103 protein-coding genes and 1 riboswitch (2 of these 104 cut by a window edge) are annotated in these 114,036 nt (G+C 71.4%); of the genes, 63 read left to right on the top strand and 40 right to left on the bottom strand.

Features of this window, described 5'->3' with window-relative positions:
* Nucleotides 1-1,000 carry the 5' portion of a LacI family DNA-binding transcriptional regulator gene (locus KALB_RS33180; protein ID WP_025359984.1) on the bottom strand. 8 nt of this gene lie to the left of the window's left edge, so 1,000 of the gene's 1,008 nt are visible here — the first part of the coding sequence; its start codon is at nt 998-1,000; the stop codon falls past the left edge of the window.
* A 183-nt stretch (nt 1,001-1,183) separates the two neighbouring features.
* Between KALB_RS33180 and KALB_RS33175 the strand changes: the two genes are divergently transcribed.
* From KALB_RS33175 to KALB_RS33160, 4 genes are all read left to right on the top strand, one after another.
* Nucleotides 1,184-2,479 carry an ABC transporter substrate-binding protein gene (locus KALB_RS33175; protein ID WP_035975743.1) on the top strand — a complete coding sequence of 432 codons (1,296 nt, stop codon included), beginning with the start codon at nt 1,184-1,186 and terminating at the stop codon, nt 2,477-2,479.
* Complete coding sequence (locus KALB_RS33170) at nt 2,476-3,354, top strand: carbohydrate ABC transporter permease (RefSeq protein WP_025359982.1); 879 nt, start codon at nt 2,476-2,478, stop codon at nt 3,352-3,354. Before KALB_RS33175 ends, KALB_RS33170 begins: the two co-directional genes overlap by 4 nt.
* 80 nt (nt 3,355-3,434) lie before the next feature.
* Nucleotides 3,435-4,223 carry a carbohydrate ABC transporter permease gene (locus KALB_RS33165; RefSeq protein ID WP_201771847.1) on the top strand — a complete coding sequence of 263 codons (789 nt, stop codon included), beginning with the start codon at nt 3,435-3,437 and terminating at the stop codon, nt 4,221-4,223.
* Between the two features lie 9 nt (nt 4,224-4,232).
* Nucleotides 4,233-7,232, top strand: a complete 3,000-nt coding sequence (locus tag KALB_RS33160) for an alpha-mannosidase (protein ID WP_025359980.1) — start codon at nt 4,233-4,235, stop codon at nt 7,230-7,232.
* 52 nt (nt 7,233-7,284) lie between these two features.
* On the opposite strand, the gene KALB_RS33155 is transcribed toward KALB_RS33160, so the two are convergent.
* On the bottom strand, nt 7,285-9,042 hold the full coding sequence (locus KALB_RS33155) for an AMP-dependent synthetase/ligase (protein ID WP_025359979.1): 1,758 nt from the start codon (nt 9,040-9,042) through the stop codon (nt 7,285-7,287).
* Between the two features lie 123 nt (nt 9,043-9,165).
* Here KALB_RS33155 and KALB_RS33150 point away from each other — a divergent pair, with 123 nt between their 5' ends.
* The gene (locus KALB_RS33150) at nt 9,166-9,993 is read left to right on the top strand and encodes an oxygenase MpaB family protein (RefSeq protein WP_025359978.1); all 828 of its coding nucleotides are present in this window, start codon (nt 9,166-9,168) and stop codon (nt 9,991-9,993) included.
* Nucleotides 9,994-10,009: 16 nt separating this feature from the next.
* A complete protein-coding gene (locus tag KALB_RS33145; protein ID WP_025359977.1) occupies nt 10,010-10,579 on the top strand; it encodes a TetR/AcrR family transcriptional regulator in 570 nt (189 codons plus the stop codon).
* Here KALB_RS33145 and KALB_RS33140 read toward each other — a convergent pair.
* Nucleotides 10,569-12,248: a GMC family oxidoreductase gene (locus tag KALB_RS33140; RefSeq protein WP_025359976.1), complete on the bottom strand. Its 1,680-nt coding sequence runs from the start codon at nt 12,246-12,248 to the stop codon at nt 10,569-10,571. The two genes, KALB_RS33145 and KALB_RS33140, sit on opposite strands and share 11 nt — an antisense overlap.
* On the bottom strand, nt 12,224-12,883 hold the full coding sequence (locus tag KALB_RS33135) for a TetR/AcrR family transcriptional regulator (RefSeq protein WP_025359975.1): 660 nt from the start codon (nt 12,881-12,883) through the stop codon (nt 12,224-12,226). The genes KALB_RS33140 and KALB_RS33135 overlap by 25 nt, the downstream gene beginning before the upstream one ends.
* A gap of 138 nt (nt 12,884-13,021) precedes the next feature.
* On the opposite strand from KALB_RS33135, the gene KALB_RS33130 reads away from it, so the two are divergent.
* Both KALB_RS33130 and KALB_RS33125 read left to right on the top strand, forming a co-directional pair.
* The gene (locus KALB_RS33130; RefSeq protein WP_025359974.1) at nt 13,022-14,356 is read left to right on the top strand and encodes a flavin-containing monooxygenase; all 1,335 of its coding nucleotides are present in this window, start codon (nt 13,022-13,024) and stop codon (nt 14,354-14,356) included.
* Nucleotides 14,356-15,186, top strand: coding sequence for a crotonase/enoyl-CoA hydratase family protein (locus KALB_RS33125; protein WP_030110701.1), 831 nt, complete (start codon nt 14,356-14,358; stop codon nt 15,184-15,186). The genes KALB_RS33130 and KALB_RS33125 overlap by 1 nt, the downstream gene beginning before the upstream one ends.
* Nucleotides 15,187-15,420: 234 nt before the next feature.
* On the opposite strand, the gene KALB_RS33120 is transcribed toward KALB_RS33125, so the two are convergent.
* Both KALB_RS33120 and pgm read right to left on the bottom strand, forming a co-directional pair.
* Nucleotides 15,421-15,978 carry a GNAT family N-acetyltransferase gene (locus tag KALB_RS33120; protein WP_025359972.1) on the bottom strand — a complete coding sequence of 186 codons (558 nt, stop codon included), beginning with the start codon at nt 15,976-15,978 and terminating at the stop codon, nt 15,421-15,423.
* Nucleotides 15,979-17,619, bottom strand: coding sequence for a phosphoglucomutase (alpha-D-glucose-1,6-bisphosphate-dependent) (gene pgm / locus KALB_RS33115; protein WP_025359971.1), 1,641 nt, complete (start codon nt 17,617-17,619; stop codon nt 15,979-15,981).
* A gap of 120 nt (nt 17,620-17,739) precedes the next feature.
* Between pgm and KALB_RS33110 the strand changes: the two genes are divergently transcribed.
* From KALB_RS33110 to KALB_RS33100, 3 genes are all read left to right on the top strand, one after another.
* The gene (locus KALB_RS33110) at nt 17,740-18,759 is read left to right on the top strand and encodes a LacI family DNA-binding transcriptional regulator (protein WP_025359970.1); all 1,020 of its coding nucleotides are present in this window, start codon (nt 17,740-17,742) and stop codon (nt 18,757-18,759) included.
* 380 nt (nt 18,760-19,139) lie between these two features.
* Nucleotides 19,140-21,590 carry an FUSC family protein gene (locus KALB_RS33105; RefSeq protein WP_025359969.1) on the top strand — a complete coding sequence of 817 codons (2,451 nt, stop codon included), beginning with the start codon at nt 19,140-19,142 and terminating at the stop codon, nt 21,588-21,590.
* A complete protein-coding gene (locus tag KALB_RS33100; RefSeq protein ID WP_025359968.1) occupies nt 21,587-22,327 on the top strand; it encodes a hypothetical protein in 741 nt (246 codons plus the stop codon). The genes KALB_RS33105 and KALB_RS33100 overlap by 4 nt, the downstream gene beginning before the upstream one ends.
* Here the strand turns inward: KALB_RS33100 and KALB_RS33095 are convergent.
* From KALB_RS33095 to KALB_RS33085, 3 genes are all read right to left on the bottom strand, one after another.
* Nucleotides 22,316-23,068, bottom strand: coding sequence for a lysophospholipid acyltransferase family protein (locus KALB_RS33095; protein ID WP_236650076.1), 753 nt, complete (start codon nt 23,066-23,068; stop codon nt 22,316-22,318). The genes KALB_RS33100 and KALB_RS33095 overlap by 12 nt on opposite strands.
* A gap of 109 nt (nt 23,069-23,177) precedes the next feature.
* The gene (gene crtI / locus KALB_RS33090) at nt 23,178-24,707 is read right to left on the bottom strand and encodes a phytoene desaturase family protein (protein ID WP_025359966.1); all 1,530 of its coding nucleotides are present in this window, start codon (nt 24,705-24,707) and stop codon (nt 23,178-23,180) included.
* A 4-nt stretch (nt 24,708-24,711) separates the two neighbouring features.
* Entirely contained in the window at nt 24,712-25,875 is a 1,164-nt protein-coding gene (locus KALB_RS33085) for a polyprenyl synthetase family protein (RefSeq protein WP_025359965.1), read from the bottom strand.
* Between the two features lie 101 nt (nt 25,876-25,976).
* Between KALB_RS33085 and KALB_RS33080 the strand changes: the two genes are divergently transcribed.
* Both KALB_RS33080 and KALB_RS33075 read left to right on the top strand, forming a co-directional pair.
* Nucleotides 25,977-26,861 (top strand): methylenetetrahydrofolate reductase, encoded by an 885-nt coding sequence (locus KALB_RS33080; protein WP_025359964.1) that lies wholly within the window; start codon nt 25,977-25,979, stop codon nt 26,859-26,861.
* Between the two features lie 194 nt (nt 26,862-27,055).
* Entirely contained in the window at nt 27,056-27,409 is a 354-nt protein-coding gene (locus KALB_RS33075; RefSeq protein ID WP_148309751.1) for a hypothetical protein, read from the top strand.
* Nucleotides 27,410-27,472: 63 nt separating this feature from the next.
* On the opposite strand, the gene KALB_RS33070 is transcribed toward KALB_RS33075, so the two are convergent.
* A complete protein-coding gene (locus KALB_RS33070) occupies nt 27,473-28,156 on the bottom strand; it encodes an LppM family (lipo)protein (protein ID WP_025359962.1) in 684 nt (227 codons plus the stop codon).
* Nucleotides 28,157-28,247: 91 nt separating this feature from the next.
* Between KALB_RS33070 and KALB_RS33065 the strand changes: the two genes are divergently transcribed.
* Nucleotides 28,248-29,927 (top strand): DUF885 domain-containing protein, encoded by a 1,680-nt coding sequence (locus KALB_RS33065; RefSeq protein WP_025359961.1) that lies wholly within the window; start codon nt 28,248-28,250, stop codon nt 29,925-29,927.
* 166 nt (nt 29,928-30,093) lie between these two features.
* On the opposite strand, the gene KALB_RS33060 is transcribed toward KALB_RS33065, so the two are convergent.
* Complete coding sequence (locus KALB_RS33060) at nt 30,094-30,666, bottom strand: GNAT family N-acetyltransferase (RefSeq protein WP_025359960.1); 573 nt, start codon at nt 30,664-30,666, stop codon at nt 30,094-30,096.
* Nucleotides 30,663-31,169 (bottom strand): YbaK/EbsC family protein, encoded by a 507-nt coding sequence (locus KALB_RS33055; RefSeq protein ID WP_025359959.1) that lies wholly within the window; start codon nt 31,167-31,169, stop codon nt 30,663-30,665. The genes KALB_RS33060 and KALB_RS33055 overlap by 4 nt, the downstream gene beginning before the upstream one ends.
* Nucleotides 31,170-31,328: 159 nt before the next feature.
* Between KALB_RS33055 and KALB_RS33050 the strand changes: the two genes are divergently transcribed.
* From KALB_RS33050 to KALB_RS33020, 7 genes are all read left to right on the top strand, one after another.
* Nucleotides 31,329-31,796 (top strand): SAV_6107 family HEPN domain-containing protein, encoded by a 468-nt coding sequence (locus KALB_RS33050; protein WP_025359958.1) that lies wholly within the window; start codon nt 31,329-31,331, stop codon nt 31,794-31,796.
* Nucleotides 31,793-32,557: a maleylpyruvate isomerase N-terminal domain-containing protein gene (locus tag KALB_RS33045; RefSeq protein WP_025359957.1), complete on the top strand. Its 765-nt coding sequence runs from the start codon at nt 31,793-31,795 to the stop codon at nt 32,555-32,557. Before KALB_RS33050 ends, KALB_RS33045 begins: the two co-directional genes overlap by 4 nt.
* 120 nt (nt 32,558-32,677) lie before the next feature.
* On the top strand, nt 32,678-33,664 hold the full coding sequence (locus KALB_RS33040; protein ID WP_025359956.1) for an aldo/keto reductase: 987 nt from the start codon (nt 32,678-32,680) through the stop codon (nt 33,662-33,664).
* Complete coding sequence (locus tag KALB_RS33035) at nt 33,657-34,094, top strand: GNAT family N-acetyltransferase (RefSeq protein WP_025359955.1); 438 nt, start codon at nt 33,657-33,659, stop codon at nt 34,092-34,094. The genes KALB_RS33040 and KALB_RS33035 overlap by 8 nt, the downstream gene beginning before the upstream one ends.
* Nucleotides 34,095-34,121: 27 nt before the next feature.
* Nucleotides 34,122-34,769, top strand: coding sequence for a GntR family transcriptional regulator (locus KALB_RS33030; protein WP_025359954.1), 648 nt, complete (start codon nt 34,122-34,124; stop codon nt 34,767-34,769).
* Nucleotides 34,759-35,757 carry a 1-aminocyclopropane-1-carboxylate deaminase gene (locus KALB_RS33025; protein ID WP_025359953.1) on the top strand — a complete coding sequence of 333 codons (999 nt, stop codon included), beginning with the start codon at nt 34,759-34,761 and terminating at the stop codon, nt 35,755-35,757. The genes KALB_RS33030 and KALB_RS33025 overlap by 11 nt, the downstream gene beginning before the upstream one ends.
* Before the next feature lie 112 nt (nt 35,758-35,869).
* A complete protein-coding gene (locus KALB_RS33020; protein ID WP_025359952.1) occupies nt 35,870-36,325 on the top strand; it encodes a hypothetical protein in 456 nt (151 codons plus the stop codon).
* A 2-nt stretch (nt 36,326-36,327) separates the two neighbouring features.
* Here the strand turns inward: KALB_RS33020 and KALB_RS33015 are convergent, their stop codons facing one another.
* Nucleotides 36,328-40,902 carry an ATP-dependent helicase gene (locus KALB_RS33015; RefSeq protein ID WP_025359951.1) on the bottom strand — a complete coding sequence of 1,525 codons (4,575 nt, stop codon included), beginning with the start codon at nt 40,900-40,902 and terminating at the stop codon, nt 36,328-36,330.
* Between the two features lie 138 nt (nt 40,903-41,040).
* Here KALB_RS33015 and KALB_RS33010 point away from each other — a divergent pair, with 138 nt between their 5' ends.
* Complete coding sequence (locus tag KALB_RS33010) at nt 41,041-42,729, top strand: chitinase (RefSeq protein ID WP_025359950.1); 1,689 nt, start codon at nt 41,041-41,043, stop codon at nt 42,727-42,729.
* Between the two features lie 716 nt (nt 42,730-43,445).
* Nucleotides 43,446-44,042 carry a sigma-70 family RNA polymerase sigma factor gene (locus tag KALB_RS33005; protein WP_042222866.1) on the top strand — a complete coding sequence of 199 codons (597 nt, stop codon included), beginning with the start codon at nt 43,446-43,448 and terminating at the stop codon, nt 44,040-44,042.
* Nucleotides 44,043-44,101: 59 nt separating this feature from the next.
* On the opposite strand, the gene KALB_RS33000 is transcribed toward KALB_RS33005, so the two are convergent.
* Entirely contained in the window at nt 44,102-45,367 is a 1,266-nt protein-coding gene (locus KALB_RS33000; RefSeq protein ID WP_025359948.1) for an MFS transporter, read from the bottom strand.
* A gap of 50 nt (nt 45,368-45,417) precedes the next feature.
* Here KALB_RS33000 and KALB_RS32995 point away from each other — a divergent pair, with 50 nt between their 5' ends.
* From KALB_RS32995 to KALB_RS32985, 3 genes are all read left to right on the top strand, one after another.
* Entirely contained in the window at nt 45,418-47,244 is a 1,827-nt protein-coding gene (locus tag KALB_RS32995; RefSeq protein WP_025359947.1) for an Hsp70 family protein, read from the top strand.
* A gap of 44 nt (nt 47,245-47,288) precedes the next feature.
* Nucleotides 47,289-48,536: an MFS transporter gene (locus tag KALB_RS32990; protein WP_236650075.1), complete on the top strand. Its 1,248-nt coding sequence runs from the start codon at nt 47,289-47,291 to the stop codon at nt 48,534-48,536.
* 131 nt (nt 48,537-48,667) lie between these two features.
* On the top strand, nt 48,668-50,653 hold the full coding sequence (locus KALB_RS32985; RefSeq protein ID WP_025359945.1) for a glycoside hydrolase family 32 protein: 1,986 nt from the start codon (nt 48,668-48,670) through the stop codon (nt 50,651-50,653).
* A gap of 101 nt (nt 50,654-50,754) precedes the next feature.
* On the opposite strand, the gene KALB_RS32980 is transcribed toward KALB_RS32985, so the two are convergent.
* On the bottom strand, nt 50,755-51,327 hold the full coding sequence (locus KALB_RS32980) for a histidine phosphatase family protein (protein WP_236650074.1): 573 nt from the start codon (nt 51,325-51,327) through the stop codon (nt 50,755-50,757).
* A 41-nt stretch (nt 51,328-51,368) separates the two neighbouring features.
* A riboswitch (cobalamin riboswitch) is annotated at nt 51,369-51,510 on the top strand.
* A 29-nt stretch (nt 51,511-51,539) separates the two neighbouring features.
* Between KALB_RS32980 and KALB_RS32975 the strand changes: the two genes are divergently transcribed.
* Together KALB_RS32975 and KALB_RS32970 are read left to right on the top strand one after the other, a co-directional pair.
* Nucleotides 51,540-51,755 (top strand): CbtB domain-containing protein, encoded by a 216-nt coding sequence (locus KALB_RS32975; protein ID WP_025359943.1) that lies wholly within the window; start codon nt 51,540-51,542, stop codon nt 51,753-51,755.
* Between the two features lie 19 nt (nt 51,756-51,774).
* A complete protein-coding gene (locus KALB_RS32970; RefSeq protein ID WP_025359942.1) occupies nt 51,775-52,509 on the top strand; it encodes a CbtA family protein in 735 nt (244 codons plus the stop codon).
* Nucleotides 52,510-52,553: 44 nt separating this feature from the next.
* On the opposite strand, the gene KALB_RS32965 is transcribed toward KALB_RS32970, so the two are convergent.
* The gene (locus KALB_RS32965) at nt 52,554-53,375 is read right to left on the bottom strand and encodes a bifunctional 5,10-methylenetetrahydrofolate dehydrogenase/5,10-methenyltetrahydrofolate cyclohydrolase (RefSeq protein ID WP_025359941.1); all 822 of its coding nucleotides are present in this window, start codon (nt 53,373-53,375) and stop codon (nt 52,554-52,556) included.
* Entirely contained in the window at nt 53,372-53,962 is a 591-nt protein-coding gene (locus KALB_RS32960) for a cyclodeaminase/cyclohydrolase family protein (protein WP_025359940.1), read from the bottom strand. Before KALB_RS32960 ends, KALB_RS32965 begins: the two co-directional genes overlap by 4 nt.
* Before the next feature lie 619 nt (nt 53,963-54,581).
* On the opposite strand from KALB_RS32960, the gene KALB_RS32955 reads away from it, so the two are divergent.
* The 3 genes from KALB_RS32955 to KALB_RS32945 all read left to right on the top strand — a co-directional run bounded on the left by KALB_RS32955 (nt 54,582) and on the right by KALB_RS32945 (nt 56,527).
* Nucleotides 54,582-54,776 (top strand): DUF3046 domain-containing protein, encoded by a 195-nt coding sequence (locus KALB_RS32955; protein WP_025359939.1) that lies wholly within the window; start codon nt 54,582-54,584, stop codon nt 54,774-54,776.
* Nucleotides 54,777-54,951: 175 nt separating this feature from the next.
* Nucleotides 54,952-55,995 carry a recombinase RecA gene (gene recA / locus KALB_RS32950; protein WP_025359938.1) on the top strand — a complete coding sequence of 348 codons (1,044 nt, stop codon included), beginning with the start codon at nt 54,952-54,954 and terminating at the stop codon, nt 55,993-55,995.
* Between the two features lie 10 nt (nt 55,996-56,005).
* Nucleotides 56,006-56,527, top strand: a complete 522-nt coding sequence (locus KALB_RS32945; protein WP_148309986.1) for a regulatory protein RecX — start codon at nt 56,006-56,008, stop codon at nt 56,525-56,527.
* Nucleotides 56,528-56,545: 18 nt separating this feature from the next.
* Here KALB_RS32945 and KALB_RS32940 read toward each other — a convergent pair whose 3' ends face one another.
* The gene (locus KALB_RS32940) at nt 56,546-57,694 is read right to left on the bottom strand and encodes a S53 family peptidase (RefSeq protein ID WP_025359936.1); all 1,149 of its coding nucleotides are present in this window, start codon (nt 57,692-57,694) and stop codon (nt 56,546-56,548) included.
* A 12-nt stretch (nt 57,695-57,706) separates the two neighbouring features.
* Nucleotides 57,707-58,768, bottom strand: coding sequence for a trypsin-like serine protease (locus KALB_RS32935; protein WP_025359935.1), 1,062 nt, complete (start codon nt 58,766-58,768; stop codon nt 57,707-57,709).
* 164 nt (nt 58,769-58,932) lie between these two features.
* Here KALB_RS32935 and KALB_RS32930 point away from each other — a divergent pair, with 164 nt between their 5' ends.
* A complete protein-coding gene (locus KALB_RS32930) occupies nt 58,933-61,761 on the top strand; it encodes an ATP-binding protein (RefSeq protein WP_236650073.1) in 2,829 nt (942 codons plus the stop codon).
* Nucleotide 61,762: 1 nt separating this feature from the next.
* Here the strand turns inward: KALB_RS32930 and KALB_RS32925 are convergent, their stop codons facing one another.
* Nucleotides 61,763-62,092 (bottom strand): hypothetical protein, encoded by a 330-nt coding sequence (locus tag KALB_RS32925; protein WP_025359933.1) that lies wholly within the window; start codon nt 62,090-62,092, stop codon nt 61,763-61,765.
* A 90-nt stretch (nt 62,093-62,182) separates the two neighbouring features.
* The gene (locus KALB_RS32920) at nt 62,183-62,581 is read right to left on the bottom strand and encodes an SH3 domain-containing protein (RefSeq protein ID WP_025359932.1); all 399 of its coding nucleotides are present in this window, start codon (nt 62,579-62,581) and stop codon (nt 62,183-62,185) included.
* A gap of 125 nt (nt 62,582-62,706) precedes the next feature.
* On the opposite strand from KALB_RS32920, the gene KALB_RS32915 reads away from it, so the two are divergent.
* From KALB_RS32915 to KALB_RS32900, 4 genes are all read left to right on the top strand, one after another.
* Nucleotides 62,707-63,369 (top strand): HAD family hydrolase, encoded by a 663-nt coding sequence (locus KALB_RS32915; protein ID WP_030109024.1) that lies wholly within the window; start codon nt 62,707-62,709, stop codon nt 63,367-63,369.
* 109 nt (nt 63,370-63,478) lie between these two features.
* Nucleotides 63,479-63,970, top strand: coding sequence for a PE family protein (locus KALB_RS44495; protein ID WP_025359930.1), 492 nt, complete (start codon nt 63,479-63,481; stop codon nt 63,968-63,970).
* Nucleotides 63,964-64,977, top strand: coding sequence for a hypothetical protein (locus tag KALB_RS32905; RefSeq protein ID WP_025359929.1), 1,014 nt, complete (start codon nt 63,964-63,966; stop codon nt 64,975-64,977). The genes KALB_RS44495 and KALB_RS32905 overlap by 7 nt, the downstream gene beginning before the upstream one ends.
* Nucleotides 64,978-64,982: 5 nt before the next feature.
* Nucleotides 64,983-65,687 carry an ESX secretion-associated protein EspG gene (locus tag KALB_RS32900; RefSeq protein ID WP_025359928.1) on the top strand — a complete coding sequence of 235 codons (705 nt, stop codon included), beginning with the start codon at nt 64,983-64,985 and terminating at the stop codon, nt 65,685-65,687.
* A 168-nt stretch (nt 65,688-65,855) separates the two neighbouring features.
* Here KALB_RS32900 and KALB_RS32895 read toward each other — a convergent pair whose 3' ends face one another.
* The 6 genes from KALB_RS32895 to KALB_RS32870 form a co-directional block, all read right to left on the bottom strand.
* Nucleotides 65,856-67,043, bottom strand: coding sequence for an MFS transporter (locus KALB_RS32895; RefSeq protein ID WP_025359927.1), 1,188 nt, complete (start codon nt 67,041-67,043; stop codon nt 65,856-65,858).
* A complete protein-coding gene (locus KALB_RS32890) occupies nt 67,043-68,245 on the bottom strand; it encodes an MFS transporter (RefSeq protein WP_025359926.1) in 1,203 nt (400 codons plus the stop codon). Before KALB_RS32890 ends, KALB_RS32895 begins: the two co-directional genes overlap by 1 nt.
* Nucleotides 68,242-70,164 (bottom strand): PEP/pyruvate-binding domain-containing protein, encoded by a 1,923-nt coding sequence (locus KALB_RS32885; protein ID WP_081790008.1) that lies wholly within the window; start codon nt 70,162-70,164, stop codon nt 68,242-68,244. The genes KALB_RS32890 and KALB_RS32885 overlap by 4 nt, the downstream gene beginning before the upstream one ends.
* 978 nt (nt 70,165-71,142) lie before the next feature.
* On the bottom strand, nt 71,143-72,822 hold the full coding sequence (locus KALB_RS32880) for a PQQ-dependent sugar dehydrogenase (RefSeq protein WP_025359924.1): 1,680 nt from the start codon (nt 72,820-72,822) through the stop codon (nt 71,143-71,145).
* 85 nt (nt 72,823-72,907) lie between these two features.
* A complete protein-coding gene (locus KALB_RS32875) occupies nt 72,908-74,011 on the bottom strand; it encodes a M20/M25/M40 family metallo-hydrolase (RefSeq protein ID WP_025359923.1) in 1,104 nt (367 codons plus the stop codon).
* Entirely contained in the window at nt 74,008-74,973 is a 966-nt protein-coding gene (locus KALB_RS32870; protein WP_025359922.1) for a pyridoxal-phosphate dependent enzyme, read from the bottom strand. The genes KALB_RS32875 and KALB_RS32870 overlap by 4 nt, the downstream gene beginning before the upstream one ends.
* Before the next feature lie 81 nt (nt 74,974-75,054).
* On the opposite strand from KALB_RS32870, the gene KALB_RS32865 reads away from it, so the two are divergent.
* Nucleotides 75,055-75,936, top strand: coding sequence for a LysR family transcriptional regulator (locus tag KALB_RS32865; RefSeq protein WP_025359921.1), 882 nt, complete (start codon nt 75,055-75,057; stop codon nt 75,934-75,936).
* Nucleotides 75,937-76,162: 226 nt separating this feature from the next.
* Nucleotides 76,163-76,618: an RICIN domain-containing protein gene (locus tag KALB_RS32860; protein WP_030109671.1), complete on the top strand. Its 456-nt coding sequence runs from the start codon at nt 76,163-76,165 to the stop codon at nt 76,616-76,618.
* A 55-nt stretch (nt 76,619-76,673) separates the two neighbouring features.
* On the opposite strand, the gene eda is transcribed toward KALB_RS32860, so the two are convergent.
* Nucleotides 76,674-77,294, bottom strand: coding sequence for a bifunctional 4-hydroxy-2-oxoglutarate aldolase/2-dehydro-3-deoxy-phosphogluconate aldolase (gene eda, locus KALB_RS32855; RefSeq protein ID WP_025359919.1), 621 nt, complete (start codon nt 77,292-77,294; stop codon nt 76,674-76,676).
* Between the two features lie 10 nt (nt 77,295-77,304).
* Nucleotides 77,305-79,152 (bottom strand): phosphogluconate dehydratase, encoded by a 1,848-nt coding sequence (edd, locus tag KALB_RS32850; protein WP_148309748.1) that lies wholly within the window; start codon nt 79,150-79,152, stop codon nt 77,305-77,307.
* Nucleotides 79,153-79,391: 239 nt separating this feature from the next.
* Between edd and KALB_RS32845 the strand changes: the two genes are divergently transcribed.
* From KALB_RS32845 to KALB_RS32825, 5 genes are read left to right on the top strand one after another with little or no spacing between them, the layout of a single operon-like run.
* Complete coding sequence (locus KALB_RS32845) at nt 79,392-79,682, top strand: Rv0250c family protein (RefSeq protein WP_025359917.1); 291 nt, start codon at nt 79,392-79,394, stop codon at nt 79,680-79,682.
* A 42-nt stretch (nt 79,683-79,724) separates the two neighbouring features.
* Nucleotides 79,725-80,513 (top strand): succinate dehydrogenase subunit SdhC, encoded by a 789-nt coding sequence (locus KALB_RS32840; protein WP_025359916.1) that lies wholly within the window; start codon nt 79,725-79,727, stop codon nt 80,511-80,513.
* Nucleotides 80,514-80,530: 17 nt separating this feature from the next.
* Nucleotides 80,531-82,432 (top strand): fumarate reductase/succinate dehydrogenase flavoprotein subunit, encoded by a 1,902-nt coding sequence (locus tag KALB_RS32835; RefSeq protein ID WP_025359915.1) that lies wholly within the window; start codon nt 80,531-80,533, stop codon nt 82,430-82,432.
* A 1-nt stretch (nt 82,433) separates the two neighbouring features.
* On the top strand, nt 82,434-83,180 hold the full coding sequence (locus KALB_RS32830; protein ID WP_025359914.1) for a succinate dehydrogenase/fumarate reductase iron-sulfur subunit: 747 nt from the start codon (nt 82,434-82,436) through the stop codon (nt 83,178-83,180).
* Nucleotides 83,181-83,229: 49 nt separating this feature from the next.
* Nucleotides 83,230-84,126, top strand: a complete 897-nt coding sequence (locus tag KALB_RS32825) for a transporter substrate-binding domain-containing protein (protein ID WP_158510863.1) — start codon at nt 83,230-83,232, stop codon at nt 84,124-84,126.
* A gap of 251 nt (nt 84,127-84,377) precedes the next feature.
* On the opposite strand, the gene KALB_RS32820 is transcribed toward KALB_RS32825, so the two are convergent.
* From KALB_RS32820 to KALB_RS32800, 5 genes are all read right to left on the bottom strand, one after another.
* Nucleotides 84,378-85,250, bottom strand: coding sequence for an amino acid ABC transporter permease (locus KALB_RS32820; RefSeq protein WP_025359912.1), 873 nt, complete (start codon nt 85,248-85,250; stop codon nt 84,378-84,380).
* Complete coding sequence (locus tag KALB_RS32815; RefSeq protein WP_025359911.1) at nt 85,247-85,921, bottom strand: amino acid ABC transporter permease; 675 nt, start codon at nt 85,919-85,921, stop codon at nt 85,247-85,249. The genes KALB_RS32820 and KALB_RS32815 overlap by 4 nt, the downstream gene beginning before the upstream one ends.
* A 71-nt stretch (nt 85,922-85,992) precedes the next feature.
* Complete coding sequence (locus KALB_RS32810) at nt 85,993-86,838, bottom strand: glutamate ABC transporter substrate-binding protein (protein WP_025359910.1); 846 nt, start codon at nt 86,836-86,838, stop codon at nt 85,993-85,995.
* A gap of 32 nt (nt 86,839-86,870) precedes the next feature.
* The gene (locus tag KALB_RS32805; RefSeq protein WP_025359909.1) at nt 86,871-87,599 is read right to left on the bottom strand and encodes an amino acid ABC transporter ATP-binding protein; all 729 of its coding nucleotides are present in this window, start codon (nt 87,597-87,599) and stop codon (nt 86,871-86,873) included.
* Nucleotides 87,600-87,777: 178 nt separating this feature from the next.
* Nucleotides 87,778-88,203: a PaaI family thioesterase gene (locus tag KALB_RS32800; protein ID WP_025359908.1), complete on the bottom strand. Its 426-nt coding sequence runs from the start codon at nt 88,201-88,203 to the stop codon at nt 87,778-87,780.
* 99 nt (nt 88,204-88,302) lie between these two features.
* Between KALB_RS32800 and KALB_RS32795 the strand changes: the two genes are divergently transcribed.
* Together KALB_RS32795 and KALB_RS32790 are read left to right on the top strand one after the other, a co-directional pair.
* On the top strand, nt 88,303-88,986 hold the full coding sequence (locus KALB_RS32795) for a response regulator transcription factor (RefSeq protein ID WP_025359907.1): 684 nt from the start codon (nt 88,303-88,305) through the stop codon (nt 88,984-88,986).
* The gene (locus tag KALB_RS32790) at nt 88,987-90,396 is read left to right on the top strand and encodes a sensor histidine kinase (RefSeq protein WP_025359906.1); all 1,410 of its coding nucleotides are present in this window, start codon (nt 88,987-88,989) and stop codon (nt 90,394-90,396) included. It begins immediately after the preceding gene.
* On the opposite strand, the gene KALB_RS32785 is transcribed toward KALB_RS32790, so the two are convergent.
* Nucleotides 90,382-91,335, bottom strand: coding sequence for a TAXI family TRAP transporter solute-binding subunit (locus tag KALB_RS32785; RefSeq protein ID WP_042221038.1), 954 nt, complete (start codon nt 91,333-91,335; stop codon nt 90,382-90,384). The two genes, KALB_RS32790 and KALB_RS32785, sit on opposite strands and share 15 nt — an antisense overlap.
* Nucleotides 91,336-91,401: 66 nt before the next feature.
* Here KALB_RS32785 and miaB point away from each other — a divergent pair, with 66 nt between their 5' ends.
* A complete protein-coding gene (miaB, locus tag KALB_RS32780; RefSeq protein ID WP_025359904.1) occupies nt 91,402-92,871 on the top strand; it encodes a tRNA (N6-isopentenyl adenosine(37)-C2)-methylthiotransferase MiaB in 1,470 nt (489 codons plus the stop codon).
* Nucleotides 92,868-93,320: an Rv2732c family membrane protein gene (locus tag KALB_RS32775; protein ID WP_035968305.1), complete on the top strand. Its 453-nt coding sequence runs from the start codon at nt 92,868-92,870 to the stop codon at nt 93,318-93,320. Before miaB ends, KALB_RS32775 begins: the two co-directional genes overlap by 4 nt.
* A 257-nt stretch (nt 93,321-93,577) precedes the next feature.
* On the opposite strand, the gene KALB_RS32770 is transcribed toward KALB_RS32775, so the two are convergent.
* Nucleotides 93,578-94,936, bottom strand: a complete 1,359-nt coding sequence (locus KALB_RS32770; RefSeq protein WP_025359902.1) for a DUF349 domain-containing protein — start codon at nt 94,934-94,936, stop codon at nt 93,578-93,580.
* A 188-nt stretch (nt 94,937-95,124) separates the two neighbouring features.
* Between KALB_RS32770 and KALB_RS32765 the strand changes: the two genes are divergently transcribed.
* From KALB_RS32765 to KALB_RS49985, 5 genes are all read left to right on the top strand, one after another.
* A complete protein-coding gene (locus KALB_RS32765) occupies nt 95,125-95,820 on the top strand; it encodes a class III extradiol ring-cleavage dioxygenase family protein (RefSeq protein ID WP_025359901.1) in 696 nt (231 codons plus the stop codon).
* Complete coding sequence (gene miaA / locus KALB_RS32760; RefSeq protein ID WP_025359900.1) at nt 95,817-96,716, top strand: tRNA (adenosine(37)-N6)-dimethylallyltransferase MiaA; 900 nt, start codon at nt 95,817-95,819, stop codon at nt 96,714-96,716. Before KALB_RS32765 ends, miaA begins: the two co-directional genes overlap by 4 nt.
* 10 nt (nt 96,717-96,726) lie before the next feature.
* Nucleotides 96,727-97,563: a diaminopimelate epimerase gene (dapF, locus tag KALB_RS32755; protein WP_025359899.1), complete on the top strand. Its 837-nt coding sequence runs from the start codon at nt 96,727-96,729 to the stop codon at nt 97,561-97,563.
* A gap of 92 nt (nt 97,564-97,655) precedes the next feature.
* On the top strand, nt 97,656-98,153 hold the full coding sequence (locus tag KALB_RS32750; protein WP_025359898.1) for a helix-turn-helix domain-containing protein: 498 nt from the start codon (nt 97,656-97,658) through the stop codon (nt 98,151-98,153).
* On the top strand, nt 98,153-98,281 hold the full coding sequence (locus KALB_RS49985; protein WP_268872228.1) for a hypothetical protein: 129 nt from the start codon (nt 98,153-98,155) through the stop codon (nt 98,279-98,281). Before KALB_RS32750 ends, KALB_RS49985 begins: the two co-directional genes overlap by 1 nt.
* Here KALB_RS49985 and KALB_RS32745 read toward each other — a convergent pair.
* Nucleotides 98,278-99,531: an MFS transporter gene (locus KALB_RS32745; protein ID WP_025359897.1), complete on the bottom strand. Its 1,254-nt coding sequence runs from the start codon at nt 99,529-99,531 to the stop codon at nt 98,278-98,280. The genes KALB_RS49985 and KALB_RS32745 overlap by 4 nt on opposite strands.
* Nucleotides 99,532-99,585: 54 nt before the next feature.
* Between KALB_RS32745 and KALB_RS32740 the strand changes: the two genes are divergently transcribed.
* From KALB_RS32740 to KALB_RS32720, 5 genes are all read left to right on the top strand, one after another.
* Nucleotides 99,586-100,095, top strand: coding sequence for an ArsR/SmtB family transcription factor (locus tag KALB_RS32740; RefSeq protein ID WP_025359896.1), 510 nt, complete (start codon nt 99,586-99,588; stop codon nt 100,093-100,095).
* 53 nt (nt 100,096-100,148) lie between these two features.
* Nucleotides 100,149-101,591: a GTPase HflX gene (gene hflX / locus KALB_RS32735; RefSeq protein WP_025359895.1), complete on the top strand. Its 1,443-nt coding sequence runs from the start codon at nt 100,149-100,151 to the stop codon at nt 101,589-101,591.
* A gap of 68 nt (nt 101,592-101,659) precedes the next feature.
* On the top strand, nt 101,660-101,950 hold the full coding sequence (tatA, locus tag KALB_RS32730; RefSeq protein ID WP_025359894.1) for a Sec-independent protein translocase subunit TatA: 291 nt from the start codon (nt 101,660-101,662) through the stop codon (nt 101,948-101,950).
* 104 nt (nt 101,951-102,054) lie between these two features.
* Complete coding sequence (locus tag KALB_RS32725) at nt 102,055-102,351, top strand: type II toxin-antitoxin system Phd/YefM family antitoxin (RefSeq protein ID WP_025359893.1); 297 nt, start codon at nt 102,055-102,057, stop codon at nt 102,349-102,351.
* Nucleotides 102,348-102,749 carry a type II toxin-antitoxin system VapC family toxin gene (locus tag KALB_RS32720; protein WP_051912949.1) on the top strand — a complete coding sequence of 134 codons (402 nt, stop codon included), beginning with the start codon at nt 102,348-102,350 and terminating at the stop codon, nt 102,747-102,749. The genes KALB_RS32725 and KALB_RS32720 overlap by 4 nt, the downstream gene beginning before the upstream one ends.
* Before the next feature lie 63 nt (nt 102,750-102,812).
* On the opposite strand, the gene lexA is transcribed toward KALB_RS32720, so the two are convergent.
* On the bottom strand, nt 102,813-103,490 hold the full coding sequence (gene lexA, locus KALB_RS32715; RefSeq protein WP_042222852.1) for a transcriptional repressor LexA: 678 nt from the start codon (nt 103,488-103,490) through the stop codon (nt 102,813-102,815).
* Nucleotides 103,491-103,805: 315 nt separating this feature from the next.
* Between lexA and KALB_RS49595 the strand changes: the two genes are divergently transcribed.
* The 3 genes from KALB_RS49595 to KALB_RS32700 all read left to right on the top strand — a co-directional run bounded on the left by KALB_RS49595 (nt 103,806) and on the right by KALB_RS32700 (nt 107,805).
* Nucleotides 103,806-104,255, top strand: a complete 450-nt coding sequence (locus KALB_RS49595; RefSeq protein WP_025359890.1) for a LysM peptidoglycan-binding domain-containing protein — start codon at nt 103,806-103,808, stop codon at nt 104,253-104,255.
* Between the two features lie 235 nt (nt 104,256-104,490).
* Nucleotides 104,491-104,946: a transcriptional regulator NrdR gene (nrdR, locus tag KALB_RS32705; protein WP_025359889.1), complete on the top strand. Its 456-nt coding sequence runs from the start codon at nt 104,491-104,493 to the stop codon at nt 104,944-104,946.
* A 90-nt stretch (nt 104,947-105,036) separates the two neighbouring features.
* A complete protein-coding gene (locus tag KALB_RS32700; RefSeq protein ID WP_025359888.1) occupies nt 105,037-107,805 on the top strand; it encodes a vitamin B12-dependent ribonucleotide reductase in 2,769 nt (922 codons plus the stop codon).
* 385 nt (nt 107,806-108,190) lie between these two features.
* Here the strand turns inward: KALB_RS32700 and KALB_RS32695 are convergent, their stop codons facing one another.
* Nucleotides 108,191-109,030: a phosphoribosyltransferase gene (locus tag KALB_RS32695; RefSeq protein WP_158510862.1), complete on the bottom strand. Its 840-nt coding sequence runs from the start codon at nt 109,028-109,030 to the stop codon at nt 108,191-108,193.
* 211 nt (nt 109,031-109,241) lie between these two features.
* Between KALB_RS32695 and KALB_RS45960 the strand changes: the two genes are divergently transcribed.
* Together KALB_RS45960 and KALB_RS32690 are read left to right on the top strand one after the other, a co-directional pair.
* Nucleotides 109,242-110,102, top strand: a complete 861-nt coding sequence (locus tag KALB_RS45960) for a DNA-processing protein DprA (protein WP_158510861.1) — start codon at nt 109,242-109,244, stop codon at nt 110,100-110,102.
* A gap of 919 nt (nt 110,103-111,021) precedes the next feature.
* Nucleotides 111,022-111,846 carry a S1 family peptidase gene (locus KALB_RS32690; RefSeq protein ID WP_025359886.1) on the top strand — a complete coding sequence of 275 codons (825 nt, stop codon included), beginning with the start codon at nt 111,022-111,024 and terminating at the stop codon, nt 111,844-111,846.
* Nucleotides 111,847-112,027: 181 nt separating this feature from the next.
* Here KALB_RS32690 and KALB_RS32685 read toward each other — a convergent pair whose 3' ends face one another.
* Nucleotides 112,028-113,188, bottom strand: coding sequence for an MFS transporter (locus KALB_RS32685; protein WP_025359885.1), 1,161 nt, complete (start codon nt 113,186-113,188; stop codon nt 112,028-112,030).
* Between the two features lie 57 nt (nt 113,189-113,245).
* Here KALB_RS32685 and KALB_RS32680 point away from each other — a divergent pair, with 57 nt between their 5' ends.
* A protein-coding gene (locus KALB_RS32680) for an ArsR/SmtB family transcription factor (RefSeq protein ID WP_025359884.1) crosses the window boundary here: on the top strand, nt 113,246-114,036 show its 5' portion. It continues 163 nt past the right edge of the window; the window shows 791 of its 954 coding nt (coding positions 1-791); it begins with the start codon at nt 113,246-113,248; its stop codon lies beyond the right edge, outside the window.

Genomic DNA, 114,036 nt, shown 5'->3' with positions numbered 1-114,036 from the left:
CGGGGGGAGCGGTGCTCTCCCGGGCCACCAGTTCGGGAACGTGGTCTTCCAGATCGCCACCCCCCGCGCCGTCCAGCACGTCGAGCAGGGCCCGGGCCGCCCGCGCGCCGAAGGCGAAGGTGTCCCGGGTCAGCGCCGTGAGCTGCGGGTGCAGCAACTGGCACAGCGGGGAGTCGTCCCAGGCCACGACCGAGAGCCGTTCGGGCACTGGCACGCCCAGTTCGGCGGCCACCGCGACCCCCGCCACCGCCATCACGTCGTTGTCATAGACGATCGCGGTGGGCGGCTCGGGCGCCGCCAGCAGGCGCCGGGTCGCCTCCGCGCCCTGCTCCCCGGAGTAGTCGGTGCTCACCGTCCACCCGGCCAGGCCCCGGGTGGCCTCGCGGAAGGCCGCCGTGCGCCGCTGGGTGTGCAGCAGTTCGGGCAGGCCCGCCACGCGGGCGATCCTCTTGTGCCCCAAGCCGGTCAGGTGCGTCACGATCGAGCGCATCCCGTGCGCGTCGTCGGCCCACACGCTCGGCAGTTCCCCGTGGTGGCCCGGTCCGCCGATCACCAGCGCGGGCAGCCCGAGCTTCTCCAGCAGCCGCACGCGCTCGTCCTGGGCGCGCAGGTCGATCACGAACACCCCGTCCACCCGGCGCTCGGACCACCACTGCCGGTACAGCTCCATCTCGGCTACGTGGTCGTCGACCACTTGGAGCAGCAGGGCTATCCGCCGCTCGGACAACTCCGCCTGTAGGCCGGAGATGAGCTGGAAGAAGAACGGCTCCACGCCGAGGGTCCGCGCTGGCCTGGCCAGCACCAGCCCGATCGCGCCCGCCCGTGCCGCCGACAGCGCCCGCGCGGCGTTGTTCGGGTGCCAGTCCAGCTCCTGGGCCACCTGCAGGATGCGTCGCCGGGTGGCCTCGGAGACCCCCGGCTGCCCGTTGAGCGCCATCGAGACCGCGCCCTTGGACACCCCTGCCCTGCGCGCGATGTCCATGATCGTCGGTCGTTTCACCAGGCACCTTCCTAAACCGGTTCAGCATCAGCGCTAAACCGGTTTATCTCGAACGCAGCATCGGTCACGCGCCCTGTCCTGTCAAGGCCTCTACCAGGACAGATTCGACTGTTGACAGTCCAGGAGGGCGTTTGCGAGAGTGGCGGCGCCAATTCGGCTCTACCGGTATTGGGCGGTGTGCGGATGAATTCCCTGTCCCGACGCGGGTTCCTCGTGGGCCTGGCCTGCGCAACGGCGCTGGCCGCCACCGGCTGCGGTCTGTCCGGCGGGGACCCCGGTGCGGCGGGCGGCCCGGTGACCGGCGAGGTCAAGGGCAGCATCACCTTCCAGACCTGGGCGCTCAAGCCCAAGTACACCGACTACCTCAACGGCCTGGTGACCAGGTTCCAGCAGGCCCACCCCGGCACGACGGTGAACTGGGTGGACCAGCCCGCCGACGGCTACCTGAAGAAGGTCACCGCCGACGCCGCGGCGGGCGCGCTGCCCGACGTGGTCAACATGCCGCCGGACCTGAGCTACCCGCTGGCCAAGCAGAAGCTGCTGGTGGACATCGGCTCCGCGATGCCCGACGCGGCCAAGGACTACCTGGACAACGCGTGGTCGGCCTACGCCCTGCCCGGCCAGAGCGGTTCCTACGGCTTCCCCTGGTATCTCAACACCGGGCCGGTGTTCTACAACAAGGCCCTGTTCACCCAGGCCGGGCTGGACGCCGAGCACCCGCCGACCACCTACGCCGAGCTGGAGTCGGCCGCGCTGGCCATGGCCCAGCACAGCGACCGCAAGATCGCCATGCTCGGCCTCACCCCGGTGATCGCCGACTTCGCGCTGTACGGGGTGAACGTGATGGACCCCGGCGGCACGAGGTTCACGTTCAACGAGGACAAGGGCGTGCGGTTCGTGGAGCTGTACAAGAAGCTCTACGACGCCGGCGCGCTCATCCCCGAGGCGTTGACCGCCAACTACACCGGCGCGGGCACCAAGTTCATGAACCAGCAGATCGCCTGGGCGCCCGGTTCCGCGTACGACCTGAGCAACTTCAAGACCAACGCGCCCAGCCTGTACCCGAACGTGGGCATCACCAAGCCGATCACCAACACCGGGCACGCCACCATGTTCGTGCAGGGCCTGTCGGTGCCGGAGAGCAGCAAGAACAAGCCGACCGCGCTGGCCTTCGCCCGGTTCGTGACCAACGCGGAGAACCAGCTCGCCTTCGCCAAGCTGGTGAACATCTTCCCCAGCACCAAGGGCACCATGGACGACCCGTACTTCAGCAAGTCCGACGGCACGGACGAGGCCAAGGTGCGGGTCGCCGCCGCCAAGCAGCTGGGCACGGCGGTCAACTACACGCCCGTGCAGTGGAGCGACCAGATGCTCACGGTGTTGCAGCAGCAGCTGGCCGAGGCCATGCTGGGCAAGAAGTCCGCCAAGCAGGCACTGGACGAGGTCGTGGCGCAGTGCGACAAGCTCCTCGCGGGATGAGCCGTCAGCACTGGCTGACCCCCTGGCTGTTCCTGCTGCCGAGTCTGGTGGCGGTGATCGGGTTCAGCCTGTTCCCCTTCGTCAACACCGTGATCCTCGCGTTCACCAACGCCAGGACCATCGGCGGCGGGCGCTTCACCGGCCTGGACAACTTCGGCCGCCTGCTGCACGACCCGGCCTTCTGGACCGCCGCTGGCAACAGCGCCCTGTACGTGGTCGTGGTCGCGCCCGCGCTGGTCGTCCTGCCGCTGCTGCTCGCCCTGCTGGTGCGGCGCAAACTGCCCGGTATCACGTTCTTCCGCACCGCCTTCTTCACCCCGGTGATCGCCTCGGTGGTCGTGGTGGGGCTGATCTGGTCCTGGCTGCTGGACACCCGCGGGTTGGTCAACGGCGTGTTGCAGGCACTCGGTGTGCTGCGCACCCCGATCCCGTTCCTCACCGACCAGTGGCTGCTGATCCTCAGCGCCATGCTGGTCACCGTGTGGCGGGGCCTGGGCTACTACATGGTCATCTACCTGGCCGCGCTCGGGTCCGTGCCGCGCGAGCTGCACGAGGCCGCACAGGTCGACGGCGCGGGCCGGTTCCGGCGCCTGCTCTCGGTCACGCTGCCCGCCCTGCGGCCCACCATGGTGCTCGTCGCCGTGCTCTCCGCGGTGTCGGCCTTCCGCGTGTTCTCCGAGGTGTATCTGCTCGGCGGGCCCGCCGGCGGGCCGGGCGGCGCGGACACCACCCTGGTCATGCTGATCGAACAGGTCGGCACCGGGTTGCGCGGGGACCTCGGTTATTCCTCGGCGTTGAGCGTGGTGCTGTTCCTGCTCACCCTGGGCCTGCTCGTCGCCACCTCCCGGCTGGACCGCAACGAGGCGGCGTCATGAGCGGGTGCCATGAAAGTGCCGTTCCTGGCACTCAACGCCAGGAACGGCACTTTCATGGCGCTCAGGTCGGGCGGTACCTGTTGCTGCTCCTGGTGCTGGCGATCACCGTGGGGCCGTTCCTGTGGCAGCTGTCCACCTCGCTCAAGGGCCTGTCGGAGGACATCTACTCGGTGCCGCCGAGCTTCTTCCCGCACGAGCTGACCCCGGGCAACTACGCGCGGGTCGGCGAGGCCGTGCCGGTCTGGTCCTTCGCGCTGAACTCGCTGCTGGTGGCGGTGGCCAACGTGGTGACCAACTGCGTGGGCGCGAGCCTGGCCGGGTACGCCCTGGCCCGCCTGCGTTTCCGCGGTCGCGGGCTGGCGACGGCGGTGTTCCTGGGCAGCCTGCTGGTGCCCTTCGAGGCGATCATGGTGGCGCTGTTCCTGGTGATGCGCTCGTTGCAGCTGAACAACACGCTGGTGGCGGTGGTGCTGCCCGGGGCGATCAGCGCGCTGAACGTGTTGTTGATGCGCAACGCCTTTCTCGCGCTGCCCGGGGCGGTGGAGGAGGCGGCGCTGATCGACGGGGCCAACGCCTGGCAACGGTTCACCCGCATCGCTCTGCCCTCGGCGCGGGGCACGGTGGTCGTGGTGGCGGTGTTCTCGTTCATGTACAGCTGGGACGACTTCCTGTGGCCGTTGATCGTGCTCAGCGACCCGTCCCGCTACACGCTCACCATCGGACTGAGCTACCTGCAGGGTACGTTCGTCAACGACCAGCGGCTGATCGCGGCGGGCACGATGATCGCGGTGGCCCCGCTGGTGCTGTTGTTCACGGTGGCCCAGAAGCACTTCTTCCGCGGCGTTGGCGAAGGAGCTGTCAAGGGGTGAGGAGCCCAGATGCACGATGATCGCAGTCTGCTGGAGGAACGGCTCAGCAGGACCCTCCGCGACCGGATCCGCCCCGCGGTGTACGGCCGCGCGGTGCCCCTCCAGCTGACCGTCTGGCACGCGCCGGGCGAGCCGGTGCCGGTGGCGCAGGCGCTTGCCGCCGAGTACACCCCGGCCAAGGTCGGCGACGCCTGGGGCGCCCCCTGGGCGACGAGCTGGTTCCGGATGACCGGCACCGTGCCCGCCGAGTGGGCGGGCGAGCACGTGGAAGCCGTGGTGGACCTGGGTTTCACCCACCCGGGGCCGGGCTTCCAGTCCGAGGGGCTGGCCTACACCCCGGAGGGCAAGCCGATCAAGGGCCTGGCCCCGCGCAGCACGCACCTGCCGGTGAGCGTCTCGGTCTCCGGCGGGGAGGTCGTGGACTTCTTCGTGGAGGCCGCGGCGAACCCGGTGATCCTGGACGTGGAGCCGTTCCACCCGACCCCGTTGGGGGACAAGGCGACCGCGGGCACCGATCCGATCTACCACGTGGTGCGCGCGGACCTGGCCGTGTTCCACCGCGAGGTGTGGCAGCTGGTGCTGGACATCGAGGTGCTGGACAGCCTCAAGCGGGAACTGGTGGACCACGACCCGCGGCGCTGGGAGATCCTGCGCGCGCTGGACCGGGCCCTGGACCGGCTGGACTTCCAGGACGTGCCGGGCACGGCCAGCGCCGCTCGCGCCGAGCTGGCCGAGGTGCTGGCCAAGCCCGCCAACGCCAGCGCGCACCGCATCTCCGCGGCCGGTCACGCGCACATCGACTCGGCCTGGCTGTGGCCGTTGCGGGAGACCGTACGCAAGTGCGCGCGCACCTTCTCCAACGTGACCGCGCTGATGGCTGACTACCCGGACTTCGTGTTCGCCTGCTCCCAGGCCCAGCAGTACGCGTGGATCAAGGACAACCACCCGGAGGTCTACCAGCGCGTCAAGGAGCGGGTCGCGAGCGGGCAGTTCGTGCCCGTTGGCGGCATGTGGGTGGAGTCGGACACCAACATGCCCGGCGGTGAGGCGATGGCCCGCCAGTTCGTGCACGGCAAGCGGTTCTTCCTGGAGGAGTTCGGGGTGGAGACCGAGGAGGTCTGGCTGCCCGACTCCTTCGGCTACAGCGCCGCGCTGCCCCAGCTGGTGAAGCTGTCCGGCTCGCGCTGGTTCCTCACCCAGAAGCTGTCCTGGAACCAAATCAACCGGTTCCCGCACCACAGCTTCTGGTGGGAGGGCATCGACGGCAGCCAGGTCTTCACCCACTTCCCGCCGGTGGACACCTACAACTCCGACCTGCTCGGCGCGGACCTGGCCCGGGCCAGCAGGCAGTTCTCCGAACACGGCCGGGCGACCCGCTCGCTGGTGCCCTTCGGCTACGGCGACGGCGGCGGCGGTCCCACCCGCGAGATGCTGGAGGCCGCCCGCAGGGTCGCCGACCTGGAGGGCTCGCCGCGGGTGACCATCGAGCCGCCCGCGAGGTTCTTCGCCGCGGCCGAGGCGGAGTACCCGGACGCCCCGGTCTGGTCGGGCGAGCTGTACCTGGAGAAGCACCGCGCCACCTACACCACGCAGGCCCGCACCAAGCAGGGCAACCGGCGCAGCGAGCACCTGTTGCGCGAGGCCGAGCTGTGGTCCACGGCCGCGTTGCTCGCGGGCGGTTTCGACTACCCGTACGAGGACCTGGACCGGTTGTGGAAGACCGTGCTGCTGCACCAGTTCCACGACATCCTGCCGGGCAGCTCCATCGCCTGGGTGCACCGCGAGGCCGAGATCACCTACGCGCAGGTCGCCAAGGAGCTCAAAGCGATCATCGACCGCGCGCTGACCACCTTGGCGGGTAACGGTTCCCACTCGATCGTCTTCAACGCCGCCCCGCACGGACGGTCCGGTGTGGACGGTCTCGGTGCCGATGTGCCGCGTGCCGAGGAGAACTCGGTGACCGCCGACCCTTCCTTGCTGGACAACGGGGTGCTACGGGTCCGCATCGACGAGCGGGGCCTGGTCACCTCCGTGCACGACCTGGTCGCCGACCGTGAGGTGCTGGCCCCCGGCGCCGTGGGCAACCTGCTCCAGTTGCACGTGGACATCCCCAACCAGTGGGACGCCTGGGACGTGGACCCGTTCTACCGCAACAACCTCGTGGACCTCACGCAGGTGGACGAGATCACCGTGCTCGACGAGGGCCCCGGGGTCGGTGCGGTCCGGGTGCGGCGGACCTTCGGGCAGTCCACCGTCACGCAGGTGCTGCGCCTGCGCGCCGGTCAGCGCCGCCTGGACGTGGCGACCGAGGTCGACTGGCAGGAGGTGGAGAAGTTCCTCAAGGTGGCGTTCCCGCTCGACGTGCACGCCGACCGGTCCACCTCGGAGACCCAGTTCGGTCACCTGCACCGGCCCACGCACGTCAACACCTCCTGGGACGCCGCCAAGTTCGAGATCTGCGCGCACCGCTGGGTGCACGTGGGCGAGCCCGGTTACGGCGTGGCCGTGGTCAACGACTCCACCTACGGGCACGACGTGACCCGGTCCACCCGGCCTGACGGCGGCACGACCACCACCGTGCGGCTCTCACTGCTGCGGGCGCCCCGCTTCCCGGACCCGCTGACCGACCAGGGCGTGCACCGGCTGTCCTACGCGCTGGTGCCCGGCGCGCAGATCGCCGACGCCGTGCGCGAGGGCTACCGGATCAACCTGCCGGAGCGGGTCGTCACCGGTGGCGCCGGGGTCGAACCCGTTGTCACCGTGGACAACCCGGCGATCGTGGTGGAGGCCGTGAAGGCCGCCGACGACCGGTCCGGTGACGTGGTGGTGCGGCTCTACGAGTCACTCGGCGGGCGGGCCAAGGCCACGCTGGGCACCTCGTTCGCGCTGACCGGGGCGCGGGAGACCGACCTGCTGGAGCGGCCGCTGAACGACCTGGACGTGGTCGGGGGCGGGGTCCCGCTCCAGCTGAGGCCCTTCCAGGTGCTCACGGTGCGGCTGAGCCGGTAACGCTGTGCCATGAAAGTGCCGTTCCTGGCGTCAGGTGCCAGGAACGGCACTTTCATGGCGAGTAGAGCTGCTCGATCTCGGCGGCGTACTTCTCGGCGATGGGTGCGCGGCGCAGGCGCAGCGTGTGGGTCAGCTCGGTGCCGCCGGGCCGCCAGCCGGTGGCGAGCACGGTGAACCGCTCAACTCGCTCCACAGTGGACAGACGTTCGTTGCCCGCCATGATCCCGGCCTCGACGGCGGCCAGCACGGCGGGGTCGGCGGCCCAGGTCTCGGGCTCCTCGGGCAGCCCGTTGTCGCGGGCGAAGGACTTCACGGCATCAGGGTCCAGCACGACCAGCGCCACGTTGTACGGCCGCCGGTCACCGATCACGGCGAGCTGCCCGATCAGCGGGCACTCGGCGCGCACGGCGGACTCGACGGCGGTCGGCGAGATGCTGTGGCCCTCGGCGTTGACGATCAGCTCGGCCTTGCGGTCCACGATCCGCACGTAGCCGTCCTCGTCGATGCTGGCGATGTCCCCGGTGTGCAGCCAGCCCTCGGGGTCGACCACCTCGGCGGTGCGCGCCGGGTCGTCCCGGTAGCCGCTGAGCAGCACCTCGCCGCGCACGAGCAGCTCCCCGTCGGCGGCCAGCCTCAGCTCGACCCCGGGCAGTGCCCTGCCCACGGTGCCGATCCTGTTGGCGTCCAAGGGGTTCATCGTGGCGAGTCCGCTCACCTCGGACATGCCCCAGCCCTCGATCAGGGGCACTCCCAGCGCGTTGACGAACTCCACGGTCTCCACGCTGATCGGCGCGGCCCCGCACAGCGCGACCCTGACCCGGTCGAAGCCGATCATCGCTCGTAACGGGGCGAGTACCCACTCGTCCAGCGCCCGGTAGCGCGACCAGAGTTCCTCGTCCTGCCTGCCGTGCCGGGCCACCTGCACGCCCAGTTCCACGGCCTCGCGCAGTGCGGAGCGGCGCACCGGGTCGGCCTCGCCCTGGATCAGCGCGTCCACGCTGGCGCGCAGCCGGTCCCAGACCTGCGGCACGGAACCGAGCACGGTGGGCCGGGTCTCCACCAGCGCGGGCAGCAGGGCCCGCCGGTCGGCCAGGCAGGTCACCTGCATGCCGGTCACGATCTGGCTGTAGTGCGTGCCCCAGCGGTCGGCCACGTGCGCCGCGGGCAGGAAGGACAGGATCCGGTCCCGCGGGCCCACGTCCAGCACGGCGTTGCTGCCCGCGACGGCGGCGAGCATCGCGCGGTGGCTCAGCTCCACGCCCTTGGGTGCGCCGGTGGTGCCCGCCGTGTAGATCAGCGTGAGCGCGTCCCGCGGCTCGACCGCGCGCCAGGTCTGCTCGAAGTCGAAGCCTCGCAGGCGACTGGTCTCCAGCTTGGCCAGCGAGGTGGTGCCCTCGGCCTCGCCGTCCACGCACACCACGTGCTCCACCGCGGTGCCCGCGCGCCCGGCCGTGACCTGCGGCAGGAACCGCTGCTCGCACACCACGACCCGGCTGCCCGCCTGGCCGACCAGGTCCTGCACCTGCTCGGGGGTGGAGGCGTTGTACAGCGAGAACGGGGTGGCGCCCAGGTGGAACGCCGCGGTGTCGACCAGGTGGAACTCGGGCCGGTTGCCCATCATCAGCGCCACGGTGTGCCCGCGCGCCACGCCCAGTTTGGCCAGGCCGGTGGCGATGCGGCGGACCCGCGCCGCGTACTCGCGCCAGGTGATGGCCACCGCGTCGGCGGGGGTGCGCAGTGCGACCAGCCTGGGGTGTCGGGCTGCGGTGGCCTGGAAGGCGCCGCACAGCGTCTCCGCCGGAGCCGACATCAATCCTCCTCGCCACACCGAGATGCCTGACGTTAACAGTTCGGCGGGCCGGTGTACCCGGTGACACAGCAGAGCAATCGTGATACAAAGAAACGGATTCGTCTCATCGGTTCGGGAGGCGTCATGACGGACACCGACCTGGTCGGCCCCCGCTCGTTGCACTGGCGCTACGGCGGGGACAACAGGGTGTTGTTGCTGCTGGTCAGGGCCGGTCTGCTGCAACTGATGCACCCGGGCCTCGGGGCAGGTGTTCGAGAACATTCGGACTTCTTCGGCGAGCCCTGGGAGCGCATCGTGCGCTCGGTGCCGGAGATCCAGGGCGTCACCTTCGACTGGCCCGAGGCGGAGGCCACCGCGAAGCGGATCACCGGCTACCACCACACCGTCAAGGGCACCGACGAGCAGGGCCGCCGCTACCACGCGCTGGACCCCGGCACGTACTTCTGGGCGCACGCCACGATCTTCGAGACGATGGTGCGCGCCATGGAACTGTTCGAGCGGCCCTTCACCGAGGCCGAGAAGGAACGGCTCTACCAGGAGACCCTGGCCGGGTACCGGCTCTACGGGGTCAGCATGCGGGACGTGCCCCGGGACTGGCCCGCCTTCGAGGCCTACCTCGACCACATGTGCCGCGAGGAACTGGAGATCACCCCGGTCGCCGAGGGGCTGATGGGCTTCGTGGACCACCCGCCGGAGACGATGCCCGGGGTGCCCGCCCCGCTGTACCGGCTGGGCCGCAAGCCGATGGGACGGCTGCTGTGGTGGGTCAGCGTGGGCACCCTGCACCCGGCGCTGCGCGAGCGCATCGGGCAGACCTGGACCGCGCGCGACGAGCGCAGGCTGCGGCTGTTCGCCAAGGTCGTCAAGGCGGTCTGGACCGTGCTGCCGCACCGGCTGCGCTACTCGCCGCGCTCCCGGGCCGCGATGCGCAGGGTGGCCGCCGCTGCCTGATAGCGTCGGTCGCACCATGGAACCGACGGTGGAAGACCTGATCCTCGACGCCGCCACGGAGGAGCTGCGCGACTACGGGTTGCGGCGCACCAATGTGGACAACGTCGCGCGCAGGGCCGGGCTGTCCAGGGCCACGGTGTACCGCCGGTTCGAGAGCAAGAACGCCTTGGTGCAGGCCGCGCTGGTGCGGGAGAGCTACCGGTTCTTCAGCGGCATCGTGGCCGAGATCGGCCCGCTGCCCACCGCCCGCGAGCGGCTCGTCGAGGGCTTCGTGGTGGGCCTGCGCTACGTGCGCACCGACGCGCTGCTGACCCGGCTGCTGGTCAGCGACCCGGAGGAACTGCTGCCGTACATGACCCTGCGCGCGGGCGGGGTCATCGCGGCGGCCAGCGAGTTCCTGGTGGCGCAGTACCGCGAGGCGGGCGGCCCGGAGCTGTCCGGCGGGCGGGACCCGCGCGTGCTCGCCGAGCTGCTGGTGCGGTTGGCGATCTCCTTCACCCTCAACCCCACCAGCGTGCTCGGGCTGGAGGACGACGAGTCGGTGCGCGCCTTCGCCACCGTCTACCTGGCACCGCTCATGGCGTGAGCGGGAGCCGCAGCGCGCCCGGTGCGGCCTCGGGCACCACGGGCCGGTTCGGCGCCACGGGGCCGATCCGCCGGTAGTCGGCGCCCAGCGGTGGCCGCGGATCGGGCTCGTCCTTGTTGGGCCACAACGCCATCGCGCGCTCGGCCTGGGCGGTGATCGTCAGCGAGGGGTTGACCCCGAGGTTGGCGGAGATCGTGGAGCCGTCCACCACGTGCAGGCCGGGATGGCCGTACAGGCGGTGGTACGGGTCGACCACCCCGGTCCCGGCGCTGTCCCCGATCGGGCAGCCGCCGATGAAGTGCGCCGTGGTCGGCATGTTCAGCAGATCGCCCCAGGTGCCGCCGGGCACCCCGTCCACGCGCCTGGCCACCTCGCGGGCCACCCGGTGGCCGATCGGGATCCAGCTCGGGTTCGGCTGCCCGTCGCCCTGCCGGGTGGTCATCTTCCTGCGCCCCAACAGGGTTCGCCGGGTGTAGGTGGTGATCGAGTTGTCCAGGGTCTGCATCACCAGCAGGATGATCGACCGCTCCGACCAGTGCCGCGGCGTGTGCAGCGCGGGCAGGTCACGCCAGTTGCGGGCCATCTGGCCCAGCCCGCGCAGCAGCCGTCTCGGCCCGCCGTCGACCATCATCGCCTGCATCAGCGCGAGCAGGTTGCTGTCGCGCCCGTAGCGCACCGGCTCCACGTGCGTGACCTCGTCGGGGTGGATCGAGGAGGTGATCGCCACGCCCCGGCTGTAGTCCACCTCGCCACCGCGGGCGCGCACGCCGATCACGGCCTCGGAGTTGGTGCGGCTCAGGTGCCCGAGCCGCCGCGAGATGTTCGGCAGCGAACCCCTGTCGCGCAAGCTGTGCAGCAGTCGCTGCGTGCCCAGTGCCGCCGAGGAGAACACCACCTGGTCGGCGGTGAACAGGGTCCGGCCCCTGCGCAGCTTCTGTCCAGTTCGGACGGTCGTGACGAGGTAACCGCCGCCCGCCCTCGGGCGCACGTCGCACGCCGTGGTCAGCGGGTGCACCACGGCGCCCGCCTTCTCCGCCAGGTACAGGTAGTTCTTCGGCAGCGTGTTCTTCGCGTTGTGCCGGCACCCGGTCATGCACTCGCCGCAGAGCTGGCACCCGGTGCGTCGCGGGCCCACCCCGCCGAAGAACGGGTCCTCGGCCTCCTGCCCGGCCCGCTCCCCGAAGTAGACGCCGACCGGTGTGCGCCGGTAGGTCCTGCCCACACCCATGTCCTCGGCCACCGCCCGCAGCACCCGGTCGGGCGCCGTCGTCGCCGGGTTCTCCACCACGCCCAGCATGCGCTTGGCCTGGTCGTAGTACGGGGCCAGCTCGGCACGCCAGTCGGTGATGTGCGCCCACTGCGCGTCCCGGTAGAACGGCTCCGGCGGCTCGTACAGGGTGTTGGCGTAACCCAGGGAACCGCCGCCCACCCCGGCCCCGCTGTAGACCAACACGTCGCGCAGGGCGGTGATGCGCAGGATGCCGTAACAGCCCAGGCCGGGCGCGAACAGATAGTCCCGGACGTGCCAGGAGTTCTTGGCGTAGTTGGAGTCCTCGAACCGGCGGCCCGCCTCCAGCACGCCGACCCGGTAGCCCTTCTCGGTCAGCCGCAGCGCCGTGACGCTGCCGCCGAACCCGGAGCCGATCACGAGGACGTCGTAGTGGACCATCGCGGATCACCTCGCAGGGTGGCGCCGAGCAGTCGGCGGACCGGTGCCCGCAGCTCGGCGGAAGTCTTGCCGTACAGGGGGATGACCGGGTCCAGCCCGGGCTCGAACGGGGCGAGCGCCAGCTGTGGCAGCACCATCACCAGCATCGCCAGCACGATCTCCAGATCCGTGTCGGCGGGCAGTTCACCCACCTGGCGGGCCTGCTCCAGCAAGGGCCGCAGACCTTCGCCGTACATGCGGTGCACGGGCGTGCGCACGGCCGCCCGCACGGTGGGGTCCATCTCCAGCATGGTGGCCGCGGTGACCCCGCGCTGCACCGGGTGGCTGCCGAAGTAGTCGATCCAGGCCATCACCCCGTCGAGCAGGAACTCGGCGAACGGGCGGCCCGCCGGGAGCACGAGCCAGGGCTGCATGGCCGCGCGCACCTGTGCCGCGACGTGTTCGGTGACGTGCGCGTAGAAGTCGAACTTGTCGGTGAAGTACTGGAACAGCGAGCCCTTCGCCACGCCGGCGTTGCGGGCGATGACGTTCAGGCTGCCCGCGGAGTAGCCGTGGGCGCCGAACTCGGCCATCGCGGCGTCGAGCACCCGTTCGCGGCGCTCGACCTCGAGGTTGTGCCAGGTGCTCGTCGGCATGACCACCAGGTCACCACGGGGCCGGACCCCTGTCAACAGGGCGTGCACCGTACGGGGGGTTGTTGTTGACAGTGCTGGTCAACCGGGTCGATGCTGCGCAATGACCACCTGGTCATAACCTCGACGGGGAGGCGGCGCATGGGCGAGGTCTGCATCATCGGGGCGGGGTCCTCCGGCATCGCGGCCTGCCAGGTGCTCGCCGAACGCGGCATCGGCTTCGACTGCTTCGAGGTCGGCTCCGAGGTGGGCGGGAACTGGCGGTACGGCAACGACAACAACATGTCCTCGGCGTACCGGTCCCTGCACATCAACACCTCTCGCCAGCTGATGCAGTACGCCAGCTACCCGATGCCCGAGGACCTGCCCGCCTATCCCAGCCACTTCCAGATCGCGCGCTACTTCGACGACTTCGTCGACCACTTCGGGCTGCGCGAGCGGATCACCTTCCGCACCGAGGTCACCGCCGTGCGGCCCGCACCGGGCGGGGGCTACGAAGTCACCACGCGGCAACGGGATTGCGGCACCGAGCACACCGAGCACTACCACTCGGTGCTGGTCGCCAACGGCCACCACTGGAACCCGCGCTGGCCCGATCCGGCCTTCCCCGGGGCCGACACGTTCACCGGGGAGCAGGTGCACTCCCACCACTACCGCGAGTTCCAGCCGTACGTGGGCAAGCGCGTGCTGGTACTGGGCATCGGCAACTCCGCCTGCGACATCGCGGTGGAGACCTCGCGCGTGGCGGAGCGGACCTTCCTGGCGATGCGGCGCGGGGCACACATCCTGCCCAAGTACCTGTTCGGCGTGCCCACCGACCACCTCACCACCTCGCCGGTGGCCAAGGGCCCGTTCTGGTTGCGGCGGCTGACCCTGCGCCTGCTGCTCGCGGTGGCGCGCGGCAGGGTCACCGGCTTCGGCCTGCCCGAGCCGGACCACAAGGTGCTCTCGGCCCACCCGACGATCTCCGACGACCTGCTGACCCGCCTGGGCCACGGGGACATCGCCGTGCGGCCGAACATCGCCCGGTTCGAGGGCGACACCGTGCACTTCGTGGACGGCTCCAGCGAGCGGATCGACGTTGTCGTGTACTGCACCGGGTACCGGATCACCTTCCCGTTCCTGGACGAGTCGGTGATCACCAGCGCGGACAACGAGGTCGCGCTGTTCCACCGGGTCGTGCCCCCGGACCACCCCGGGCTGTACTTCCTGGGCCTGATCCAGCCCCTCGGCGCGATCATGCCGCTGGCCGAGGCCCAGTCGCACTGGATCGCCGACCTGATCCAGGGCCGGGTCCGGCTGCCCGGCACCGCGGCCATGCACCGGGAGATCCGCGAGTACCGGGCCGCGCTGCGGCGCCGCTACGTCAGCTCCAAGCGGCACACCATCCAGGTCGACTTCCTGGACTACCTCGCCGAGCTGCGCAGGGCCCGTGCGGTTGACAGCCGCCCGAAGCCGTCGGTTACCGTCCAGTAATGCTGGAAGATGAGAAGCTCGTGTCCCTGTCCGTCGAGGTCAGGGGACACGTCGCCGAGGTCACGCTGCTCGGGCCCGGCAAGGGCAACGCCATGGGGCCGGACTTCTGGCGCGAGCTGCCGCTGGTGTTCGGCGCCCTGGACGCCGACCCGCAGGTCCGCGCGGTCGTGCTGACCGGCAGCGGCAAGCACTTCTCCTACGGGCTGGACCTGCCCGCCATGATGCCCAGCTGGGCCGAGCTGCTGGGGGACGGCGCGCTGGCCGAGCCGCGCACCCGCTTCCTGGACGACCTGCGCCGCCTTCAGCAGGCCGTCACCTCGGTCGCGGCCTGCCGCAAGCCGGTGATCGCCGCGGTGTCCGGCTGGTGCATCGGCGGCGGGGTGGACGTGGTCGCCGCCGCCGACATCCGGGTGGCCAGCGAGGACGCCAAGTTCAGCGTGCGCGAGGTCAAGGTGGCCATCGTCGCCGACCTGGGCAGCCTGCAGCGGCTCGCCGGCATCATCGGCGAGGGCCATCTGCGGGAGCTGGCCTTCACCGGCAAGGACGTGGACGCCCGCCGCGCCGAGCGGATCGGCCTGGTCAACGACGTGTACCCGGACCAGGAGGCCACGCTGCGGGCCGCGCGCGAACTGGCCGCCGAGATCGCCGCCAACCCGCCGCTGGTGGTGCAGGGCGCCAAGGACGTGCTCGACGCCGTGCGGGGCCCGCAGGTCGCCGCCGGTCTGCGCTACGTCGGCGCCTGGAACGCCGCGTTCCTGCCCAGCAAGGACCTGGGCGAGGCCGTGCAGGCCTTCGTCGAGCGCCGCCCGCCGGAGTTCCAGGGCCGCTGAGAACGGGACTCGTCGCCCTGTGGGCGGGACTCGCCGGCTTCGTGCCCGCGAGTCCCGCCCACAACCGCGCGAGTCCCGCCCTGCGGCGCGTGAGTCCCGCTCTCAGGCGCACGAGTCCCGCTCAGCCGCCCGCGAGTCCCGCTCTTGAGCGTGCGAGTCCCGCCCTGCCGCCTGCGAGTCCCGCTCTGGTGCCTGCGAGTCCCGCCCTGCCGTGCGCTCGCCGCGGCCAACTCGTCAGGACTCCCACTCCTCGGCCAGCACCGCGTAGACCAGCTCGTCGCACCACTCGCCCTTGACGAACTCGTTGCGCACGAAATGCGCCTCGCGCCGCATCCCGAGCCGTTCCATCAGGCCCGAGGACGCGGTGTTGCGCGCGTCGCAGCGGCCGATGATCCGGTGCAGACCGTGGTCGTGGAAACCAGAACGCAGCACGGCCCGCGCTGCCTCCCCGGCGTAGCCCCGGCCGTGGTGCGCCGGGTGGAACACGAACCCGATCTCACCCGTCCGGTGCTCGGCGCTGACCAGGGCGACCTGCACGTCACCGATCAGCTCCCCGGTCTCGCGCAGCACGACCGCGTGCTCGACCACGGCGTGCTCGGCCTCGCCGCTGGCCGGTTCCAGCGAGGTCCGCAGGATGCGCAACCGCAGCGCCTCGCGCACCTCCTGCTCGGAGCGGGGTTCGTAGTACAGGTACCGCGTGACCTCGGGGTCGGACTGGACCGCCCGCAGGCCCTCGAAGTCGTCCTCGGTGAAGGCGCGCAACAGCAGGCGCTCGGTCTCGATCGGCCGCACTCATCCCCCCAGTGCCTGGCCCACCACCTCCCGGGCCTCCTGCTGGATCGTGGCGAGGTGCTCGGGGCCGGTGAAGCTCTCAGCGTAGATTTTGTAAACGTCCTCAGTACCCGAAGGACGGGCCGCGAACCAGCCGTTTTCCGTGACGACCTTGAGCCCGCCCAGCGCCGCACCGTTGCCAGGAGCGCTGGTCAGCCGCGCCGTGATCGGGTCGCCCGCGAGCTCGGTCGCGGTCACCGCCTCGGGGGACAGCTTGCCCAGCGCGGCCTTCTGCTCGCGGGTCGCCGGTGCGTCCACCCTGGCGTAGGTCGGGGCGCCGAAGCGCTCGGTCAGCTCCACGTACCGCTGGCTGGGCGAGGCACCGGTGACCGCGGTGATCTCCGCCGCGAGCAGGCAGAGCAGCAGCCCGTCCTTGTCGGTGGTCCAGACCTGGCCGTCGCGGCGCAGGAACGAGGCGCCCGCGCTCTCCTCCCCGCCGAAGGCCACCGAGCCGTCCAGCAGGCCGGGCACGAACCACTTGAAGCCCACCGGCACCTCGACCAGCCGCCTGCCCAGGCTCGCGGTCACCCGGTCGATCATTGAGGAGCTGACCAGGGTCTTGCCCACGACTGCCGCCGCCGACCAGCCGTCCCGGTGGCGGAACAGGTAGTCGATGGCCACGGCGAGGAAGTGGTTCGGGTTGAGCAGACCGGCGTCGGGGGTGACGATGCCGTGCCGGTCGGCGTCCGCGTCGTTGCCGGTGGCCAGGTCGAACTCGGCGCGCCGGGAGATCAGCGAGGCCATCGCGCTCGGCGAGGAGCAGTCCATCCGGATCTTGCCGTCCCAGTCCAGGGTCATGAACCGGAACGTGCCGTCCACCAAGGGGTTCACCACGGTCAGGTCCAGCCCGTAGCGATCGGCGATCTCCGACCAGTAGGCAACGCTGGCCCCGCCCAACGGGTCCGCGCCGATCCGAACGCCCGATGACCGGACCGCCGCCAGGTCCACGGCCTCGGCCAGGTCGCCGACGTAGGCGTCGAGGAAGTCGTAGGTCCCGGTGGTGTCGGCCGCACGTGCCCTGCCGTAGGGGATGCGGCGCACGCCCTTGAGGTCCTGGGCCAGCAACTCGTTGGCGCGGTCCTGGATCCAGCGGGTGATGTCGGTGTCGGCCGGTCCGCCGTTGGGCGGGTTGTACTTGAAGCCGCCGTCACGCGGCGGGTTGTGCGAGGGGGTGATCACCACGCCGTCCGCGGTGTCGCGGCCCCGCGCGTTGTGCACCAGGATCGCCCGGGACAGCGCCGGGGTGGGCGTGTAGCCGTCCCTGCTGTCGACCAGCACGCGGACCCCGTTGGCGGCGAACACCTCCAGCGCGGAGACGAACGCGGGCTCGGACAGCGCGTGCGTGTCCTTGCCCAGGAACAGCGGGCCGTCGATGCCCTTGCCCGCGCGGTACTCGCAGATCGCCTGGCTGGTCGCCAGGATGTGGTTCTCGTTGAAACCACAAGCGAACGAGGAGCCCCGGTGCCCGGAGGTGCCGAAGGCCACGCGCTGCTCGGCCACGGCCGGATCGGGTTGGTCGCGGTAGTACGCGGTCACCAGTTTCGCGAGGTCGACCAGGTCTGATGGGCTTGCGAGCTGGCCGGCCCTGGGGTCCACGGACATCAACGCTCCTCGGCATCGGTGATCGACGCGCGCATTGTCTCACCCAGCTGGCGGTTTCCCAGGCACCCCGCGATGCAATCAGGTATTCGGGGCAACCGGGGGCAGTGATTGAGGACGGGCATGACAGGATCAGGACCGGGGCGGCGTGGCCGCGCCACCATCGAGGACGTGGCCAGACTGGCGGGTGTGTCCCGGCAGACGGTTTCCCGTGCGGTCAACGACATGGCGGAGATAACCCCCAGCACCAAGCAGCGGGTGCTGGAGGCCGTGCGCACCCTCGGGTACCGGCCGAGCAGGTTCGCGCGCGGACTGGTCAAACAGGACACCACCACCGTCGGGCTGATCATCTCCGACCTGGTGAACCCCTTCTTCCCCGAGGTGGCCGCCGGGGTGCTGGCCGCGGCCGAGAACCGGGGCTGGCACGTGGTCGTGTGCGACACCCAGTACCGGCTGGACAAGGAGCTGAGCGCGCTGGAGGTGCTGGCGCACCAGGCCGACGCGATCGTGGGCTACCTGGGCAGCCCCGACGAGGTGCTGGAGCGGCACGCCGCCGGGGTGCCGCTGGTGCTGCTGGAGCGGTCCAGCCAGTCGCCGCGGCTCGGGTCGGTGGGCATCGACGTGGAGGCCGGGGTCCGTGCGGGCATGCGCCACCTGGTGTCCAGCGGGCACACCCGCATCGGCATGCTCGACGGGGCGCCCTACCCCGCGCAGAGCGCGCAGAACGACAGACGGCTGCACTTCCTGACCGTGGCCGAGGAGTTCGGGCTGCCGGTGGACCAGCACTGGGTGCACGTGTGCGACCAGTCCGTGCTGGGCGGGTTCACCGCGATGGACGAACTGCTCACCGAGCACCCCGACACCACCGCCGTGTTCGCGTTCAACGACCTGATCGCCGTCGGCGCCGTGCAGGCCGCGCGCCGCCGTGGCCGCGGCGTGCCCGAGGACTGCGCGGTGCTCGGCTTCGACGGGCTGCAACTCGGGGAGCTCATCGACCCGCCGCTGACCACCCTGCACATCGACAAGCGCCGACTCGGCGAGCTCGCCGTGGAGCAGGTCGCGCTGATCCTCGCCGACCGCGCCCCCAGCCCCGCCCAGCGCCCCGTGGTGCGCCCCCAGCTGGTGGTCCGCCGCTCGGCGTGATCGCCGCTCTACCGATGAACATCCCCCGCCACTCCCAGGGGGGCGACCCCGGTACCAGTCTACCGCCCACCCCCGACAGTTGATCTTCGCCAAGATCCACATGTGGATAAGTCGGCGCCGGTGGACAACCCGGTCGGACCTGTCGTCAAGGGCACCTTCGAGACGCTGAACGTCTCGAAGGTGCCCTTCGTGACGGCGCGGCGGCGCCCGGTGGCGACCCGGCCCGGTGGTGCGGCGGCGCCCCGCCAGTGTCGCGAAGGTGCCGTTCAGGGCGGTCAACGTCCCAAAGGGCACCTTCGTGACGGCGCGGCGACCCCGCCCACCAGCACAACCGGGGGTTGACCGGGTCGGCGGGCGGCCGACCAGGTATGGATTAGGGCATGAGGCGTGTGTTCGACGCGGTGCTGGACCGGTTCGCGGCGGCCGACCCCGGCGCGATCCGGCTGCGCATGGCACTGCGCACCCTGGTCAGCGTGGTGCTGGCCATCGGCGTGCTGGCGCTGACCGGCCAGGCGATCACCGCGGTCATGCTGGGCACGATCGTGGCGATGATGTCGGCGATGTCGGTGAACGACGCGAGCACCGGGGCCAAGGCGGTGACCTTCCTGCTGCTGCCGGTCGCGGCGGGCGTGTCGATCACGGTCAGCGCGTTGCTGGAGCCCTTGCCGACCGTGGCCGACCTGGTCTTCCTGGTGATCATCTTCATCGCGGTGTACCTGCGCAGGTACGCCCCGCGCGGGTTCGCGGTGGGCATGGTCGCCTTCATGACCTTCTTCTTCTCGCTGTTCATCCACGCGGTGCCCAGCCAGCTGCCGCAGCTGCTGCTGGCGATCGGGGTGGCGCTGGCCTGCTCGGCGCTGGGCCACTTCGTGCTGCTGCCGCGCAGGCCGCGCCTGGTGCTGCGCCGCGTGGTGGCGGCCTTCCGCGCGCGCATGGGGCAGCTGGTGGAGGCGGTGGCGCACCTGGTGGAGGCCCCCGACGAGCGGCGCCAGGAGGTGCTGCGGCTCAGGGTGACCCGGCTGCACGAGTGCGCGCTGATGATCGAGGCGGAGCTGGCGAGCCTGGTCGGTGAGGACCAGTTCGAGGCGTGGCAGACCGACGTGGTGGACGTGGAGCTGGCGGGGGAGCGGCTGGCGGTGGCCGCGCGGCGGGCGGTGTGCGTGCAGCTGCCGCCGCAGGTGCGGGCGGCCCTGGTGGCCGAGCTGTACGAGTTGCGGCGGCTTGCCGGTCGGGACCCGCGCCCGGCGATGGCCTTCGAGGACGAGCTGTCCATGGACCGGCTCACCGACTACGGCCGCATGCTCGACGCCCTGGACGGCGGACCGGCCGTCAACGGCCTGCGCCGCGCCGTGCGGGAGCTGGCGGTGAGCATCACCAGCGCGCGCCGCGAGCTGGAGACCGACCTGCCGCCCGCGCTGGAGGCGGACAAGCCGGAGGAGGCGGGCAGGCACCGCAGTGTCGAGGAGCAGGACGAGCCGGAGGAGCAGGCCGAGGGCTCGACCGGGCTGCGGCTGACCACCAGGCAGGCGATCCAGGCGACCGTGGGCGCGGGCCTGGCGATCCTGGGCGGGGAGCTGCTGTCCGAGCAGCGCTGGTACTGGGCGGTGATCACGGCCTTCCTGGTGTTCGCGAACACGACCTCGCGCGGGGACATCCTCATCCGCGGGTTCCGCCGCACCGTGGGCACCCTGCTGGGCATCCTCGCGGGCATGGTGGCGGCCACCCTGGTCGCCGGGCACGCCCAGCTGATCCTGGTGCTGATCGTGGGCTGCGTGTTCCTCGGCGTCTACGTGGTCCAGGTCTCCTACGGCCTGATGACCTTCTTCATGACGATGATGCTCGGCCTGCTCTACAGCCTGCTGGGGACCTTCACCCCGGAGCTGCTGGTGCTGCGCCTGGAGGAGACGGCCATCGGCGCGGTGGCGGGCGGGCTGGCGGCGGTGCTGGTGCTGCCCACGCGGACGCGGGCCACGATCCGCTCGGACGTGGCCGAGGTGCTGCGCGGGCTGCGCGAGTTCGTGGACCACTCGGTGGGCCTGCTGCGCGAGGCCGAGGCGGTGGACCTGATCGACCAGACCAGGGAGATCGACAAGCGGTTCGCGGAGCTGCGCAAGGCCGCCGAGCCGATGGTGCACGTGATCAGCCCCTACCGGGCGCAGCGCAGCGACCTGCGCCGCCTGCTGACCCTGTTGGCCAGCTGCACCTACTACGCGCGCAGCCTGGCCGCCAACGCCGAGCCCGCCCTGCTGGCCGGGGACGAGCGGCTGCCCAGGACCGGGCAGCGCATCGCGGGCAACCTGGACCGGCTGATCGCGGCGCTGGACCCCGACACCGAGCAGGCGCCCCGCGAGGTGGTCGCGGGCGACAGCCTGACCAGCCACGTGCGGCCCAGGCACCTCGCCGAGGACCCGGCCGAACCGGACGAGGCGGCGGCCCGGCTGGTCACCGCGGCCTTCGACCACCTCGACGAGCTGGTCCTCGCGCTGGGCCGCCCGCTCGGGCTGGAGGCCGACGCGGCCACCGAGCCCAGTGAGGACACCGACACCACCACCGCCCGGCTGCTCGGCCAGGTCCGCGACGACCGGGGCAGGCCGCTGGCCGAGGCCGCGCTGACCCTGGTCGACCAGCGGGGCCGCCAGGTCGGCCGGTCCAGCCCCGCCGACGACGGCAGGTACCGCATCGAGGTGCCCGCGACCGGCACGTACCTGCTGGTGGCCTCCAGCCCCGGCAGGCAGCCCACCGCCGACCTGGTCACCCTCGGCGCGGGCCCGCACACCCGCGACGTCGTGCTCATCCGGGATCCTGAGGCGTGGCAAGGGGAAGCTTCGTGACGACCAAGCGTGGCAGCAAGAAGCAGGCCAAGCGCGAGCGGAACCCGGCGGCCCTGCCCGAGCTGAGCGCGGCGGAGCTCGCGGCCGAGTTCCTCGCTGACAACGAGGTCCGGGACGAGGAGGTCGTGGACCTGATCATCGAGCACGGCTTCGAACGGCTCGGGCACCCGCTCGCCGTGAGCCCCCGGGGACTGCGCGACCTGGTGTCCTGGGCCGTCAACGGGGAAGCCGTGTACGAGGAGATCGCCGCGCTGCCGGAAGTACTGCCCCGGTGGGCGGAATGGGCCGCGCGGCGGGGCCGACTGTCCGAAGAGGACAGAACGGAACTGGTGGAGCAGCTGCCCTACATCACGGCCCGGTGCGAGCAGGAGGTCGAGGAGTTCCGGCACGCGGTGCACTCGTTCCAGTCCTACTTGGACGGTGTGGATCCCGGTGACGCCGAGGCGGTGGCCGAGGCGGTCGCACGCCGGGGCTTCGCGGTACCGCAGGAGCCGACCTCGCTCGACCCCGCCGACGAGGAGGACCGCGGCCTGCTGGTGCGCTCCCGCGAGTCCGAGCCGGCGGCCGAGGCGGTCGCGAACCAGTTGTGGCACAACGACCCGCCGCAGGTGTGGCAGGCCGCGCAACGGCTGTTGGACGCGGGCGTGGACCGGGACGCGGCGTTCCGGCTGCTGGCGCGGACCCTGCGGCAGCACCCGGACCGGTACGTGCAGGCGCTCGCCGAGCTAGGGCGCTGACTCGCCCCGCACCGACTCCAGTTGCGCGGTGATCGCCGCCATGATCCGCTCGTTGGCCTCGCGCACCACGGCCGCGGTCGGCTCCAGCCCGTACAGGTCCGACAGGTCGACCGGCGGGCCGGCCTGCACGCCGATCGCCTTGCGCGGCAGCAACTTCGGGAAGTAGACCTTGCGCGGAAGCAGGTGTTGGGTGCCCCAGTGGCCGATCGGCACCACCGGCGCGCGGGTGGCCAGCGCCAGCCGTGCGACCCCGCTCTTGGCCTGGGCCACCGAGGGCCAGCCGTGGGGATCACGGGTGAACGTGCCCTCGGGGAAGAACAGCACGCACTGCCCGTCCTCGATCGAGCGGACCGCGTCCCGGTAGGCGTCGGTGGCCTTCGTGCTGCCGCGGTGCACCGGGATGTGCTTGCCGGAGCTGAGCACCCAGCGCACCACGGGGATGCGCCACAGGCTCGCCTTGGCCAGGTAGCGCGGAATCCGCCCGTGCGAGAGCACGTACGCCGTCACCGTGACCGGGTCGGCGAAGGACAGGTGGTTGCTGGCCACCAACACCGGGCCGCTGCTGGGCAGGTGCTGGCCGCCGCGCCAGCTGGACCTGGTGAACACCATGACGAACGGCCACAGCAGGTCGATCGCCAGGCTGAACCAGAAACCGCGGCCACGCCGGGGCAGGCGGGCCGTCAGCGCGAGCTTGGCCCGCACCCCTCTCGGCGCGGTGTCGACCTCTCCGGGAACCAGCACACCCTACTTTCGCACGGGGCTCGTCCCGCGGTTCTCACCCCCGGGGGTGCCATGAAAGTGCCGTTCCTGGCGTTCAACGCCAGGAACGGCACTTTCATGGCACTGGGGCTCAGGTCGCCGACCGGGCCAGGTCCGGGCGTGCCGAGCCCGCACGGCGCACCGAGCCGCCGGTGATCCGGTCGGCGGCCAGCCTGCCGGAGATCAGTACCGGCGGGATGCCCACCCCCGGGGTCGTGCCGCACCCGGCGAGCACCACGTTGTCGATGCCGCGGATCAGGTTGCGCGGCCGGAACGGCCCGGTCTGCGCGAAGGTGTGCGCCGCGGCGAAAGGCGTGCCCGCGGCCAGCCCCATGTCCGCCCAGTCGGCGGGGGTCAGCAGCCGCTGCACGCGCACGGAGGAGTCGAAGCCGGTGAGCCCGCGCCGCTCCAGCTCGGCGACCAGCTCGTCCCGGTAGGCGGGCCCGACCCGCTCCCAGTCGATCGGCCCGCGCTCGAGGTTGGGGCAGGGCGCGAGCACGGACAGCAGGTGCCTGCCCTCGGGCGCCAGCGAGGGATCGGTCAGCGTGGGCGTGCTGATCAGCAGCGAGGGGTCGCTCATCAGCCGTCCGGTGCTGGTGATCTCCTCGAAGGTGCGCCGCCAGGCCGCGCCGAAGGAGAGGGTGTGGTGCGCCAGTTGCGGCCACGCCCGGTCGACCCCGGCGTGCAGCACCACCGCGGAGGGCGACCAGCGCAGCGGGGCCAGCCGCCGGGGCATGTAGCCCAGCAGCCGGTACGAGGCGAGCAGGTCCGGGGTCAGCACGACGGCGTCGCAGGGGATGCGCTCCCCGTGCGTGGTGCGCACGGCGGCCACCCGGGAGCCGATCCGCTCCAGCCAGGCCACCGAGGTGCCGTACCGGAACTCCGCGCCGGCCCTGGCGGCCGACCCGGCCATGGCCTCGGGCACCGCGCGCATGCCGCCGCGCGGGAACCACACCCCGGCCACGGTGTCCATGTACGCGATCACGGCGTACGCGGCCAGCGCCCGCTCCGGCGCCACCCCGGCGTAGAGGGACTGGAAGGAGAACAGCCGCCGCAGCCGCCGGTCGCTGACGAAGCCGCCGATCTTGGCGCCGAGGCTGCCGAAGGCCCCCATGCCGACCAGTTTCGCCAGCGAGGGGCCCACCAGGTCCAGCGGGGAGTCGAAGTTGGCACCGATGAAGCGGTCCCGCTCCACCTGGTACAGCTCGGTCAGCCAGCGGCGCAGCCTGCGGTAGCCCTGGGCCTCGGTGGGCCCGGCCACCCGCCGCACCTCGGCCTCCATCGCCTCGGCCTCGCTGTGCACCTGGATGCTGCTGCCGTCCGGGAACTGGGCCAGGTACGCCGGGTGCAGCGCGACCAGGTCCAGCCGCCGCGACAGCGAGTCGCCGACGGCGTGGAACGCCTCGTCCAGCAGCTCCGGCATGGTCAGCACGGTGGGCCCGGTGTCCAGCCGGTAGCCCTCCAGGTCCAGCTGGCCCGCACGGCCCCCGGGCACCCGGTCCCGCTCGATCAACGTCACCTGGCGGCCCGCGCCCAGCAGGTGCAGCGCGGCGGACAGCCCGGCCAGCCCGGCGCCCACGACCACCACGTGGTCGGTGCGCCCCTTGACGGTCCTGGTCATGGCGTCAGTGAGTACGTCGCGTCGCGGCCACCGCCAGCGCGGCCAGTCTGCTCTCGGCGGGCTCCGCCAGCTCGGTGGCCCGCAGCGTGGCCAGCGCCCGCTCGGTCAGCTCGCCGATCCTCGCCTCCACGGCGTCCACCGCGCCCAGTTCCACCAGCAGTTCCCGCACCGCGTCCACCCCCGGCTCGTCCAGGTCGGCCCGCCCGATCGCCTCCCGCAGGGCCCGCGCCCGCGCGTGCTGCCCGCCCTGCTCGGCCCGGGTCAGCCCGAGCGAGACCAGCAGGGTGCGCTTGCCCTCGCGCAGGTCGTCGCCCGCTGGCTTGCCGGTGACCTCGGGGTCGCCGAACACGCCGAGCAGGTCGTCACGCAGCTGGAAGGCCAGCCCGATGTCCACCCCGAACCGGCGCAGCCCGTCGACCAGTTCCGGCCCGGCACCGGCCAGGGCCGCGCCCAGGTGCAGCGGCCGCTCCACGGTGTAGGCGGCGGTCTTGAGCCGGTCCACCCGCAGCGCCGCCTCCGGGGAGGAGTCGGCGCGCGCCTGGGTCAGCACGTCCAGGTACTGCCCGGCGAGCATCTCGGTGCGCATCGCACGCCACGGCCCGGCCGCCCTGTCCAACTGGGCACCGCTCAGACCGGACTCGCGGAGCATGTCGTCGGCCCACGCCAGCGCGAGGTCGCCGAGCAGCACGGCGGCGGCCTGGCCGAACCGTTCCGGGGCACCCGCCCAGTCGTTGGCCCGGTGCCGCTGGGCGAAGGCCACGTGCACCGTGGGCGAGCCGCGGCGCACCGCGGAGGCGTCCATCAGGTCGTCGTGCACCAGGGCGCAGGCCTGGATCAGTTCCAGCGCGCTGACCGCGCGCACCACCGCCTGGGTCTGCGGGCCGGACGGGTCCCCGCCCGCGCCCCGCCAGCCCCACCAGGCGAAAGTCGGCCGGATGCGCTTGCCGCCGCCGAGCACGAAGGTCGCCAGCGCGTCCACGGCGACCCCGAAGCTGTCCTCGATCCGCGCCGCCTCCGTGCGCCGCCCGCCCAGGTAGTCCACGAGCGCGCGCTCCACGTTGTCCAGCAGCGCGGTGTCCTGCGGGTGCGGTTCGGGCGCTGAGGCCGCCTGCGGCGCGACCGGCCGGACCTCGGCCCGGGCCGCGTCGAGGGTGCCCGGCTTACTCATGCCCAAACCTCCGAGTGAACGATGGGGGAGTCCCTACAAACAGTACGTGCCACCCCGCAAGGGGTGCTGCCGGAGGCACTGCTCCCTCTACTGTTGACCACATGACGTCGGTGGTCGAGCGGCTCAGCGGGCCAAGGCCCGTGTTCTCCGTGGAGTTCTTCCCGCCACGGGACGCCGCGGACGAACAACAGCTGTGGCTGGCGATCCGCCAGCTCGAAGGCCTGGATCCTGCGTTCATGTCGGTCACCTACGGTGCGGGCGGTTCCAGCAGGGACCGGACGATCCGCACCACGGGCCGTGTGGTGCAGGAGACCTCGCTGCTGCCCATGGCGCATCTCACAGCGGTGGACCACTCCGTGGCCGAGCTGCGCAACGTGATCGGCTGGTACGCGGCGGTCGGCGTGCGCAACGTGCTGGCGGTGCGCGGGGACCCGCCCGGCGACCCCAACGGCGAGTGGGTCAAGCACCCGCAGGGCCTGACCTACGCCGAGGAGCTCGTGCGGCTGGTGCGCGACCTCGGCGACTTCTGCGTGGGCGTCTCGGCCTTCCCGTACGGCCACCCGCGCTCGCAGGACCTGGACACCGACACCGAGTACCTGGTGCGCAAGTTCCGCGCGGGCGCGGACTTCGCCATCGCCCAGCTGTTCTTCGAGGCCGAGGACTTCCTGCGGCTGCGCGACCGGATGGCGGCGAAGGGCTGCGACTCCCCGCTGCTGCCCGGCATCCTGCCGCTGACCACGGTGCGCACCCTGCGCAAGACGGTGGAGCTGTCCGGGGCCCAGGTGCCGGCCTCGATCGCGCGCAGGCTGGACCCGTTGCAGGACGACCCGGTGGCCTTCCGCGCGGAGGGCATCGACATCGTCACCGAGCTGTCCCAGCGGCTGATCGACGAGGGCGTGCCGGGCGTGCACTTCTACACCTTCAACCGCTCCAAGGCCACCACTGAGGTCGTCGGCAGGCTTGGGCTGTTGCCCGCACGGGCCTGAATCGCCGAAAACAATCATTCGGGCGGGTGACACACCATTGTGTTACCCGCCCGATTTCGTAGCGACACGCCCACGGATCAGGTCATCACTCAATAGGAGTATCGAGGGCGCGGAATTCTGTTGAATGACGGTAGTTTGCCTCCCGGGCGAGTTTCGCCCCGATGGAGACTTGCTACTCAAGGAGTGTGGAGTCCGTGCTGAAGAAAGCCGGAATGATCGCTGGCGTCGCCGCCGGTCTGATGATCGTTGGTTCGCCGGCGTTCGCGGGCACCCCCGGCCACGACCTGGTCATGCACGACGGTGGGGACACCCAGGTGACCCACTACTTCCCGATCCAGATCGTGGACAACCACGTCCCGGTGTCCAGCGAGGAGTACGTGGACGGTGGCGAGGGCCACGCCAACGCCTCCAACGTGATGGGCGGTGGCGGCGACCTGCAGGAGACCGACTACCTGCCGGTCCAGATCGCGGGCAACACCCTGCCGATCAGCAGCTTCCTCGACTACGTCGGCTCCCCGGCCGCGAACAGCTCGAACACCGCTGGCTGATTTCCGCGGCAGAAAAACGGGGCGGCGCCACACTGTGGCGCCGCCCCGTTTTTCGTTTCGATTTCACCGCCGGGTCGCGGCCACCCGCCGGGCCCGCAGCGCGCGCCGGTGTGCCAGCACCGCCAGCCCGCCGACCACCGCCACCGAGGCCACCAGCACCCCGGCCACCAGCACGCTCCAGCGCAGCCACTCGGCGGTGGCCAGGGTGGACAGGTCCGAGGTGGCCGCCAGCGCGGTGACCGCGCCCGCCTTGGGCTGCCAGTTGACCGTGGTGTCGCTGACCGAGCCGGTGGCGCTGGTGGGCTCGGCCGGGAACGTGACGCTGATCCGCACGTCGCAGCGTTGCGCGGGCACCTTGCTCAGGTCCACCGACCCGGTGAAGGCCACCACGTCGCCGACCCTGCGCACCGACAGCGCGTAGCTGCCGCGCACCGGGCTCGACCCGTTCACCAGGTTCGTGACCTGGTCGAAGTCCAGCCCGCTGAAGGACAGTTGGGTGCCGACGTAGCCGTCGGCGGAGTAGGGCTGGATCAGCACCTGGTCGCCCAGGTCCCCGGGGATCGACAGCTGCGGGCCGCGGTCGGTGGGGGAGGTGGGCACCGAGGCGGCCACCACCGTGCCGGAAACCTTGTAGTCCGGGGACACCACCATCGTCGCTTGCATGCGCACGCAGCCGCTCAGCGCCGCGACCAGCACAGCGGCCACGGCCGTTCGGAGCAGGACCTTGCGCCCTGTGACCCAGTACACTCGGTTATCGTCCCAGCAGGCAGGTCGCAGGCCTGGGATCACCGCCCGAAGGGGGTACGGCCGCGCGTTTCGCGGCAGGTAGCGTGCGGCCATGGTTTCCACCCGACGAGGCGTGCACCAGATCAGCGACGACTACGTCGCGGACTACGCCGCACTTGACCCCAACGCCGCAACCCAACTCGGCATCACGGGGCACGACGAGGAACTCACAGACTTCTCGCCGGAGGGGCACCTCGCCAGGGCGGAGCTGACCGAGCGCGCCCTGCGCGAGATCACGGCCACCGAGCCGGTGGAGGACTCCGAGCGCGCGGCCAAGGCCGTGTTCCTGGAGCGCTCCGGGCTCAGCGCGGAGATCCACGAGGCCGGTCTGGACCTGTCCTCGCTCAACGTGATCGCCAGCCCGGTGCAGGACCTGCGCCAGCTGTTCGACCTGATGCCCACCGACACCCCCGAGCAGTGGGAGACCATCGCCACCCGGCTGGCCAAGGTGCCGTGGGCACTGGCCGGGCTGCGCACCTCGCTGGCCACCGCGGCCGACCGGGGCGTGGTCTCGGCGCAGCGCCAGGTGAGCAAGGTGATCGAGCAGTGCGAGACCTGGTCCGGGCTGCGCGGCGGGCGCTCCTTCTTCGCCTCGATGATCGAGGGCGCCCAGGTCGGCGACGCCACGCGCACCCGGTTGGAGACCGGGGCCAAGGCCGCCGCCGAGGGCTACGCCGACCTGGCCGGGTTCCTGCGCGACGAGCTGGCCGCCCGCGCGCCCGAGGCGGACGCGGTCGGTGAGGACCACTACCGGCTCAAGTCGCGCTACTTCACCGGCGCGCGGCTGGACCTGGTCGAGGCGTACCAGTGGGGCTGGGAGGAGTTCAGCCGCCTGGAGGCCGAGATGAAGCAGGTGGCGAACCGGATCAAGCCGGGCGCCACCCTGGCCGAGGCCGCCGCCGCGCTGGACGCCGACCCGCGCTACCAGCTGCACGGCCAGGACGCGCTGCGCGACTGGATGCAGGGGCTGTCGGACAAGGCCCTGGCGGACATGCGGGACGTGCACTTCCACATCCCCGAGCCGCTGATGACCCTGGACTGCCGCATCGCCCCGCCCGGCGGCGGGGTCGGCGCCTACTACATCGGGCCAACCGACGACTTCTCCCGTCCCGGCGCGATGTGGTGGTCGGTGCCCGCCGACCGCGAGCTGTTCTCCACCTGGCGGGAGACCACGACCGTCTACCACGAGGGCGTGCCCGGCCACCATCTGCAGATCGCCACCGCCGTGCACAACTCCGAGCAGCTCAACCGGTTCCAGCGCCTGCTGTGCTGGGTGTCCGGGCACGGCGAGGGCTGGGCGCTCTACGCCGAGCGGCTGGTCCGCGAGCTGGGCTACCTCGACGACGACGGGGACCTGCTCGGCATGCTCGACGGCCACCTGTTCCGCGCCGCGCGGGTGATCGTGGACATCGGCATGCACCTGGAGCTGGAGATCCCGCGCGGCACCGGCTTCCACGAGGGCGAGCGCTGGACCCCCGAGCTGGGCCTGGAGTTCCTGCTGACCCGCACGATCACCGACCCGGCACACGTGCACGACGAGATCGACCGCTACCTGGGCTGGCCCGGCCAGGCCCCGTCCTACAAGCTGGGCGAGCGGCTGTGGCTGTCGGCCCGCGAAGCGGCCAAGGCCAAGCACGGCGCGGACTTCGACCTGAAGGCCTTCCACCGCCAGGCACTGGAGATGGGCTCGATGGGCCTGGACACCCTGCAGGAGCGGATCGTCGAGCTCTGACCTGAAAACCCCGCGTGTCGGCGCTTCGCGTGCGGTGTGTCGGCGCTTGGTGGGCGGTTTCCCAGTTTGCGGGATCGCGCCCCGGAAGCGCCGACACGCGGTCCCGGAAGCGCCGACACGCGCTGAATTCGCACGCGAGTCCCGCCCACGGGCGGGTGAGTCCCGCTCAGGGCTGGGTTGGCGCCAGCGGCAGGGTGCGGCCCAGCACGGCGAACGGCCTCGGGTCGCCCGCGAACTGGTAGTGCCGCAGCACGTCCTCGAAGCCCAGCCTGCGGTACAGCCGCCACGCCCGGGTCGGACCCTCCGGAGTGGACAACAGCACCCGCTCGTTGTCCACACCGGACAGCAAGGCGCGCAACAGTTCCGCGCCGATGCCCTGCCCCTGGGACTGCGGGCTGACGTGCAGCTCGGTCAGCTCGTAGTAGTCGCGCATCCACTCGTCCACGACGGGCGGGCTGGCCACGGCGGACAGTCCGCGCCGCACCTGCTCGTGCCACCACTGCCCGTTGGCGCCCTGGTAGCCGTAGCAGATGCCGACCAGCGCACCCTGCGAGTCGACCGCGCCCACGCAGCGCCAGCCGATCCGCACCATGTGGGCCAGCCACATCGGCGCCCGCTGCTGCGCGGTGCCCGCCGGGTAGCCCATGGCCGACACGTACAGGTTGAGCGCCTCGGGCAGCCGCGCGCGCAGTGATTCGGCGGTGAACTCGACCAGCCGCTGCGCCGGTGCCGCCGTCACGACAGGGCCTCGGCCTGCTCGCCGACCGCCGCCGCACTGCCGCCGGTGATGGCCACCAGCTCGGCGAAGCTGGTCGGGAACACGGCCTTCGGGTGCCCGGCCGCCGCCCACACCACCGGGTAGGTCGCCAGGTGCTCGTCCACCAGCGTGCGGATCGGCGCCGGGTGGCCCAGTGGGGAGACCCCGCCGATGACCTGCCCGGTGTGCTCGCGCACCGACTCGGGGTCGGCCCTGCGCACCTTCTCGGCGCCGACCAGTCCGGCGACCTTGTCGGTGTCCGCGCGGTGCGCCCCGGAGGTCAGCACCAGCAGCGGTTTGCCGTCGGCGAGGAAGAACAGGCTGTTGGCGATGGCACCGACCTCGACCCCCAATGCCTGTGCCGCGGCCGCCGCGGTGCGGACCGCGTCATCGAACACGACCACTCCACTGGCCGCCCCGTCTGCCCCGGCGGCCAGGAGTGCGGTGCGGACCGCGCTGATCCCGGGGTGCTCCTGCTCACTCACGGGTCCATCAGACCACGCGGGCCCAACTCGCGGGGATCGGGGTTGAACGCGGGCCACCCCACCGGGTAACGTGAGTCTAGTCGAACACGTGTTCGACACCCCGCCGGCTTCCCCACGGCGGAGACGTCGAGTTTCCGCGACGCCGTGAGGAGGCCACTCATGTCCGTGCCAGTCCGCTTCCCGACCGCCTCGATGTTCGACCCCGCCGACAACCGTCCGGCCAGGCGGCTGCGTGCGGTGCCCTCGCCCGGCCCCTCGCCCACCGCCCGCAGCCTGCTCGCCCAGGCCAGGCAGGGCCTGCTCGGCGCGTCCCGGGAGGCCGACGCCGCGGAGCGGTTCGTGCAGGCGCACCTGGCCGCGCTGCGCGGGGCCGCCGCGGTGCTCGCCCTGCGCGGGCGCCCGCACCGCACCAAGACCAAGCCGACCAGCGCCTGGGTGCTGCTCGCCTCGCTGGCCCCCGAGTTCACCGAGTGGGCCACGTTCTTCCAGGCCTGCTCCCCGACCAGGGCCGCCATCGAGTCCGGCATCACCCGGCTGGTCAACCCCAGGGCCTCGGACGACCTCGTGCGGCAGGCCGGCCAGTTCCTGGACCTCGTCGACCGTGCCGTGCACGGGGCGGGGGCGTGACCGGGCGGGCCCTCGTCGACCACGACCTGCTCCTCGAAGTACTGCGCGCCGAAGTGGGTCTGCTGGCCCGCTCCGCCGAAGGCGCGCGCCCCGAGCTGCCGGTGCCCGGCTGCCCGGGGCTCACCCTGGGGGAGACGGTCCGGCACGTCGGCGGGGTGCACCGGATGGCGCTGGCCTGGTTGCGCGGGGGCACCCGTCCCGTGCACTGGCAGCGGCAACCGCCGGTGGGCCGCGCGCTCACCGAGTTCGTGCTCACCGGGCTTGCGGAACTGCTGGCGGAGTTGGCCGCGCACCCGGCCGAGGAGGTCTGCTCGACCTGGTGGACCGTGGACCAGACCTACGGGTTCTGGCGCAGGCGCATGGCGCACGAGGCCACGGTGCACCGGGTGGACGTGCAGGGCGCCGCGGGGTTGGAGATCGACCCGATCGACGAGCAGATCGCGCTGGACGGCATCGACGAGGTGCTGACCCTGTGGTTCGCGCACCGGCTCACGGTGCTCGGTGTGTCCGGCACCGCCTCGTGCAAGGTGGCCGTGCAGGCGGCCGGGCACACCTGGCTGGTCAGTGCCGGGCCGAAGGGCACCGCCGCGTGGCGCACCTCGGAGGCCGACGCGGCCCAGGCGCAGGCGGTGATCACCGGTTCGGCGCGGGACGTCTACCTGTGGCTGTGGGGGCGTGTGTCCAACCGGCACGTGCGCGTGCAGCGTGATCATGACGCGGTGGCACAGGTGTGGGCGCTGTTGCGGCTGGCGACTCGGTGAGCCAGGGGCGGGATCTTCTTTCCCTGTCCAGATCCCGCCCCGCCCGCTCAGTACCGGGCTTGACCTGGAGCGCGCTCCAGCGGGCAGACTGCCCGCGACACCAACACAGGGGGGAACCTGATGCGTTACCGCACGATCGGCACCGATCCGCGCACGCGTCGTGAGGTGAGTGTGCTCAGCCTGGGCGCGATGCTGTTCGGCACCACCACCGACGAGCCGACCGCGTTCGCGATCCTGGACCGCTACGTGGAGGCGGGCGGCACCTTCATCGACACGTCCAACAACTACGCGTTCTGGAACACCGGCCGCCAGGGCGGGGAGAGCGAGCAGTTGCTCGGCCGCTGGCGGCGCAGCAGGGGGATCGGCGGCGAGATCGTGATCGCCACCAAGCTGGGTGGGCGGCCGCTCGTGCCGGGCAGGACCTTCACCAACCAGGAAGGCCTGTCCGCCAAGGTGATCCGCGAGTCCTCGGAACGCAGCAGGGAACGACTCGGTGTGCCCACAGTGGACTTGCTGTACGCGCACATCGAGGACGATTCGGTGCCGTTGGCCGAGACGGTGCGGGCCTTCGCCGAGTTGGTCGCCGAGGGCTCGGTGGGCCTGCTCGGGGTGAGCAACCACTGGACCTGGCGGGTGGAGCGGGCCAGGAACCTCGCTGCCGCGGCGGGTCTGCCCGGGTACGAGGTCCTCCAGTACCACCACACCTACCTGCGTCGGCGCACCGATCTGCCCGGCAGGCGGTCGGTGGACGGCAACCAGGGCGTGGCCGGGCCGGACCTGCTCAGCTACCTGCGCGCCGAGCCCGGGCTGACGATGGTGGCCTACACCCCGCTGCTGTCCGGGGCCTACGTGCGCGAGGACCGGCCGCTGGACTCCTCCTTCGCCCACCCCGGCACCGCGGCGAGGCTGGCCGCGCTGCACGAGGTCGCCGGGCAGACCGGGGCCACGGTCAACCAGGTGGTGCTGTCCTGGCTGATCGGCGGCGAGGTCCCGGTGATCCCGCTGATCGGCGCCTCCTCGGTGGCCCAGCTGGACGAGAGCCTGGCCGCGGTCGACCTGGACCTGACCGCGGAGCAACGCGCCCTACTGGACGGCGCCAATGCTTGAGATCGGCCCGCTGCGCGAGCAGGACCGCGAGCGCTGGGAGGTACTCGCACGCGGCTACAAGGCGTTCTACCAGACCGAGATCTCCGACGAGGAGTACGAGCTGACCTGGTGGCGGCTGCTGGCCGCCGAGGAGGTGCACGGCATCGGCGCCCGGCACGAGGGCAGGCTGGTGGGCATCGCGCACTTCCTGTTCCACGCCAACGTGTGGTCGGCGGGCGCCTGCTATCTCCAGGACCTGTTCGTGGACGAGGCGGCGCGCGGTCTGGGGGTCGCGCGCCGCCTCATCGCGCACGTGGCCGAACTGACCCGTGCGCGCGGTCTGCCCCGGCTGTACTGGAACACCAAGCAGGACAACGCAACGGCCCGCGCGCTGTACGACAAGGTCGCGCGGTTCAAGGGCTTCGTCGTGTACCAACACGGTCTCGACTGAACCGACCCCGGCTGGCACACTGCCAGCATGCAATATATCAGTCGGCTGGACCGGCCGCTGCTGCGCGATCAGGCGCTGGACGCGATCCGGCGTGCGATCGTGGCCGGTGACCTGCTGCCCGGTGAGGCGATCAAGGACGTGGACCTCGCCGAGCGCATGGGCCTGTCCAGGACCCCGGTGCGCGAGGCGCTGACCAGGCTCGCCGAGGAGGGGCTGGTCGAGTCCAAGCCGCACAGCTACACCCGGGTCACCCCGCTGGACCCCGCCGCGGTGCGGGACGCGCACCAGGTCGTGCAGGCCATGCACGCACTGGCACTGCGCCTGGCCGTGCCGCGGCTGAGCGCCGAGGACCTCGCGGAGATGCGTGCCGCCAACGGCCGGTTCAAGCGCGCGATGCGGGCCGGTGAGGTCGCCGCCGCACTCGACGCCGACGACGAGTTCCACGCCGTGGCCGTGCGCTGCTGCGGCAACTTCGCCATCGCGGCGACCATCCAGCGCTACACCCCGTTGGTGCGCAGGCTTGAGCACCAACGGTTCTCCGCTGCCTGCGGGCACGACTCGGTGCGCATGCACGCGCAGATCGTGGATGCCTGCACGGCCGGGGAGGCCGAACTCGCGGCCCGGCTCGTCGAGCAGAACTGGGCGACCCTGGAAGGGGAGATCGATGAGGCTTGAGGACTACCCGCGCTACCCGCTGCTGTTCGGCCCCTCGCCGGTGCACCCGCTGAACCGGCTCAGCGCGGAACTGGGCGGCCCGCAGATCTGGGCCAAACGCGAGGACTGCAACTCCGGACTGGCCTACGGCGGCAACAAGACCCGCAAGCTGGAGTACCTGCTGGCCGACGCGCTGGCCAAGGGCTGCGACACGCTGGTGTCCATCGGCGGGGTGCAGTCCAACCACACCAGGCAGGTGGCCGCCGCGGCGGCGCGGGCCGGGCTGCGCTGCGTGCTGGTCCAGGAGAGCTGGGTGGACTGGGCCGACCCCGGCTACGACCGGGTGGGCAACATCCAGCTCAGCCGCCTGATGGGCGCGGAGATCAGCATCGTGCGGGCCGAGTTCGGCATCGACGTCAAGCAGAGCTGGCAGCAGGCCGTGCAGCGGGTGCGGCAGGAGGGCGGCAAGCCGTACCCGATCCCGGCCGGTGCCTCGGAACACCCGTTGGGCGGCTTGGGTTTCGCCTCCTGGGCGCGGGAGGTGCGGCGGCAGGAGGCCGAACTCGGCGTCTTCTTCGACACGGTGGTGGTCTGCTCGGTGACCGGCAGCACCCAGGCGGGCATGATCGCCGGCTTCGCACTGGACGACCGGCCGCGCCGGGTGCTGGGCATCGACGCCTCGGCGGCCCCGGAGCGGACCCGTGCGCGGGTGGCTGCCATCGCCAGGGGCACCGCCGACCTGATCGGGGTGGGCGAGCTGCCCGAGGTGCTGCTGGACGAGCGCTTCCACGCGGGCACCTACGGGGTGCCCGACGAGGGCACGCTCGCCGCGATGGGCATGGCCGCCAAGCTGGAGGGCATGATCACCGACCCGGTGTACGAGGGCAAGTCGATGGCCGGGCTGATCGGGCTGATCCGCTCCGGGGAACTGGGCGGGGACAACACCGTGCTCTACGCGCACCTGGGCGGCCAGCCCGCGCTCAACGCCTACAGCTCGCTGCCCGGCTGAGCCGCTTGACAGGGATCGCTCACCTTCTTAGTCTCTTAGTTATCGAGAGACTTTGAAGGTGAGTCGCTTGCGATGCGAGGTAGTTGCCCGATTCCTGGAGAGGAACACAGAGATGGACACCACGCAGCCCGTTGCGGTGCAGGCCCACTACACGGCCGTCAAGAAGCTGGGGCACTGGACCACCGCCCGCCGGTTCGAGGTGCGTGCCCGGCGCGGCATGGCCGTGCTGGACCTGCGCTCCCCGCGGATCGAGCAGGGCGAGATCGAGGTCCGGCTGGACCTGGACCACTCGATGGTCAAGCTGCTGCTGCCCGAGGACGCCGTGGTCGACCACTGGGACCTGCACTGGCTGGGCCGGGGCAGGGTCAAGGACCACGAGGCCCCGCGAGCCGAGGGCGGTCGCAGGGTCCGGCTGGTCGGCGAGATCCGGCACGGTGAGGTCCGCGTGCGCCGCGGCGGCATCGCCATGCTGTCGGCGATGTTCTCCCGTGCCTACGTCGAGGACCTGCGCCGGGCGCACCGCGAGGGCGGCATGCCCACCGTGGACGACCCCACCCGCGTGGCCTGAGCTCAGGCACGCAGTCGCAGCCCCTTGGGTGTTGCCCGGAAACCCGCCTCCTGCAAGACGGTCGACAACTTGGAGCCCAGCGCCCCCTCTCCGTCGGCCCGCTGCACGGCCAGTTGCCCGAGCCAGCCCTCCCGCACCGATCCGGCCAGCGCCGCGGCCGCCTGCCGCAGCGCCGGTTCGGAGTCGGTGAACGACAACAGGGATCGGCCGCCGCGCTCCACGTAGAGCACGGCGGCCCCGTCCACCAGCACCGCCAGCGCCCCGGCCTTGCGCCCCGGCCGGTGCCTGCCCTCGCCCACCGGGTCCGGCCAGTCCAGGGCGGCCCCGTAGGGCTGGGCGGGATCGGCCGCCGCCAGCACCAGCGCCCCGGTCGGCTCCTCCGGGTCGGACAGCGCACGCAGCCGGTCCACCGCCCCGCGCGCCGCGAACTGGGCGGCGCCCAGCCCCTCCACCACGTAGCCGCGCACCACCTGCCCCGACTCCTCCATCGCGCGCAGCACCCGGTACACCGCGCTGAACCCGCCGGCCACCCGCTCGGTGTCCAGGGCGCCGCGGGTGAGCACCCCGTGCCGCTCCAGGAACACCTCGGCGCGGGCGTGCGCCCGGCGGGTCGGGTCCGCCTCCCGCTGAGGCACCAGCGACCAGCGGCCCGCCACCGTCGGCGGCCCGGTGCGGCTGGGCAGCGCGGCGGTGCGCAGTCGGGTGTACCGGCCACGGGGCGCCGCCCGGCGCGGCTTGTGCGCGGCACCGCGCCCGGACACCAGTGACCGCAACGGGGCCAGCGTGTCGTTGGTGACCAGCCCCGCCCACACCAGGTCCCACAGGGCGGCCACCACCGCCGCGTCCTCCGGCGGCTGCTCACCGCCGTCCAGCAGCACCGCACCCGCCCGCTCCGCCAGCTGGCGGAAGAACAGCGCCCCACCGTCCAAAGTGGAGAGAACGGCCCGGTGCAGCGGGGAGTCGGGCGCGGTCTCCTCCAGATCGGGCAGCACCAGGTCGGCGATCTCGGTGGGCGCCAGCGCCACCCAGCCGTCCCCACCGGCCAGCGCACCGCAGCCCGCCCAGGTGACCTCCCCGGTGGCGGTCAGCTCGTCGAGCAGCGCGGGGGAGTAGCCCGGCAACCGCGCGGGCAGCAGCAGGGACTCCAGGCCGCTGGCCGGGAGCGGGGCGCCCGCGAGCTGCTCCACCACCGAGAGCACCTCGTCCACGGTCGGTGCGGACCGCAGTCTTCGCGAGACACCGTGCCAGGTCGGCAGGAACCGGCCGAGCGCCTGCTGCTCCACCGGTTCCACCTCGGCCCGCAGCCGCGCCAACGAGGCACGCCTGAGCCTGCGCAGCACCTCCGCGTCGCAGTACTCGGTCGGCGCGGTGCCGCCTTGGCTCGGGTACGGGTGCCCCGCAAGAGGTCTGAGCTCGCCCCGGACCAGGCGGCCGGTGCCCGCCATGCGGTCCAGCACCGTGTGCACCACCGCCACGCCCAGCCCGAAGCGGGCCGCCGCCTGCGCCGCGGGGAACGGCCCCCTTGTCCTGGCATAGCGGGAGAGCAGGTCGCCGAGCGGGTCGGCCACCGGCTCGGTGAACACCTCCGGCACACCCACCGGCAAGGCCGCACCCAGCGCGTCGCGCACCCGGCCCGCGTCCTCGATCGCCAGGTAGCGCGACTCGCCCGCGATCCGCACCTGGATCGCGCGCCGCTCCGCCTCCAACCGCGCCAACCACTCCGGCCGCACCCCGCGCTCGGCCGCCTCCGACGTGGTCAGGTCGCCCAGCACCCGCAGCAGGTCGGCGGCGTCCTCCGCGTCCCGGGCCCGGCGGTCCTCGGTGAGCCGTTGCAGTGACTGCTCGACCTCGGCCAGCACCTCGGGGTCGAGCAGTTCACGGATGGCCTCCGAGCCGAGCAGTTCCGCCAGCAGGGTGCTGTCCAGCGACAGCGCGGCGGCCCTGCGCTCGGCCAGCGGGGTGTCGGTCTCGTACAGGAACATGCCGACGTAGCCGAACAACAGGCTGCGCGCGAAGGGCGAGGGCGCCGGGGTCTGCACCTCCACCACGCGGATCCGTCGTGCCCGCACGTCCGACATCAGCTCGCGCAACCCCGGCAGGTCGTACACGTCCTGGAGGCACTCGCGCATCGCCTCCAGCACCACCGGGAACTGCTCGTACTGGGCGGCCACCGACAGCAGTTGGGCCGAGCGCTGCCGCTGCTGCCACAACGGGGTCCTGCGCCGGGGATCGCGCCGGGGCAGCAGCAGCGAGCGGGCCGCGCACTCGCGGAACCGGGCCGCGAACAACGCGGAGCCGCCCACCTCGGCGACCACCACCTGCTCGACCTCCTCGGGGTCCAGCAGCACGTCCTCGGCGCTGGGCAGTACCTCCGCCCCCGCCTCGTCCAACGCGTCCGGCAGCCGCACCACGATGCCGTCGTCGGAGTGCGCCACCTGCGCGTCCACCCCGCGCCGCTCGCGCAGCCGGGCCCCGATCGCCAGCGCCCACGGGGCGTTGACCTGGGCGCCGAACGGGGAGTGCACCACCATGCGCCAGTCGCCCAGCTCGTCGCGGAACCGCTCGACCAGCACGGTGCGGTCATCGGGTACGTGCCGGGTGGCCTGCTTCTGCTCGGTCAGGTAGGCGAACAGGTTGTCCCGCGCCCACTCGTCCAGCCCGGCCGCCGCCGCGCGCTCCCGCGCCGCCTCACCATCCATCGTGGACAGTTCGCGCACGAAGGCCCCCAGCGCCCGCCCCAGCTCCAGCGGACGGCCCTGCGCGTCGCCCTTCCAGAACGGCAACCGGGCGGGCTGCCCCGGCGCGGGCACGACCACCACCCGGTCGTGCGTGATGTCCTCCACCCGCCAGGAACTGGTGCCCAGCAGGATGGTGTCGCCCACCCGCGACTCGTAGACCATCTCCTCGTCCAGCTCGCCCACCCGCGAGCCGGGGCGCCCGTCCTCCCCGCCGGGCGTCATCACCGTGAACAGGCCGCGGTCGGGGATCGTGCCGCCCGAGGTCACCGCCAGCCGCTGCGCCCCCGGCCTGCCGCGCAGCTCCCCGCTGATCCGGTCCCAGACGATCCGGGGCCGCAGCTCCCCGAACTCCTCGCTGGGGTAGCGCCCGGAGAGCATGTCCAGCACCGCGTTCAGCGCGGAGTCGGGCAGCCCGGCGAACGGGGCCGCCCTGCGTACCAGCCCGGCCAGTTCGCCGACCTGCCACGGCCGCATCGCCACCATGGACACCACGTGCTGGGCCAGCACGTCCAGCGGGTTGCGCGGATAGCGCACCGACTCGATCGCCCCGGCCGCCATGCGCTCGGCCACCACCGCGCAGGCCACCAGGTCGCCCCGGAACTTCGGGAACACCACACCCCGTGAGACCGCGCCCACCTGGTGCCCGGCACGCCCGACCCGTTGCAGGCCCGAGGCCACCGTGGGCGGTGCCTCCACCTGCACCACCAGGTCCACCGCGCCCATGTCGATGCCCAGCTCCAGCGAGGAGGTGGCCACCACGCAGGGCAGCCGCCCGGACTTGAGGTCCTCCTCCACCGAGGTGCGCTGCTCGCGGGACATCGAGCCGTGGTGTGCCCTGGCGATGACCGGCTCGGCCCCGGTCGTCGTGCCGGAACCGCCCACCGCCTCGGCTGGGAACCGCTGCGGCACAAGCGGTTCCTCGCCCGCCAGCTCGTTGAGGCGGGCGGTCAGCCGCTCGGCGAGCCGCCGCGAGTTGGCGAACACGATGGTGGAACGGTGCCCGCGCACCAGGTCCAGCACCCGCTGCTCCACCGAGGGCCAGATCGACACCCGCTGCTGCGCGCCCGCCGCGGAGCCGCTGACCTCCCCGGTCGGCTCGCCCAGCGTGGACATGTCCTCGACCGGTACCTCCACCGTGACCTGCACGGTCTTGCTCGACTCCGGCTGCACCACGCGCAGCGGGCGCCCGCCGGACAGGAAGGCGCCGACCTCCGCCACCGGGCGGACCGTCGCGGACAGCCCGATGCGCTGCGCGGGCCGGTCGAGCAGGGCGTCCAGCCGTTCCAGGGACAGCGCGAGGTGGGCGCCGCGCTTGCTGCCCGCCACGGCGTGCACCTCGTCCACGATCACCGTGCGCACCCCGCGCAGCGACTCCTGGGCCGCCGAGGTCAGCAGCAGGAACAGCGATTCGGGCGTGGTCACCAGCACGTCCGGCGGGGTCCTGGCGAACTGCCTGCGCTCCTCGGCCGGGGTGTCCCCGGTGCGCATGCCCACGGTGATCGAGGGCGCTGGCAGCCCGAGCCGGTGGCTGGCCTGCCGGATGCCCGCCAGCGGGGCACGCAGGTTGCGCTCCACGTCCACGGCCAGCGCCTTGAGCGGGGACACGTAGAGCACCCGGCAGCGGTGCCTGCGCTCCTCCGGTGGCGGCTCAGCGGCCAGCCGGTCCAGGGCCCACAGGAAGGCGGACAGGGTCTTGCCGGAGCCGGTCGGGGCCACGACCAGGGCGTGCTCGCCCGCGGCAACCGCCGACCAGGCGCCGGCCTGGGCGCTGGTCGGCGCGGCGAAGGCACCCCGGAACCAGTCCCTGGTGGCCGGGGAGAACAGCTCGAGCACGTCCATGCCGCCCATCATGACCCGGGGCACCGACAAGTACCGGTCGGCCGAACCCTTGACAGGGCGAAATTGGTCTAGTCCACTTTGAGTGCGCGCGCCACGGCGGCGCGCGGGCCACCACCGCCCCTGCTCACGGAGGTAGGCATGACAAGGACCAAGCGACTACTGGCCGTGCTGACGGCCGCCGCGCTCACCGCGCTCGGGGTGGCGCTCTCCCCGGCGGGCAGCGCACACGCAGCGGCGAACCTGCTCGCCAACTCGGGTTTCGAGGCGGGCAACACCGCGGGCTGGACCTGTAACGGCGCGGCCGTGGTCGGCTCGCCGACGCACAGCGGCTCCTACGCCGTGGCGGCGACGCCCGCCGGTTCCGACTACGCCCAGTGCAGCCAGAAGATCACCGTGCTGCCGAACTCGGCGTACACGCTGACCGCCTGGGTGCAGGGCAGCTACGTGTACCTCGGCGCCACGGGCACCGGCGGCACCGACCCGTCCACCTGGACCTCGTCCTCGGGCTACACGCAGCTGTCCACCTCGTTCACCACCGGCGCGTCCACCACCAGCGTCACGATCTACGTGCACGGCTGGTTCGGGCAGCCCACCTACTACGCCGACGACCTCGTGCTGTCCGGTCCCGGCGGCGGTGGCGGGGACACGCAGCCGCCCTCGGCGCCCACCGGGTTGACCGCCACCGGCACGACCTCGTCCTCGACCTCGCTGTCCTGGTCGGCACCCTCGGGCTCGGTCAGCGGCTACAACGTCTACCAGGGCGGCACGAAGATCGCGTCCACCACGGGCACCACGTACGCGGTGAGCGGCCTGTCCGCCTCCACCGCCTACTCCTTCGCCGTGAGCGCCTACAACACGGCCGGTGAGTCGGCCAGGTCGGCGGCGGTCTCCGTCACCACGCAGAGCGGTGGCGGCAACCCCGGTGGCGGCTCGCTGCCCGCGCACGTGCTGACCGGCTACTGGCAGAACTTCTACAACGGGGCCAAGGCGCTCAAGCTGGCCGACGTGCCCACCAGCTACGACCTGGTCGCGGTGGCCTTCGCCGACACCGACCCGAGCAAGCCCGGCGGGGTGACCTTCACCCTGGACTCCGGTCTGTCCTCGCAGCTGGGCGGCTACACCGACGCGCAGTTCACCGCCGACGTGCAGGCCCTGCACGCGCGTGGCCAGAAAGTGATCATCTCGGTGGGCGGGCAGAACGGCACCGTCAGCGTGGGCGACGCCACGGCGGCGAACAACTTCGCCGCCAGCGTGTACGCCCTGATGCAGCGCTACGGCTTCGACGGGGTGGACATCGACCTGGAGAACGGGGTCAACCCCACCTACATGGGGCAGGCCCTGCACTCGCTGGCGGCCAAGGCGGGCTCCGGCTTCGTGCTGACCATGGCCCCGGAGACCATCGGCATGCAGTCCACCGGCATGGCGTACTTCCAGCTCGCGCTGAACGTCAAGGACATCCTGACCATCGTCAACACCCAGTTCTACAACTCCGGCACGATGAACGGCTGCGACGGCAACGTCTACGCCCAGAGCACGGTCAACTTCCTGACCGCGCTGTCCTGCATCCAGTTGCAGGGCGGGCTGCGCGCCGACCAGGTGGGCCTCGGCCTGCCCGCGACGAGCTCGGCCGCGGGCGGTGGCTACCAGTCCCCGTCGAACGTGAACAACGCCCTGGATTGCCTGGCCAAGGGCACCAACTGCGGCAGTTTCAAGCCCGCCACGACCTATCCCGGCATTCGCGGCGCGATGACCTGGTCCATCAACTGGGATGCCTCGAACGGATATGCCTTCGCGAACACGGTGCATCCGCACCTGGGAACTCTGTGACTCGCGAGTGGTACTTGCAGGCGCATTTACTACCGCATTCGTGAATTACCCACGGGTAGTGGAAAACCGTTTCTTCAGGTGACGCCCAGGGATTGTAACTGTAAGTATTCAACTGACTCCGGAGCGGCATCGGGCATGTTCGGCGCACACCCTGTGTTGCCGCTGTGTCCGATCGAAGCCGGTGCGTGACCGGGGTTTATCGCCCGCCCGGATCGTGCTACACAGCGTTGTCGCAGGTGGAAGCTGTGTAGCAGGTCCGGGTGGGCTGCCCTTTTTCCGGCGCTGTCTGCACGGGTCGCCCTGGACCATCCGGCCTCGCGATGCGTGCTACTCACCGTCGGTAGTGGTGTGTTTACCGGAGAGAGCCGATTCCATGGAGTTTTCCCAGGGTTCTTGTGAGGGTGGGTACGCAGCGTTAGCGTCATCTCATGCCTGATGCTCAGGAGGAAGGTGTCAGGTGGACCCGCTCGGGAAGGGGCTCGAACAATGGCCGCGGACCGGGAGGGGCAGCAAGGGGTGTCGGGGGTGTTCGGGTCGACGGCCGAGAGGGCGCCGACCTGATATATCCGGCGCGTGGGGTGCACAACCGTTACTGGTAATCAGTTCACCGGCCATCCGCCATACAACCGGTGGACACCACCCAATCTTCACGTGCGGGGACGAGAAGGATGAATAATTTGGCACAGGTCATGCCTGTGGGGGTCGAAGACGGCCCGATGATCGCGCGGCCGGTCGCCGCGTACGGCCCCCAGGACGAGCACTTCCGGCGGTTGGTCGATGCCGCCGTCCACGGGGACGCGGATGCCAGGGACCGCGTCCTCACCTCGATCAGGCCCATCGTGATGCGGTACTGCCGGGCCAGGATCGGCCGGCTGGACAAGTCCTTCGCCTCGGCGGACGACGTGGTCCAGGAGGTCTGCCTCTCGGTCTGCTCCGCCCTGCCCAGCTACCGGGACCAGGGACAGCCGTTCCTGGCCTTCGTGTACGGGATCGCGCAGCACAAGGTCGCCGACGCCCACCGGGCCGCCGCGCGCAACCGCTCGCTGCCGGTCTCCGAGGTGCCGGACCGGCCGGAGATCGGCGCGGGCCCGGAGCAGCGCATGCTCCAGGCCGAGCTCAAGGACAGCATGGGCAAGCTGCTCGGCGTGCTGTCGGACAAGCAGCGCGAGATCGTGGTGCTGCGCGTGGTCGTCGGACTGTCCGCCGAGGAGACCGCCGACCTGGTCGGCTCCACTCCTGGCGCGGTCCGGGTGGCCCAGCACCGGGCGCTCAACAGGTTGCGCAAGCTGATGGCCTCCGGCCGGGAGCTGTAACACCGCACACGCGGCGAACGAGGACGCCACTTGCACACGGTGCAAGTGGCGTTGCCTTGTCATCGCACGGCGTGCACGTCCTGCTCGGACTTGAGCCCGAACAGGGCCACCAGTACCGCGACCGCGAGGAAGGCGCTCAGCGCCGCGAACCCCGGAAGGCTGGACCCGGTCCGCTCGGTCAGCCAGCCCACCAGGTAGGGCCCGGCGAACCCGCCCAGGTTGCCCAGCGCGTTGATCACACCCATGGCCACGGCGACCACCTCGAAGCGCAACACCCGGCCGGGTATCGCCCAGAACGGGCCGTACGGCGCGTAGACCCCGGCCGCCACCACGCACAGCAGCGCGAACTGGAGCACCGGCGCGCCCGCGGCGAGCTGGCCCAGCAGCAGCGCGGCCATCGCCACCACGAGCGGCACGGCCACCGCGGCCCGGCGCCGCCCGGTGCGGTCGGCCCACACCGCGGCACCCAGCATGGCGGCCAGCGCGAACAGGTACGGCACCGCGCTCAGCGCGCCGACCACCGCGGGGGACCCGTTGTGCGTCAACGTCTTCACCACCGAGGGCAGCCACAGGCTGAACCCGTAGAACCCGGTGATCCAGAAGAAGTAGACCGCGATCAGCCGCAGCACCACCGGATCGCGCAGTGCGGCGAGGTAGGACCCGTTGCCGCTGACCGGTTTCGCCGCCTCGTCGGCGGCCAGCGCGCGCTCCACGTGCTCGCGCTCGGCCGCGGAGATCCAGCGGGCCTGCGCGGGCCGGTCCGCGACGGTGAACCACCACACGAGGGCCCACAGCAGCGGCGGCAGCCCCTGCACCACGAACACCAGCCGCCAGGACCAGTGCGACAGCATCCAGCCCGACAGCGGTGAGGTGAGGATCGCCGACAGCGGCAGGCAGGCCATCCACAGCGCGTTCGCGCGGGCCCGCTCGGCCTGCGGGAACCAGGAGGCCAGCAGGATCAGCACGGCGGGCCACACCCCGCCCTCGAACACCCCGAGCAGGAACCGGGCCAGGTAGAGCTGTCCCTCGGTGGCCACCAGCCCGCAGGCCATCGCCGCCACCGACCAGGCCAGCATGAGCAGCAGCACGGTGCGCCGCGCGCTCCACCGGGCGGCCAGCACGGCGGCCGGGATCTGCAACAGCAGGTAGCCGAGGAAGAAGATGCCCCCGGCCAGGCCCTGCGCACTGGGCGAGAGCGCCAGCTCGCGGTCGACGTAGGGCAGGATGACCGACACGTTGGTGCGGTCCAGGTAGGCCAGCAGGTACATCACGGCCGCGACCGGGATGACGAACACCCAACGGCGTGCCGGTGCTGCGGTTGACATCACCTGATCACACACCACGTGACATCATGCCCGCGGATGAGGGGGCAACGGTGAACGTTCTGTCGGTGGATCTGGGCACGTCCAACACGGTGGCCGTGCTGCGCGCGCAGGACCGGGCGCCCAGGGTGGTGGAGGTCGACGGGGCCGCCACCATGCCCTCCGCGGTGTTCGCCGCCGAGGACGGCACCATCCTCGTCGGCCGCGACGCCGAGCGCAGCGCCCGGCTGGACCCCTCGCGGTTCGAGCCCAACCCCAAGCGCCGCATCGACGAGGGCACCCTGTTGCTGGGCACCTCGGTGGTGCCGGTCAACGAGGTGCTCGCCGCCGTGCTGCGCCGGGTCCTCACCGAGACCTGCCGCCAGCTCGGCGGGGCCGCGCCCGAGCAGGTCCGGCTCACCCACCCCGCGCAGTGGGGCACGCCCCGGCGCAACGCCCTGCTGTCCTCCGCGCGGCTGGCGGGCATCACCGGCGAGCTCGTGCTGGTGCCCGAGCCGGTGGCCGCCGCGGCGCACTTCGCCTCCTCGCACGGAATGCTCGCTCCCGGCCAGGCGCTGGCCGTCTACGACCTGGGCGCGGGCACCTTCGACGTGGCGGTGGTCGGCGTGGACCAGAGCGGGTTCACCGTGCTCGCCGAGGACGGGCTGCCCGACCTCGGTGGGCTGGACGTGGACCAGGCGCTGATGGAGTACGTCGGCCGCCAGGTCTCGCACCGCGACGCCCCGGGCTGGCAGCGCCTGCTGCGCCCGGAGTCCACCGCCGACCGCAGGGCGCGGCGCTCGCTGTGGGAGGACGTGCGGGCCGCCAAGGAGACGCTGTCCCGGCACCCGCAGACCGAGGTGCCCATGCCCGAGCCCTTCCACGACGTGCTGGTCACCCGCCCCGAGCTGGAGGCGCTGATCCGGCCCAGCGTGCTGCGCAGCACCGAGTTGCTGGGCGCCACGATCGCCGCCACCGGCCTGGCCCCGCAGTCGCTGGCCGGGGTGTACCTGGTCGGTGGCTCCAGCCGCATCCCGCTGGTGGCCACGCTGATCGCGGAGCGGCTGCGGGTCGTGCCGGTCAGCCTGGACCAGCCCGAGACCGCCGTCGCGCTCGGTGCGCACCACGTGCCCCGCGCCGGGATGGCCGTGCGCACCGCGGGGTTCACCGCCCCGCAGCAGGCTCCGCCGTCCCAGCCCGTGCCGCGGCAGCAGTACCCGGACAGCGACCGCTTCCTGGCCCAGGCCCAGTTCCCGGCCACCCCGCCGCAGCAGTTCCCGCAGCAGCCCCAGTTCCAGCACCCGCAGTATCAGGCGCCGCAGCAGCAGACGCCTTCGCGCAAGCGCCTGCCGAAGGCCGCCTTGCTGTCGGTGGCCGCCGTGGTGGTGCTCGCACTGCTCGGGGTCGGCGGTTTCGTCCTGCTCCGGGGCGGGACCGGAGCGGACTGCACCTCGACCGAGGGCAAGGGCGTGCCGGGCTGCCTGCGGCAACTCGCCGGTGCCGTGGCGGACAAGGCGGACTGCAACGGCGGCTACGACGGCGGCGCGGTCGGGCTGTCCGGGCTCACCGGCGCCGCCGCCACCTGTCGCCTCGGCGGCTCCGACGGCACGCACACCGTGGTCTACCAGCAGGCCAAGTCCGCGGAGGAGGCGGCGGCCAAGGTCAAGGCGCTGCTGGACGGATACGCCGCCAGCAACCAGGTTGGCGCCGACTGGAAGGGCAACGGCCTGGCGGGCAGCTACCGCTCGGTGGTCGCCAGCGGGGTCGGCGTGCTGGTGTTCACCGTCAAGGACCAGCCGCTCGTTGGCGTGCTGACCACCGCCGTGACCTCAGCCCCGGACTCGTTGACCGCCAACGCGGTCGCGGACTACTTCGAGCAGAACGTCCAGCCCGGTACCTGAATGGCGCTACCTGCCGCGCCGCGCACCGTGTGACGATCAACCGCGTGAACCGCCCGGCCGCGATGGTGCACCCGGCCCAGCGCCGGGTGTTGTCCGTTCTGGTGTGCACCCAGGTGTTCGGCGCCGCGGGGGTCGGTCTCGGTGTCGCCGTGGCAGTCCTGGTCACCACCTCCCTGTCGGAGTCCACTGTGGTCGGTGGGCTCGGCGCGACCGCGACCGCGTTGGGCGCCGCGGGACTCGCCCTCGTGGTCGCCACCCTGTCCACCCGGTACGGGCGAAGACGCGCACTGCTCGTCGCGTACGCCACCGGTGCGTTCGGTGGTGCTGTGGCCGCGCTCGCGGTGCAGCTGCGTTCCTGGCCCCTGTTGCTGGCCGCGCTCGTGCCGTTCGGCGGCGGGACCTCGGCCACCCTGGCCGCCCGCTTCGCCGCCACCGACCTCGCCGCCCCGGCGCACCGCGCCGCCACACTGTCCACTGTGGTCTGGTCGACCACCCTGGGTGCCGTGGCAGGTCCCAACCTCGTCGAGCCCGCGACCCGGTTCGCCGGTGACGGCGGCCCCTTCCTGCTCGCCGCGGCCGTGTTCGCCCTCGCGGCGGCGGGCATCGCGCTCGGGTTGCGCGCCGACCCGCTCATGCCGGTGGGCACCGTGCCCGCCGCGATCGGCGATTCCTGTTGCGGGGTAACCGGTTCCACCATTCCCGCCGAGCCGGTGCGGTGGTCCATGCTGCGTGTGCTCAGCCCGTCCGCCCGACTCGCCCTGCTCGGTGTGACCCTGTGCAACACCGCGATGGTCGGCATGATGTCGATGACCCCGGTGCAGATGCAGCACACCGGCTCCTCGCTCACCGTGGTCGGCGTGGTGATCAGCCTGCACGTGGCCGCCATGTACGCGGGCAGCCCGCTGTTCGGCTGGCTGGCCGACCGGCTGGGCCGCATGCCGGTGCTCGCCGTGGGCGCGGCCCTGGTCGTCGCGGCGGCGGGCGTCTGCGGCATGGCGGACTCGCACGAGGCCCCGCAGTTGGCGGTGGGCATGGCCGTGCTCGGAGCGGGCTGGTCGGCCGGGGTGGTCGCCGGTTCGGCGCTGCTCACCGAGTCGGTGCCCGCCCCGCTGCGCCAGGCCGCCCAGGGACTGTCCGACCTGCTGATGAACGCGGGTGGCGCGCTGGGCGGGCTGGCCGCGGGCGTGGTCGTGCAGGCCTGGTCCTACCCGGCGCTGGGCCTGTTGCTGGGCTTCCTCGCGCTACCGGTGCTGATGGCCAGCGTGCTCACCACGCTGCGGCCCGCCCGCTGAACAGTGGAATCGTTCCTGCGGCCCGGGAACCTCGCCTCCCCGTCGACCGCTGTGCCATGCTGCCCTGGCAGTGGTCGGGCAGCCGCCGATGGTCGACTCGTCGAGTCCTTCGCCGCCGCCCAGGAGGAGACATGCACCTGCCCAGCTCCTGCCTCGCGTTCGCCACCGCGATGACCCTGGCCCTCGCCGGTGCCCCGACGGCGTCCGTACCGGCCAACGCCGACTTCGAAACCTGTGACACCGGCGGCTGGACGCTCACCGGCTCCGCGTTCACCGTGTCCTCCGCGACCACGTGGTGGGGCGGCACCTACGACCAGCACGGCACCTGCTTCCTGTCCGGCTACCTCGCCCACCAGGACACCGCCACCGGCATCGCCCGGTCCTCGGTGTTCACCGCCACCGACCACCTCAGCTTCCTCATCGCCGGGGGTTACGATCCGCAGCACCTCCACGTCGCCCTGGTGCGGGCCGCCGACGGCGCGGTGCTGGACCGGCAGACCGGTTACAACAGCGAGCAACTCGCCCGGATCACCTGGGACACCAGCGAGGTGCGAGGGCAGGCCGTGTACCTGGAGGTGGTGGACGAGGCCACCGGCCAGTGGGGGCACCTCAACCTGGACGACGTGCGCACCAGCGCGGTCGGGGACGCGGGCAACGGCCTGACCTCCGTCCGGCTCGGCTCCGCCAACCAGCCAGGCCCGACCGAGGGTCCGGCGGCCGCGCGCTACGCGGTGGACCCGCTGCGCCCGCAGTACCACTACACGCCGTACCAGGGCTGGATCAACGACCCGGTCGGCCTGATCCAGTGGCGGGGCACCTACCAGCTCTTCGCGCAGTTCAACCCGGCCAGCCCGTTCTGGGGGCCGATGCACTGGGCACACGCCCAGTCCCCGGACTCCGTGCACTGGACCAACGCCCCGGTCGCGCTCACCCCGCCCGCGCCGGCCGGTCCGTCCGACACCACCGGGGAGTGGTCCGGCAGCGCGGTGGCGGACAACGGCGCGCTGCGGCTGTTCTACACCCACTACACCGACACCGCGGCGCACCCGGGCGCGATCCGCGAACAGGTCTGGTCCGCCACGAGCACCGACGGCACCACCTTCACCCCCGGCGCGGGCAACCCAGTCATCCCCGGCCCGCCCGCCGAGGCCGAGGCGGGGTTCCGCGACCCGAAGGTGTTCCGGGACCCGCACGACGGGCTGTGGAAGATGGTCCTCGGCTCCGGGCACGGCGGCGCGGGCAAGGTGCTGCTGTACTCCTCGCCGGATCTGCGGGCGTGGACCTACCGGGGCGTGCTGCTCAGTGGCGACGGCTCCACCGGCGGGATGTGGGAGTGCCCCAACCTGATCCAGGTCGACGGCCGCTGGGCGCTGCTGGTCTCCACCAACGGCGGCGAGCACTACTTCCTCGGCGACTTCACCGGTTCCACCTTCACCCCCACCGCGTCCGGGCAGTTGGACAGCGGCCCGAACTTCTACGCGGCACAGGCGTTCACCGACTCCTCCGGCCGCCCGCTGCTGGTGGGGTGGATGAACAACGGGGACGCGTTCGACCCCAACCGGCTGGACGGCTGGTCCCAGGCCGAGACGATCACCCGGCAGCTGTCGGTGCGACCGGACGGCACCCTGGGTTCGGCACCCGTCAGCCAGCTCGACCGCCTGCACGGCACACAGCTCGCGCGGCGCGGCGGGACCGCGGTGCCCACCGCCGCGCCGGTGCCGATCGCCGACGGCGCCTCGCTGGACCTCCGGACCGGCTTCGACCTCAGCCGGTCCAGCGCCACCACGCTCGGGCTCACCCTGTTCGCCAGCAGCGCGGAGCGAGTGATCCTCAGTTATGAGCCCGCCACCCGGCAACTCGTCCTCGACACGAGGAATTCCGGTTACGGCCAGGGTTCGGTGTCGCACGTGACCTCGGCGCCCGACGCGCAGGGGCGGCTGAACCTGCGCGTGCTGACCGACCGGTCCTCGATCGAGGTGTTCACCGGGGACGGCAGGTCACTCACCGCGCGGGTCTATCCGCGCTACACGCAGTCCACCGGTGTCACCGCGTTCGCCACCGGCGGGGAGGCGCGCCTGCTGCCCACCGAGGCCTGGGCGATGACCAGCGCCTGGTAGTCCCGAGTCGTTCCGCTCCAACGGGTGCGGGCTGACGGCGGGCGGAACTCCTTGCTGTCGTTGGGATCCGATCCTCATCGAGAGGGCGCCCTGCTCGCCGCCTACGAGGGTGGGGCCGTGCGAGCAGGGGGCAGCGGGTGGCCGGTCTCGCGCAGGGTCCACCGCCCCGGTCCGCCGTAGAGGTGGGTCAGCGTCAGCGGGGCCACGTCGAAGCGCCAGAACGAGGCGGGAGGAGCTTGCACGCAGTGCACAATCGCGGCGCGGACCACCGAGGGCGAGGTGATCGCGACTATCCTTCCCCTGTCCGGCAAGCAGTCCAGCCAGGAGCCGACCCTGGCCAGCAGTTGCCGCACCGTCTCGCCGCCGTGCGCGTCCGCGTCCGGATCGGACAGCCACGCCATCAGCCCGGCGGGGTCCTGTTCCTGCACCTCCGCCAGCGCGCGCCCCCGCCACGAGCCGCAGTCCAGATCCGACAACCCGGGGTCGGTCACCGGGGTGAGACCGAGAACCGTTGCCGTTTCGAGACAACGGCGTTCGGGCCCGCACCGCACCTCGTCCACACGGGACGGCGTTTCCAGTGGATCCGTTGTCCCGCAGAGGGATTCGTCATCGGCGAAGCGTGCCTCACGGACCGCTTCGGTGGCCCCGTGGCTGATCAGGAAGATCCGGTTCATGGTGACCATGCTCTCCCAACCTGGTCGGCTGATTGACACTGGCTTCACACGCTGACTACGGTCCGCTCGATCGACGTAACGGAGTAAGCCGGTGAGATCCCGGCACGGTCGCGCCACTGTGTGCGGTCCACCTCAGCCGAGGTGGCCGTGAGTCAGACACTCCGTCGTCGTGAGCACCAACTAGTGGGTCGCGCAAGCCCAAGGAGGTTCCCGTGAGCATCGCCTCACCCTCACCGATCGCCATTCCCATCCCCGTCCGGATCCCACTCCGCGAAGTGCTGCCCTGGGCAGTGTTCATCGGGGTGCTCGCCGTTGTCCTGCTCTACTTCGTCGGCGCCGAGCAGGGCGCCACCTCGCTGGTCTCCGGCCACTACGTGCACGAGTTCGTGCACGACGGCAGGCACCTGCTCGGCTTCCCCTGCCACTGAGCCGGGGGAGCGCACAACCATGATGAGAACCCTTCTGGTGCGGGGCATGCTCGCCGGTCTCGCGGCCGGTGTGCTCGCACTGGTGTTCACCTGGCTGCTGGGTGAGCCCCTGGTCGGTTCGGCCATCGACTTCGAGTCCGCCGAGGCGGCCGCTGCCGGTGAGGCGGCCGAGCCGGAGCTGGTCAGCCGGGGCGTGCAGAGCACGCTGGGCCTGGCCACCGGCGTGCTGCTCTACGCCATCGCCTTCGGTGGCCTGTTCGCGCTGGCCTTCGCCATCGCCTACGGGCGGCTCGGCCGGATCAGCGCCAGGTCCACCTCGCTGCTGCTGGCCCTGGCCGGTTACCTGTCGGCGTTCGTGGTCCCGTTCCTGAAGTACCCCGCCAACCCGCCCTCGGTGGGCAATCCGGACACCATCGGGGAGCGCACCGGCGCGTACTTCCTGATGGTGGTGCTGTCCATCGGGTTGGCGGTGGCCGCGACCTACCTGGGCCGCAGGCTGCTGCCCGGCCTTGGCACCTGGAACGCCGCGCTGGTCGCGGTGCTGGCCTTCGTGGTGGCGGTCGCGGTGGTGCAGCTGCTGCTGCCCGCCATCAACGAGGTGCCCAAGGAGTTCCCGGCGGCACTGCTGTGGAACTTCCGGGTCGTCTCGCTGGGCACGCAGCTGGTCATGTGGGCGACCATCGGCCTGCTGTTCGGTGCGCTCGTGCAGCGCAAGCTGCGCACCGAGTCCCAGCTCACGGCCCAGCCGGTGTAGCACCCGGTGGGTGCGGCCCCACCAGCCGGTGGGGCCGCACGCACTCACTGACCGGCCGCCGCGATCACGTTGCGCAGCAGCAGCGCCGTGGTCACCGGCCCCACCCCGCCGGGCACCGGGGTCACCGCGCTGGCGATCGGCTCCACCGCCGCGGTCTGCACGTCCCCGACCAGGCCGCCGTCGGCGGTCGGGTTCGTGCCCACGTCGATCACCACGGCCCCCGGCCGCACGTGCTCGGCGCCCAGCATCTCCGGCCGCCCCACGCAGGCGACCAGCACGTCCGCCCGGCTGGTCTGCGCGGCCAGTTCCTTCGTGTGCGAGTGGCACACGGTGACCGTCGCGTTCTCCGCGAGCAGCAGCAGGGCGGCGGGCTTGCCCACCACGGTGCTGCGGCCGACCACCACCACGTCCGCGCTCGCCAGCGGGGTGCCGTGCGCGCGCAGCAGCTCCACCACGGCCTGCGCGGTGGCCGGGGCGAAGGCGGGCAGGCCCACCGCGAGCCGCCCCACGCTGGTCGGGTTCGCCCCGTCCACGTCCTTGCGCACGTCGATGTGCAGCCCCACCTCGTCCAGGGTCATGCCCTCGGGCAGCGGGGTCTGGCAGATGATGCCGTGCACCTCGGGGTCGGCGGACAGCTCGCGCAGCGCCCCGCCCACGTCCTGCGAGCGCTCCACGACCCGCACCGAGACGCCCACCTTCTCGGCCGTGCGCACGATGGAGCGCACGTACCAGGCCGTGGCCTCGTCATCGGTGGGCACCAGGATCGCCAGGGTCGGCGTGGTCCCCGCCGCCCGCAGCTCGGCCGCGTCCTCGGCGACCTGGGTCCGGATCGCGGCTGCCACGCTCCGCCCGTCGATCAGCGTCATGCCCGCACCCCTTCCAGCACCCGCCCGATCCGCGACACCTCGGCGGCCAGCTCGGCCCGTGCCGCCTGGTCGGTCATCGCGGCCAGGTTGACCTCCACGTTGACCACGGCCGAGGCCAGCGCCGCCCGCGCGGAGTGCTCGGCCACGTCCACGTCGGAAAGCACGTTCACGTTGGCACCCCGCCTGATCCTCCCGGCCAGTTCCAGCACCCGCTCGGCCACCTCGGCGGTGCGTAGCGGTACTTCGGCGGCCGCACGCAGCGCCTGCTGGATGCGCTCCCCGCGCACCGCCCTGTCCCGCTCGTCCTCCTTGGGCAGTCTGTAGGCCGTGGTGACCGCGGTGAACGCCGCCGCGTCCCGTTCGGCCAGCTCCACCGCCTCGGCACGGCACTGGCCCGCCTCTCGTAGCGCACCGAGCATCGTGGGCTCGTGTTCGGCGTACCTGGGCTTGCCGATGGTCAGGTTGCACACCATCTCGACGAGCCCGGCCGCCATCGCCGTGTGCATCGCGGCCACCGCGCCCCCACCGGGCGCGGGAGCCCGGGAAGCCAGCTGGTCCAGCCAGTCCCCGATCGTCTGATCCCGCATGGGGATCAGGTTAGGCCCACACCGCGCCGGGCAGTTCCCGCCGACGGGGGCCGCTGCCGAACGCGTCGAAACCCGGATGGGGGTGAACGGGCCGAACTGCACAGTGACCTCCCGAGCGCGATGGGTGACATCGCGCGGCGGTGGCCATCCCGGAATCGCTATTGCGCGGTCGAACGGGCGTCCACGATGTGGGCGAATCCCTGGCCAATGGTCAATCACGGGAATCGGGCCCGGGTGTCGTGGCTGGTCACGGGCGCACCGTCCGAATCGATCATGAATTGGTCACGGAAGGGAAACGCGTTGTGGCCGTGTCCAGGGCATAGGGAAGCGCCGCAGGTCGTATGCGGAGCGTGGTGGTGTTATGACTGGCCGCAGACATAGAGAAGCGCCGCAGCCCTCACGCGGAGCGTGGTGGTGTTATCACCGGGGCTGGTCATGTCGCAGACATAGAGAAGCGCCGCAGCCCTGGGGGTCGACTACGGCGCTTCTGCCGTGACTTTCGACTGCCTTAGCGTCGGGGGGATCACGGGCCCAAGACAAGAATAGCGCTTGTGGGCGTGAGGGGAAGACCCTGGGCCCAACTTTTTCGCAAATTGCTCTCGGCGTAGGCTCGGTCACGATGCGCATGACTGTGTTCCGCCGCCGCATGGCTGAGGAGTTCGGCGAGGTCAGGTCCGAGATGCTCGCGCGCGACCACGTGTTCGCCGCGCTGGGCGGCCGCACCGCCGACGAGGCGCTGGAGGCCGGGCTGGACGCCAAGAGGGTGTGGCAGGCCGTCTGTGACGCCTTCGACGTGCCCGCCGAGCGCCGCTGAACCCGGGTGCGGCGTGTCGGTTTCGCACTCGAACAGGTGTTCGGCTAGCCTGGGGCCCCTCGGCTCGCCGCCACTTGTCAGACCCTCCCCGTAGCGTCGGTCCCGACAACCCACGGCGGCCGGGGCACCAGCTCCTCCCAGGGCCGGCCAGACAGACAACCGAGGTGGACTTCCCATGGCACCAGCAGCACCGGACAAGGACAAGGCACTCGAACTGGCCCTGGCCCAGATCGACAAGAACTTCGGCAAGGGCTCGGTGATGCGCCTCGGCGAGGAGCGCCGCGAGCCGATCAAGGTGATCCCGACCGGCTCCATCGCGCTCGACGTCGCGCTGGGCATCGGCGGCCTGCCCCGCGGCCGCATCATCGAGGTGTACGGCCCGGAGTCCTCCGGTAAGACCACGGTCGCCCTGCACGCGGTGGCCAACGCCCAGCGCGCGGGCGGCATCGCCGCCTTCGTCGACGCCGAGCACGCGCTGGACCCCGACTACGCCAAGGCGCTCGGGGTGGACACCGACGCGCTGCTGGTCTCCCAGCCGGACACCGGTGAGCAGGCCCTGGAGATCGCCGACATGCTGGTGCGCTCGGGCGCGCTGGACATCCTGGTGATCGACTCGGTGGCCGCCCTGGTGCCCCGCGCCGAGATCGAGGGCGAGATGGGCGACAACCACGTGGGTCTGCAGGCCCGCCTGATGAGCCAGGCCCTGCGCAAGATGACCAGCGCCCTGAACAACTCCGGCACGACCGCCATCTTCATCAACCAGCTGCGCGAGAAGATCGGCGTCATGTTCGGCTCGCCGGAGACCACGACCGGTGGCAAGGCGCTGAAGTTCTACGCCTCGGTCCGGCTGGACGTGCGCCGCATCGAGACCCTGAAGGACAGCGGGGACGCGGTGGGCAACCGGACCCGTGTCAAGGTCGTGAAGAACAAGGTCGCCCCGCCGTTCAAGCAGGCCGAGTTCGACATCCTCTACGGCCACGGCATCAGCCGTGAGGGCTCGCTCATCGACATGGGCGTGGAGCAGGGCATCCTGCGCAAGTCCGGCGCCTGGTACACCTACGACGGCGACCAGCTGGGCCAGGGCAAGGAGAACGCCCGCCGCTTCCTGCTGGAGAACCCGGACGTGGCCAACGAGGTGGAGAAGAAGATCCAGGAGAAGATGGGTATCGGCGCGCAGGTGGACGCCGACGCCGCTGCTCCCGCCCCGGTCGACTTCTGAGCGGCTCGTGATCGAGGACCCGGCCGAGCTGCCACCTGAGAAGGGCGTCGACCTGGTGCGCAAGGCGCAGGACCTGTGCGTGCGGCAGTTGACCGTGCGCGCCAGGTCCCGCGAGGAACTGCGCCAGGCCATGACGAAGCGGGAGATCCCCGAGGAGGTGGCCGAGCTGGTGCTCGGCCGCCTCGACCGGGCCGGCCTGCTCGACGACGCGGCCTTCGCCGAGGAGTGGGTGCGCTCGCGGCACACCCATCGCGGGCTGTCCCGCCGGGCGCTGGTCGCGGAGCTGCGGCGCAAGGGCGTCGCCGACTCGGTGGCGGCGGAGGCCGCCTCGGCGGTGGACGAAGAGGACGAGCGGGAGCGGGCCAGGGAACTGGTGCGCAAGCGCATGGGCTCCCTGGGTTCGGTGGACGAGACCACCAAGCTGCGCAGGCTGGTCGGGGTGCTGGCCCGCAAGGGCTACTCCGAGGGCCTGGCGATCCGGGTGGTGCGCGAGGAACTCGGCGGCGCGGACGGGGCAGCGGAGTTCGACTGAGCGGAGTTCGACCGAGCCTCACGGGGTGAAAGCGGTGACCCCCTTGCCCAGCGGGCTGCCCAGCCCGGTGGGGCCGTCCCAACCGGGACCTGCCTGGCACAGCGGCGCACCACAACCGCCGTTGCTGCCGCTGGTGACATCGGTGAGCGCGCCCGGGTGCCGGTACGGGTACGCGGCGGGCCGCTCGGTGGCCGGGGGCACGCCGCCCGCCAGGGCGTACATGGCGGTGACCAGCGGGGTGGACAGGCTGGTGCCGCCGACGACCTGCCAGCCGTGCGCCGTGGCGGTGTTGTAGACGGCGAGCCCGGTGGCGGGGTCGCCGACGGCCGACACGTCCGAACTGGTCCGCAGGCCCCCGCAGGCCGAGGTGAGGGCGGTCTGCCAGGCGGGGGCCGGGCCGCCGGTGGCACAGCCCGAACCGGCCCCGGACCAGGCCGACTCCGCCCAGCCGCTGGGGGTTCGGCGCAGCGTGGTGCCGCCGACGGCGAGTGTGTAGGGGGAGCTGGCCGGGTAGTTGCCGGGCTGGCGGTAGCCCTCGTCGCCGGTGGCGAAGGCGAAGAGCACGCCGGAGTAGGCGAAGTGCTTGTCGATCTCGGCGGGCTTGTCCGGCACGTCGGAAAGCCAGCTGTTGGAGATCAGCCGGGCGCCCAGTCGCAGGGCGGTGTCCTCGGCGGTGTACAGGTCGGTGTCGGCGCTGGTGTCCGCCTCGACCAGCAGCAGGTGGCACCGCGGGCAGGCGGCCGACACGGCGTCGAGGTCCAGTGAGATCTCCATGGGCCAGCCGCCGGGTACCGGGGCGGGCAGGGCGGTGCCGCCGCGCTGGTCGACGATGCGCAGGCAGCCGTCGGCGGTGCCGCAGGCGGGCAGGCCGAACTGCCTGCGGTAGGTGGCCAGGTCCGATTCGGCGCGTGCGTTGCCGCCCGCGTCCACCACCGCCACCGTGACCCCCGCCCCGCCCTCGGGCAGCTGGTAGGCGGCCCGCAGGTCGGCGGGGGTGAGTCCGTGCGGCGCTGCCGTGGGGCCGGGGGTGGTCACGGCCTGGCAGGTGGCGTGCCCGTGGGCCGCGGCCGTGCAGTCCGACTGCTGCACGGCCGCGGCCGGGGCCAGCCCGGTGGTCAGTGACAGCACGGTGATCGCGGCTGTCAGCGTGGCGTACCTGGCTGGCATGGCGGCTCCTCCTCAGGCGAAGCAGAGCGGCTGGCTGCCGAACCCGAAGCAGGTGATCTTCCTGCTCATGGAGTCGGTCTTGCCCTTGTCCGTGGTCACCTTCAGGGTGGCGGAGTACGTGCCGGAGCGCGCGGGATAGGTGTGAGTGGTGCTCACACCGGTCCCGGTCTGCCCGTCACCGAAGTCCCACGCGTAGGAGCTGATCGTGGCGCCGTCCGCGGAGGAGGCGCTGCCGTCGAACTTGCAGGTGCTCTGGCACTGGGCGGTGAAGCTGGCACTGGGCGTGCCGGTGGGGTCGCCGCCGTCGATCTGCTGCTTGACCCAGTCGCCCATGTCGTTGTTGAGCCGACCGTAGATGCTGTACCAGAAGAAGTCGCTGCGGCTCCACGAGGCCACGCCGACGATCTTGCCGTCCACCACCAGCGGGCCGCCGCTGTCCCCGGGCAGGATCGACACGTGCCCGTCGGAGTAGCCCGCGCAGATCATCGTCGCGGCCTGTACCCCGTTGCCGACCCCGGTGCAGGTGCTCGGGTCCACGATGGGCAGGCTGGCCTTCTCCAGGGTGACGTCCTTGGCGGAGTCGTCCACGTCCTTCTTGCCGTAGCCCAGGCCGAGCCCGGTCTTGCCGGGCTTGTTCAGCTCGGTGTCGGCTGAGGTGGCCACCTTGGCGTAGGCCCCGCCGGGCACCGGGATGTCGTCCGCGGTGGTCACCACGGCCACGTCGTAGCCCTGGTCGAAGTTGACGTACTTCGGGTGGGTCTTGTAGTCGACCACCTTGGTGCGGAAGCCACCGCTGGCGTTGAGGTCGTCCAGGCCGTACACGAAGGACTTCTCGCCCTCGGCGGCCTTGCAGTGCGCGGCGATGAGGATCTTGCGGGGCGCGACCACCGAGCCGGTGCAGGTCTGGCCCTGGGGTCGGGTACCGCCTTCGCGTTCTCCGGCGATGATGAACGGGTAGTCCTTCACCGAGGCCTTCTCGCCACCGCGGAAGGCGGGGGTCGCCGCCTGTGCGGCCACGACGGGGGCGAGCAGGGCGGTTACCACGAGGGCGGCGACCACTGGTGTCTTCGACATGCTGGGTCCTCTCCGGGGCAGGGCGTGCTGCTTGCACTCTTGGGCCGGAGGGGCGTACGGAACAATCCGGGCATCGCTACGTAGAGCTACGGGTGGCGTTCACAGCGCGCTTCCGTCGACTTACGACGTTTACCTAATGCTTAAGGATGCTTACACTGCGCGTTGTGGAGCCCACGGCGGGAGCCTCCTCCCTGCGGAACACCCCGCCGCCGCTGATCGGCCGTCAGGACGAGCTGAGTGCCCTGCTCGACGTCCTCGCGTGCCCGCCCGCGGTGGTGCTGGTCGAGGGTGAGGCCGGAATCGGCAAGACCCGACTGGTGAGCGAGTTGCTGGCGCACCCGGCACTGTCGGCGCGCCGCGTGCTCAGCGGCGGGTGCCAGCCGATGCGCGAGCCCTTTCCGTACGGGCCGGTGTTCGACGCGCTGGCCGCGCTGCACCCGCCGCCGCGGCTCGGGCTCAACCCGGTGGTCGGCGCGCTGCGCGGGCTGCTGCCCGAGATCGCCCACCACCTGCCGCCGGTGCCGCCCGCGCTGGGTGATCCGCTGGCCGAGCGGCACCAGCTGTTCCGCGCGGTGCGCGAGCTGCTGGCCTCCTGCGGGCCGACCGTGCTGGTCATCGACGACCTGCACTGGGCCGACGAGGCGACCCTGCAACTGCTGCGCTTCCTGCTGTGCCGGATACCTGAGCAGCTCTCACTCGTGCTGGCCTACCGGCCCGAGGAACTGCCCTGGCGGGTGCCGCTGGGTTCGCTGCCCAGGCGGGGCTGGGCGATCGGCACCACCGTGGTGCGGCTGGACGCGCTGGACCAGGAGCAGGTGCACGTCATGGCCAGCCGGACCCTGGGCACGCCGGTGGGCACCGAGTTCGCCAGGCGGCTGGTGGAGCTGACCGCGGGCATCCCGTTCGTGCTGGAGGAGGTGCTGCGGGCCGTCGGCGACGGGGAACTGGACAGCCTGGACGGGCTGGACGTGCCGGTGCCGCTGCGCGCGGCGGTGGCCGACCGGCTCGCCGTGCTGCCGGGTACCGCCGTGCGGGTGGCCAAGTCGGTGGCCGTGCTGGACGCGCCGAGCGAGGCACGGCTGATCGGTGAGGTGGCCGCGATCAGGGGCGACCGGCTCAGCATCGCCCTGCAACGGCTGCTGGCCGCCGGGGTGCTGCGGGAGAACCCGCCCGGCCACTACGGGTTCCGGCACTCCCTGGCGCGGCAGGCCGTGTACGAGGTGATCAACGGCCCGGAGCGGCAGCTGCTGCACGGCAGGACCATGCGGGCGCTGTCCCGGGTGCGACCCGCCCCGCTGGTACGGCTGGCCGAGCACGCGAAGCTGGCCGGGCACTACCAGGAATGGCTGGACTACGCCGAATCCGCCGCGGACCACGCCGAGTCCGTCGGGGACACGGCGGTGGCGATCGAGGTGCTGCAACGGGTTCTGGACGGCGGGGCGCTGGACACCGCCGACGTGGAGCGGCTCGCGGTGAAGCTGAGCCGGGTCGCGCTGCGCGGGCTGCACCGGGCGGTGACCACCACCCTGCGCGCGATCCTGGTGGACCCGAGGCTGTCCCGGCCCGCGCGCGGGCGGATCCGGCTCAACCTGGGGCTGCTGCTGATCCGCTGGTCGGGGACCCTGCAGGAGGGCAGGGCCGAGGTGGAGCGCGCGATCAAGGACCTGGCGGGGGAACCCGAGCACGCCGCGCACGGCATCAGCGTGCTGGCCCAGCCGCTGGAGGGGGAGTTGCCGCTGAGCTGGCACCTGCCCTGGATGGAGCGGGCCCGCAGGCTGGCGGACCTGGTGGAGGACCCGGAGAAGCGGCTGGCCCTGCGGACCGACCGCATCGCCACGCTGGTGCAGCTGGGGGACGAGGAGGGCTGGCGGCTGTTCGAGCGGCTGACCTCGGTGGCGGCGACCACCGCCGAACAGGTCCAGTTGTCCCGGCTGTGGTGCAACGTGGCCGACGGCGCGAGCTGGTGCGGCTACCACGAGCGGGCGGCCGCCCTGCTGGAGCAGGGTCTGCGCATGGCGGGGGACTGCGGGGCGCTGTTCGTGGCGGGCACCGCGCGGTCCACCCAGCTGCGGCTGGACTGGCTGACCGGCAACTGGAGCGGGCTGAGCGAGCTGTGCCGCAGGCTGCTGGACAGCTACCAGGACGTCGGGCCGGTGGCCGCCGAGCTGTCGCTGGTGATGGGCTCGCTGGCGGCGGCGCGCGGGGAGTGGGAGGTGGCCGAGCAGCACCTGCTGGCGACCGGGGTGCCGAGCCTGGCCGACGTGGCGGCGCCGGTGGTGCTGAGCGCCTCGGGGACCTTGGTGCGCATGCGGCTGTCGGCGGAGGACGTGGTGGAGGCCTGCGCCGAGGCCGATCGGGGTCTGGCGGCGGCCAGGCGCAAGGGCGTGTGGGTGTGGGCGTGCGAGCTGGTGCCGGTGGCGGTGGAGGCGTACGTGCGCGGTGGGCGGCTGGAGAGCGCCGAGCAGGTGCTGGCCGACTTCGAGCTGGGCGTGGCGGGTCGGCAGGCCCCGCTCGCGCAGGCCGCGCTGGCGGCGGGCCAGGGCCTGCTGCTGGCCGCGCACGGTGATCGGCAGTCGGCGGTCGAACGGCTGGGCGAGGCCAGTGCCGCCTACGCCGCGCTGCCCATGCCCTACGCGGCGGCTTGGGTGCTGGAGTGCTCGGCGACCAGTGCCGAGGACCAGATCGAGGTGCTGTCCTCGGTGGCCGACACCTACGACCAGCTCGGTGCCACGCGGGACGCGGCGCGGTGCAGGCACCTGCTGCGCATGTGGGGTTCGGGCAAGCCCTCCCGGCGTGGCAGGCGCGGCTACGGGGACCAGCTCTCGCCCCGCGAGCGGGACGTGGCCCGGCTGCTGGCCACCGGCCAGACCAACAAGGAGATCGCGGACGTGCTGTTCCTGTCGCCGAGAACGGTGGAACAGCACGTCGCGCGAGTGCTGCACAAGCTCAACCTCCGCTCGCGCTCGGAGGTGCGAGCGGAGGTCCTGAGCTGATTCAGCAGGCGGTCGCGGTGTCCTCACCGGTGTAGGCCAGCACGCGCCAATTGGTGCTGCTGCCGAGCGGGACCACCGCGCCCGCCGCGACGCACTGCTCGCGGACGAGGTTCTTGAACACCCCGCCGTAGGTCAGCGAATAGACTTTGATCTTCGTCGCGTGAGTGGCGCAGTTGCCCCATTGGAAGTCGCGCGCGTCCGGTCCCTCCGACCGCTGCGTCCACTGGTTTCCACAGGTGATCGACGGTGTTGCCGCCGTGGCCGTCGTCGCGACGACCGGCAGCGCCATGACGGACAAACCGAGCGCGATGGCCAGTGACGTGCGTTTCATCGGACTACCCCCCTGGTGTTGATGAATTCCTTTTCGGACGCTAGCACGGGTTTTCGCCCGATTTGAACAGTCGCCGGGAACACAGGGGTTTTACGGCAACGGGTTGATAGGGGTTGACCTCCCGCCCGTTCGGGCCGGGCAGCGGGCGCTCACCGGCAGGCCCGCGTACTGGTCGCCGGTGAAGTAGACGGCACTGGCCCACTGGGTGCCGCCGTCCTCGTGCCGGACCTGGATCCAGACGTCGTTGGTGATGCCCGCGTCGGTGATCTCCTCGCCGTGTGTCCAGCAGACCGCCCGCTGCCAGACCTGGCCCGCGAGGATCTCGCCGACCTCCCCGCAGGAGGTGCTGGGGCAGGACCGCTGCTTGACCTCGTGCCAGGCGGTGATGGTGTAGGTGGTCTCGGAGGTACCGGCCAGCGCGGTGGCGCCACCGGCGAGCAGGGTCGCTGCGGTCAGGGCAAGGCAGGTCGCGGCGTGCGGGGCCCTCATCGGTGTCCTCCCTGGACGGCGGGCCGGACCGGCCCGCACCACCGCTGCTGACGCGGATGGCGATCTTGAGGTTGCCCGTGCGGAACTCGCTGCCCCCGGGCCGCGCGGCTACGTAGGCTGTCCGGGTGAATCACACCTCTGTGCGCGCCAGACACGTCGTCTGGGACTGGAACGGCACCCTGCTCGACGACAACGAGGCCGTGGTGCACTCGGTGAACGCCGTGCTGACGGCCTTCGACCGCGCCCCGCTGACCATCGACGCCTGGCGCGCGGCGTTCACCCGCCCGCTGACCACCTGCTACGAGCGGCTGCTCGGGCGTGTGCTGGCGCCGGAGGACTGGGCGCGCATCGACGTGCTGTACCACGAGGCGTACCGGGAGCGGCTGGACGAGTGCGGGCTCGCGTTGGGTGTGCCGCACCTGTTGCGGGACTGGCAGAACAGCGGTCGCACGCAGTCGCTGCTGTCCATGTGGTTCCACGAGGAACTGGTGCCGCTGGTCGGCAAGCTGGGCCTGGACGGGCTGTTCACCCGGGTGGACGGGCTGCGCGGGGTGAACATGGGCGGCTCCAAGACCGAGCACCTCGCGGCGCACCTGTCCGCGATGGCCCTGGACCCGGCCGAGGTCGTGTTGATCGGGGACGTGGTGGACGACGCCGAGGCCGCCGCCGCGGCGGGCGCCCAGTGTGTGCTGGTGTCCACCGGGGTGATGGACCGGCCGAGGCTGGAGGCGGCCGGAGTGCCGGTGGCCGACTCGATCCCGCAGGCGCTGGGACTGCTCGGGAGCTGAGCCCGACCCGCGTCTGCCCCAAGGGGCTGACCTCCTCTTTTCCGGGCTGAACCCGCTTGCCTCGTGGCTAGCATCGGTTCGCGTTCTGGGGAGAGGAAGCGAGCAGCGCATGCAGTACGACGGTCACGCGCCACCGGCCGCGCCGATGCCCGGCTATCCGGCCGCACCCAAGCCCGCGCCGATGCCCGGTTACCCGGGGCACCCGCAGGCAGCGCCGAAGCCCGCGCCGATGCCGGACCACGTGGTGGCGCCCGCGCCCGAGCAACCCGTGGGCTGCTTCGCGTTCACCGAGGACGAGTTCCAGGCCGTGATCAAGCAGTGGCGGGACCTGCTGCACGAGCTGAAGCAGGCCGAGCGGGCCGCCCGGCCGATGAGCAGCGTGCGGCCCGCCGCCGACGAACCGGTCAGCCGCTTCGTCGCGACGATCACCAACGACTCGGGCCGGGCCTACCTCAAGCACAACCGCGAGGCGCAGCGGTTCGTGTCCGAGTTCCTCGCCAAGCTCACCCAGGCGCACCAGGTTTACCTGGACGCCGAGCAGAACGGCACCGACGGCCTGCGCCGCGCGGCCGGAACTCCCGGAGGTGGCAAGTCGTGCTGATGATCGATCCCGAGGCCTGGGCGGTCGGGCTCACCGCACAGCAGATCTACCAGGCGGTGCGCGGGCAACTGTCCGCGGGCACCGGCTCGCTGGACGAGGCCGCCGCCGCGGCGGAGGACCTGTGGCGGCGTCACGACGAGCTGGAACGCAGCACCCTCAAGGTGATCAGCGCGATGGACGCGGCCTGGCAGGGGGCGGCGGCCCAGGACGCCCGCGCGGGTGCGGCCCCACTGGTGACCGCGATGGCCCGGTCCCAACAGGACCTTTCCAAGGCGCAGCACCTGATCCAGCAGCAGAGCGATTCGTTCCGGAACATGCGGCACGCACTGGTCGTGGTGCCGCCGAAGCCGACGGTGATCAACATGCCGCTGCGGAACGTGGACCTGGACAAGCGCATCGAGGAGTGGAACCGAGCCCAGCGCACGAACATCGCGCTGTACAACGCCTACAACACCTCGGCCACCTACGCCAGCGCCAACATGCCCTCGGCCTACGGCGGCACGCCGGTCTACGCCGCGCCCGCGCCCCGCCTGCGCGTGGCCCCGCCCTCGGCCACACCGGGAACCGGGCGCCCGGACCTGACCCCGCAGGAGCAGGCCGTCGCAGCGGCCACTTCGGCGCAGGGCGCACACGGCGCCGGCGTCACGGGGTTGGGCTCAACCGGTTACGGCCCAACAGGTTTCGGCGGCAGCGGCTCACCCGCGGCGCACGGCGGCAGTGCACAAGTGGGCGGTGTGGGTGGTGCCGGGTTCGGCGCGGGCGTGGGCCGCAGCGGTGCGGACGAGGAGAGCACGCGGGGCCGTGCCGGGGCTGGCCGGGCCGGTACCGCGGCGGGCGCCGCCGGTGGTGCGGGCATGGCCGGTGCCGGTGCGCCGGGTGGCGCGGGCGGCAAGCAGAAGGGCGCGGAGGACGCCGAGCACGCCTCGGCCGCCTACCTGCACGACGACTACTCCAGCGACCTGATCGGCGAGCTGCCGCCGACCACCCGCCCGGTGATCGGGGGCTGAGCGGCGTGCTGGAGATCCCGGTCCACGTGGTGGACGTGGTGATGCGCTGGGAACAGGTGGAGCAGCCGCACACCGTGCTCGCCGGGGAACCGCGCTGGTACACCCCGGACGAGCAGCGCAGGGTGGACCGGGCCGCGCTGGCCGAGCTGGACGCGCGCGGCCTGCTGGACAACGGTGCCGTGGACGAGGAGTTCCGCGCGTGGATGGGCGTGCTGGCCCGGCCGAGCGCGGAGTTCTACGGCTGGCTCACCATGCCCGACGGCCTGGTCGGCGTGCTGGTCGCGAGCGGACCAGGCCTGGCCGTGCTGGCCGTCCGCGAGGAGGAAACCCTGTGGCTGCGCGGGATGCGGCCCGAGTCACTGGCCGAGACCCTGGTCCGCCAGCTGCCCGAGGTGCCGCCCGGCCGCGGCCGTTCGATCAACGTGGCCGAGTCCGAACTGGACGCCGACCAGCCCGAGGCCACCCGCCTTGCCTCGCTGCTGGCCGAGCCCCGCTCCTCGGTCGGCCAGCTCTGCACCGCCGTGCGCGACGAACTCGGCCGCAGGCACCGCACCACCCGGCCGCTGACCTACCTGGACGTGACCCCGGACCGCCCCGCGCACGGCCGCTGGATGACCCAGTCCCACGCGGGCTGGGTGATCGCCGCCCCGGCCGGTGAGCAGGCACTGGTCACGAGGCTGAACGAGATGCACCGCGAGCTGGTCGGCTGAACGGGTCTGTGGGCCGTCGGCGCCCCAAACCAGCGCGTGTCGGACGTTCCGATAAGGCGTGTCGGACGTTCCGGTACGCATTGCCCACCAGCTGGGAGAACGTCCACCAAGCGCCGACACACCGTACAGGAAGCGCCGACACGCGAAGGTACTGCGCTTGCCGCCGTCTCAGCCGTACCCGGCCCGCCGCCATGCCAGTGCCGCCGGGATGCCGACGCCGATCCCGGCGGCACCGGCCAGGGCGATGGCCAGGTCCGCACCCACCAGCCCGGCCAGCGCCCCGGCCGCCAGCACCCCGAGGCCCTGCGCGGTGACCAGCCCGGTCACCACCAGGCCCATCGCCTGCGCGCGGCCCGCGTCGGGCACCGCCCTGGCCAGCGAGGCGGTCGCCTGGGTCTGGTACGCCTGCGCGGCGGCACCGGACAGGCCCAGCGCCAGCACGCCCACCACCAGCCCGGGGCGCAGCGCGAACACCAGCAGCGGCAGGCCGGTCAGCAGCGCGAGCGGCCCGATCACCTTGGGCCGCAGGCGTTCCGGCACCCACCGGGCCAGTGCGTAGGCACCGAGCACCGACCCGGCCGGATCCCCCGCCATGAACAGCCCGATGCCGATCGTGCCCGCCCCGATCAGGCCCGCGTAGGGCGCGGCCAGCCCCTCCGGCACCACGTAGAACCCGGCGAGCCAGCTCAGCACCGCCAGCGCGCGCAGCCCCGGCGCACGCCAGAGCAGCCGCACCCCGTCGCCGATCGCAGCGCCGAACCCGGGCCGGTCGGCGGCCGTCACCGGGGCGGGCCGGGGGCCGACCCCGAACGTGATCACCAGGCCGGACACCAGGAAGGTCCCCGCGTCCAGGGCCAGTGCCCAGTACGGGGTCAGCGCGGCGACCAGCGCCCCGCCGCCCGCGAACCCGGCCAGCTGCGCGGACTGGATCGTCATGCCGCGCAGGGCCAGCCCCTGCACGTACCGCTCCCCGTCGAGCACCTCGGGCAGCAGCGCCTGCTGGGCCGCGCGGAACGGGCCGCCCAGCAAGGTCATCAGCGCCACCAGCACGTACAGCACGGGCAGGTCCAGCCCGGGCGCCGCCATCACGCCCACCAGCACCGCCCTGGCCAGGTCGCAGCCGACCATCACCAGCCGCCGCGGGTACCGGTCGGCCAGCCCGCCCAGCAGCGCGCCGCCCACCAGGGTGGGCACGAAACTGAGCGCGTAGGTCAGCGCGGTGAGCAGGGCCGAGTCGGTGCGCTGGAAGACCAGCACCGCCAGGGCAACCCTGGCCAGCTGGTCGCCCGCCTGCGACAGGGCTTCCGCCAGCCACAGCCGCCGGAAGTCCCGCACCCCCAGCGCCGCGCGGAACATCAGCCCACGGTAACGGATCCCCTGCGCCTGCGGGCCAGTCGCAGCAGCCCGGCCACCACCAGCATCAACAGGATCGTGACGATCGCGGTCGCCAGCAGGAAGCCGCCCAGCTCGCCCGCGCCCAGCGAACTGCCCAGCACCACGGCCACCAGGGCGCACACCGCGCGGTCGATGATCGACTCGATGGACAGCAGGGTGGCCCGGTAGCGCGAGTCGGTGATCGCCTGGTTGAGCAGCGCGCGCTGGATGGGGAAGGACAGCCCGCAGGCCAGCGAGAAGACGCACAGCGCGAGCACCGTGCCGAGCACGCCCAGCGCGGCGGTCAGCGCCAGCGCCAGTGCCATCACCACGGTCAGCACGAACACCGAGCCCAGGTCGCTGATCCGCTTGCGCAGCCAGTTCGGCCGCGCCGCGCCCAGCGCCTCGAACACCGTCATCAGCGCCATCACCACCCCGTACATGGTCACCGGGGTGTCCTTGAGGTCCAGGATCGGCTGGAACAGGTTCACCGTGCAGATCCGGGCCAGGGTGAAGATCGCGACGCCCTGGACCATCAGCAGCACCAGCACCGTGGAGCCGCGCAGTTGCGTGAACGCCCCGCGCAGCGCGGTGGCCACCGGCGGGCGCTGAGCCTTGGTCAGGCCGCCGGGCACCGCGGGCAGCAGCAGGGCCATGCCCACCGCGATCGCCGCGTTGATCGCGCTCAGCCAGTACGGGGAGGGCATGTTCCACTGCATCAGCAGGCCGACCACCGGCCAGCACACGACCTTGCCGATCAGGCTGTACGAGCGGCCGTAGCCCTCGGCCTGCGGGTAGTGCTCACCCTCGCCCGCGGCGTGCATGTACTCGTACAGGTAGGCGCTGGCCGCACCGGACACCAGCGAGCGGGCCAGCGCGATCAGCAGGAAGTGCACCAGGAAGCCGGTGTAGTCGGCCAGGAACACCGGGACCAGGTTGGCGCCGACCAGCACCACCGCGCCGACCACCAGGCAGTGCCGGTAGTCGAAGCGGTCGGCCACCATGCCGGTGGGGATCTCCAGCAGGCAGAACGCGATGTAGTAGATCGACTGGATGCCGAAGATCTGCTCGTCGGACAGCCCGATCTGGCGCTGGTACTCGTAGAACACCGGCAGCCACAGCAGCAGGCCGAAGAAGAACTGGAAGCCGTAGCTGAACCAGACGGCCTTCTTGACCGCGCTCATGCCGAGTACGGGCGAAGCTGCACGATGGTGATGCGCTCCCGGTCGGCGATCCACTCCACGTCCACGGGGGAGTCGAAGGTGTAGTCGGGGGAGAAGTGCGCCTGCAACAGGCGGCCCACGACCGCCAGCCGCTGCATCTGGTCCTTGGCCGCGGTGTCCAGATCGGACTTGGCGTCGCCGAGGGAGATCGTACGCCCGCCACCCTCCACAGTGGAGTACAGGTACTGCAGCGGCAGCGCGTCCCCGGACACCACCTCGGTCACCGACTTGGCCGAGACGTTGACGTAGACGTTGCGGAAGTCCGCGCGGTTCAACGGGTTCGTGGTGACCAGCACGCCGCCGAACTCGGCGTCCACCTGCTCCTGCACGATCACGCCCATGTAGGTCTCGTCCAGCGAGATGCCCGCCAGCTGGCGCAGCCGCACGCTGCGCGGGGACACCAGCGAGGCCCACACCTCGCGGATGCTCTCGAAGATCCGGTCGGCGGTGGTCACGTGGTTGATCGACTCGTAGATGCCCGCGGCGGAGAATCCGGCCAGGTCCTCTGCATTGGAGGAACTGCGCACCACGAAGGTCCGCACCCCGCCCAGCTCGGAGACCAGTGCCGAGTCGATCGCCTCGTGCAGGTCCTCGGGGATGCGGGTGGTGCGGATCAGCTGCTGCAACTCCAGGCACAGCGCCTCGACCTCGGGCACGTCCAGTTCCAGGGCCATCTTCAGCTTGCCGATCGCCTGCTGCACCCTGGCGGAGGACTCCAGGAAGCGCCGCTGCACCGCGAAGGGCAGCGCGATACCGCGCGGCACCCGCACGTTGTCGGTGAGCAGCCGGTGCGCCGCCTCGGCCAGGTCACCGTGCGCGGGCACGTCCAGCAGCCCGGCCAGGTAGCCAAGCAGGTTCTCCCTCGGCGGGCGCCGCACCTGGTAGAAACCCAGCAGGCGGCCCGATCCCTTGGCCAGCACGTGGTGCAGCTCGCCGAGGTTCGCGGCCTTCGTGCCGTAGCGATGCCGGTCGCGCAGCCGCAGCCGGTTCAGGCTCGCGATCGGCGTGGACTCCGACTCCGGCTCCTCCAGCACCACGCGCTGGGCGTACCAGGCGGGTCGGCGGGACACGTCCACCGGCTCCTCGGCGGCCTCCAGCACGACGGCCTCACCGTCGGCGACCACCTCGTAGCGCACCCACTTCCGGTCCAGGCCCTCGCGCTCGATCTGGTCGAACACGCCGAGCTGGATCGCGTTGGGGATACGCCAGCCCGAGGCCAGCACGTTGGTGTGCGACAACGGGGTCGTGTGGTGGGCGTTGACGATCCCGGCCAGCCGGGGGATGTCGTCGGGCACCCGGTGCATGACGATGATGTCGTACCACTCCAGGGAATCCGCCGCAGCGCGGTACTCCGCCTCGGAGCGGAACGCGCGCAGCCGACCGTGCGCGCTGCCCGGGTTGAGCGGCACGAACCGGGCCGAGGAGAACAGCTCGTGCGCGGAGATCCTGGGCAGCCGGGCGGCCGGGATCCCGGCGAGCAACTGCTCCTGGAAGTGGTTGGCGGGCTTGAGCAGCATCGGCAGCGCCGGGTCCACGTTGGCGCGCACGAAGTCGTGGAAGAAGGTCAGCATCTCGGCGGACATCGTGTCCACCTCGACGGTCTCCAGCGAGAAGATCCGCCGCTCGTCACGGGTGTGCAGGGCCAGGATGCCGAGGTAGAAGCGCCGGTCCGGGTCCTGGTACACGCTGTGGTTGAACGCGTCGAGCCCGCCCTCCAGTTCCGCGCGCGGCATGCCCAGGATCTGCGTGGCGATGTACTCCACGTGGAAGGAGAAGCTCGCGTCGTCCAGGAAGTGGATCGTCTCATTGGGACGGTCGACGACCACCTTGACGAACGGGTAGCCGCCGAGCTTGCCCGCCAGCTGGGTGAACGCCGTCATGGTGAGCTGCTGGCCCACCAAGGCTGGTCCGGTGGGGGTCGACACGTGCTGGGCCACTGCGGGTTCGTCCGTTCTGCTGGGCGTGCGGGGGAGGGGCGGCGGCGAAAGCTAGCACGGAACCGCGGGTTCGCGGCGGGCCGCGCAATTCACGCCCGTGAGTAGCTATTCACCAGCGGCGTGCGGAGTTCGCCAGCTCACACCCGGCTGGGCGCTGGCGGCCAACCCCCTGGGATGCCGTTCTCAGCAGGTGGACGGAATTGAGCTGGAATTGACCGCCGATCGGTCACGGTGAGCTGCCTTACACCCGTCCAAAAGTGCAGCCCCACCCCGCCTTCCGCCCCGCGAGTCCCGTTCTGGGGTGCGTGAGTCCCGGTCAGCCGTGTGCGAGTCCGGTCTGGGATGCGCCAGTCTCGGTCTGCCCCCGTGAGTCCCGGTTTCCGGTGCGTGAGTCCCGTTCTCCAGTCTGCGACTCCCGCCCTCCGCCTCTGGTGCGCGAGTCCCGGTCAGCCGGCGCGAGTCCCGTTCTCCGGTACATGAGTTCCGGTCTGGGGCGCTTGAGTCCCGTTCTGCCCTCGGCGAGTCCCGCTCAGCCGTGCGTGAGTCCCGCCCTCCGGTGTGCGAGTCCCGCTCAGCCATGCGGGAGTCTGGTCTGGAGTGTGCCAGTCTCGGTCTGCCCCCGTGAGTCCCGCTCTCCGGTGTGCGAGTCCCGTTTGCCGGTGCCGGGATTCGCTCTCGGCTGGGCGGGACTCGCCGTCCGCTAGCCGGGACTCGCGCTCCTGTGACCGGGACTCGCGCTCCCGTGGGCGGGACTCGTCGTCCGCTGACCGGGACTCGCGCTCGGCTGACCGGGACTCGTGCTCCTGTGCGCGGGACTCGTCGTCGGCTGGGCGGGACTCGGCGGGACGGGGCGGGTGGCGCGCCCCGCCCGGTGGCCACCCGCCCCGCCGTCCGCGCGCACCCGGCGCGCGGGGTCCCCGGCTAGTTCAGCTGCACGTGGTAGATCGCGTCGTTGCTGTTGTTGGGCGTGCTGTCCTTGTCGCCGCTGGAGTTGGTCAGCCACAGCCCGCCGTCGGCGGCCGGTTCGACCGTGCGCAGCCGCCCGTAGGTGCCGCTGAAGTAGGCCACCGGGTTCGAGGTGCCCGCCCCGTTGATCTTCATGACGTACAGCCGCTGCCCGCGCAGCGCGGCCATGTAGAGCGTGTCGTGCACGATCGCCAGCCCGCTGGGCGAGGCGCTGGACACCGACCAGGTCCGCACCGGCTTGACGAACTTCGCGTTGCCGCAACTGCCCGAGGTGCCCTCACAGGCGGGCCAGCCGTAGTTGCCGCCCTTCTGGATCAGGTTCAGCTCGTCCATCACGGAGTTGCCGAGCTCGGCCTCCCACAGCCTGCCCTGCGAGTCGAACGCGAGGCCCTCGACGTTGCGGTGCCCGTAGCTCCACACGTACTTGCCAGGGAACGGGTTGTCCGAGGGCACCGAGCCGTCCGGGTTCAGCCGCAGGATCTTGCCGTTGAGCGAGTCAAGGCTCTGCGCGTTGTTCGGGCCCTCGCCGTCGCCGACCCCGGCGTACAGCTTGCCGTCCGGGCCGAACCGCAGCCGCCCGCCGTTGTGGAACTGGTTGCGCAGGATTCCCTTGAGCAGCACCTGTTCCGAGCCCGTGTCGAGCTTGCCGTCGGTGTAGCGGATGCGCACGATCCGGTTGTCGCTGGAGGTGGTGTGGTAGACGTACAGCCAGTGGTCGGCGGTGAAGGTCGGCGACACTTCCAGGCCGAGCAGACCACCTTCACCGTTGGTCCCGGACACACCGGGAACCGTGCCCACGGTCGTCTTCCTGCCGTCAGTGGTCATGCTGACGATGTTGTGCGTGTCCCGCTCGGTGAACAGCACGCTGCCGTCCGGCAGGGTCACCAGGCCCCACGGCACATCGCTGTCCGAGGCCACCTTGCGCACCTCGCCCGGCGTGGTGCCGCCGCCCCCGCCGCCACCTGAAGTCGTTGCGGTGACTGGGTTGCTGGCCTTGGACACGTTGCCCGCCGCATCGCGCGCGGTCACGGTGTAGGTGTGCTTGCTGTTGGGCGCCAGGCCCTCGATCGAGGCGGACGTGCCAGTCGAGATGCCGACCTGCTTGCCGCCCTCCAACACGGTGTAGCCGGTGACGCCGACGTTGTCCGTGGCGGCCGTCCACGCCAGCGAGATCGAGTTCGCGCTGACCCCGGTGCTGTGCAGGTCGCCCGGGGCGGTCGGTGCCTGGTTGTCGCTGCCCTTCGCCGTGGTGACCTGCACGGTGTTGCTCGCCTGGGACACGTTGCCCGCGGCGTCGCGCGCGTTGATGTAGAAGCCGTACTGGGTGTTCGGGCTCAGCCCGGTGACGGTCGCCTTGAGCGTCTTGCCGTCCACCGACTTGAGCAGCTGGCCCTGTTGGTACACGTCGTAGGCGGTGACGCCCACGTTGTCGGTCGCCGCGGACCAGCTCAGCGCGACCGAGTTGGTGGTGATGGCACCGGCCTTGAGGTTCTTCGGCGGGGTCGGCGGCTGGGTGTCGGCCGCGATGGCCGAGGGCAGGTCGGTGCCCACGGCCAGTGCGGGGGCCGCCGACAGGACGAGCAGCGCGCCGAGAGCGCCGGCCAGGGCCAGCGACCTTCGGGACGGTGGAGCCACGGGGTACCTCCCACTGGTGCGAAGTCCAGCGGCGGAGTGCAAACCTTTTCACACATCCTGTAACGAGGTCAACACCCGGTGTGGCTCAGCGGCAGAACGCCCGTGCGGTGTCGGCGAGCACCCGCGCGCAGACCAGTGTGTCGGTCAGGCTCACCCATTCGACGGCGGCGTGCGCCCCGTCCCCGCCGGGGCCGAACAGCACAGTGGGGATGCCCGCGGCGCTGATGAACGCCGAGTCGGCCCAGTAGCTGACGCCGCCCAACTCCGCGCCCTCGCCCAGCGCGGACAGCACCGCGCCGACGATCGCGCTGTCGTCCGGGGTCTCGAACGGCTCGCGGGCCAGCGTGGTCCGGCTCGTGGCGCGCACGCCCGTGCAGCGCGCGAGCAGGTCCGCCACGTCCCGCTCCACCTCGGCGACCGTCTCGCCCGGCAGCGTGCGGCGCTCGACGGTGAGCAGGCAACGGTCGGACACCGTGGACTCCTCGCGCCCGCCGGTGATCAGCGAGGCGTGCAGGGTGCCCGGACCGAGTCGCGGGTGCTGCCGGCCGCGCAGTTCCTGGTTGAGCCGGTCCAACTCGACCAGCACCGGCCCGGTCTTCATGATCGCGTCCTCGCCCAGGTGCGGGCGCGACCCGTGCGCCGCCCTGCCGATGACCTCGATCTCGGTCCACACGAAACCCTTGTGCGCCGTGGCAACCACCAACTCGGTCGGCTCGCAGACGATCGCCGCGTCGGCCCGCACGTGCCGCAGGACCTCTTGTACGCCAAGGCTTGCGTGCTCCTCGTCGGCGACCGCGGCCACGATCACCTCACCGGCCAACTCGCCGTTGTTGGCCTCCCGGCAGGCCACCAGCGCCGCCGCGAGACCGGCCTTCATGTCGTAACCGCCGCGCCCGTACAGCCGGTCGCCGTCGATCCTCGGCCGCAGCGGGTCCGCCATCTCGCCGAACCCCACCGTGTCCAAGTGCCCGCACAGCAACAAGCTCCGGCCCGGCCCGCCCTGGTTGGTGCGCACGATGACGCTGGGCCGTCCCGCTGTCTCCTCGACGACCCGCACCGACAGCCCGGCCGATCGCGCCCACTCCGCCACGTACTCGGCGATCCGTGCCTCGCCCGCGGCACCGGGCACCAGCGAGGGGTTCACCGAGTCGATCGCGACCAGGCGCTCCAGCAGTTCCGCCGCGTTCACCCGTGCCGCCCCTCGGTGTTGATCAACACGACCGGTCCCTCGTGCGGCACCAGGCTCGCCGCCGCGAGGGTCGCCGCCCCGCAGGGCCCCGCGTTGATCCCGGCGGCGGCCAACACCTCCATCGCCCGCGCCGCCTGCTCCTCGTCCACCGACACGGCGCCGTCCAGGCCGTCACGCAGCCACGGCCACGCGATGCTCGACGGTGTGCCGCAGTTGAGCCCCGCCATGCTGGTCGGCGCGGTGCGGACCGTCACCGGGCGCCCGGCGTGCAGGCTGGCGAGCACGCAGGCGGAGGTCACCGGCTCCACGCCGAGCAGCGCCACGCCACGGTGTGCGCTCCGGTAGTGCCGCACCGCGGCCTGCGCGAGCGAGCCGACACCCATCGGCACGACCACCAGCGCCGGGCTGCCCGCCAGCTGCTCGTCGATCTCCCGGAACAGCGTGGAGTAGCCGTCGACGATCGCGGCGGGGATGCGCTCGTAGCCCGGCCACGCCGTGTCCTGCACCAGCACACCGTCCTCGGCGGCGGCCGTGGCCACTGCGGCGTCGTAGTCGCCGGGCACGCGGACGACCGTCGCACCCTCGGCGCGGATCGCCGCCACGGCCGTCGTGCCGACGAACTCCGGCACGAACACCTGTGCGGGCACACCGAGTAGCCGCGCGAAGTGGGCCACGGCGCGTCCGTGGTTGCCGTCGGTCGCGGTGACGAGTCGGGCGCCGGGCCGGGCGTCGGCCAGCGCCTGGCGGATGCCCCACGAGGCGCCCAGCGCCTTGAACGAGGGCAACCCCAGTCGGGAGGACTCGTCCTTGACGAAGTAAGGGGTGCCGGGCAGTGCCGTCAACGGGGTCGGCGCGTAGCCGGGCAGCCGCCGGTGGAAGTCGGTGACCTCACGGGGTGCTGCGGTGCAACGCCATTCTCTGGCTTTGGCGTTACGGTACGCGGGGTGCAGCGCGGTGGTCATGACCTCAGTGTCGAGGGCGTGACCCGGAAGGAAAAGCGCGGCTTTGTGGCGCATAATGCTAAGCAAAGCTGAGGAGTCGCCGTGTTCGACCTGCACCGGCTGCGATTGCTGCGCGAGCTGCACACCCGCGGCACCCTGGCGGCGGTGGCCGCTGCCCTGGGCTACAGCGGATCCGCCATTTCCCAGCAGTTGGCGTTACTGGAGAAGGAGGCAGGCGTCGCGCTGCTGGAACGGGTCGGCCGAGGGGTCCGGCTCACCCCGCAGGCGCTGATCCTGGTCGAGCACGCCGAGGTGGTGCTGGCCCGACTCGAACTGGCCGAGGCCGAGATGCAGGCCTCGCTGGGCGAGCCGCGTGGCGTGGTGCGGCTGGCCGCGTTCCAGACCGCCATGCTGAGCCTGGTGCCGCCGTTGGTGGACCACCTGCGCGAGCAGGCACCCGGCACACGTCTGCGCGTGCGGCAGCTCGAACCCGGTCCGGCCCTGTCCGCGCTCGCGGCGGGCGAGGTGGACCTGGTCGTCGCCGAGGAGTTCCCCGGGCACCCCGAGCCGCGACTAGCGGGGGTGGACCGGGTCGACCTCGCCCGCGAACCGATGGTGCTCGCGGTGCCCGAGGCGCTGGCGGGCATGGACCTGGCCGATCTCGCCGACCGGCCGTGGGTGCTCGAACCCGCCGACACCCCCAGCGGCCGGTGGGCGCTCGCGCTGTGTCGCGAGGCCGGGTTCGAGCCCGACATCGCCTACAGCTCAACGGACGTGGTGGTGCACCTGCGGCTGGTCGAGACCGGGCTCGCCGTGGCGATCCTGCCCGAACTCGTGCTGCGCGGCTCGGTGCCGCCTGGGGTGGGGCTGCGCCCGCTGCGGGGACACCGGCAGATCTACACCTGCGCCCGCAGCGGCAGCGCGCGGCGCCCCGTCATCGCCGCGACCCGTGCCGCGTTGCGAGCGGTCTACGCGATGCCGTGAGGGGGCGCGGCACCGGGGCGGCCAATCACCGGGCTCCTTTGCCGACGGGAAACGCGGTGCGACATTGAGGAATGTACGCACGGTGGTATTTGTTCGTGCGATCTTGAAATTTTAGCAACTCGTCCAAGGGGGCGATATGCGAATGGGTAACAGCAGCGGTACGCGTCGGTGGAAACTGAGGGCCCGTGCGGTTCCGGTGGTTGCGCTCAGCCTGGGGCTGGTGGGAATGGCCACCGTCCCCGCGCACGCCGAGGAGGACTGGTTCACGGTACGCGTTCAGCACAGCGGGAAATGCCTGGACGTCAGTGGGGCTTCGCGCGAGGACGGCGCGGAGGTGATCCAGTACGAGTGCCACGGTGGTCAAAACCAGCAGTGGTCGCTGAGGCGCGCCGAGAACGGCCGCTTTTCGCTGAGGGTGCGGCACAGCGGGAAGTGCCTGGACGTCGCGGGCGCGTCACTGGCCGATGGCGCGAAGGTGATCCAGTACCGGTGCCACGACGGAACCAACCAACAGTGGGATCGACGGTCGATCGAGAATTCCGGCTTTTCGACGGTGCGTGCCCAGCACAGTGAGAAGTGCCTGGACGTCAAGGGGGCTTCACGGGAGAACGGTGCGGAGGTGATCCAGTACCGGTGCAACGGTGGCCGGAACCAGCAGTGGCAGTTCGTGCTGGCCCGGTAGCGGCCCGGCGCCGCCCGGTCGCCGAGGACCCCTCGACGGCCGGGCGGCGGGGGCCCTACAGCGCCGCCGCCTGCTTGGCCAGTGCCTCGACCTGGGCCCAGTCGCCCGCGGCCAGCGCCGCCTTCGGGGTCAGCCAGGAGCCGCCCACGCAGCCGACGTTGGGCAGCGCGAGGTACTTCGGGGCGCTGTCCGGGGTGATGCCCCCGGTGGGGCAGAACCGCAGGCCCGGCAGCGGGCCGCCGATGGAGCGCAGGTAGTCCACCCCGCCGGCGGCCTCGGCGGGGAAGAACTTCAGCGCGGTCAGGCCCCGCTCGGCCAGCCGCATCGCCTCGGACACGGTGGCGGCCCCTGGCAGGAACGGCAGGCCGGTGGCCTCGACGGCGTCCAGCACGGCCTCGGTGCAGCCGGGGGTCACGAGGAAGCGGGCCCCGGCGTCGGCGGCCTGCCGGGCGTGCTCGGGCGCGGTGATCGTGCCCGCCCCGACCACCAGGTCCGGCACGGCGGCGGCGATGGCGGCCACGGCCGCCAGCGCGACGGGGGTCCGCAGGGTCACCTCGATCACGCCGATGCCGCCGCGCAGCAGCGCCTCGGCGACCGGCACCGCGTGCGTCACCTCGTCGAGCACCACCACCGGCACCACGGGGGACAGGGCGAGCAGGTCAGCTCCGGTCGTCACAGGTCTCTCCTCACTTCCACGCGTTCACGGGAGCCGCGAAGTGCTCCGGGGTCAGCGTGCCGAACACGCTGGCCCCCTCGTCGGCCGGGCCGACCGCGCGGCGCAGCGCGCCGAACAGTTCCCGCCCGGTGCCCATCCAGTCCAGCTCGTGCGGCGGGCCGTCCACCAGCTCGCGCCCGGCCAGTTCCTCCGCCCCGACCAGCACCTCCAGCACGCCCTGCTCGGCGTCGAGCCGGATCACGTCCCCGTCGCGTACCCGGGCCAGCGGCCCGCCGGTCGCGGCCTCGGGGGTCAGCTGGATCGCCGAGGGGATCTTGCCGGAGGCCCCGGACATGCGGCCGTCGGTGATCAGCGCGATCCGGTGCCCCCGGTCCAGCAGCACGCCCAGCGCCGGGGTCAGCCCGTGCAGCTCGGGCATGCCGTTGGCCTGCGGGCCCTGGTTGCGGATCACCACGATCACGTCGGTGTCCAGCTCACCGGCCCGGAACGCCCGCTGGAAGCCGTCCTGGCTGGTGAACACCCGCGCCGGGGCCTGCACCACGCGGTGCTCCGGGGCCACGGCCGACACCTTGATCACGGCCCGGCCCAGGTTGCCGGACAGCATGCGCAGCCCGCCCTCGGCGGCGAACGGCTCGGCGACCGGGCGCAGCACCGCGGGGTCCAGGCTGGTGCGCGGGCCGTCCCGCCACACCAGCTCGTCCCCGTCCAGGAACGGCTCCTGCCGGTACCGGTCCAGACCGGGCCCGGCCACGGTCTGCACGTCGGGGTGCAGGAAACCGGCGTCGAGCAGCTCGCCCACCAGGTACTGCACGCCGCCCGCGGCCTGGAAGTGGTTGATGTCGGCGCTGCCGTTGGGGTAGACCCGCGCCAGCAGCGGGACCGCGGCCGACAGGTCGGCGAAGTCGTCCCAGCTGAGCTGGATCCCGGCCGCGGCGGCCACGGCGGGCAGGTGCAGGGACAGGTTGGTGGAGCCGCCGGTGGCCAGCAGCGCGACCACGCCGTTGACCACGGACTTGACGTCCACGACCTGGCTGATCGAGGCCTTCTCGCGGGCCAGTTCCACCGCGCGGCGCCCGGCCTGCTCGGTCAGCGCGCGGCGCAACGGGGTGCCCGGGTGCACGAAGCTGGCGCCCGGCAGGTGCAGGCCCATCACCTCCACGACCATCTGGTTGGAGTTGGCCGTGCCGTAGAACGTGCAGGTGCCGGGCCCGTGGTAGGAGGCCGACTCGGCCGCCAGCAGGTCCTCGCGGGTGGCCTTGCCCTCGGCGTAGAGCTGGCGGACCCGGGCCTTGTCCTTGTTCGGCAGCCCCGAGGTCATCGGCCCGGCGGGCACCAGGATCGCGGGCAGGTGCCCGAAGGCCAGCGCGCCGATCAGCAGGCCGGGCACGATCTTGTCGCAGACGCCCAGCAGCAGCGCGGCGTCGAACATCTCGTGGGACAGCGCGATGCCGGTGGCCATCGCGATGACCTCGCGGCTGAACAGGGACAGCTCCATGCCCGCGCGGCCCTGGGTGATGCCGTCGCACATGGCGGGCACGCCCCCGGCGAACTGGGCCACCCCGCCCGCCTCGCGCACCGCTGCCTTGATCCAGTCCGGGTACTCGTGCAGCGGCTGGTGGGCCGAGAGCAGGTCGTTGTAGGCCGACACGATGGCCACCCCGGGCTTGACCAGGCCGCGGATGGCCAGCCGGTCGCTGCCCGAGCAGGCGGCGAAGCCGTGCGCCAGGTTGCTGCAGGCCATGCCCGAGCGCGCCGGTGCGTCACCGGCCGCGGCGGACACCCGTTCCAGGTAGGCGGACCTCGTGTGCTCGCTCCGCTCCGCGATCCGCGCGGTGACCTGGGCGACGACGGGGTGCATGCCGTGACTCCTGTCCATGGTGGGGCGGACGGCAGCACTGGCGTCGCGTGACGGCACCCACACTAACCCTGTCACCCGATCGAATCAAAACCGATTCAGTCGTGCCTGCTTTGGGGGCATTGCTGGTTTCACGCGTGTGGCACTTGTCACACAGGGGTGTCTCGGGGCAGAGTCTGCGGCACGGTGCCACTGTGGCGCCGGACACGTTGACGCCTGTGTGTGTCTGGGAGGTGCTGGGGATGCCCACGACTGAGATCGCGAACCTGCGGCGGGCCATCGGACAGCTTCGGCAGTGCATCAGCGCGTTGGAGAACCAGTACGGGGACGCGACCGTGGTCCGCCGGCTGGCCAACGACCTGGAGCGGCTGCACATCGACGCCGAGGACCTGGGCGCCGCGATGCCCGCACCGGCCCCGCGCGCGGCCGACCCACGCGAGGTCGTGGTCGTGCCAGACACCCCGTACGACCCTGACCTGTGGCGTGGCGCCGATGACGAAGGAGTTGGCGGATACCACCCGCACCATCGCTGAGAGTCTGATGACTCCACTCGCAACGGAGCGAACAGAGGAGACATGACGGCAGGCACCACCGCCCCTGGTCGGGCGCGGATCAACGCACGCACTCTGCGTACCGACCGGTGGTGGGTCCAGCCCGCCGTCACGGTCCTCGTGCTGGTCGCGTTCATCATCTACGCCACCGTCCGCGCCTTCGCGAACGGCGACTACTACGCGGCCCCGTACATCTCGCCGTTCTACTCGCCCTGCCTGGCCGCCAACTGCGTGCCGGGCAGCAGCGAGGTGCACCTGCTCGGCAGTTGGTGGGCGCTGTCGCCCGCACTGCTGATCCTGGTCTTCCCGCTGGGCTTCCGGCTGACCTGCTACTACTACCGCAAGGCCTACTACCGCGGGTTCTGGGCCTCGCCGCCCGCCTGCGCGGTGGCCGAGCCGCACGGCAAGTACACCGGTGAGCGCCGCTTCCCGCTGGTGCTCAACAACCTGCACCGGTACTTCTTCTACATCGGCCTGGTGTTCAACGTCATCCTGACCTACGACGCCGTGATCGCGTTCCGGGACGCGGACGGCAACTGGGGTCACATGGGCATGGGCACCCTGGTGTTGCTGGCCAACGCCGCGCTGCTCTGGCTGTACTCGCTGTCCTGCCACTCCTGCCGCCACGCGATGGGCGGCCGGCTCACGCACTTCTCCAAGCACCCGGTGCGTTACAAGGCGTGGACGCTGGTCTCCAGGCTGAACACCCGGCACATGCTCTTCGCCTGGCTGTCGCTGTTCGGGGTGGCACTGGCGGACCTCTACGTGGCGCTGGTCGCCAGCGGTGCCCTCCTCGACGTGAAGTTCTTCTAACCGAATACGGAGTCTTGATGACCGAGCTGGAACGCCACGCTTACGACGTCGTGGTGATCGGTGCCGGTGGCGCTGGCCTGCGCGCGGCGATCGAGGCCCGCCAGCAGGGGCTGCGCACCGCCGTGGTGTGCAAGTCGCTGTTCGGCAAGGCGCACACGGTGATGGCCGAGGGCGGCATCGCGGCGGCCATGGGCAACGTCAACTCGCACGACAGCTGGCAGGTGCACTTCCGCGACACCATGCGCGGCGGCAAGTTCCTGAACAACTGGCGGATGGCCGAGCTGCACGCCAAGGAGGCCCCGGACCGGGTCTGGGAGCTGGAGACCTACGGCGCGCTGTTCGACCGCACCGCCGACGGGCGGATCAGCCAGCGCAACTTCGGCGGGCACGAGTACCCCCGGCTGGCGCACGTGGGCGACCGCACCGGCCTGGAGCTGATCCGCTCGTTGCAGCAGAAGATCGTGTCCCTGCAACAGGAGGACCACGCCGAGACCGGGGACCACGAGTCCCGGCTGAAGGTCTTCGCCGAGTGCACGGTCACCGAGCTGCTGCGCGACGGGGACAAGGTCAGCGGGGCCTTCGCCTACTGGCGGGAGACCGGCCGGTTCGTGCTGTTCGAGGCGCCCGCGGTGGTGCTGGCCACCGGGGGCATCGGCAAGTCCTTCAAGGTGACCTCCAACTCCTGGGAGTACACCGGGGATGGGCACGCGCTGGCCCTGCGCACCGGGGCGTCGCTGATCAACATGGAGTTCGTGCAGTTCCACCCCACCGGCATGGTGTGGCCGCCCAGCGTGAAGGGCATCCTGGTCACCGAGTCGGTGCGCGGGGACGGCGGGGTGCTGCGCAACTCCGAGGGCCGCCGGTTCATGTTCGACTACATCCCCGAGGTCTTCAAGGACAAGTACGCCGACAACGAGGCCGAGGCCGACCGCTGGTACACCGACCCGGACAACAACCGGCGCCCGCCGGAGCTGCTGCCCCGCGACGAGGTGGCCAGGGCGATCAACTCCGAGGTCAAGGCGGGCCGCAACTCCCCGCACGGCGGCGTGTTCCTGGACGTGTCCAGCCGGCTGCCCGCCGAGGAGATCGTGCGCAGGCTGCCGTCCATGCACCACCAGTTCAAGGAACTGGCCGACGTGGACATCACCAAGGAGCCGATGGAGGTCGGGCCCACCTGCCACTACGTGATGGGCGGGGTGGAGGTGGAGCCGGACACCGCGGCCTCCAGCGTGCCCGGCCTGTTCGCCTGCGGGGAGGTCGCGGGCGGCATGCACGGTTCCAACCGGCTGGGCGGCAACTCCCTGTCCGACCTGCTGGTGTTCGGCAGGCGCGCGGGTGCGGGCGCCGCCGGGTACGTGCGGTCGCTGGGGGACAAGCGCCCGGTCATCTCTGAGTCCGATGTGGACGGTGCGGCCGCGCGCGCGGTGGACCCGTTCGCCGAGGGCGGCACCGGGCAGCAGGAGAACCCGTACACGGTGCACACCCAGTTGCAGCAGACGATGAACGACCTGGTCGGCATCATCCGCCGCGGCGGCGAGGTGGAGCAGGCGCTGACCGCGCTGGAGGAGCTCAAGCAGCGCGCCCGCAACGTGGTGGTGGAGGGGCACCGGCAGTTCAACCCCGGCTGGCACCTGGCCATCGACCTGCGCAACATGCTGCTGGTCAGCGAGTGCGTGGCCAAGGCGGCCCTGCTGCGCACCGAGAGCCGCGGCGGCCACACCCGCGAGGACCACCCCAGGATGGACCCGGACTGGCGGCGCCAGCTGCTGGTGTGCCGCGCCGAGGGCGACGGGGTCAGCGTGACGGCCAAGGACCAGATCCCGCTGCGCGAGGACCTGATGGCCCTGTTCGAGTACAGCGAGTTGCAGAAGTACTTCACCACCGGCGAACTCGCCGAGCTGCCCGCGAAGGAGAGCTGACATGGGCTACAAGGCGCGGTTCCGGGTGTGGCGCGGGGATGATGCGGACGGGGACCTGCACGACTACACCGTGGAGGTCAACGAGGGTGAGGTCGTGCTCGACGTCATCCACCGGTTGCAGGCCACCCAGGCCCCGGACCTGGCAGTGCGCTGGAACTGCAAGGCGGGCAAGTGCGGCTCCTGCTCCGCGGAGATCAACGGCAGGCCGCGGCTGCTGTGCATGACCCGGATGTCCACCTTCACCGAGGCCGAGATCGTCACGGTCACCCCGATGCGGACCTTCCCGGTGATCCGCGACCTGGTCACCGACGTCAGCTACAACTACCAGAAGGCCCGCGAGGTGCCCGCGTTCCGCCCGCCCGAGGATCTCGCGCCCGGCGAGTACCGGATGCAGCAGATCGACGTGCAGCGCTCGCAGGAGTTCCGCAAGTGCATCGAGTGCTTCCTGTGCCAGAACACCTGCCACGTGGTGCGCGACCACGAGGACAACAAGACCAACTTCTCCGGTCCGCGCTTCCTGATGCGCATCGCCGAACTGGACATGCACCCGCTGGACACCCACGACAACCGCGCGCAGGAGGCCAAGGAGGACCACGGCCTGGGCTTCTGCAACATCACCAAGTGCTGCACCGAGGTGTGCCCCGAGCACATCAAGATCACTGACAACGCGCTGATCCCGCTCAAGGAGCGGGTCGCCGACCGCAGCTACGACCCGCTCATGCGGCTGTTCCGCAAGCCGAAGAAGTAGGGGCCACTTTCAAGTCGACAGGTCGTGGTTGCGTGTGCACGATGGTGGGGTGATCCGCACCACCGGTGCCCGCGTCGCCGCCGTTCTCGCAGGCTGCGCACTGTTCGCGGGCTGCGCAGGCGGCGACGCGCAGCCCGGGCCGCCACCGGCCACCGCCACGACCACCACGGCCGCGCCCAGCGGGGCCGTGTCCGGCTCACCCACCTACGACCGGATCCACCAGCGCGGCCGGATCACCGTGGCCCTGCGCACCGAGCAGCCCGGGCTGGCGCACCGCGACCCCGCCTCCGGGGACTACTCCGGCTTCGAGGTGGACCTGGCCCGGCTGGTCGCGACCAAGCTGGGCCTGACCGCCGACCAGATCCAGTTCAAGCAGCTTCCCCCCGGTGCGGGCCTGGGCTCGGTCAGTTCCGGTGACGCCGACCTCTACCTGGGCGGCGCCACCGCCGAACAGGGCAGGTCCGCGCAGCTGCTCGCCGCGGGCCCGTACCTCAACGCCCACCTGGGCCTGCTCTACCGTCAGTCCGGCCCCGCCGTCACCGATCCCGCCAGCGCCGCTGGCCGCCGGATCTGCTCGGTCTCCGACTCACCCGCCCAGGCCGCCGCCCGCGCCCTGAAGATCACCGACCCGGACAAGCTGCTCGGCAGCAACTCGCTCGCCGACTGCGTGGACCAGCTCGGCTCCGGCACCGTCGACGCCGTGGTGCAGGACCTGCCCGCCGTGGCCGGTTACGCCGAGTCCGACCCCACCAACCTCGCCGCCGCCGACCTGCCCGGCGGCCAGCCGCTGGACTACGTCGTCCTGCTGCCCGGCAACGACAAGCCGCTGCGCGACCGGATCAACCAGGTCCTGCGCGCGGCCATCGCCGACGGCACCTGGCAGCGCCTCTACGACGCCGCCCTGGCCCGCTCCGGCATCAAGGCCACCCCGCCGACCATCCCGTGACGGCCCGGCCCGCCCCAAACGCCGTGAAGGTGCCGTTCGGGACGTTGAACGCCCTGAACGGCACCTTCATGACATCGCGGCGAGGCAGGGGGCGCCGTGGGCCTCGCTGGCAACGCCGTGAAGGTGCCCTTTGGGACGTTGAACGCCCTGAACGGCACCTTCATGACATCGCGCCACGCCCGCCCCAAACGCCGTGAAGGTGCCGTTCGGGACGTTGAACGTCCTCAACGGCACCTTCACGCCACGCCAGGTCAGGCGGCGGTGGCCGTGCCGACCGCGGCGGTGACGGTCACCTGCGGCGTGGAGCGCGAGCCGCGGGACCAGCGCTTCTGCAACAGGGAAGCGGCCCAGGTCAGCAGCAGGTTGATCACCACGTAGATCGCGCCGATCACGATGTAGGTGGGCACGGCGTTGTTGTAGTTGCCGGAGATCAGGGTGCCGCTGCGGAGCAGGTCGGCAGCGGCCACGGCGGCACCACCCAGGGCGGTGTCCTTGAGGATCACCACGAGCTGGCTCAGGATCGCGGGCAGCATGACCTTCACCGCCTGCGGCAGCAGCACCGACACCATGATCTGGGTCTTGCGCAGGCCCAGGGCGTAGGCGGCCTCGGACTGGCCCTTGGGCAGCGACAGGATCCCGGCGCGGACCACCTCGGCCAGCACGGAGGCGTTGTACAGCACCAGGCCGGTGACCACGGCGTACAGGCCGCGGTTGTCCGAGCCGATGTCGGTGTAGTCGGCGTAGTACTGGTTGGCGAAGATCATCAGGATCAACACCGGGATGGCGCGGAAGAACTCCACCACCACGGCGACGGGGACCCGCACCCAGCGGTGCTCCGACAGCCTGCCGATGCCGAGCACGGCGCCGAACGGCAGCGCGATCACGATGGACAGCGCGGCCGCGAGCAGGGTCAGTTCGAGCCCGGGCAGGATGAAGTTCTCCCACACGTCCGCGTCGAGGAACGGGGTCCACATCGCGGCGGCGAACTGGCCCTTGGCGTCCAGGCCGCGGTAGACGAACCATGCGACCGCGAGCAGCGCGAGGCCGAACACGATGGTGTAGACGACGTTGCGGGCCTTGGCCTTGGGACCGGGCGCGTCGTACAGGACGGACTGGGTACTCATCGCTTCACCGCGACCTTCCTGCCGATCCAGCCCAGCACCAACCCGGTCGGCAGGGTGAGCACGACGAACCCGAGGGCGAACAGGGCCGAGATGGGCAGCAGGTCCGCCTGCTTCTCCACCATCTCCGCCATCAGCAGCGAGGCCTCGGCCACCCCGATGACGCTGGCCACCGTGGTGTTCTTGGTCAGCGCGATCAGCACGTTGGCCAGCGGGGCGACCACCGAGCGCAGCGCCTGCGGCAGCACCACGATGCGCAGCGTCTGGCCGAAGCCCAGCCCCAGCGCGCGGGCCGCCTCGGCCTGCCCGACCGGAACGGTGTTGATGCCCGAGCGGATCGCCTCGCACACGAACGTGGCGGTGTAGAGGGTGAACCCGAGCACGGCCAGCCGGAAGTTGTTGACCTCGAAGAACCCGTGCTCGTTCTTGTCCGCCAGCACCACACCCAGCGTGCTGCTCAGACCGACAGCGCTGAAGGTGATGATCACCGTCAGCGGGATGTTGCGCACCAGGTTCACGTACGCGGTGCCGAACCCGCGCATCAGCGGCACGGGACTGACCCGCATCGCGGCCAGCAGGGTGCCCCAGACCAGCGATCCCACCGCCGACAACACGGTGAGCTGGACGGTCACCCAGAACGCGCCGAGCAGGTCGTACTTGCTCAGGTAGTCCACCGAAGACTCCTCTTGCGGACCGGGGTGCCGGGGCAACGCCCCGGCACCCCGTCTGGTTCAGCGGGTTCGAATCACTTCTCGGTGATCGCGGGGGCGTCCGGGATCTTGTAGCCCGACGGGCCGACGTTGGTCTCCAGGGACTTCTTCCAGTCGCCGGAGTTCTCCATCTTGAGGATGGCGTCGTTGACGGCCTTCTGGGCCTTGGTGTCGCCCTTCTTCAGGCCGACCCCGTACTTCTCGGTGGTGAACGGCTGGCCCACCAGGTCCAGCTTGCCCGGGTACTGGGCGGCGTAACCGGCGAGGATCACGTCGTCGGTGCTGACCGCGTCCACGGTGCCGTTGAGCAGGGCCGAGATGCAGTCGGTGTACTTGCCGTACTGCTGGAGGTTGGCCTCCTTGGAGAACTTGTCCTTGATGTTCTGCGCCGGGGTGGAGCCGGTCACCGAGCAGAGGTTCTTGCCGTTGAGGCTCTCCTTGCCGGTGATGCTGGTGTTGCCCTTCTTGACCAGCAGGTCCTGACCGGCGATGAAGTACGGCCCGGCGAAGTCCACCGACTTCTTGCGGTCGTCGTTGATCGAGTAGGTGGCGACGATGAAGTCCACGTCACCGTTCTTGATCAGGTTCTCCCGCTCCTTGGACTGCGCCTCCTTGAAGGTGACGTTGGCGGCGTCCACGCCCAGCTCCTTGGCGATGTAGCGCGCCACGTCCACGTCGAAGCCCTCGAAGCTGCCGTCCGGCTTCTTCAGGCCCAGGCCGGGCTGGTCGAACTTGATGCCCACGGTCAGCTTCTTGGCGCTGCTGGCCTTGTCGACCAGGCTGTCACTGGCGTCGGCCTTCTTGCCGCCGCCGCACGCGGCCACCGACAGCGCCAGCGCCGTCACCACCGCACCGGCACGAAGAACCCGGCTCAACCGCATTGTTTTCCCTCCGACTGCTGTCTGCACTGAACTCAGTGGCTCAGGATCTTGCCAAGGAAATCCCTGGCCCGCTCGGACTTCGCCGAGGTGAAGAACTCCTCGGGGGTGGTGTCCTCGACGATCTCGCCGTCGGCCATGAACACCACGCGGTCGGCCGCGCGCCGGGCGAAGCCCATCTCGTGGGTCACCACCAGCATCGTCATGCCCTCCCTGGCCAGCGAGGTCATCACGTCCAGCACCTCGTTGACCATCTCCGGGTCCAGCGCCGAGGTGGGCTCGTCGAACAGCATCACCTTGGGCTTCATCGCCAGCGCCCTGGCGATGGCCGCGCGCTGCTGCTGGCCGCCGGACAGCTGCGCGGGCAGCTTGTCGGCCTGGTTGGCGATGCCCACCCGCTCCAGCAGGGCCATGCCCTCCTCGCGGGCCTTCGCCGAGGCGGTGCCGCGCACCTTCACCGGGGCCAGCATGACGTTCTCGAGGATCGTCTTGTGCGCGAACAGGTTGAACGACTGGAACACCATGCCCACGTCGGCGCGCAGGCGGGCCAGCGCCTTGCCCTCGGCGGGCAGCGGCTGGCCGTCCACCTCGATGGTGCCGGAGTCGATCGGCTCCAGCCGGTTGATCGTGCGGCACAGCGTGGACTTGCCCGAACCGGAGGGGCCCAGCACGACCACCACCTGGCCCCGGGGCACCTCCAGGTCGATGGACCGCAGCACGTGCAGCGGTCCGAAGAACTTGTCCACACCGGCCATCCGGATCATGGGCACGGTGCCGGGAGCAGACATCGATCCTCCAGCTACAGGGGGGTGGGGTGTTGGCGGGAAACGTAGGTGTCGCCCACCACACCAGTCCAGGCGGCTTGAGCAAGACTTAGGGTCCCAAGTCTGCATCGTCCACGCAGAGTAGACACGCCCACACCGCCCGAATCGGTCGGGTGCGTTACCGCATCGCCACCACCGACTTGGTCAGCTGCGCGCGGGCGATGACCTGGTCGCCCGCGGTGGCCAGCACGGACAGGAACGCCACGCGGCGCGTGCGGCGGTCCACCGTGCCCACCGCCCGCACCAGCTCGCCTACGGCGGCGGCCGACACGAACTGCGCCGACACCGCGTGCGTCACGGCGTGCTCCGCCACGGTCAGGTGCGGCAGCACGGCCAGGTAGCCGGCCAGCTCCAGCACGGCCTGGAGGGCGGCGGCGTGCAGGCCACCGACCCCGTTGGCCGCGAGCTCGCCGACGGTGAAGCAGACCCCGGCGGGAGGGTCGGCGGGGTCGAGCAGCCGCGCGCCCAGCGCGTGCTGCAGCGGTACGGCCAGCGCGGTCTCGGCGCGCGCGGCCAGTTCCTCTCCGGACAGCTGTGTGCTCACGGGCGGACTGTGCCAGCGCGAGGTGAACGCGGGGCAACCCGGTCACGGCCGAAAGGCGCTCCCGGTAGATTCAGCGCTTCGGACGTGAGGAGGGCCACCGTGCGGGTGTTGCTGGTCGAGGACGACGACCGGGTGGCCGACGCACTGCTGCCCGCGCTGGCCAGGCGCGGGCTGACGGTGGACCGGCTGGCCACCGGGCGTGGCGTGCTGGACCGCCTGCACGGGATCGACGTGGTGCTGCTCGACCTGGGGCTGCCCGACATCGACGGGGTCACCCTGTGCCGGGCGATCCGCGCGGCCAGTGACGTGGCGATCATCGTGGTGTCCGCGCGCGGCGAGGTGGACGACCGGATCCTCGGGCTGCACGCCGGGGCGGACGACTACCTGGTCAAGCCCTACGACGTGGGCGAGCTGGTGGCCAGGGTGCACGCGGTGCGCAGGCGGCGCGGGGACACCGGCGCCAGCTCACCGGGCTCGGTGCACGTTGGCGACGTGGACATCGACCTGGTGCGCCACCAGGTGACCGTGGCGGGCGAGTCGATCGCCCTGTCCCGCAAGGAGTTCCAGGTGCTGGCGCTGGTGGTCGGCGCGGGCGGCGCGGTGTGCACCCGGGAGCGGATCATCGCCGAGGTGTGGGGCCGCAGCTGGGCGGGGGCCAACCGGACCCTGGACGTGCACGTGGCCACCCTGCGCACCAAGCTGGGCAGGCCCGCGCTGGTGGAGACGGTGCGCGGGGTCGGCTACCGGCTGGCCGCCGACGTCGGCGCCGCCGAGGAGGGCTGAGTGCGCACGCGCCTGCTGGGCACCTTCGTCACGGTGGTGGCGATCCTGGTGCTGGCGCTGGGCATCCCGCTCGCGCTGACCGTGGCGGGCACCGAGCGCAGCGCCCTGTTCTCCGACCGGCTGGCCGACACCAGCCGGTACGCCTCGCTGGCCCAGCGCATCGAGCAGGACGGCCAGGTCGGCGGCCTGAAGTCCCAGTTGGACAGCTACCAGTCGGTGTACGGCATCTCGGTGGCGGTGTTCGACCGGGGCGACCGCAACCCCAACTCGGAGTTCACCGAACTCACCGCCTCGGATGGCTCCACCATCAGCGTCGCCGACCCGGTGGTGCACGAGGGGCTGGTGGACGCCCGCTCGGGCAAGCGCCCCGACGAGGGCCCGCTGCTGCTGCCCTGGGACACCGGCCCGATGGTGCTGGCCGAGCCGGTGCTGGTCAACGGCGAGGTGCGCGGGGTGGTGGTGACCAGCTCGCCCACCGGGCCCACCCGCACCGGGATCGCGCTGTGGTGGGTGGCGATCATCGTGGGCGGCCTGCTCGCGGTGGGGGTCGCGGTGCTGGCCTCGCTGCCGCTGGTGCGCTGGATGCTGCGGCCCATCCACAAGCTGGACGGCGCGACCGCCGCGCTGCTGCCCGCCGTGGTCAACGGCCGCAGGGTGGACCCGGTCGGCGCCGACAGCGGCCCCCCGGAGCTGCGCAGGCTCACCAACTCCTTCGACCAGATGGCCGCCAACGTCAGCGACGTGCTGGCCGCGCAGCGGGCGTTCGTGGCCGACGCCTCGCACCAGCTGCGCAACCCGTTGACCGCGCTGCGCCTGCGACTGTCCAACCTGGAGGGTCAGGTGCTGCCGGAGGCGGAGACCCACCAGGTCGCCGCCCTGGAGGAGGCCGACCGGCTGAACCGGATCCTGGACGAGCTGCTGGCCATGGCCCGCGCCGAGTCCAGCTCGGTGGACCCGGTGCCGGTGCGGGTGGACGAGGTGGTCAGCGCCCGGCTGCGGGCCTGGCAGGCGGTGGCCACGGCCCGGGACGTGGCCCTGGTGCTCGACGGCGAGCCGGTTGGCACCGCGCTCGCGCCGCCCCGCGCCCTGGAGACCACGCTGGACGCCTTGCTGGACAACGCCTTGAAGTTCACCGAGGAGGGCTCGATGGTGCGCGTGGACGTGCGCGCCGACGGGAAGCGGGCGCGGTTCTCGGTCCGCGACCACGGGCCGGGCCTGCAACCGGAGGAGCTGGAGCGGGCCACCGACCGGTTCTGGCGCAGCCAGGCGCACCAGAACATGCGCGGTTCCGGGCTGGGGCTGGCCATCGTGCGGCTGCTGGTGGAGCGGGTCGAGGGCACCGTGGTGCTGGACCTGCCCGAGGGTGGCGGCCTGCGGGTGCGCTTCGACCTGCCGCTACTGCTTGACTGAGCGGTAGTACTCCAGCGCCCCGTCGTGCAGCGTGATCGGTGAGGTCTCGATGGCCGCGCGCACGTCCAGCAGTTGCGCCGCCAGCTTCACCACCTGGTTGCCGTCCTCGGCGAGCGTGGGCTGCGCATCGAACAGCGCCCGCACCAGCGCCCGCGCCTCGTCGGCGGGCATGTCCTGGCGCACCATCAGCAGGTTGTGCACCACCAGCGTGGTCACCGAGTCGGCCATGTTCGCGTAGGCGGTCTTGGGCACGGTCGCCGCGTCGTAGTACGAGTACTTGTTGCGGACCTGCTTGACCAGTTCCTCCAGGTTCACCAGCCGCAGCCGCTCGCCCTTGGCCAGTGCGTTGGTGATCGCCGGGGTGGGCAGGCCGCCGGACCAGAAGAAGGCGTCCACCTGGTTGGCCGCCAGCGCGTCCAGCGAGGGTTGCAGGGCCAGCTGCACCTGGGTGGTGCCGGTGGCGGGGGTCAGCCCGGCCAGTTCCAGCAGGTTCCTGGCCACCACGGTCACCCCGGAGTCCGTGCCGCCCACCGAGACCCGCTTGCCGCGCAGGTCGGACATGCGCTCGATGCCCGAGTCCGCGCGGGCGACCACCTGGATGTAGTCGTCGTAGATGCGGCCCAGCGCGCGCAGCGGCGTGCCGGGCAGCTGCTTGGCCTCGTCCTTGGACGCCGCGTCGGCGGCCACCAGCGCCACGTCGGCCTTGCCCTCGTGCAACTGGTTGAGGTTGTCCACCGAGCCCTGGGTGCTGCTGGTGCTGGCGTTGATCCCCAGCGCGCTGTGCCAGGTGTCGGCGAGCTTGCTGCCCAGCTGGAAGTACACCCCGGAGCTGTTGCCGGTGGCGATGCGCAACTGCTGCCCGGCCAGGTCGGGCTGGCAGGCCGCGAGCAGCACGAGCAGTGCGAGGACCGCGGTCAGCCTGGGCACGAGTGGTGGCACCCGCCAATACTGCCAGCTCGGCGTTCTACCCTGGGGTGCAGCGGTGCGATGGGAAGAAGGAATGGTGTGACGCGGAGCTACGAGATCCGTACGTTCGGTTGTCAGATGAACGTGCACGACTCCGAGCGGCTGGCCGGAATGCTGGAAGACGCCGGTTACCGGCCAGTCGACTCGGGCGCCGCGCCCGACGTGGTGGTGTTCAACACCTGCGCGGTCCGCGAGAACGCCGACAACAAGCTCTACGGCACGCTCGGGCACCTGCGGCCGATGAAGCAGGCCAACCCGGACATGCAGATCGCCGTGGGCGGCTGCCTGGCGCAGAAGGACCGCGGGGACATCATCGAGCGCGCGCCCTGGGTGGACGTGGTGTTCGGCACGCACAACCTCGGCTCGCTGCCCACCCTGCTCGACCGGGCGCGGCACAACGCCGCCGCCGAGGTGGAGATCCTGGAGTCGCTGGAGACCTTCCCGTCCACCCTGCCCGCGCGCCGCGACTCGGCGTACTCGGGCTGGGTGTCGATCTCCGTGGGCTGCAACAACACCTGCACCTTCTGCATCGTGCCCTCGCTGCGCGGCAAGGAGCGCGACCGGCGGCCCGGCGAGATCCTCGCCGAGGTGCAGGCCCTGGTCGCCGAGGGGGTGCTGGAGGTGACCCTGCTCGGCCAGAACGTCAACTCCTACGGGGTGGAGTTCGGCGACCGGCTGGCCTTCGGCAAGCTGCTGCGCGCCTGCGGTGAGGTCGAGGGCCTGGAGCGGGTCCGGTTCACCTCCCCGCACCCCAAGGACTTCACCGAGGACGTCATCGCCGCCATGGCCGAGACGCCCAACGTCTGCCACCAGCTGCACATGCCGTTGCAGTCCGGGTCGGACCGGGTGCTCAAGGAGATGCGGCGCTCCTACCGCACCGGGCGGTACCTGGACATCCTGGACAAGGTGCGGGCCGCCATGCCCGACGCCGCCATCACCACCGACATCATCGTCGGCTTCCCCGGTGAGACCGAGGAGGACTTCCAGGGCACCCTGGACGTGGTGCGCCAGGCCCGGTTCTCCAGCGCCTTCACCTTCCAGTACTCCAAGCGGCCCGGCACGCCCGCCGCCGAGATGGCCGGGCAGCTGCCCAAGGAGGTCGTGCAGGAGCGCTTCGAGCGGCTGATCGCCGTGCAGGAGGAGGTCTCCTGGGCGGAGAACAAGAAGCTCGTGGGCAGCACGGTGGAGCTGCTCGTGGCGGCGGGGGAGGGCCGCAAGGACTCCGAGACCCGGCGGATGAGCGGTCGTGGCCGCGACGGCAGGCTGGTGCACTTCACCGCCACCGAGGGCGTGCGGCCCGGGGACGTGGTGCACACCACGGTCACCTACGCGGCCCCGCACTACCTGGTCGCCGACGGGGAGCTGCTCGGCCACCGGCGCACCAGGGCCGGGGACAACACCGAGGCCGGGCTGCGGCCCAAGACCTCCGGGGTCAGCCTGGGGCTGCCCGCCTTCGGGGCGCCCCCGCCTGCGGCCGTGCCCGCGGCAGGAGGATGCTCGGCGTCATGACGATGCGGCGTACAGCCCCGCTCCGGCGGATCGACCCCGGGGCCCGCGCGATGGTCGTGGCCGTGTGCGTGCTGGTCCTGCTGGTCGCCGCGCTGCTGCCCTGGGTGGCGGGCACCAGCGGCTGGCAGGTCCTGTTCAACCCCAGTGCGGGCATCGGCATGGTGCCCCGGCTGTTCGCGGTCTGCGCCCTGCTGTTCGGCGTGCTGGCCGGTGGGCTCGCACTGACCAGCAGGCTGTGGGCCCTGGCCTGGATCTCGTCGGCGGGCTGCGGGTTCGCCACGATCACCGGCCTGCTCGCGATCTGGTCCCAGCAGTCCAGCGCCAGCCACCAGCCCGGCCCGGGCCCCGGCATCGGCCTGCTGCTCGCGGCGGTGACGGTGCTGGTGCTGACCGTGCAGTGGGTGAAGATCACCTTCAACCGCCAGGCCGACCCGGCGGACCGGGACTGACCCGCACCAGAGCGGGACTCGCGCTGCTGGAACGGAACAGCGCGTGTCGGCGTCTCCGGCACCGCGTGTCGGCGCTGGCGGTACGAACGCCCACTGGATGGGAATTCGCACCGGAGGCGCCGACACGCGCCACACGAAGCGCCGACACGCGCTGCCTTTCCGCCCGCTGGTGTTCCGCCCGCGGGTGAAGACGCCGCTGGGCGGGACACGCGCTCGACAACCCCGCGTGTCCCGCCCAGCGGCGGCCTGAGTCCCGCTCAGCGGGTGGCGACTGCCTTCTCCGCGGCCTCCAGCCACTCACGCCACTGCGCGGCCTGCGCCTCGGCCTGGTCGGCCCGGCGCTTGTCGCCCGCGTTGCGCGCCTTCTCCGCCTGCGCCTCGAACTGGTTCACCCGCTCGCGGAACTGCGCGACCCTGGCCTCCGCCTCGGGGTCGGTGCGCCGCCACTGGGCGTCCACGGCCCCGCGCACCCGCTCCTCGACCGCGCGCAGCCGACCCTCCAGCTCGCGCACCCGCTCGCGGGGCACCTTGCCGATCTGGTCCCAGCGCTCCTGGAGCTTGTACAGCGCCTGACGGGCCGCCTCCAGCCCGGTGGCCGGGTCGATCTGCTCGGCCTCGGCCAGCAGGGCCTCCTTGGCCTTGGCGTTGTCGCCGAACTCGGCGTCCCGCTCGTCGAAGGCCGCCGAGCGGCGCGCGAAGAACTTGTCCTGCGCGGCGCGGAAGGCCTGCCACAGCGCGTCGTCGGACTCCTTGGGCGCGCGGCCCGCGGCCTTCCACTCGACCATGAGCTCCTTGTAGCGCCCGGCCGTCGCGCCCCAGTCCTCCGAGGACGAGAGCTGCTCGGCCTCGTCGACCAGCTCCTGCTTGCGCGTCTTGGCGGTGGCCCGCTGCCGGTCCAGCTCCGCGAAGTGCGCCCCACGACGGCGGTTGAACGCGTCCCGGGCCTTGGAGAACCGGCGCCACAGCTGCTCGTCGGTCTTGCGGTCCACACCCCGGATCGTCTTCCACTCGTCCAGGATCGTGCGCAGCCGGTCGCCGGCGACCTTCCACTGGGTGGACTCGTTGGCCAGTGCCTCGGCCTCCTCCACCAGCTTCTGCTTGCGCGCCGCCGACTCGGCGCGGGCCGCGTCCTTGGCCGCCCGTGCCTTCTCGACCGCCTTCTCCGCGGCACCGATCACGTGCGCGACCCGCGCGGTCAGCGCGGCGATGTCGCCGACCACCGCGGCGTCGACCAACGCCTGCTGCACATGCTTGGCACTGGTAAGCGCCTGCTTCGGGTCACCGGCCCCGGAGCCCAGCCGGGCCTCCAGCAGCTCCACCTCGGTCCGCATGTCGTCGAAGCGGCGCGCGAAGTGCGCCAGCCCCTCGGCGGGCTCACCGGCCTGCCACGAGCCGACCTCGCGCTCGCCGTCCTCGGTGCGGACGTAGACCTTGCCCTCCGCGTCCACCCTGCCCCACTTGGTGGGGTCCTCCGAGGCAACCGCCACCGGGGGCGGGGTCGCCTGCGCGCCCGAGGGCAGGATCGCGGTCCCCGCCTCAGCCTGCGGCGCCTGCTCGGCCACCACCGCTGCCACCTGCTCGACCCCGCTCTGGGGGGTCTTCTCCTGCTCCGTCATCGCCGGCTTCCTCCTCGCCTGCACACCTTGAGCCCGTGCCCGGCACGAGCGCCCCGCCGCTGGCGGGGCCCAGCACCCCGGTACCTCGAACGCGAGGGTCCGAATACCTTCGCGAGGCATTCAAACAGGTCAGGCCGCGCCCCGGTACTCCGACCGGTGAACACGGTCGCCGGGTAGCGTGCCGTGACGTGATCGTGAGCGTTGCCGCAGTGCCCCACCCACCGCTGTTGCTACCCGAACTGGTGACCGGGGCGGTGACCGACACCGGCGCGCTGCGGGCCGCCTGCGTGCGCGCGGCCAAGCAGCTCGCGCAGGCCGCACCGACCTGGATCGCGGTCTCCAGCGGCTCGCTGACCTGCGGAAACACCCTCGGCACCTTCCGGGGCTACGGGGTGGACGTGATCGTCTCGCTGACCGCCGACCCCGCCGGGACGACCCCCGACCCGGCCATGCCGCTGCCCCTGCTGGTGGCCGCCTGGCTGCGGGGCGAGGCCGCGGCCGACCACGTGCGCCCCGAACTGGTCGACCCGGCCGCCCCCGTGGCCGAGCGCCTCGCCCTGGGCGAACGGCTGGCCGCCAGCGAGGGCGAGGTGGGCCTGCTCGTGCTCGGCGACGGCTCGAACCGGCACCCCGGACCGGCCGGGCACGCGGACGAGCGGGCCCCCGGCTACGACGCGCTGGTGAGCCGCGCGCTGGCCGAGGCCGACCCCGAGGCGCTGCTGGACCTGGACCCCGAGCTGGCGGCGGAGTTGAACGTCACGGGTCTGCCCGCCTGGCAGGTGCTCGCGGGTGTGGCCCGGCACGGTGGGCGCCGCTGGCGCGCGGAACTGCTCTACTCCCAGGCCCCGTACGGGGTCGGCTACCACGTGGCGGTGTGGTCGTGAGGGCGGTCGCCGTGGTGGGTCCGACCGCGACCGGCAAGTCGGAACTGGGCGTGCGGCTGGCCCAGCGGCTGGGCGGCGAGGTGGTCAACGCGGACGCCATGCAGCTGTACCGGGGCATGGACATCGGCACCGCCAAGGTCACCGAGCAGGAGCGGGCCGGGGTGCCGCACCACCTGCTGGACGTGCTGGAGGTGACCGAGGCCGCCTCGGTGGCGGCCTACCAGCGGGAGACCAGGGCGGTGGTGGAGGACCTGCTCGCCAGGGGGCGCACGCCGGTGCTGGTGGGCGGCTCGGGGCTGTACGTGCAGGCCGTGCTGGACGACCTTGAGTTCCCCGGCACCGACCCGCTCATCCGCGCGCGGCTGGAGGCCGAGCTGGCCGAGGTGGGCCCCGCCGAGCTGCACCGCAGGCTCACCGAGTCCGACCCGGTGGCGGCGGGCGCCATCCTGGCCAGCAACGGCCGCCGGGTGGTGCGCGCGCTGGAGGTCATCGAGCTGACCGGGCGGCCGTTCTCCGCGAGCATGCCCAAGCCGGGGCCCGCCCGGTACGGCACCGTCCTGATCGGCGTGGACCGCGAGGTGGCCGAGCTGGACTCGCGGGTGGACCTGCGGGTGCGGCGCATGTTCGCGGCCGGTCTGGTCGAGGAGACCCGCGAGCTGGCGGCCAGGGGGCTGCGCGAGGGGCGCACCGCGGCTCGCGCACTGGGCTACCAGCAGGTGCTGGCCGCCTTCGACGGCGAGTACGACATGGACACCGCCGCGGCCGAGACCGCCCGCGCCACAAGGCGTTTCGTGCGCAGACAGCGGTCCTGGTTCCGCCGCGACGCCAGGGTCACGTGGTTCGACGCGGCCCGCCCCGACCTGCTCGACGCCGTGCTCACCCGACTGGACCAGTAACCTGGGCGGTGTGGGTGTTGAGTTCGTCAAGGGGCACGGCACGGAGAACGACTTCGTGATCCTGCCCGACCTGGATGGCACGCTGGAACTGACCGACGAGCGGGTGCGTGCGCTGTGCGACCGCAGCCGGGGCATCGGCGCGGACGGCGTGCTGCGAGTCGTGCCCGGCAAACTGCTGCCCGACCTGCCGTCCGGAGTGGACGGCGACGCCTGGTTCATGGACTACCGCAACGCCGACGGCTCGATCGCCGAGATGTGCGGCAACGGGGTGCGGGTCTTCGCCAACTACCTGGTCTTCGCAGGGCTGGCCGAGGTGGGCGAGTTCGTCGTGGGCACCCGTGCGGGCGACCGGCCGGTGGTGGTGCACCCGGACGGGCAGGTCACCGTCCAGATGGGACCGGCCCGCGTGTTCGGCGAGTCCACCGCGACCCTGCACGGCCGGGAGTTCCCCGGTGTCTGCGTGGACGTGGGCAACCCGCACCTGGTCTGCGTCACCGAGCAGGACCTGGCCGGGCTGGACCTGACGACCCCGCCCGCGTACGACCCCGCCGTGTACCCGAACGGGGTCAACGTCGAGTTCGTCGCCGACCTGGGCCCCGGCGCGCTGCGCATGCGCGTGCACGAGCGCGGGGTCGGCGAGACCCGTTCCTGTGGCACCGGCACGGTCGCCGTGCTCGCCGGGTACCTGCACCTGCACGGGCGCCAGTCCGGTCAGTCCACTGTGGACGTCCCGGGTGGACGGGTCGTGATCACCGTCGAGCCGGGCGCCAGCACGCTCACCGGCCCCGCGGTGCTGGTGGCCAGCGGGGAGCTCAGCGCGGACTGGTGGGCCGCGGCTGCTCGGTAGGTAGGTCGAGGAGGGGTGGCGCGTGTTCGTTTTTTTCGGATAGCCTGGTGTTGCCTCGCCGCCCAGCTTCTTCGCCAGTACCGGAGGGTCCGATGACCGTTTCCCTGGAACGGCAGTCGCACACTGTCCTGCCACCCGCCGCCGACGACACCACCGCCCGGCCGCGGCTGCACGCCCTGGCCTCCCTGCTGGGCAACGCTGGCCAGGACGTACCCGCGGTACCTGCCCTGGTGGGGCCGGACGGCGTCCCCGTCGAACTGCCGGACGCCGTCTACCAGGTACTTCGCAGCGTCGTGGACGCGATGGCCCAGGGCTTGGCGATCACAGTCGCCCCGCACAACACGTTGCTGACCACCCAGGAGGCGGCGGAGGTGCTCAGCATCTCCCGGCCGACGCTGGTCAGACTGCTGGAGTCCGGCGAGATCCCGTTCGAGCACCGGGGACGGCACCGCAGGGTCCGTCTGGCCGACGTCATGGACTACCAGGAGCAGGCCCGCGCCAAGCGGCGCCAGGCGCTGCGTGAGCTGACTCAGGACGCTGAGCAAGCCGACCTCGGCGACGCGGCAGAACGGATCGTGAGGACCCGCTAGTGGCCTTTCCCGCGCTGCTGGATGCCTGTGCCCTGGTGCCCATCAGCTTGACCGACCTGCTGCTCCGCCTGGCCGACGCCAACACGTACCGGCCGCTGTTGCGCGCGACGCGCCACCTGCGCCGCTAGCGCGCACTGGTGGGCCGCGGCTGCTCGGTAGGCAGGTCGCGCAGGGTGCGTAGTGGTGAGGCCAGCACCCACAGCACGGCGAGCAGGCCACCCGCGGCGCCGACCCACAGTGCGCCACGCGCCCCGACCCACTCCGCCAGCGCGCCGCCGAGCAGGCCGCCCAGCGGCAGGGTCCCCCACACGATGAACCGGATCGAGGCGTTCATCCGGCCCAGCAGGTGGTCCGGGCAGACCCCTTGCCGGAAGCTGACCTGGGCGACGTTGTAGACCACGGCGCTGTAGCCCACGGCGCCCTCGGCCAGTGCGAAGAACACCAGCCGCCAGTCGTTGCCCGCCAGCGGCAGCAGCAACATCATCGGCGAGAACACCAGCTGCACCAGCCAGATGCTCCTGGCCTGGCCGACGCGGCGGGCCCACCAGGAGGCGTGCAGCGCGCCGAGCACCCCGCCGATCCCGCCCACGGCCAGCAGGGCACCGGCCAGGCCGGGGACGACTCCCAGCTCGCGCACCAGGAACACCATCAGCACGGCGTTGTTCACCCCGCCGAACAGGTTGGCCGTCGCGGTGCAGCCGGTGATCGCCCGCAGCACCCGGTGGTGCAGCACGAAGCGCAGGCCCTCGGCGATCTCCACGCGCATACCGCGCCGCTGCGTGCGGTCCGGCTCCGGCTCCACGGTCCTGATCCGCCACAGCGCGGCGGCCGAGGCGAAGAAGCCCAGCGCCGTGGCCAGCACCGCGTTGGCCGCGCCGACGACCTGCACCAGCCAGCCCGCGATGGCCGGACCGGTGACCTGCGCCGTGGACTGGCTGGCCTGCAACTTGGCGTTGCCGTCGGCGAGCTGGTCCCGGCTGACCAGTGCGGGCAGGTAGGACTGGTAGGCCACGTCGAAGAACACCGTGAGCACGCCCACCAGCAGGGCTGTCACCAGCAGCTGCGCCACGGTGAGCACGCCCAGCGCCCAGGCCAGCGGGATCGTCGCCAGCAGCGCGCCCCTGGCCAGGTCCGCGCGCAGCATCAGCGGCCTGCGCCGCAGCCGGTCCACCCAGACGCCCGCGGGCAGGCCGACCAGCAGGAAGCCGCAGGTCTCCGCCGCGCTGAGCGCGCCGACCTCGAACGGGGTGGCCGCCAGCAGGGTGATGGCCAGGGTCGGGATCGCGAACTGGCCGATGAACACGCCGAACTGGCTGACCGTGTCGCCCGCCCAGAGGCGGCGGAAGTCGGCGTGCGCGAGCAGGGAGGGACGTGCCATGGCGGGCAGCCTCGCCGAAGTGATTGGAAACTGTCAATCAGTTATGCTCTGGACGTGCCAGCCGCCGAACCGCTCCGGCCAGCGACCAGGGCCGAGGCCGCCGCGCTGGCCTCCGAGGTCCGGATGCGCATCATCCGGCTCACCTACGAGCGCCCGCTGACCAACCTCGAGCTGTCCCAGCGGCTGGGCCGCGACCCGGCGACCACGCTGCACCACGTGCGCAAGCTCGTGGACACGGGCTTCCTGGAGGAGTTGCCCGCACGGCGCGGCACCCGGGGCGCCCGTGAGAAGCCGTACCGGTCCACCGGGCTCTCGCTGCGGCTGGACTTCGGTGCCGACCGGGTGGCGCTCCAGGAGGCCGCGCTGGGCGCCTTCCTCGGCGAGGTCGCCGACGTGGGCGTGGCCGGGTTGCGGCAGACCCGGCTGGTGTTCCAGCTGCCCGAGGAACGCCGCGCCGAGCTGCTGGACCGCCTGCACGCCGTGCTCGACGAGTACCGGGACCTGCCCGCCGACCCCGGTGGCAGTCGGTTCGCGGTGTACCTGGCGGCCTATGACAGCGACTGACGGAGTAACTCACTGGTAAGCGGTACCCAGCACGTGGGACACTCGATGTCAAGATGACGGAAACTTACGCATTTGAGCCCGGGGACGACGGGGACGAGCTGTTGTCCACCGGCGATCTGGAACTCGCCGACCGCGCGGCGCTGCGCCGCATCGCGGGGCTGTCCACCGAACTCGACGACATCACCGAGGTCGAGTACCGCCAGCTGCGCCTGGAGCGCGTGGTGCTGGTCGGGGTCTGGACCGAGGGCAGCGCCGCTGACTCCGAGGCCTCCCTGGCCGAACTGGCCCGGCTCGCCGAGACCGCGGGCTCCCAGGTTCTGGAGGGCCTGGTGCAGCGCCGGGACCGCCCCGACCCGGCCACCTACGTCGGCTCGGGCAAGGTCCGCGAGGTGCGCGACGTGGTCGTCGCCACCGGTGCGGACACGGTGATCTGCGACGGCGAGCTGTCCTCCGGCCAGCTGCGCCAGCTGGAGGAGCGGCTCAAGGTCAAGGTGGTCGACCGGACCGCCCTGATCCTGGACATCTTCGCCCAGCACGCTCAGTCCAAGGAGGGCAAGGCGCAGGTCGAGCTGGCCCAGTTGCAGTACCTGCTGCCACGCCTGCGCGGATGGGGCAGCGCCATGTCCCGGCAGGCCGGTGGCCGGGCCGGTGGCGCCAGCGGCGGTGTGGGTCTGCGTGGACCCGGTGAGACCAAGCTGGAGACCGACCGCAGGCGTATCCACAAGCGCATCGCCAAGCTCCGCAAGGAGATCCAGGCGATGAGCGTGGTGCGCGAGACCAAGCGCGGGCGCCGCGTGGCCAACGAGGTGCCCAGCGTGGCCATCGTCGGCTACACCAACGCGGGCAAGTCCAGCCTGCTCAACGCCGTGACCGAGGCCGGGGTGCTGGTGCAGGACGCGCTGTTCGCGACCCTGGACCCGACCACCCGCAGGTCCACCACGCCGGAGGGCCTGCCGTACACGCTCACCGACACCGTGGGCTTCGTCCGGCACCTGCCGCACCAGATCGTCGAGGCCTTCCGCTCCACCCTGGAGGAGGCCGCCGACGCCGATCTGCTGCTGCACGTGGTGGACGGCTCCGACCCCAGGCCGGAGTGGCAGGTCCAGGCGGTGCGCGAGGTGCTCGGCGAGATCGGCGGCGAGTTGAACCGGCCGATGCCGCGCGAACTGGTGGTGGTCAACAAGACCGACGCCGCCGACGAGGTCGCACTGGCCAGGCTGCGCAACCTGCTGCCCGGGGCCGCGTTCGTCTCGGCCCACACCGGGTCGGGGGTCGCGGCGCTGCGCGAGCAGGTCGCCGAGCTGCTGCCCAGGCCCACGCTGGTGGTCGAGGTGCTCGTGCCGTACACCCAGGGCGCGCTGGTGGCCAGGGTGCACGCGGAGGGTGAGGTGCTCGAGGAGCGGCACACCGAGGAGGGCACCGAGCTGCGGGCCCGGGTACGCGGCGACCTGGCCGGGGCGCTGGAGCGGTTCGCGGTGAACAGCACACCCGCCTGATACCCACGGCCGCCTTGGACGGTTAGGCTGGTGCGGAGGAAGTCTCACGCGTTCGAGGAGGAACGGCTATGGGCGAGTTCAGCCCCTGGCACTGGGCGATCGTGGCTTTGGTGTTCGTCGTGCTCTTCGGCGCGCGCAAGCTGCCCGACGCCGCCCGCGGGATCGGCCAGTCGCTGCGGATCTTCAAGGCGGAGATGAAGGCCGGTCAGGGTGACTCGGCCGCACCGGCCGCCACGGCTCCGGCCAGCGCGGCGCCCGCCGCTGCCGCACCGGCCGCCGAGGTGACCGCCGCGCAGCCGCCGGTGGCGCCCGCTGCCACCACCGAGGCGAAGGTGAGCACCACTCCGCCGACCAGCTGAGTCCGGACACGACCCGTCCAGGCCCCCTCGGCCCCGCGCTGAGGGGGCCTGAGCGCTGTCCGGAGCCGGTGGGTGTGGCCACAATTTTGTGATACGTTGGGTGCATGGAGCGCCGCGAGGACTACACCGTTGGCCTGCGGGAACTGCGCCACAACACCAGTGAGGTGTTGGCCAGGGTCCGGCGCGGCGTGACGGTCGATGTCACCGAGTACGGTCGCCTGATCGCACGGATCGTGCCGGTCGAGGATCGCGCGCCGACCCCGGCGATGACGCGGCTGGTGGAGTCGGGCAAGGCGAGGCTGGCGACCCGGCCCGGATACCGGCCGCGGATGCGTCCCAGCGTCGGTCAGGACCGTCTTGGCGAAGCGCTCCGGGAGCTGCGCGAGGAAGACACCTGGTGAGCCTGTACTACGTCGACACCTCGGCCGCCCTCAAGCTGCTGGCCGAGGAGAGCCATTCCAAGGCGTTCGCCGCGTTCTACGACAGCCAGACCAGCGCGTCCTGGGTCAGTTCCTCGCTGCTGCGCGTCGAGGTGATGCGCGCCGTCTCCCGCGTGTTGCCCGCGGCGATTCCGGACGCGCGTGACCTCCTGCTCGCGTTCGACTACATCAGCATGGACGACGACGTGGTCGACGGCGCCATGAACGAGCCGGATCGAATGCTGCGCTCGCTGGACGCCATCCACCTCTCGACGGCTCGACTCCTCGGCACCGACCTGGACGCCGTGGTCACCTACGACGACCGGTTGGCCACTGCCGCCACCGACGCCGGATTCACGGTCCTCGCACCTCGCGACTGACCCGCCCAGCAACGCGAACGGGCCCGCTCCGCACAGCGCGGAGCGGGCCCGTTCGCGGTCAGGTCAGAGCCTGCGCAGCACGGCGACGACCTTGCCGAGGATCTGCGCCTCGTCGCCCAGGATCGGCTCGTACGCCTCGTTGTGCGGCATCAGCCAGACGTGCCCGTCCCGCCGCTTGAGGGTCTTCACGGTGGCCTCGCCGTCGATCATCGCGGCGACCACGTCCCCGTTGTCGGCGTCCTCCTGCTGGCGCACCGCGACGAAGTCCCCGTCGGTGATCGCGGCGTCGACCATCGAGTCGCCGACCACCTTGAGCAGGAACAGGGTGCCGTCGCCGACGATCTCCTTGGGCAGCGGGAAGACGTCCTCGAAGGTCTGCTCGGCCAGGATCGGCCCACCGGCTGCGATCCGGCCGACCAGTGGCACGTACACCGGCGCGGTGCCCGGCTGCTCCGCCACGGGCTGCGGGCCGCCCTCCGCGGTGAGCATGCCGACCGCGCGCGGCCGGTTCGCGTCCCGGTGCAGGTAGCCCTTGCGCTGCAGCATCTTCAGCTGGTGTGACACCGAGGAGGTGGAGGTCAGGCCCACCGCGTCGCCGATCTCGCGGATGCTCGGCGGGTAGCCGCGCCGCTCCACCGACTCCTGGATGACCCGCAGCACCTTGCGCTGCCTCGGGGTCAGCCTCGGGTCCTGGGCCGGGGTGTCCTCGCCGTCCCCGGCGAAGACCTCCAGTTCCACCACGGGACCCTCGTCGCCATCGGTGTTCACGCCCGACCCGGTAAGCGGGCCCTCGGCGCCTTTGCGTGCCACTACGCAGCCTCCCTCGTCACCCCGACCTCCCGGCGGGGCAGCACTGATGCCGACCTCGTCGCGGGCTGTTCGCCCCCGCGGACAGACGGTCAGCGATCTTCACGGTCCACGGTAGACGGGAGCCGCGCTCAGATCAAACACCTGTTCGAAGGACACGCCGCAAATCCTCGATTTCGGCGTGACCCTGTGGTACACATTCGCACGGACGTTCGATAGAACGCATGTTCGATCCTCGCGGGAGGCGTCATGGCGACCCAGGAGCTGCTGGTCAAGCCCACTGCACAGGGCGCGCGCCCCGGTCCCCGGGTGCTCCGCCGCGGCGGTGAGGAGCTGCGCAGGCCGCCTGGTCGTCCCCGTCCCGTGCTCGCCCCCGGCGCCGCCGCCTCCTCGTCCTGCCGGGTCAGGCCGCGCCACGCCGGGCTGCAACTGGTGCTCATCGGCCTGCTGACCTTCCTGGTGTGCGTGGGCTTCGGGCTGCTCGCCGAGGTCTCCAGCCAGTCGGCGCCGGTGCCCGAGGCCACGACCGTCGTCCAGGTCCGCGCGGACGAGACCCTGTGGGGCCTGGCCCAGCGCGTGGTGCCCGGCAGCCCCGCCGGTGAGGTCGTCGACCGGATCATGCGGCTCAACCACCTCGACGGGGATGCCGTGCACCCCGGCCAGCCGCTGGTCGTGCCGGACGCGGGTGTCACCCGCTAGGGCGAGGTTTGTCCGTTCACTCGGTTGTCGTAGTGCCCCGTGCCGCACCATCGGGTCACACCCTCGGCGTGTCGCGCCCGCCCAGTTTGCGTCCAGCCGTCCTGAGACATACGGTCTACCCCTACATCTAGTGGTTACATCGCTGTAGTTAGTCCACAGGTTGGGGTCATCCTCCTTCCCGGCTGACTGCCGCGCAGCCGCTGGTCCAGCACCTGGGGAAGGGGTGACTCACGCCGTGCGCTGTCCGTTCTGCCGTCACTCGGACTCCCGTGTGGTGGACTCGCGCGAGGTCGACGAGGGCCAGGCCATCCGGCGCCGCCGGTCCTGCGCGCAGTGCAGCCGCCGGTTCACCACCGTCGAGGAGGCGGTGCTGGCCGTGGTCAAGCGGTCCGGGGTCACCGAGCCGTTCAGCCGGGACAAGGTCGTCACCGGGGTGCGGCGCGCCTGCCAGGGCCGCCCGGTGGACGAGGACGCCCTGCAGCAGTTGGCCCAGCGGGTGGAGGAGTCGATCCGGTCCACCGGCTGCGCGGAGATCCCCAGCCACGAGGTGGGGCTGGCCATCCTCGGTCCCCTCAGGGATCTCGACGGCGTGGCCTACCTGCGCTTCGCCAGCGTGTACCGCTCCTTCTCCTCGGTGGAGGACTTCGAGAAGGAGATCGCGGAACTGCGGCGCGCGGAGAAAAGCGAGTAGATGCCCACAGGCAGGTTTCGACGGCGGGTCAGCGGACTCGCCGTTCGCAGGCGTAGCACGAGCACGAGCACTAGCGGAGAGGTAACGGTCATGACGAAGGCCGTCGGCAACAAGGGGCTGCGGGTGCAGCGGGTCCACACCACCGAGGGCGTGCACCCCTACGACGAGGTGACCTGGGAGCACCGCGACGTCGTCATGACCAACTGGCGTGACGGCTCGATCAACTTCGAGCAGCGGGGCGTCGAGTTCCCCGACTTCTGGTCGGTCAACGCGACCAACATCGTGACCAGCAAGTACTTCCGCGGCGCGGTCGGCTCCGACGCGCGCGAGCGCAGCCTGCGCCAGCTCATCGACCGGGTGGTCTCCAGCTACGTCAAGGCCGGTGTCGAGCACAAGTACTTCGCCGACGACAAGGCCGCCGAGGTCTTCGAGCACGAGCTGACCTGGATGCTGCTGCACCAGGTGTTCAGCTTCAACTCCCCGGTGTGGTTCAACGTGGGCACCGCCTCCCCGCAGCAGGTCAGCGCCTGCTTCATCCTCGCGGTGGACGACACCATGGAGTCGATCCTCAACTGGTACCGCGAGGAGGGGCTGATCTTCAAGGGCGGCTCCGGGGCCGGCCTGAACCTGTCCCGCATCCGCTCCAGCAAGGAGCTGCTCTCCTCCGGCGGCACCGCCTCCGGCCCGGTCTCCTTCATGCGCGGTGCCGACGCCTCCGCGGGCACCATCAAGTCCGGCGGCGCCACCCGGCGCGCGGCCAAGATGGTCGTGCTGGACGTGGACCACCCCGACGTCGAGGAGTTCATCGAGACCAAGGCGCGCGAGGAGGACAAGGTCCGCGCGCTGCGCGACGCCGGTTTCGACATGGACCTGGGCGGGCGCGACATCGTGTCCGTGCAGTACCAGAACGCGAACAACTCGGTGCGCGTCTCCGACGAGTTCATGCGCGCCGTGGAGAACGAGGGCCAGTTCGGCCTGCGCTCGCGGCAGACCGGTGAGGTCATCGAGTCCGTCGACGCCAAGGCGCTGTTCGGCAAGCTGGCCAAGGCCGCGTGGGAGTGCGCCGACCCGGGCATCCAGTACGACGGCATCATCAACGACTGGCACACCTGCCCCGAATCGGGCCGGATCACCGCCTCCAACCCGTGCAGCGAGTACATGCACCTGGACAACTCCAGCTGCAACCTGGCCTCGCTGAACCTGCTGAAGTTCCTGCGCCCCGACGGCACCTTCGACGCCCCGCTGTTCGTCAAGGCCGTCGAGCTGGTCATCACCGCGATGGACATCTCGATCTGCTTCGCCGACTTCCCGACCGAGCCGATCGCCGACACCACGCGCAAGTTCCGCCAGCTGGGCATCGGCTACGCCAACCTGGGCGCCCTGCTGATGGCCACCGGCCACGCCTACGACTCCGAGGGCGGCCGGGCACTGGCTGCGGCCATCACCTCGCTGATGACCGGCACCGCCTACCGCCGCTCCGCCGAACTGGCCGGTGTGGTCGGCGCCTACGAGGGCTACGCCCGCAACGCCGACGCGCACCAGCGGGTCATGCGCAAGCACGCCGCGGCCAACGACCTGGTCCGCACCTACGGCAGCGACGACCGGGCCGTGCAGAAGCTGGCCACCGAGCAGTGGCAGAGCGGCCTGCAGATCGGTGCCCGCAACGGCTGGCGCAACGCGCAGGCCAGTGTGCTCGCACCCACCGGCACCATCGGCCTGATGATGGACTGCGACACCACCGGCATCGAGCCCGACCTGGCGCTGGTCAAGTTCAAGAAGCTGGTCGGCGGCGGCTCCATGCAGATCGTCAACCAGACGGTGCCGCGTGCGCTGAAGTCCCTGGGCTACCAGCAGGAGCAGGTCGAGGCGATCGTCGAGTTCATCGGCGAGCACGGCCACGTGGTGGACGCGCCCGGACTGCGCCCCGAGCACTACGAGGTCTTCGACTGCGCCATGGGCGAGCGTTCCATCGCGCCGATGGGCCACGTGCGCATGATGGCCGCGGTGCAGCCGTTCATCTCCGGCGCGATCTCCAAGACGGTGAACATGCCGGAGGCGGCCACCGTGGAGGACGTGCAGGAGATCTACTTCCAGGGCTGGAAGCTGGGCCTCAAGGCGCTGGCGATCTACCGCGACAACTGCAAGGTCGGCCAGCCGCTGTCCGCGGGCAAGGGCGCCAGCAAGGGTGCCGAGGTCGAGGCCAAGACCGAGCCGGTCGTGGAGTACCGGCCGGTGCGCAAGCGCCTGCCCAAGAAGCGCCCGAGCCAGACCGTGTCGTTCACCGTGGGTGGCGCCGAGGGCTACCTGCACGCCGGGTCCTACCCCGACGACGGCCTCGGCGAGATCTTCATCAAGCTGGGCAAGCAGGGCTCGACCCTGGCCGGGGTGATGGACGCCTTCTCGATGTCGATCTCCGTGGGCCTGCAGTACGGCATCCCGCTGGAGTTCTACGTCTCGAAGTTCCAGAACCAGCGCTTCGAGCCCGCCGGCATGACCGACGACCCGGACGTGCGCATCGCCACCAGCGTCGTGGACTACCTGTTCCGCAGGCTCGCGCTGGACTACCTGCCCTACGACAAGCGCGCCGAGCTGGGCATCTTCACCGCCGACGAGCGCACCGCCCAGGTCTCCGCCGACTACGGCACCTCCGGTGACGTGGACATCGTCGCCATGCAGACCACCGTGGAGGCCGCCGACAAGCCCGCCCCGGCCGTGGCGCACAGCTCCACCGAGCTGATCGAACTCCAGCTGGGCAAGGCCGCCGACGCGCCGCTGTGCATGACCTGCGGCACCAAGATGCGGCCCGCCGGGTCCTGCTACGTCTGCGAGGGCTGCGGCAGCACCTCCGGTTGCAGCTGAAGCTGGCCATATTGCACTGAACGTAAAATAGGATCGGTTTGGATAGGTTTTGGTGAGAGGTTTGGAGGTGTAGGTGGTTCCCTAGGCTCGCCTTTGCGAGCCTAGGGAACCACCGGCAAAACGTCCCGACTGTCGACATGACATTCGAGATGGAAAAGTCTCCGGAGGTAAGCGTGCCATCAGGGACTGGGCTGCCTATATTCAGGCCATAAGGAATGGTGCACGCAAGGAAATGAGTGCACTGTGCCGGTACGAACCAGCTGGTCGAGTTGGGTGTCGGTGGGCTTGCCGGCCCCCAACTCGGCGTTCACGATCGCATCGCGCGGAGTTTGTTGTGCCTGCGTCAACTCCGTCGCTCGCTGGCGTCGCGGGTTGTGGTCGTCGACTATCGCCGGAAGTTCCGGGCGGCGACCAGTCCGAGGATTGTTGCTGCTCCTGCTTGCCTTGCTGCGGTCGCCACGCCAGCCAAGGTGAATCCGGTGTGGCAGATATCGTCCACGATCAGCACGGTTTTGTCGCTGAGATCTTCGGTGATCCTGAACTCGTGAAGGAGTTGCTCACGCTCCCACCGGGTCATGTCCTTGGTCGGCTTTCTGGACTTGTTGCGGACGTGCACATCGGTGAGCTGGATGCCGAGGTCCCGGTGCAGTGCATGGCCGATGCGGACACTTGCACTGGCCTGGGTGTTGCCGGCGTGGCCGGGTACCGGAAGAATTCGGTCGGCTGACGAGAGCCAGGGATGCGTGACTATAACGTCAGTCAGTGAGTCGAGTAGTGTGCGCTCGGCGTGGTCGAGTTCTGCGAGACTGCGTTTCTGATAGCCCTTTATTGTGCGGACGATGTCTGCGGTGGCAGTGTACTCCAAGGCGTTCGGGGCCGAGTCGGACAATCTGCTGTAGAAGTCCAGGGCGATGGCTCCGTCAACCCTACTCCGCTCCTGGATCTTGAGCGTAAGAACTCGCTTCAACATCTTGAGGAAGTCGGTCAGTTCGGAATGTGGAGTGAAGTCCAGTTTGACGCGATTCGTCCAGTGCGGTTGGTGGCGTGGCAGCAGTGCCGCCCTCGTCGCTCGGGGCCACGCCCTGAGCACGTGGGTTTCGATCTCTGGTGCTCCTCTAAGCAGAAGGTGCCATACACCGGCCGAAGACTTGGCATATTCCCAGTCCTCAAGGTAGTTGGCTCGAGGGTCTGGGGTGTAGCAGGTTGGTGTCGACGAGCCTAGCAAGCAACGACTCCTTGTGGGGTGGTCTCGCGAACGTCGCATGTGGCACTTGCGTCGAGTACGGTGGGCGAGTGGTCTCGTTACCTCCGTGATCACACCATCTCACACATGTCTAGTGTGGTGGTAGGTTTCGGCTGATTCCTCTACGATCCATGCGCTCGAGCCCGTGACCTCTGGATGGATGCCCATGACTACCAGTGAGCCAGGAGACGGCTTGACGGCCAGTCAGCGGGAGCTGTGGATTGCACTGCTTGCATCGCGTGCGGCTGGTGGTCCTCGTCGGGCGGTCAAACACCTGTTGCAGGCGGGACGCGCTCACTTGCTGACACTCATAGCCGAGCTATCCGAGGTCGAACGCTCCGATGCCCATAACACCGCTGTGCGGCTGCATGACGCTGGCGTCCAGGCGTTGCTGTGTGATGATCCTCGATATCCTGACAGGCTGCGGTGTTTCGCGGGCTCTCCGCCTGTGCTGTTCTGTCGCGGCAATGTCGATCTCCTGAAGGGCTCGGCCGTCGGGGTGTGTGGAGCGAGGGACGCGAGTACTGAGGCGATTCGCGCCGCGCGAGCTTGTGGACAGGATGCAGCGCGGCTGGGTGTCACTGTGGTGTCGGGATACGCCAAAGGGGTTGACACGGAAAGTCACCTTGCTGCACTAAACGCGTCGGGAAGCACCATCGCTGTGCTTGCTGAAGGTATCGACCACTTTCGTGTCAAGACATCCTATCGAGGGCTGCCCGAAGCAGCTCTTGGGCGGATGCTTGTCATATCCCAGTTTCCGCCGGGTCAGCGTTGGACCGCTGGCGCCGCGATGACGCGCAACCATGTCATCGTTGGACTTGCGCACGCTCTTGTCGTCGTTGAGGCACGAGAATCCGGTGGGACTCTAAAAGCGGGCGAGCTTGCGCTCAAAGAAAAGCGTCGCCTGTTGGTGCTGGCTGGCTCGGTCGAGGTTTCACAAGGTAACAAGCAGTTGCTCACAGCGGGTGCGCGCAGGATCGGAAATCGTGCCGAACTTGTCGATGCATTTGGTCGACTGGACACGGAGCAGCCTCAGCAGCTTCGTCTTGGCTGAGCGGCCTGTTAGGGCTGCGGCAGCACTTTCGGCTGTAGCTGATTCTGCCCCAGGCGCGGGATGCCGGCACCCCATTCAGCGTTCCAGATCGCGTGGCGCAGGGTTCGTTGTGCGTGCACCCTACGTCAGGTTGAGCCGGTGCTACGAGCAGCAGTCGAGCGCGGTGGGCTGCAAGTTGTGGGCACGGGTCCGCGCCCAACACGGATGACCTGGCGACTCTGGTCGGGTCCCGCTGGCAGTTACCGACCGTCTCCCTGGTGTTCAGCCAACTCGGCGCGTTGAACGCGCCGCATGATGGTCCGTTCCGCACCCACGCCACAGTCGCACGCACGACCCGGGGCGGGCGCGCAGCATAGTTAGCGTCCTCGGTGGCACCTCGCGGAGCTGGTCGATCTCTGATGGTACGCAGCCCGGTGACACCACGAGGAATAGCGCACTTGAGGAATAAGCACCCTGTGCCAGTATCTTGAGCATCGGTTGAAGGTGGATTAGCTGTTCAGGTGGGGTGCGGGCACCCCACCTGTGGTCTTGGCCGGATTCACTGTTGCGGCTGCCTTACCGTCTGCTCGGCATCCTCGTCGCAGTCGCGGTATCCGTGATCCGGTGCACAGCCATATCGCCCTGCGGGATGAGGCGGGCCGCCGGTCGTCGTGCACGGGTTCGCTTCGACCACGGCTGGTGACTTGGCGCAGCCACCCGACCGTCCCCTCGTGATCAGCGAGCTCGGCAGGCCGCGCGACCGTGCGAGGAACAGCGTACCCCAGAAAGTGAGGGGTACTGGCCGTCCGAGGACCGGGAGGGTTTTCCCCACCTCGCACAGGCCTGCTGCCCGGATGGGGCAGCGGGGCTTGAACACGCAGGCTGAACGCGTCCAGTTTTCCGCTTTACCCGCGTTCACACCCGATTGAAGGGAACCTCCGTGTTCAGCTCGAAGTCCGTGCACCGCCGTGCGGCGGGAGTCGCCGCCGTGGCCCTGGCCAGCGCGGTGTGCGCCACCACGTTGACGGCTGGCAGCGCCGAAGCGATCGTCAACGGGAAGGATTCCACGCAGCGCTACTCGTTCATGGCATCGATCGCGGAAACGGTGGTGGGCAACGGGGAACACGGCGTCTGCGGGGCCTCGCTGATCGATCCGCAGTGGGTGCTGACGGCGGCCCACTGCGTCAACCCGGACCTGGTGAAGCCGGACGGCACCGTCCGCATCGGCAGCGAGCGGCGGACCTCCGGGGGAACGGTCCGTGCCATCGCGCAGATAGTGACCCACCCGGGCTACGTGCAGACCAGGACCAAGGCGCCCAACCAGAACGACCTCGCACTGATCCGCCTGGACCGCCCGGTCGGCGAGCAGCCCATCCGCATCGCGGAACGGCCCGGCAGGCCCGGCACCCCGACCCGACTCCTGGGGTTCGGCACCGTCGTCGACACGCCCGAGATCCCGAAGGCGGTGTTCGCCAACCGGCTCCAGGAACTCGAGGCCCGCAGGGGGTCCGAGGCCGAGTGCGCGCCCGGCTTCGCGGGGCCGACCCGACTGTGCACGGTCAGCCGGGTGCCGGACGCCATGGCGTGCTTCGGGGACTCCGGCGGACCGCAGATCCGGCGGGGCAGGGGCGGGCGGTGGGAGCTCGTCGGGACCACCTCGGGCCCCGGCAACTCGCGTCCGACCTGCGTGGGCGGGCCGGGGCTCTACAGCAGCGTGCCCGCCTACGCGGGCTGGATCCGGCAGACGATCGGCAGGAACGGCTGACCCGGGCCCCTGGCCCAGTTCGATTCGCCGTGGCTCCCGTGTCATGAAGGTGCCGTTCGCGGCGTTGAGTGCCATGACGGCACTTTCATGGCATGGGTCCCGGCTTGGTGAGCCTGTTCAGGCCCGCCGCCCAGCGCCATGAAGGTGCCGTTCGCGGCGTTCAACGCCATGAACGGCACCTTCATGGCATGGCGCCAAGCCCGGGCGCCAACGCCACCGTGACGGCGAGGGAGGCGAGGGCCAGGAGGGACATGGCGATCGCGGGGGTCGTGTGCTGGGCGAGGGTGCCGGCGAGCACGGCGCTGACGCCCTGCATCGTGAGCATGCCCGCGGAGTGCAGGCCGAGCGCGTGCCCACTGAGCTCGGGCGGGGTCAGCGCCATCAAACGGTGTTGCAGCAACAGGGTTGAGCAGTAGCCGATCGAGGCGAGCACGATCGCGGCGGCGGCCACGGGCAGCGGCGGGGCGAGGGCGAGGGCGAGGTAGGGCACGGCGAGCAGCAGGCGCAGCGGGGCGCCGAGCCGGTCGAGCCAGCGCTGGGGCAGGAACCGGCCGACGGCGGTGTCGCCGACCAGCATGCCGAGTGCCGCGAGCGCGAAGAGCAGCCCAGCGGCCTCCGGTGCGTAGGGGACGAACAGGGATTCGCAGCCGACGATCAACCCGTTGGGCAGCCACAGCGCGAGGTAGGTGTACCGACGTGGCACCGAGGACCAGAGGCGGGCGTTGCTGCGCCAGGTCTCACCGATCGAGGGGCGGCCCGCGGCGCGTGCCGGCCGGCGGCTCAGGCCGAGGCGGGCGAGCAGGGCGGCGGCGAGGTACAGGGCGGCGCCCGCCAACAGGGTGCCGCGCGGGGACAGGGCGGCGACGAGCACCCCGCCGATCGCGAAGCCGGTGATCTGCATGATCCCGACCGACATGTTCAGCACGGAGCGGCCCAGCAGGTAGCCCTCGTCGGGCAGGATCTCGGTCAGCAGCCCGTAGCGCACCCCGCTGCCCAGCGAGGCCAGCACACCCAGGCCAAGGATCAGCACGAACACGGTCCACAGCGGCAGTCCTGGTACGGCCTGTGCCGCCGTGCCGAGCGCGAAGGCCAGGGCGAGGCCGGTCAGCACGGCGCGGGGCGGCAGCCGGTCGGCGGCCGACAGCAGCACGGTCGCGCCGACCACCTGGGCCAGCGAGGGGCCGAACATGCTCAGCGCGGACAGCAGTGGTGAGCCGGTCTCGGTGTAGATCGCCGTGCCCAGGGCGAGCCCGGCGACGGTGGCGGCCGCGATCTGCGCGGAGGAGGTCAGGAACAGCGGCATGAACTCCGGGGTGGCGAACAGTTCGCGGTACGTGCGCATGGCGGGAGTCTCACCAGCCGCATGGCCGGGGGTTAGTCTTTCGCAGGGGGGCGAAACGTGGGCTGGTGGCAGGTCAACGCGGACACGCTGGCGGGCAGCCGGTTCGTGGTCTCCCCGTTGGCCGAGGCCACCGCGAGCCTGATCACCCTGGCGCGGGCCACCGCGGCGCACCCCGGCGAGCGCGCCTGGCTGGACGCCCACCTGCCCGCGTACCGGGAACTGCTGGCCGCCGACCCGATCACCGCTTCGCTGGTGCGGGCCGGGTTGCGGCGTCGGTGGATCGCGGACTTCTTCACGCCGACGCCGACCGGTGAGCCCGCGGAGTTCGAGCGGGAGCTGGCCGGGATTCGTTCCACGCCAGCGGAAATCGCCCGCGAGAACCTGGGCCCTGCGCTGACGCCCGAGCTGGACAGGACGGACCTGGCGCAGCGGACCGCGGACCTGCTGGAGTGGGTGTGGACGCGTGCGGTGCTGCCCGAGTGGCCCCGGCGCAGACGCGTCATCGAGGCGGATGTCGTTGCGCGGACGGGCAAACTGGGCCAGGGCGGGTGGGCGGCTGTGCTCGGTGACCTGCGCCAGGGCATGCGCTGGCTGGGGTCGAATCGCTTGCAGGTCAACGTGTACGACTACCCGCCGCGGGAGGTCGACGGCGCCCAGCTGTTCTTCGTGCCGGTGACCCCGCGACAGGGCTGGGTCTGCTGGGACGCGCACAACCGCTCGGCCGTGGTCTACCCGTGCTCCGGGGTGCTGGCCGAGCCACCGCCACCGGTCCCGGACACGCTGGGCAGGCTGCTCGGAGCGGCGCGGGCCGGGGTGCTTGTGCTGCTGGACACGCCCAAGAGCACGAC

This window comes from Kutzneria viridogrisea DSM 43870 (genome assembly GCF_000525635.1).
In the GTDB taxonomy this organism is placed as follows: Bacteria; Actinomycetota; Actinomycetes; order Mycobacteriales; family Pseudonocardiaceae; genus Kutzneria; species Kutzneria viridogrisea.
The sequence above is the reverse complement of the archived record's forward strand: the minus strand, read 5'-3'. Positions and strand labels throughout refer to the sequence as shown.

Bases quoted from the DNA above. Each gene is read 5' to 3' on its own strand.
- KALB_RS33160 (WP_025359980.1), top strand. From the start codon at position 4,233: ATGCACGATGATCGCAGTCTGCTGGAGGAACGGCTCAGCAGGACCCTC.
- KALB_RS33175 (WP_035975743.1), top strand. From the start codon at position 1,184: ATGAATTCCCTGTCCCGACGCGGGTTCCTCGTGGGCCTGGCCTGCGCA.
- KALB_RS32895 (WP_025359927.1), bottom strand. From the start codon at position 67,043: ATGTTCCGCGCGGCGCTGGGGGTGCGGGACTTCCGGCGGCTGTGGCTG.
- KALB_RS32885 (WP_081790008.1), bottom strand. From the start codon at position 70,164: ATGACGGCGTTCACCCAGCTGGCGGGCAAGCTCGGCGGCTACCCGTTC.
- KALB_RS49595 (WP_025359890.1), top strand. From the start codon at position 103,806: ATGGCGACCCAGGAGCTGCTGGTCAAGCCCACTGCACAGGGCGCGCGC.
- KALB_RS33000 (WP_025359948.1), bottom strand. From the start codon at position 45,367: ATGTCAACCGCAGCACCGGCACGCCGTTGGGTGTTCGTCATCCCGGTC.
- KALB_RS32700 (WP_025359888.1), top strand. From the start codon at position 105,037: ATGACGAAGGCCGTCGGCAACAAGGGGCTGCGGGTGCAGCGGGTCCAC.
- KALB_RS32830 (WP_025359914.1), top strand. From the start codon at position 82,434: ATGGGCTACAAGGCGCGGTTCCGGGTGTGGCGCGGGGATGATGCGGAC.
- KALB_RS33125 (WP_030110701.1), top strand. From the start codon at position 14,356: ATGCTGGAAGATGAGAAGCTCGTGTCCCTGTCCGTCGAGGTCAGGGGA.
- KALB_RS33080 (WP_025359964.1), top strand. From the start codon at position 25,977: ATGACGTCGGTGGTCGAGCGGCTCAGCGGGCCAAGGCCCGTGTTCTCC.
- KALB_RS33085 (WP_025359965.1), bottom strand. From the start codon at position 25,875: ATGAGTAAGCCGGGCACCCTCGACGCGGCCCGGGCCGAGGTCCGGCCG.
- KALB_RS33145 (WP_025359977.1), top strand. From the start codon at position 10,010: ATGGAACCGACGGTGGAAGACCTGATCCTCGACGCCGCCACGGAGGAG.
- KALB_RS44495 (WP_025359930.1), top strand. From the start codon at position 63,479: ATGCAGTACGACGGTCACGCGCCACCGGCCGCGCCGATGCCCGGCTAT.
- KALB_RS32750 (WP_025359898.1), top strand. From the start codon at position 97,656: ATGACCGTTTCCCTGGAACGGCAGTCGCACACTGTCCTGCCACCCGCC.
- KALB_RS33140 (WP_025359976.1), bottom strand. From the start codon at position 12,248: ATGGTCCACTACGACGTCCTCGTGATCGGCTCCGGGTTCGGCGGCAGC.
- KALB_RS32965 (WP_025359941.1), bottom strand. From the start codon at position 53,375: ATGACGCTGATCGACGGGCGGAGCGTGGCAGCCGCGATCCGGACCCAG.
- KALB_RS33170 (WP_025359982.1), top strand. From the start codon at position 2,476: ATGAGCCGTCAGCACTGGCTGACCCCCTGGCTGTTCCTGCTGCCGAGT.
- KALB_RS32810 (WP_025359910.1), bottom strand. From the start codon at position 86,838: ATGCGGTTGAGCCGGGTTCTTCGTGCCGGTGCGGTGGTGACGGCGCTG.
- KALB_RS33020 (WP_025359952.1), top strand. From the start codon at position 35,870: ATGGACACCACGCAGCCCGTTGCGGTGCAGGCCCACTACACGGCCGTC.
- KALB_RS33015 (WP_025359951.1), bottom strand. From the start codon at position 40,902: ATGGACGTGCTCGAGCTGTTCTCCCCGGCCACCAGGGACTGGTTCCGG.
- KALB_RS33035 (WP_025359955.1), top strand. From the start codon at position 33,657: ATGCTTGAGATCGGCCCGCTGCGCGAGCAGGACCGCGAGCGCTGGGAG.
- KALB_RS32985 (WP_025359945.1), top strand. From the start codon at position 48,668: ATGCACCTGCCCAGCTCCTGCCTCGCGTTCGCCACCGCGATGACCCTG.
- KALB_RS32745 (WP_025359897.1), bottom strand. From the start codon at position 99,531: ATGGCACGTCCCTCCCTGCTCGCGCACGCCGACTTCCGCCGCCTCTGG.
- KALB_RS32890 (WP_025359926.1), bottom strand. From the start codon at position 68,245: ATGAGCGCGGTCAAGAAGGCCGTCTGGTTCAGCTACGGCTTCCAGTTC.
- edd (WP_148309748.1), bottom strand. From the start codon at position 79,152: ATGCACCCCGTCGTCGCCCAGGTCACCGCGCGGATCGCGGAGCGGAGC.
- KALB_RS32870 (WP_025359922.1), bottom strand. From the start codon at position 74,973: ATGACCACCGCGCTGCACCCCGCGTACCGTAACGCCAAAGCCAGAGAA.
- KALB_RS32845 (WP_025359917.1), top strand. From the start codon at position 79,392: ATGCCCACGACTGAGATCGCGAACCTGCGGCGGGCCATCGGACAGCTT.
- KALB_RS32770 (WP_025359902.1), bottom strand. From the start codon at position 94,936: ATGACGGAGCAGGAGAAGACCCCCCAGAGCGGGGTCGAGCAGGTGGCA.
- KALB_RS33010 (WP_025359950.1), top strand. From the start codon at position 41,041: ATGACAAGGACCAAGCGACTACTGGCCGTGCTGACGGCCGCCGCGCTC.
- KALB_RS32840 (WP_025359916.1), top strand. From the start codon at position 79,725: ATGACGGCAGGCACCACCGCCCCTGGTCGGGCGCGGATCAACGCACGC.
- KALB_RS32805 (WP_025359909.1), bottom strand. From the start codon at position 87,599: ATGATCCGGATGGCCGGTGTGGACAAGTTCTTCGGACCGCTGCACGTG.
- recA (WP_025359938.1), top strand. From the start codon at position 54,952: ATGGCACCAGCAGCACCGGACAAGGACAAGGCACTCGAACTGGCCCTG.
- KALB_RS32940 (WP_025359936.1), bottom strand. From the start codon at position 57,694: ATGCCAGCCAGGTACGCCACGCTGACAGCCGCGATCACCGTGCTGTCA.
- KALB_RS33110 (WP_025359970.1), top strand. From the start codon at position 17,740: ATGACAGGATCAGGACCGGGGCGGCGTGGCCGCGCCACCATCGAGGAC.
- hflX (WP_025359895.1), top strand. From the start codon at position 100,149: ATGACGGAAACTTACGCATTTGAGCCCGGGGACGACGGGGACGAGCTG.
- KALB_RS32820 (WP_025359912.1), bottom strand. From the start codon at position 85,250: ATGAGTACCCAGTCCGTCCTGTACGACGCGCCCGGTCCCAAGGCCAAG.
- KALB_RS32725 (WP_025359893.1), top strand. From the start codon at position 102,055: ATGGAGCGCCGCGAGGACTACACCGTTGGCCTGCGGGAACTGCGCCAC.
- pgm (WP_025359971.1), bottom strand. From the start codon at position 17,619: ATGTCCGTGGACCCCAGGGCCGGCCAGCTCGCAAGCCCATCAGACCTG.
- KALB_RS32860 (WP_030109671.1), top strand. From the start codon at position 76,163: ATGGCCACCGTCCCCGCGCACGCCGAGGAGGACTGGTTCACGGTACGC.
- KALB_RS33105 (WP_025359969.1), top strand. From the start codon at position 19,140: ATGAGGCGTGTGTTCGACGCGGTGCTGGACCGGTTCGCGGCGGCCGAC.
- KALB_RS33065 (WP_025359961.1), top strand. From the start codon at position 28,248: ATGGTTTCCACCCGACGAGGCGTGCACCAGATCAGCGACGACTACGTC.
- tatA (WP_025359894.1), top strand. From the start codon at position 101,660: ATGGGCGAGTTCAGCCCCTGGCACTGGGCGATCGTGGCTTTGGTGTTC.
- KALB_RS32925 (WP_025359933.1), bottom strand. From the start codon at position 62,092: ATGAAACGCACGTCACTGGCCATCGCGCTCGGTTTGTCCGTCATGGCG.
- KALB_RS32835 (WP_025359915.1), top strand. From the start codon at position 80,531: ATGACCGAGCTGGAACGCCACGCTTACGACGTCGTGGTGATCGGTGCC.
- KALB_RS33135 (WP_025359975.1), bottom strand. From the start codon at position 12,883: ATGCCGACGAGCACCTGGCACAACCTCGAGGTCGAGCGCCGCGAACGG.
- KALB_RS33155 (WP_025359979.1), bottom strand. From the start codon at position 9,042: ATGTCGGCTCCGGCGGAGACGCTGTGCGGCGCCTTCCAGGCCACCGCA.
- KALB_RS32935 (WP_025359935.1), bottom strand. From the start codon at position 58,768: ATGTCGAAGACACCAGTGGTCGCCGCCCTCGTGGTAACCGCCCTGCTC.
- KALB_RS32775 (WP_035968305.1), top strand. From the start codon at position 92,868: ATGACGATGCGGCGTACAGCCCCGCTCCGGCGGATCGACCCCGGGGCC.
- KALB_RS32980 (WP_236650074.1), bottom strand. From the start codon at position 51,327: ATGAACCGGATCTTCCTGATCAGCCACGGGGCCACCGAAGCGGTCCGT.
- KALB_RS33025 (WP_025359953.1), top strand. From the start codon at position 34,759: ATGAGGCTTGAGGACTACCCGCGCTACCCGCTGCTGTTCGGCCCCTCG.
- KALB_RS32955 (WP_025359939.1), top strand. From the start codon at position 54,582: ATGCGCATGACTGTGTTCCGCCGCCGCATGGCTGAGGAGTTCGGCGAG.
- crtI (WP_025359966.1), bottom strand. From the start codon at position 24,707: ATGACCAGGACCGTCAAGGGGCGCACCGACCACGTGGTGGTCGTGGGC.
- KALB_RS33030 (WP_025359954.1), top strand. From the start codon at position 34,122: ATGCAATATATCAGTCGGCTGGACCGGCCGCTGCTGCGCGATCAGGCG.
- KALB_RS32920 (WP_025359932.1), bottom strand. From the start codon at position 62,581: ATGAGGGCCCCGCACGCCGCGACCTGCCTTGCCCTGACCGCAGCGACC.
- KALB_RS32970 (WP_025359942.1), top strand. From the start codon at position 51,775: ATGATGAGAACCCTTCTGGTGCGGGGCATGCTCGCCGGTCTCGCGGCC.
- KALB_RS33005 (WP_042222866.1), top strand. From the start codon at position 43,446: ATGATCGCGCGGCCGGTCGCCGCGTACGGCCCCCAGGACGAGCACTTC.
- KALB_RS33150 (WP_025359978.1), top strand. From the start codon at position 9,166: ATGACGGACACCGACCTGGTCGGCCCCCGCTCGTTGCACTGGCGCTAC.
- KALB_RS32685 (WP_025359885.1), bottom strand. From the start codon at position 113,188: ATGCGCACGTACCGCGAACTGTTCGCCACCCCGGAGTTCATGCCGCTG.
- KALB_RS33050 (WP_025359958.1), top strand. From the start codon at position 31,329: ATGTCCGTGCCAGTCCGCTTCCCGACCGCCTCGATGTTCGACCCCGCC.
- KALB_RS33130 (WP_025359974.1), top strand. From the start codon at position 13,022: ATGGGCGAGGTCTGCATCATCGGGGCGGGGTCCTCCGGCATCGCGGCC.
- KALB_RS32960 (WP_025359940.1), bottom strand. From the start codon at position 53,962: ATGCGGGATCAGACGATCGGGGACTGGCTGGACCAGCTGGCTTCCCGG.
- KALB_RS33040 (WP_025359956.1), top strand. From the start codon at position 32,678: ATGCGTTACCGCACGATCGGCACCGATCCGCGCACGCGTCGTGAGGTG.